Genomic DNA, 112,265 nt, shown 5'->3' with positions numbered 1-112,265 from the left:
CGGCCATCTGCAGCTGGGCTTTCGTGTCGATGACCGGCACTGCAATCCGAGCGGCGTCTGCCATGGCGGCGCCTGGTCGACGATGGCGGACATCCTGATGGGCCTCAGTGTCGGCCTGTGCACCGGGGCGAGCGGCCCTACCGTGTCGCTCTCGCTTCACTTTCTAAGCGCCGCACCGCGCGGCGCGTGGGTGGAGGGCAGTGCGCGGGTGCTGCAGCAGACGCCGTTCCTTGGCTTCGCCGAATGCCTTTTCACCGTCGATGGCGAGCCTGCGCTGCGCGCCAACGGGGTCTTTCGACTCAAATCCACCCCCTTTGGCGACATCGAGACGCTTTTCGCGCGTTGACGCTTTGCCATGGAGGGGATGCGAGCCTGGGCTGACCGGGCATGGCGGCCAAGGCGGCGCTCAACCAGATGACCCGCTTCGTTGCCTATCAATATGGCCGGCACGGCATTCGCGCCAACATCCTTTTGCCCGGCCTCACGCTCACGCCGATGCTCGGCGACTGCAATGTCTCAGGCATGGTCGGGGCTTAGGCCAACGAAAATCCGCTCGTCCGCATCACCGCGATGCAGGACATGGCCAACGCCGCTTTGTTCATGGCGAGCGCCGAATGCTTCATGACCGGGCAGGTTTTCAACCTGACCGGCGGACTGAAGCTGCGCCGCACCCCACGAAGAACGAGATCATGGCCCGATCGCGGCCCACCAGTCCGAATGACGCCGGCGAGACATCAGACTGATGATCATCGCCGTCGCCGGCGCCGGCGACATTGACTTGGCGGAAGGGGGAACAGGATGGTCGAGCAAATTGACGCTAGGGAGAGGACATGTCCGGCAGGCTGAACGGCAAGACCGCGATCATCACTGGCGGCGGCCAGGGGGTCGGGCAAGGCATCGCGCAGCTGTTCGCGCGCGAAGGCGCGAACGTGCTGATCACAGGCCGCACACCCGACAAGCTTGAGGCCGCCGTCGCGGCGCTGAAGGCGGACGGCGGCGAGGCCGCGTGGATCGCGGGCACCGCAGGGGTACGGAGCGATGCCGAGGCGGCGGTCGCGAGGGCCGTCGAACTCTATGGCGGGCTCGACATATTGGTGAACAATGCGCAGACCTCGCGTCCCGGCACGATGTTCGAGGATACCGACGACGCGCTGTTCGCGACAACAATCGACTCAGGCCTCTACGGCACCTTTCAGCACATGCAGGCAGCGGTGCCGCACATGAAGGCGAAGGGGGGATCGGTCATCAATTTCGGATCTTATGAAGGCATCCACGGCGGCGTCGGCTTCGCCGCCTATGCCGCGACCAAGGAAGCGATCCGCGGCCTTTCCCGCACTGCCGCGCGCGAGCTCGGAAAATATGGGATCCGCGTCAACATCCTCTGCCCTGCCGCGCGCAGCCCGGTTGCCGCGCAATGGATGGAGGATTTTCCCGAGGAGGCGGCAAAGGTCATCAACCTGATCTCGCTCGGCTATCTGGGCGACTGCGCCGACGATATCGGCCCCGCCGCATTGTTCCTCGCCAGCCAGGACAGTCGCTACGTCACCGGGCAGACCATCAATGTCGATGGCGGGCAGATGATGTTGTGACCGACACGCTTGGGCTTGCCGGCCGCACCGCGATCGTCACGGGCGCGGCGAAGGGTCTGGGCCGCGCCTATGCGCTCTGGCTCGCCGCGCGGGGATGCGCGGTCGTCGTCAGCAACCGCGTCGCCGCCGACGGCAGTTCGCAGGCGCAGCCCGTCGCTGCGGAGATCCTGGCCGCCGGCGGCCGCGCCGTCGCGCATGACGGGCGGGTGCAATCGGCCGAGGCTGCCGCAGCCGTGGTGGCGGCGGCCACCCGCCATTTCGGCGGACCCGACATCTTCATCAGCAATGCCGGCGTCCAGGCCTTCCGCGATTTCGCGACCGTCACGCCCGCGAAGATGCGCGACCTGCTCGACACCAACCTGTGGGGCGTGCTGATAGGGTTGAAGGCGGTGTGGCCGGCCATGGTCGAGCGAGGCTATGGTCGGATCGTCCTGACCGGCTCCAGCGCCGGTTTGTGGGGTCAGGTCGGATCGGTAGACTATGCCGCGTCGAAGGCGGCGATGGTCGGCATAGCGCGGTCGCTCACGCTCGACGTTCCGCCGGGTGTCGACATCTGCGCGAACGTCATCGCACCGGCCGCCTACACCCCGATGTCGATGGGGAGCATCGACGCGCGGTGGGCTGACTATGCGTCGCCCGATCATGTCGCACCGGTGGTCGGATGGCTCTGCAGCGCGCGCTGCCGGACGTCCGGCGGCCTCTACCATGCCGGCGCCGGCAATGTTCGCCGCGTGCAGATCCTGGAAGGTCCGGTCCAACGCGTGTCTGAGGTCGACATCGATCGGGTGATGACCGGCCTTGCCGCGCAGCCGGAATGGCGCAGTTCCTTCGCCTCGGGCGCCGAGATGCTGCCAGAGATGGTCAAGAGCGGCGCGGCATGACCATCAACTTTGCCGGACAGGTCGCGATCGTCACCGGCGCCGGCGGCGGCATGGGGCGCGGCTATGCGCTGGAACTCGCACGGCGGGGTGCCACAGTACTGGTCAACGACTATGGCGGCAGCGTGCTCGGCGGACAGGACGGCAGTTCTGCCCCCGCCGAAGCCGTCGCAAACGAGATCACAGCAGCCGGCGGCCGCGCGCTCGCCAATGCCCGTGCCGTCGGATCGGCAGCCAGTGCGCGCGCGATCGTGCAGGCCGCGCTCGACGCGTTCGGCCGCGTCGACATCCTGATCAACAATGCCGGCAGCGGTATCGCCGGCGCCTTTACGGCGCATGACGATGCCGCGATCGAGCGGCATTATGCGACCAACCTGATCGGCGGCCATCACCTGATGCGCGCCGCCTGGGTACATATGGCGGCCCAAGGCTATGGTCGCGTGTTGAATGTCAGCTCCAACGGCGCGCTTGGCGTCGGCTGCAACGCGGCCTATGCCGCGGCGAAGGCCGGAATGATCGGCCTGACGCTCGATGCCGCGATCGAGGGCAAGCCACTCGGCATCCTCGTCAACGCCGTGATGCCGACCGCCTATTCGCGCCTGATCGAGCAGATCCCCGATCCTGCCGTCGTCGCCTGGTTTCGCGACAATCTGAACGCCCGGCAAGTGGCAGCGGCCATGGCTTGGTTCGTCAGCCGTGAATGCACCGAGGCCGGGCGCATCCTCTTGGCCGGGGGAGGCCGGCTTTCGAGCCTGATCTTCGCCGAGACAGGCGAAGTCTTCGACCCCGGCCTTTGCGCGGAACAGGTTGGCCGACGTATCGCTGACGTGCTCGACGAAGGCGGGCTGACGCCGGTCCACACCCAGGCTGAAGCCGGCGCCCGCTATTTCCGACACCTGCCATGGACCGCCGGCGGCGCCCCCGATTTCGGCCCCAAGGTCGACGGCGGCTGAACTTGGCTCCGCCTGGCACGGCAGGCCCCAGCCCTCCGCCCGATTCCGGGGCTCAGGGCGCGGACACCAGGGCATGGCCGACGAGCGGACCGATGCCCTCTACGCCGCCATCCACCGCCAACTCGACGCCGTTGACGAAGCGGGCCTCGTCGCTGGCAAGGAACAGCACGGCCTGCGCCACGTCCCAGGCGTCGCCCTCGATGCCCAGGGGGCCGACCTTTCGCCGCGCCTCCCGCATGTCGGCGGGAATTTTGCTCATTGCGTGCGGGGTCATGACATGACCGGGCGCGACGGTGTTCGCACGGATGCCCTGCCGCCCGTGCAGCACGCCGATCTCGCGCGCGAGCTGCGCCATTGCCGCCTTCGAGGGGCCATAGGCGATCGCCCCCATGGCGCGCATGCCGGCAAGCGAGGAGATGTTGACGATGGCACCGCCGCCGCGCTTCGCCATCTCCGGCACCGCCGCCTTGCTCATCAGCATGGCGCTGGTCAGGTTCACCGCGAAGGTTCGGTTCCACAACTCCTCCGTGATCGATTCGAGCGTCGCCGGCACGGATATGCCGACATTGTTGACCAGGATATCGAGGCGTCCGAAGCCGGTAACGGCGGCATCGACCAACGCGGCGCAATCAGCGGCGTCGCTCACGTCGCCGGCCGTTGCGAACGCCTGCCCGCCATCGGTCGCGATCCGCGCCGCCGTCGCTTCCGCCCGTTCGCACGAGAGGTCCGCGCAAACGACCTTCGCCCCTTCCCGGCCCATGATCAGCGCGATTGCCCGGCCGATGCCGATCTCATCGCCATCCGCTCCGGCACCGGTGACGATGGCGACCTTGCCGGCAAGGCGCCCATGATAGCGGGTCGGTTCGGGCATCCTCTGGTCTCCTTTGATCATTATCCGTCACGGTGTGCGGCCAACGGCGCTCATCTTGACAGGCTGATTGGGCGCAGATAACGGATGTTTTCTCTCAGGCATGGCGGCTGATTTCGCTCTCATCGCGCTTCCCGGCGCCTATCACAGCAGCATCGGCGCGCTGGCCGACAGCTATGTGATGGCGCGCGAACGGGTGGAGCGGGTGTTCGCCGGCGAAGACCGTCAGCGTATGGAAACAAGGCTGCGCATCCTTTCGCAGGATGGTGGATCCGTGCCGCTGGCCGACGGTCGCCGGTTGCAGGTCGATGGCGCCATCGGCGAAGATGGGCCCTTCGCGTTCATCTGGCTGCCGGCGTTCCGCGCGGGCGGGCGGGCGCCACTCGAACACAGCCTTGCGACCGCGGGACCGCTGCTCGCCTGGCTGCGCCGCCAATCGGAACGGGGTGCGATCATCGGCGCCAGCGGTGCGGCGTCCATGCTGGTGATGGCGGCGGGGCTTTCCGGCGACATCACCATCCCGGTCGCACGCGCGCTGCAGCCGCTCACCCGCATCCTCTTTCCCCGGCAGCTCTTCGAGGAACGCACCGGGCTGGTCGACCACGGCACTTTGCTGGTGTGCAATGGCATCGCCAACGATCTGCCGCTCATCCTTCGCGTGATCGAGCGCACCATGTCCCCCGACATCGCGCGCTGGCTGACATCGATCATGGGGCAAGACCGCGACGAGCAGGACCTGCTCGTCGCCGATCAGCTCGTCGCGCAGGCGCAATTGTGGATTGAGCAGCGCTTCACCGGCCCGATCAACATGGCGGAGCTCGCGCGCCACCTCTCCACCAGCCCGGCGACGCTCCACCGGCGCTTCCGCAGCGCGCTGGGCGTGTCGCCCAAGGCCTATGTCAGCCAGCTGCGCTTCGAGGCCGCAGTCCGGATGCTGGAAAAATCAACCCGCTCGATCGACCGCATCGCGCAACTGGTGGGCTATTCCGACAGCCGACTGTTCCGCACAATGTTCCGCCAGCACGCCGGCAAGACCGCGACAAAATGGCGGGCCGACGCGCGCCGGTCCCGTGGCCTTTCAGCAGCTGAGGAAACCGACGACGAGGCCGACTGACCCGCTACTGGTTGGCTCCGGTCGCGTGGCGCGCCGCGATCCAGGCGAAGACGAAGGACGCGCCGATGCTCGCGCCCGCCGCAGGATAGCAGCGGCCCATGACCGACGCCGTCGAATTGCCGGTCGCATAGAGCCCCTGGATCACCGATCCGTCGGCTCGCAGGGCGCGGGCATATTCGTCGGTGACGATTCCACCCGACGTTCCGACGTCGCCGGGCACAAGTTCCATGACATAGAAGGGGGGCTTCTCGATCTTGCCGAGATTGGGATTGGGCTTCACCGTCGGATCGCCGAAGCCATTGTCGTAGCCGCGACCGCCGCGATTGAAATCCAGATCCCTGCCGGTCTCGCAATAGCCGTTGAAACGCTCGACCTCCGCCTTGAGTCCGCCCGGATCGATGCCCGCCTTCCCCGCCAGTTCCTCGATCGTGTCCGCCGTCTTCATGAAGCCGCTGTCGAACCAGTCTTGCGGCGTCTGGCCCGGTGGCTGCACCCCCCAGGCGTAGCGCTTGCGGTGACGACTATCGAGGATGACATAGGCCGGCACCTCGTCGCGATACAGGCGCTGGCCATTCTCCATGTAGGAACCGCTCTCGTTGAGGATGCGCTTGCCACGCCTGTTGACGATGATGCAGTGCGGCTTGGAAATGTCCGTGTTGTGCATCAGTCCGGGCCCGGGATTGTTGCCCGGCGGCAAGGTCGCGGGCACCCACCAGGCCTGGTCCATCAGGTCGAGCGCGGCGCCATGCCGCTCCGCGATCTGGATCATCTCGCCGGTGTCGCCGGGATTGGCGTTGGTCCACTCGGCAGAACTCGGCTGCGGCCCGTAGCGCTTGCGCATCTCCGCATTTCGAGAGAAGCCGCCCGCGTTGATGAGCACGCCGTCGCGCGCGCCGATACGTCTCTGCCGCCCTCCTTGCTCGGCGACGACGCCGACGATCCGGCCATCCTCTTCGACCAGGTCGACGACGCCATGGCCGGTTCGCATGTCGACGCCGGCCTCGTCGGCGAGCATCAGCATCCGCCCTTGCAGTGCTCCGCCGAAGCTCAAGATCGGCTTGCCCCGCCGCTTGACCAGCCACATGCGGCACAGCAGCTTCACGCCTTCCCACATGCCCCTCGGGGTGCGTGTAGCGAGGCCGATGATGCCCGCCTTGTCGGTGGGCAGCGGCATCACCATCGGGCCGAGCCGCAGCTTGTCGAACAGCGGCCCCATCTTGCGGGCGTCGAGCATCGGCGCCCCGATCGAGCGACTGCGCGTGACACCACCGGGCCGATCGTCATAATAGTCGGACCAGCCTTCGGTGTGCAGCCATTTCATGCCCCGCTCTTCCAGCCACTGGAGCATGTGCGGACCGTTGCGGAGATAGGCTTCCTTGCGCTCCGGCGTTGATCCCGGCCCCGCATCATCGCCGATGGTCGCATCCATGTAGGTTCGCCCCGCCTCATGGCTGTCGGCGATGCCTTTGCGCTTCAGCAGATGATTGTTGGGGATCCAGAGCACCCCGCCCGACATGGCGGTCGATCCGCCCAGCTTATCGGTCTTCTCCAGGATCAAGGGGGTCTTGCCGATCGACTTCAGATAGAGCGCCGCCGCCATCGAACCGCCGCCCGATCCAACGATCACGAAATCGGCGATCTCGTCCCAGCCAGTCCCGGTCATTCAGCGGTTCCCATGCAGGTAGGCCAGCAGGATGTTGTGGAAGTTGCTGATTTCCACTTCCTGATAGGGATTGGGGCGCGCGGCCTTGAAGGCGCGCGACTTCATCCCGCGCTGAACCTCCTCCATATTCTGGAAATCCTGCTCCAGAATCAGGCCCCAGTCGACGCTGCGCCAGTCATCGCCGCCGTCTTCTACCTCGACCTTGGGCTCGGCGCCCGGCGCGTAGCGCTCGAGCACATTGATCTCGAAGAGGCACTTGTCGGGATCGTCGCCATATGGGCGGGACCGGTAGAACAGCACGTTGGTTGGCTGCTGGAGGAAAACGAGGTTGGGAAAGATGTTCCAGTCCGTCCCCGCCGCCATCAACTGCTCGCCGGTCATCGGGGGGAAGGGCCGGCCGCTCTTCGCCGCCTCCTCGGCATGAAATTGCGCGAAGGCCCCATAGACCTCGAACGGCGTCGCCGTTTCGGGCAGCTCGGTCAGCCGCGCGCCAGCGGCGAGCATCTCGTCGGTCGTGGTCGCCTTCAGCGTTTCCCAAATTTCCTTGTTGAACTCGTAGAGCCCTTTGCGGATATCGCCCTTCTGGTCGCTGATCCGCGGACTGGGCAGGCCGAACAGCGCGGTCGGCGCATAGCCGAACATGGCGTGCTTCCCGAACGCCTTGCTGTACGTATAGTCGTCCTGATAGGCGAGCAGCTGGCGGTGGGTCGTCTGGACATGATAGCCTTCCATGAAGGCTTCCTGGGCAGTCTTCCAATTGCAGGGCATGATGATGCGCTTGCGCCAGGCATAGCGCATCTTGTCCATCTCGAACGGATCGAGCAGAGTCTTCGCCTCGCCCAGAAAATCTTCCAGGCTCTCGCTCTCCAAATCCATGTTGACGAACACCCAGCCGCCCCAGCGGCCGACCTTGACGGACTGGAGCGTCACATCCTCGTCGGGCAGCATGTCGCCCCAGTCGTGGCGGTCGACAATCTCCACCGGGCGACCGTCGAGATTCCACTGCCAGCCATGATATTTGCAGTGGAACTTGCCCATCCGACCACATCCCGTGGTGAGTCGGCGACCGCGATGGGGACAGACGTTGAAATATGCGGCGATGGCGCCGTCCTGCTTGCGGACGACCGAAATGGACTCGTCGGCGATGTCATAGGTGTAGAAGTCGCCCGCGTTGGGAATCTCCTCCTCGCGGCAGGCGACCTGCCACACCTTGGGCCAGAGCCGCTCCTTCTCCAGCTGGACATAGTCGCGGGAGATATAGGCATCGACCGGAACCCGGTCGGGCGTCACCGCGATGTCGGCAACCGCTAGCTTGCTCATCTCGTTCATCGTCTTATCCTCTCTCTGGCGACCGTCCGTGCAGCGCTTTCGCTGCTAGCTCCTGGCGGGTCCTTGCGGGAAGCGCATGTCGAAAACGCCCTCGGCAATGCGGTTCAGAAGGATTTCGATGGCACCACCGGCGATCATCCAGCCGCGCGTGCGCCGCAGGCAATATTCAACGAGGCTGTCCTGGCTGTAGCCGGTGCCGCCCATCACCTGGATCGCCTCGTTCGCGCAGTCGAAGCCGGCGCGGTTGCAAGCCACTTTCGCCAGTGCGGTGTCATCGGGTGACGGCAGCCCGGAATCGGCATTGGTCGCGGCACGATAGAGCAGCAGCTGCGCCGCCTCCAGCTTCAGCTTCATCTCCGCGAACTTCCACTGGAGCCCTTGGAACTCGCACAATGCCTTGCCGAACTGCTTGCGCGTCTTGGCATGCTCGACCGCGGCATTGAAGGCATAGCGACCCAGCGCAAGGCTGCGCGCGGTGTTGCCGATGCGCTCCACGTTGAAGCCCGACATCTGCTTCTTGAATCCGCCGGGCCCGAGCAGCACTTTGCCTTTGGGCACGTAGACATTGTCGAAGAACAGCGGGTTCCACTCCTCGCCGGACAGGAAGCGGACCGGTTTGCCGAAGCTGAATCCCTCCTGCCCCCGCTCGATCAGCACCGATCCGATATTGCCGGTACCCGGACCGAAGCGGACATAGACCAGGAACACCGTCGCGTGGGTTCCGTGCGTGGTGAAGATCTTCTGCCCGTTGATGCGATAGCCGTCACCATCCTCGACCGCCGTCGTCGTCAGCTCGGTCACTGCGGAACCTGCGTTCGGCTCTGTCATCGCGACCGAGATCAGCCCTTCACCACGCAGCAAAGGTGCGAGATACTGTTCCTTCTGCGCATCGCTGGCGAACTGCGCGAACGTGCGGATTGCGCCGAAATTGCCGGCCTGCACGACATCGGCAGAGCGCGGGCAGACCGACGCCACCGTCTCGATCGCCAGAACCGCATCCATCAGGCTGCCGCCAAGCCCGCCCTTGTCCTCTGGCACGGTGATGCCGATCAGCCCCTGCCGCGCCATCATCTTCGCCACATCCCAGGGATAATCGTCGCTGTGCGCACGCTCCAATGCGCCGTCGACCAGATGGCGCTGTGCGAACGCCGCGACCGCGTCCCGGAACATGGTCTGTTCGTCAGTCAACTCGAACCGCATCGGCGTACTTTCCCTTCATGCGGCTCCCGCCGCGCAAATCTCCGGACGCTTGACCTAAGCATCACGCGCCGCCGTGCGAAGCGCCCGAGCCCAACCCTTCACATTCGCGATACCTCCGAGGCCGCGGGGTGCTCTCCTTGACAGGACGGGGGTGCGCGCCGCTTGTGACAGCGCGTTTATCCCCTCCGATTTTCAGAAATAGGGCCTCATCAACCTGCCATGACCCAGATCAACGAGAAGATCTCGACGCATGTCGATGGCGACATCGGATATATCGTCAGCAACAATCCGCCGGTGAACGCGCTGGGCATAGCCGTGCGTTCCGGTACGGCCGCGGCGATAGAGGCGATGAATGCTGATCCCGCGGTGAAGGCGATCATACTCTATTGCGAGGGGCGCACGTTTTTCGCGGGCGCCGACATCACCGAATTCGGCAAGCCGCGCGTGTCGCCGACCCTGCAGGACATGATCGCGGCGCTGGAAAGCTCGGCCAAACCGGTCGTCGCCGCGATCCACGGCACCGCTCTAGGCGGCGGCTTCGAGACAGCCATGGGCTGCGCCTTCCGGGTCGCGGTGCCCTCGGCCAGGGTCGGCCTGCCGGAGATCAATCTCGGCCTGTTCGCAGGCGGCGGCGGCACACAACGCCTGCCCCGCCTGATCGGCCCGGAAAAAGCGCTGGAACATGCGCTATCCGGCAAGCCGATCGCGGCGGCAACGGCGCTCGAACTCGGGATCCTCGACGCGGTCGAGGACGGCGATCCGAAGGCGATAGGAACCGCCTTCGCGCGTCGTGTGATCGACGAGGGGCTGCCAGTCGTGCCGGTGCGCGAACGCGAGGAGAAGCTCGTCGACGCCCGCGCCGATCCCGCCGCCTTCGATGCGCTGGCGAAGACGCTCACCGCGCGCAGCAAGGGACAACTCGCGCCGCAGGCGAATATCGATTCCATCCGGCGTTCCTTCACCATGGCTTTCGACGAGGCGCTTGCGATCGATGCGGTCGCCAACCGCGAACTGATGACCGGCAGCCAGTCGCGAGCGCTGCGCCACCTGTTCTTCGCCGAGCGCGAAGCCGCGAGGGTTCCCGGACTGCCGGAGAGCGCGAGGGCGCGCGCGGTTGGGAAGGCGGCGATCGTCGGTGCGGGCACGATGGGCGGCGGCATCGCGATGTGCTTCGCCGGCGCCGGCGTGCCCGTCACGGTGATCGACACCACGCAGGAGGCACTCGACAAGGGTCTGGCGCGGTTGACGGGCAATTACGCGACCTCGGTCAAGCGTGGCTCGATCAGCCAGGCGCAGATGGACGAGCGCCTTGCCCTCATCACCGGAGCGGTCGATCGCGTGGCGGCGGCCGATGCCGATATCGTCATCGAGGCGGTGTTCGAGGACATGGCTGTGAAGAAGGAGATCTTCGCGGATCTCGAAGCGCGCGTGAAGCCCGGCACCATCCTCGCCTCGAACACCTCCGCGCTCGATGTCGACGAGATCGCATCGGTGCTGGAGCGACCGGAGGACTTCCTCGGCATGCACTTCTTCTCCCCCGCCAACGTCATGAAGCTGCTGGAAGTCGTGGTCGCGAAGAAGACCAGCGCCGAAGCAATTCTGACGGCGATGGCGGTCGGCAAGATGATCGGCAAGGTGCCGGTCTACTCGGGTAATTGCGACGGCTTCATCGGCAACCGCATGGTCGCCAAGCGATCGGCCCAGGCCGAGCGGCTGCTGCAGCAGGGCGCCTTTCCGCCCCAGGTCGATGCGGCGCTCACCAATCTCGGCTTCCCGATGGGGCCGCTGACCACCAACGACATGTCGGGCCTCGACATCGGCTACTCGATCCGCAAGCGGCGGGGCACGCCCTTTCCTATCGCCGACGCGATCGTGGAGAGCGGACGGCTGGGCCAGAAGACGGGCGCGGGCTATTATCGCTATGAGGCGGGCGATCGTACGCCCTATCCCAATCCCGATACCGACGCCGTGATCATCGCCACGTCCGAGCGGCTGGGGATCACCCGGCGCGCGATTGCCGAGGAGGAGATGGTTCAGCGCTTGTTGTTCCCGCTGATCAACGAAGGCGCGCGCATCCTGGAAGAGGGGATCTCGTTGCGCGCCTCCGACGTCGATCTGGTCTGGATCAACGGCTATGGCTGGCCCCGACATCTCGGCGGGCCGATGTTCTACGCCGACGAGGCGGGGCTGCCCGGCATCGTGGCGAAATTGCGCGAGATGGCGTCAGAGACGCCGGACGACCCGTCCTTGCAGCCCGCGGCGCTGCTCGTCGAGCTGGCGAACAACGGGCAGAGCTTCTCTGATTGGCAGAAGAACAGGGCGGCGGCCTGAGAGGCCATCAATTTTCTAAAGAACAGGTTCAGGTTTGGAGAGATTCATGAGCGATGCCAACGAGTTCCAGCGCGACATCGACTATAGCGAGTTCGATTTCTTCACGGTCGAGATCGGCGCGGACGGCGTCACCGTCGTCACCATGAACGACCCGGAAAAACTCAACGCCGTCGGCCCGCACAATCACTGGCAGCTGGAGGATATCTGGCTGAAGCTTGCACGCGACGAGCGGGTCAAGGTCATCGTGCTCACGGGCGCGGGCAAGGCCTTCTCCGCAGGCGGCGACATCAAGTTGATGGCCGAGCGCGCGCAGACGGAATATGGCCTGAAATATGCGCTGCGCGTGCCGATCAACACGCTCCGGATCTGGGACCAGATCCTGATGACGCCGCAACCGATCATCGCCGCGGTGAACGGTGATGCGATCGGCCTTGGTACTTCGCTGTTCGCTTTCTGCGACATCAGCATCGTCGCCGAGGACGCGCGGCTCGGCGACACCCATGTCCGCGTCGGGCTCGTCACGGGCGACGGCGGCGCGGTCATGTGGCCGCTGCTGGTCGGACCGCAGCGCGCCAAGGAATATCTGATGCGCGGCAAGCTGCTGGACGGCAAGAAGGCGGAGGAGATCGGCCTCGTCAACTATGCCTTTCCCAAGGTCCAGGTGCTCGACGAAGCGCTCAAGATCGCGCGCGAGATCGCCGGTCAGCCGATGTGGGCGGTGCGCTGGTCGAAGGCTGCGGTCAACAAGTGCCTGCGAGACCAGGTCAACCTCACCGGCGAATTGTCGATCGCCTATGAGGCCATGACGATGATGACTCATGACTACAAGGCGGCCACCACGGCCTTCGCCAACAAGGAAAAGCCGGTCTTCAAGGGGTACTGAGCCACATGCCGTCCCATCGCGACAGGCACGATGTCCACGTCGTCGCCGCGGTGGGCGGCGGCGTCATCGGCAATGGCTGGGTCGCCGCTTTCCTGGGAAGCGGCAAGTCCGTGCGCCTCTATGATCCCCTGCCCGACGCCGGGCCGCGGACCCGCGCTCATGTCGCAGGCGCCTGGGATCAGATGGCAGCCCTGGACCTCGCCCTCCAGGGTGACGACTGGTCACAGCGGCTGACGGTTCACGACAGTCTCGAAGACGCCGTGTCGAACGCGGACTTCGTTCAGGAGAGCACGCCCGAGCGGTCCGAGCTGAAGCTGGCGCTTTTCGCCGAGCTCGACCGGCTGGTACCAGCCGACGTGCTGATCGCCAGCAGCACGTCCAGCCTGCCGATCACTGATTTGCAGGCCGGGCTGGCGACGAAGGACCGCTTCGTGCTCGGCCATCCCTTCAATCCGGTGCATCTGATCCCGCTGGTTGAAGTCGGCGGCGGCGAGGCGACTGATCCGCGGGCGATCGACATCGCCTTCGCGCTATACGCCGCAATGGGCAAGCAGCCGATCCTGCTGCGGCGCGAGATCTTCGGCCATATCGGCAATCGCCTGACCGCCGCGATGTTCCGCGAGGCGGTGCGGCTGGTGGCGGAAGGCTATGCCACAGTCGGCGATGTCGACAAGGCGATGCGGCACAGTTTCGCGCTGAAATGGGCGATACAGGGACAGTTCACCACCTTTCACACCTCCGGGGGGTCCGGCGGCCTCGCTGACTTCCTGCCCAAGTTCGCGCCAGGCATCGTCAAGCGCTGGTCGACCATGGCCGATCCGCCGCTGGACGACGAAGCGCTGCGCGCGATGCTGGTGCAGCAGATGGAGGACGCCAGCGGCGGCCGCAGCGTCGCCGAAATCGCTGCCGCGCAGGACGAGACGCTGATGGCGATGCTGAAATTGCTCCGCGCCCGCGAGGGATGATCGATTTCATCCGACAGTCGATCAGGAACGTCCCTGCGTCGCTGCGCCGCAGGCGTAAGATTGCGCCATGCCAGGCATCCATCGATGCCGGCCAGTGGAGAGATCTATGCCTGTGGAAGCCATTAACCGGCCCGACGCCGTCGATCTGAGCGCACTCGACGTTCATCCGGCGCGCGACCTCGAAAGCTGCAATCACCTGCTCGACGACCATGATGCGCTCGAAGCCTTCTACAAGAAGAATGGCTATATCTTCCTGCGCGGCGTGTTCGAACGCGCCTCCGTCGACGAGGCGCGCGACGCGATGCTCGCGGTCGCGGTCAAGCTTGGGCTCGTGGAGCCCGGCGACGAGACCGGCCGCTGGACCGGCAAGCCCCTGCCCGGCAGCATGGAGGAAAGCGACCTTTATGCCGGCATCGCGAAGACGCTGATCGAGCATCCCGCCAACCTCGCGGTCATGGAGAAAGTACTCGGCGAGCCGGCCTGCGCCGTTCCCATCGTCCAGTATCGCACCTATCCGCCGGGCGGCCCGGTGACCGTCGTCCACCAGGACGGCTTCTACAGTCCCGGCATTCAGGACTATAAGCCCGTTTGGGTTGTGCTCACGCCATGCAGCCGCGATATGGGTGGGCTCGCGCTCGCGGTCGGCCAGAACGATCGCGGCTTCTTCCACAATGTGGCCAAGCCCTCGCCATACCCATTCCCGCGCGACGCCGTGCCTGATGACGCCTGGGCGACGGCCGACTATTTCCCTGGAGACGTCCTGATCGTGCATCCCTATACGCCGCATTGCGGCATGCCCAACACTTCCGACCGACTGCGGATCACTTTCGACTCGCGCGTCCAGTCGGCCGCGAATCCGAGCGCCATCGCCGCCACCGTCACCGCCGTCACGCCGGACAGCATCACCGTGGATGCCGACGCGCTGGGCATGCTGACGCTCGCCGTTGACGAAGGGACATTCATCCGCGTCCTTCACCCCGGCGTGCGGGAGAAATTCGAAACCTTCTCCGATTACACCAAGCCCGGCATGCGCCTCGTGGTAGTGCGGGACGGCGATCGTGCAGTGATGCTGCGCAAGGCGGCGGAAGGCTGACGCCGGCGATCGGTCCCGGCGCGGGCCGCGCCGGGACCGATCGCGCGCTCATGCGGCGACCCCGTAAACACCGCGAAGTTCTACCAGCCGTGCGAGATGCCAGTCGCGATCGCCGAGCAGCGCGTCAATCGCGGTCAGCCGCTTGAATGCATGGCCGACCTTATACTCCGCGGTGATGCCGATCGCGCCGTGCATCTGCACCGCCTCCTGACCGATGATCCGTCCGGACCTGCCAATCTGCGCCTTGGCTGCCGAGATGTTGCGGCGACGCTGCTCCAGGTCGATGTCGAGCGACAGCGCCGCGAGGACGGCCATGCTGCGGGACAGTTCGAGTTGCATCAGCATCTCCACCGCGCGGTGCTGCAGCGCCTGGAAGCTGCCGATGGCGACACCGAACTGCTGCCGCGTCTTGAGATAGTCCACCGTCACGTCGAAGGTCTCCGCCATGACCCCCACGGCCTCGGCGGCCAGCGCCGCTGTCGCCTCCTCGAAGGCTGCGGCGAGGATGGCGTCCCCCTGCCCCTCCCCGCCCACCAGCGCGTCGGCGGGTACAGCCACCCCGGCGAAGGAGATCGCGGAGACGGGCACACCATCATAGCCCCGCGCACCGTTGATGCCGATCCCATCGGCCCGGGCGTCGACCAGGAACAGCGACACGCCCTTGTCGGTCATTGCGCTGACGATCAGCCGGTCGGCGCTCTGGCCGTGGATCACCGCGATCTTGCGGGCCTCGAGCACCCAGCCGCCGTCCGACGGGAGGGCGCGTGCGCGTGCTTCAAGCGAATGGCGCGGCAGGCCTTTTTCACTGTGCGCCAGCGCGAGGATCTGCGACCCGTCGATGATTCCCGGCACGATCGCCGCGCGCTGCTCCGCCGAGGCGCCGTGGCGCAGCACCGCGCCGGCGAGCACGACCGTCGGGAAATAGGGTTCGACCATCAGGCCGCGTCCGAGCGCTTCCATCACCACCATCATCTCGACGCCGCCGCCGCCGAAACCACCATCCTCCTCCGCGAAGGGCAAGGCGAGAAGGCCCATCTCCGCCAGGCCGGCATAGGCCGTCCGGCTCCATCCATCCGCCGTCTTCAGCGCATGCTCGCGCTTCTGGAAGTCATAGGTCTCCGCCACGAAGCGCGTGACGGTTTCCTGCAGCATCTTCTGTTCGTCGGTCAGGTCGAAATCCATGGCGCGTCACAATCCCAGCATGGTCTTGGCGATGATGTTCTTCTGGACCTCGTTGGATCCGCCGAAGATCGACACCTTCCGCATCGTGAAATAGAAAGGCGCAGCCGCGCCGATCCAGCTATCGTCGGGATCGTTGGGCGCATGACCATGATCCGGCATCGGCAGCCCCGCCGGACCCGCCAACTCGGTCACAAGTTCGGTCATGCGTTGCTGCATCTCCGTCCCCTTGACCTTGAGAATCGACGCTGCGGCGTTGGCGCCGCCGCCATGCGAGTCCGCCGCGACGACGCGCAGCTGGGTCAACTCGAGCGCACGCAGCTCGACCTCGACCTCGGCCAGCCTGTAAGCGAAGCGATGCTGCTCCTCCCTGGTCAGCGTGCCGTCGTCCGCCAGTCGCGCCTCCAGCGCGCGCAGCTGCGACAGCCGCTCCTTGGACAGGCCGATGCGGGCGATGCCGCTGCGCTCGCTGCCCAGCAGATGCTTGGCGACGTCCCAGCCCCTGCCCTCTTCGCCAACCACGTTTGCCACCGGCACACGGACATCGTCGAAGAACACCTCGTTGGCATCATGCTCGCCGTCGATCGTCTCGATCGGACGGACGGTAAGACCCGGCGTCTTCATGTCGAGCAGCAGGAAGGTGATGCCCTGCTGCTTCCTGCCCGAATTGTCGGTGCGGAACAGCCCGAACATCCAGTCGGCATGCTGTGCCTGGGTCGTCCAGATCTTCTGCCCGTTCAAAATATAATGGTCGCCGTCGCGCACGGCCATGGTCTTGAGGCTGGCAAGATCCGAGCCGGCCCCGGGCTCGGAGAAGCCCTGGCACCACCAGATGTCGATATTGGCGGTGGCGGCGAGAAACGCCTCCTTCTGCGCGGGTGTGCCGAACCTGCAGAGCACGGGACCGATCATATTGACGTTGAACGGCGACCCCTCGGGCGCGTGGGCCAGAGCCATCTCCTCCTGGAAGATATAGCGCTGCGCCGGCGTCCAGTTCTGGCCGCCATATTCCACCGGCCAATGCGTTACCGCCCATCCGCGCGCATTGAGGATGCGCTGCCACCGGACGATGTCGTCCTTGCCCAGATGCGCGCGGTCGACCATCTTCTGCCGCAGATCGTCGGGCAGCGCGTCCTTCAGGAAAGCGCGCACCTCGTCGCGAAACGCGGCTTCCTCGGGCGTAAAGTCCAGTTTCATCGCATCGTCCCCAAGATGATCGCCTTCCCATCAACCATCGCCGCACCAAGTCAAAGCCGGGCGCGCAGGCTTCACATGGTCGATATCATGCGGTGAGATCGAGCAGCACGCGGCCGCGGCCGCCGTCGCGCGCGCGGGTGATCGCCGCCGCGGCCCGCGAGAGAGGCAGGACCGCACGAATCGGCATGGCGACATCCGACTGCGCGCGAAGGCCGACCAGCTCGGCGAACATCTCCCGCACGCCTGCCGGCCCCATCGCGGCCTCAGCAGGTCGCAGACTGAACCCGCGGATCGTCAGCCCGCCGCCAGTCAGGAGTTGGGAGCGGATGGCGACGGGGTCGCCCGACATATGACCGAACAGCATGATCGTCCCGCCATCCGACAGGCATTGTGCAAGGCGACCTGTGGCCGATCCTGCAACGCAATCCAGCGCAGCGCGCACCGGCCGTCCCGCCGCGCGCGCGCGAACCTGTTCGGCCAGATCGTCGCCGTCGATGATCGCGTCGGGCAGCGCCGGATCCGCCCTCCGCACGATATCGACGACGGCCACACCCGTGCGCTGCGCGATGGTGCGCACCCAGCCAGCGACAGCCGAAGAAGCCGCGTTCTGGATCAGCAGCTGGCCGCGCGGGACTGCCGCTGCCGCGACAAGCAAGTGCGCCGTCGGCGGGTTGATGCGCAGCATCGAGGCCTGCCGGAGGTCGGTATCCGGCGGAAGGCGAATGAGGTCGGTGCCCGGCAGACAGCGGAAGCGGCACCAATTGCCGCGGCTCAGCGGCACGACCAGTTCGCCCGGTGAGAGATCGGCGACATCCGCTCCCACCGCCTCGACGCGACCGACGCCCTCGGCGCCGAGCGGCGCGTCAGACGGGAGCGCGAAGGCGTAGCGTCCGTCAATAGCCAGCAGGTCGGCAGGGTTGATCGGTGCATAGAGCATGCGCACCATCACCTGGCCGGCGGTCGGAGACGCCGGCATCGGCAAGACTCCGCAGCGAACCGCACCGCCGGTCCCTGGCAGAACCGCGAGGTTCGTCATGCCCCGCGGCCCCTCATCTCCGCGCAACGCGGGCCGGTCAGGCGAAATGACGGCGATAGCTGACGATCTTCACCGGTTCGGGCATCGGCACGACATTGCTCGCCTTCGCGTCATGGGAATCGTCGGCATCGTAGAAATCTGCGATGTCGTTCCTGCGGCTGAGCAGCAGCGCCAGCATTTCCTCGCCCCGCTCCCGGATCACCGACGGTTTGGCGATGATGCTGACGGTCATGCGGTCGATATTGCCCTTGTGCGGCAGCAGCACGGCGACGCAGCCGACGCCGTCACGATCCTCTTCGATCACCCACCCGCGGTCGCGCAGTGCGGTAAACTCGGTCAGCAGTTCGGCGATGCGGACATGCCGGTCTAGATCGGCCTCTTCGGCATTGAGGCGATGTACGGCCGAGCGAATATTCTCGTTACGATAGCTGGATAGGAGCAGGCGTCCCTGCGCGCTGTGCAGTATCGGCAGCGCATCACCACCATGCGCATCGATGGCGTCGTCGCTGTTGCCATGAATAACGTGAAGGTGTTGCACGACATAGTTGGAGCTGGAGGACAGGGCGACTGTCTCGTTTGTCGCCTTGGCGATATCGTCGATCGCTGACAGAACCGGCCCACCTCGGAACAAGGACGGCTTGACCCACGCCCCCAACAAGGCGACCCGCGCGGTCGGGCTATAGGTTCGGCGCGTGCGGTTATAGTGAAGATAACCCAGCCTAGTCAGACAGCGCAGCAATTCCGATGTGCTTGACTGCGGGTAATTCAGGGTCCGCGACATATCCATTACGGTTGCGTACCGGCGATCCTGGTCGAAATATTCCAGGATCTCCAGCACCCGATGCGCCGATTTGATCGTGCGGGATGCGCTGGTGGCCATGGTTGTCCTCTTCCTCGGCTGGTTCTGGGAATCGCTGACTCGCGTCCTTCCGATGTCTGAGATGGGTATCGCATCACATATGCAGCGGTCAACGATTTTTCGAATTGCGTTCGATTTTTCGAACGCTTAGACTTCGTCCGGATGCGGGAGAATAAGATGTCCATCCAAGAAGCAGCAGAAGAGCGGCGGCCAAAAGGTCCCAAGGCGATAACACGGGTTCTCGACCTGCTGAGCCTGCTTGCAAAGAAACCGGACGGAATGAGCCTCGCGGAACTCAGCGCCGCGCTCTCAGTGCCGAAAAGCACGTTCCTCGATACGCTGCGCGGTCTATGCGATATGCATTATCTGACGTTGCGTGAGGGCCGTTACCGCCTCGGATCGGGAGCCTATCATTTCGCAAGCCGGATCGTCGCCAACTGGTCGGCCCCTGACATGATCCGGCTTCAGGTCCGCCGCCTCGCGGACGAAACCAGGGAGTCTGTCGGCTTCGCGATCGCTGATTGGGAGATCGGACAGGCCATCTACACCGAAGCGGTCAACAGTCGGCAGCCAGTACGCTATGCCATGCAGGCGGGCCTGCGGGCGCCACTCTACGCCAGCGCGGCAGGTCGCGTGCTACTCGCCTACTCGGATTCGGACCATGTCGACATGTATTTCGAGCGCGCCCATTTCAAGCCGCTGACCCGATCTACCCGCGTCGACCCTGACGAGATCCGGGCTAATCTCGTCGAGATCAGGGCGCAGGGATATTGCGCGAGCTTCGGCGAGATGTTGAGCGACACCGCGGCCCTGGCGGTGCCGGTCCATGGTCCCGACGGCGAGAATATCGGCGCCCTCATGGTCGCCGCGCCGCTCGACCGCATGAAGGCCAATCTCGATGTCTTCCTGAAAGCGATATTGACGGCAGGCCAACAGGTATCGGCGCGCTGATGACACACGTCGGGACGGAGACCGGACCGCGATACCATCAGATGGCCGATCAATGGCGTTCCGCGGGCCAAGATTGACGTCGCTCGGTTGACCGCCTCCGGCCACGGACAATAGGTCCGCCGATGACGTGAAAAAAGGATGGACGGATGGCCGAACTCGACGAGAAGCAGGAAGCGGGTGTTGCCTTCATTACCGGCATCATGGGCGAAGCCTTCGGCACCGCGTTCGCCGCAGCCGCCCGCGGCGACGGCTTCGCTTCCGACATTCCACGGATGGCTGCCGGCTGGGCGTTTCACGACGCGTGGCAGCATGAGGGGATCGACCGCAAGTCCAAGAGCATCGCGATCATTTCCGCGCTCGTTGCGATGCGCCAGTCGCTCGAGCTCAAGAACCATGTAAAGATCGGCATCGCCAACGGTCTCACCCCATCCGAACTCGAGGGGCTGCTTGTTCAACTCACCCCCTATGTCGGTTTTCCCTGCATCGCCTCCGCCACCACCGCGGTGATCGAGGCGATGCGCGAGGCCGGCGTCTCGCCCGATATCAAAACCGCGGAGGAACGCGGACTTCTGTGAGGAGGCAAGCGACGATGGCCGCCTTGGGCACCAACCCGCACTTCTCGGACCTGCAGCCCACGCTCGAGCACACGCTGCCGCAGGTCATCGCGCATGTGGCGGCGCGGCACGGCGACACGCCGTTCATCGTCAGCGAGTGCGGCGACCACATCAGCTTCGCCGATTTCAAGACACGTGTCGATCGCCTCGCGCGCGCGTTGATCGCTCACGGCGTCGGCGATGGCGAGCGCGTTGCCATCTGGGCGCCGAACAGTGCGGAATGGATCATCGCGGCCTCTGCGACCGAATGCATCGGTGCGATCATGGTGCCCATCAATACCCGCTTCAAGGGCGGCGAAGCGCTCTACGTGCTGGGCAAGACGCGGGCGCGCATCCTGTTCACCGCCGATCATTTCCTCGGCAACGACTATGCCGCCATGCTGCGGCAGGCCGGCGGCGGCGCGGGTGAGCACGGGCCGGTGCGAGAGCTTCCGGCGCTGACGCATGTCGTCGCGCTTGACGGGCCCGATCTCGTCCGCTTCGAGGCGGCCCAGGTCGACGATGCCGCGCTTGCAGCGCGCATCGCTGCAGTGACGCCAGACAGCATCGCCGACATCCTGTTCACCAGCGGCACCACCGGGCAGCCCAAGGGCGCGATGCACAATCATGGCCAGGCACTGTGGATGCCGGCGATCTGGAACGAGTCCAACGATCTGCGCGCCGGCGACCGGATGGCGATCGTCAATCCCTTCTTCCACAGCTTCGGCTATCGCTCGGGCTGGATATCGGCGCTGATCGCCGGGATCACCGCCTATCCGATCGCGACCTTCGATGCGGACGCGCTGCTCGACTTGATCGAACGCGAGAAGATCAGCGTGCTGATGGGCCCGCCGACCATTTTTTCCTCGCTTCTGGAGCATCCGCGGTTCGGCGATTACGATCTCTCCTCGCTCCGCGTCGGGCATACCGGCGCGTCCAATGTACCGGTGGACCTGATCCGCGCCGGCCGCGAGACATTCGGTTTCGACCTGTTTCTGACAAGCTTCGGCCAGACCGAAAGCACCGCGCTCGTCAGCGTCAACTATCCTGACGCAAGCTTCGAGACGATCGCCAGGACCGTCGGCAAGCCGCTGCCCGGTGTCGCGCTCAGGATCGTCGATCCGGCCGGCAATATCCAGCCGCAGGGCAAGAGCGGCGAATTGCTGGTGCGCGGCCCGAACGTCATGCAGGGCTATTTCGAGGATCCCGAACAGACCGCCGCCACCATCGACACCGATGGCTGGCTCCACACCGGCGATGTCGGTTGCATCGGCGAGGACGGCAATCTGCGTATCCTCGACCGGCTGAAGGATGTCGTGATCGTCGGCGGCTTCAACGCCTATCCCGCCGAAATCGAGGCCATCCTGCGCAAGCACCCCGCGATCGCCGACATCTGCATCATCGCGTGGCCCGACCCGCGCATGGGGGAGGTCTGCGCGGCCTGCGCCATTCTGCGCGCGGGCGCAACGCTCACCCTTGCGGAACTGACCGCGTGGAGCCGCGAGCAGATGGCCAATTACAAGGTCCCGCGCCACCTGGTCCTGTTCGACCAGTTTCCGCGGACGCCCTTGGGCAAGATCCAGAAGTTCCTGCTGCGCGAGCAGGCCCGCGACCATTTGGCAGCCTGAGAGATCGCGCGCGCTCTCCGAGGCAAAGAGGGCAGCAACATGGAGTTCGGAGGAGACCTGCATCAGATCGGGGTGGTCGTGCGCGACATCGAAGAGGGCATGCGGCGGTACCGGGATCTTCTCGGTCTCGGCCCTTTCTGGCGGCTCGATACCGACTATCGCGGCCGCTACCGCGACTGGCACGGACGCTTCGCAAACCGGAACGCGTTCACGCGATGGGGCGCGCTTTATCTTGAGATGATCGAGCCCGTTACGGGCGAAGGCAATGCCAAGGAGTGGCTCAACACCCGTGGCGAGGGAATCTTCCATCTGGGCTATGCGGTCGACGATCTGAGCCAGCGGCCCCAAGGCGTCGAGTGCGTGTTCGAAAGCTGGGGCGCGACGATGCCGGACGGCTCGCCTGCGGTCATTCATCTCGATACGGTCGACCAGCTCGGCTATTTCGTTGAGCTGTCGGATCGCGCTTTGGTTGAGCGGCTCAACGCCGGCATCGACATGCTCCTCGCGCAGGGCGGCGCCTGAACGAAGTCGCTTCGCGGCGTCTTACAGGTACAAGGAAGGAGCGCACATCGTGCACCCCTTCCCCATTTCGACCGTGTCGACGTCAGAACTTGTAGCCGACCTCCACGCCGTACATCCGGGGCTCGCCATAGACGCTGGACGAGAAACCCAGCCCCTCGGCGACGAGGCCGAGCACGCCGATGCGATAGGTCTCGTCGAGCAGATTGTTCGCGAAAACCGCTGCTGAGAACCCGGAGCCCCCGATCTTGCCGAGTTCTGCGCGGACGTTGACGAGCGAATAGGCGCCCTGCCGCGCTGACCGCTCGAAGTCGTCGAGGAAGATTTCGCTGCGCCAGGTGTAGTTCAGCGAAAAATTGAGTTCGCCCACGCTCTCGTCGATCGGCGGCGAGATCGTCGCGGTCGCACCGGCCTGGTGCTTGGGCATGCCACGCTGGGCGATCTCGGGACCGACCGGCGTCGGCGCCGCGGCCCCTTCGAGAATCTTCACCTTGGTGTAGGAATAGAATCCGGTAAGCGAGAAGCCGACCGTCGAGAAGGTCGCCTCGAACTCGCCGCCGGTGTTGCGCTGCCGCGCCGTATTGTCGACGATCGTGAAGACATTGCCATTGACGAAGGTGGCGCGCTGCTTCTGCACGTCGCTGCCATCCTGGCGGAACAGCGCCGTGCTGGTGGTCAGGCGCCCGCCGCCAAACCGCGTGTTGGTCTTCAGGCCAATTTCATATTCGTTGACGAATTCCGGAAGGAACGGCGCCAGCGTGACATAGCTCGTCGCGCGGGTCGAGAAGCCGCCCGCCCGGAAACCGTGGCGGTAGGACGCGTAGGTCGTGACAGCCGGGCTCGGCTCATACTGGATCGTCGCGTCGTAGGTCAGCTCCTTGAACGACTTCGAATTGGTGAAGCTGCATTCGGAGAAGGGCACGGTCTGGACGCCTGCCGTCGCCGCATCGATGTCGAACGAGCAGCGGCCCACCGATCCATCGGCATTGACGATGTTGGGCATGCTCGGTTCGACGGTGATCTTGCGCTTGTCATAGTTGTAGCGCAGGCCGCCCGAAAAGCTCAGCTCGTCGGTCGCATGGAAGGTACCTGCGACGAATGCGGCCGCGGTGCGCGAATAGCCCGAACCGGGGTTGGCGGTGGCGAACAGCAGCGCCGGTGTGGTCCGTGCATTGAGGCCCGCGCCGACGATGTTCAGTTCGGGCAAAGTGTTGGCGGTCGAGCCATCGATGCCCTTCTCCTCGAAATAATATGCGCCAAGGATGAAGTCGAGCTTACCGTCGAACACCTTACCCTGCAGCTGCAGTTCTTCGCTTATGTTGCGCGATCGAGAATATTGATAGGGCGTGATGAGGAATGCGGGAATGCCATCATAATCCTGCACCTGCTCGCGACGCACCTTGCGATATCCGAAGATATTCTTCAGCGTCAGGTCGTCGCTAAGTTCCCACGTGGTCTTGTTGGTGATTCCCCAGTTCTTGATATTCTCGAACGGGGCGCCAAAGGCATCGAGATTGCCGCCCTGCCCGGCACCGATGTTGAAGGTGAATCGCTTGTTGCGGAACAGCTGCTGCGCCTCGGCGATCTGCGCCGGAATATTGGCGTCGATCAGGCCGGCGCGCCGCAGCCCTTCATAATTGCTCAGCACGGATGGAAAGCGGCTGTCGGTCAGGAAGGCGGCGGTGCCGGCTTCTTCCGACTTGAACCAGTCGTACACGGTGAGCGACTGCAGCCCGTCGAACGGCTCGACCAGTGCCGACACGCGGAACGTGTCGAAATTCTGATTGTCGAAGCGGCGGCCGGTATCGACGTCGCGCGCCCAGCCGTCGCGCTCGCGCGACTTGCCGGAGAAGCGCAGCGCCACACGATCGCCGATCGGCACGTTGACCATCGCATAGGCATCCCACATGTCGTAGTTGCCGTACTGGCCGCGGATTTCCGCGGAGAATTCGCCGAGCCTGGGATGCGCCGGCTCGACCAGCACTGCGCCGCCGGTCATGTTGCGGCCGAACAGCGTGCCCTGCACGCCCTTCAGCACCTGGACGGATTCGAGATCGTAGAAGGTCTTGCCGAAGCCATAGGGCCGGGGCTGAACGACTTCAGCGAAATAGGTGCCGACCGGCGGGTCGGTGAACAGCTGCGTTTCCTGCGTGCGCTGGCCGCGCAGCGAGAAGGCGACCGTGTTGCGCTGGCTCTGCGAACTGGTGATCGACAGCGATGGCGTGCGGAATTGCAGCCCCTGCACATCGTTGACGCCCGCCTGTTCCAGCTGCGCGCCGTTCAACGCCGAAACGGAGATCGGCACGTCCTGGATCGATTCCTCGCGGCGGCGTGCGGTGACGACGATGTCGCCGGTGGGCACCGCTTCTTCCTGCTGCGGCGCTGCGTCCGTCTGCGCATACGCCGGCGCCGTGATGACGGCGGCACAGGTCATGGCGAGATATAGGCGGTGGTTCATTGCATCCCTCCCTGGACAAAAGGACACCGGCCGCTTGTTATTTTCGAAGCCGGTGGAGAAGTGTCAGCTACTGCCAATCACCGTCATGCCAAAGTCTTTAGAACCGGATGACTTACATCATCGTATGAGTGATTTGTCCTGAAATGGGCGGGCTCACCCACCCGACCCAGTTATCACGAATGTGATGCAAGCCCCCCTAAAATCGGTGCTCGCGGATACTATCCGCTTTCGATCATCGTACAATCGGAAGAAAGGACGTTTCTGCTCTTTCCGGATGAATTCTATCACAGGGAGATCCGGCGGGACCAGTCCCGCAGCCGGTCGGCCAGTTGGGTCGCGCGCGCGGCGCGGTCGAGCCGCGCGACCGCGCCGCCAAGACGGCCGTCAAGTTCATCCATGCCGACGACAGTGAGTTCGTGGTTCGGTCCAGCCCCGGCTTGCATCGCGGGCAAACCCTGCCACCGAATCATTGGCAACAGGTCCCGCAGCCCGTCCGTCTGCACCCAGTTGGCGACGCCGGGATCGCGCGCCGACATGACCGCGGTGATGCTGCCATCCGCGTCCGGCACGCATTGCGCGGCGCTCAATCCGCTCTGCAGACGATGCGCGTCGAGCGAGCGATACCACCAGATGGCGAACTGCAGGCTGCAATATGCCGCGCCCGCCCGGTTGAAGCGGACGATGGCGGCCTGGTCCTCCTCCAGCCGCAACCGCCCGATGCCGCTCGCCTGCGTCACCAGTCCCCCGACGGCACCGGTGCGGAAGGGCGGCGGCATGGAGTTGACGGCTTGCCCGGCGGAGAGGCGGAAGAACCAATAATAGAGCGGCACATCCTCCCGCACGCGCCTGAGCGCCTCCTCCAACCGCGCGTCGGGCGAGCGCGGCAGCAAACCGACCGCGTCGAGACGCTCGATCCGCAGGTCGAGCGGCGTCTCGCGCGCCCAGTCCATCATGCTGTCACGCACAAACAGGAATTTGACGCGCGGGCTGGTGGTCATGTGATTGGGCCGGCCAGCCGTCGGCTGATCGTCGATGATGATCGTGAAACAGCCGTCCTCTCCGACGTCGATGCCCGGCAGCTCCAGCGTCTGCGCCGTTACCGACGTGCCCCAATTTTCCACCAGCGTGAATGAGACATGCGCCGGGCAGGCATCGATCACCCGGCCGGACACGCGATACCGTCCGCCATGGGCGATGCCCGCCAGGCGATAGCAATTGTCCGGATTATCGCCGCCCATGCGGGCATCGGGCACATCGCGGTCGCCCCAGCGATAGCCCGGCATGAAGTTTCGCACGAAGCGGGGACGCACCGGGTCAGCCGCAGCGGCCTTGAACAGATAGTTGCCGATCCAGCCATCCATCGCCGCGTCGAACAGTGGCTCCACCTCCGCCGGCACGTCGGTGCCATGGCCGACACGCCAGAGCTGCGCGCAGTGAGCGCGCGCGACCCGGGTTTCCGGCTGGTCCCAGAAGCTGCGCACCTCCTGCTCCGCAGCAAACTGGCCGGGGTTGGCGATCGGATTGCGCATCCTCTTGTTCTCCTGCGGATCAGGCGAAGCGGCCGAGCCGGAACCGCCGCGAATAGCCCTCGAAGGCGGTTTCGATCATCCCGGCGGAGAGGCCGAAGGGCTCCAGCGCATAGTCGTAGCGGCCGTAGCGGTTCGGCGCGTTGGCCGGATCGGCAAGCCAGGCGCGCATCCGCGTCTCGAACGCCGGGCTGACGCCGCGCCCCCAATGCCCGTAGGCGTCACGAATGACCGCGATCGGATCACGGGTGAGATCGTGGAAGTCGACATGGACGATGCGGGGATCATCGATCAGCGGATCGGCCATGGCGTCTGCCACCGACGCGGCGATGCTCTGCACGAAAGCTGGCCCCAGCGCCCTGAAGTCCATCTGCCAGTCGGTGATGCCGCCATAGAGCACCGCCGTGATCGCCATGGTCGATGGGTGGACCTGCAAGGGGTCGCGGTGCGGCCAGATGCAGAGCGCATCGGGATAGGCGCTGAACAATGCATCGAGCACGAACTGATGGTAGGTCCCCTTCACCACCCAGTGCGTCGATGGGCGGTTCCATTGCAGATGCTGAAGGAATTCACGGTGAAAGGCATAGGCATCGGCGGCATTGCCGGCGTCGAGCACCATCGCCAGCGCCGGGAGGCGGTACAGCAGCGTCGGATAGGCGTTGTGGAAATCGAGCGCGAAGATCTCCTCGTCCTCGATCAGGCAGTGCCCACGCTTGTCCCAATACGGATGGAGCGTGAGCAGACCCGGCGCGATCCGCAGCATCTCGTCCAGGTCCCTGGCGGTGTGTTCGATCCGCTCCGCGGTCACCGTCACCTCGCCCGGTGGCGGGCTGGGCGCGTGCGTGTGCCACCAGCGCGGCGCGCTTGCCTCCGGATCCTCGCCGAGCAGCGAATGAATCAGCGTCGTCCCGGTGCGCGCGAAGCCGATGACGAAGATCGGCCGCTCGATCCGTTCCTGCGCGATGCCCGCGATGCGTCTGCGATCGGCGCTCAGGCGCAGGCGATTGGCGAGCACCGAGCGGAGTTGCAGCCCGACCGCAGACTGCTGGTCGGCGCGCAATTCGCCCTGAGCGTTCAGCCAGTCGAGGAAGCGCGCAACCCGTATGGCGAGAGCCGGATCGATGGGGTCGAAACTACCGGCCACCATCTGCGCGCTGCGCAGCAGGGGCTCAAATCCGATGCCCGTCGGCGCCTGTGCACCGGTGTGGACCGGTGCCGATCTGCTGCGCATTGCCGATTTCTCCTCTCCGTTGCTGTTCAACAGCCAAGGACTGCAGCGCTCGTTCCGGCGATACTTGCCCCCTATGCGCTGATCCCGCGCTCTGTCCTCTGCCTTTTCCTTCGGCCTTTCTGCGTTGTCGCCGCTCCCGCTCTTCAGCGGATCATCAGGCGAAGATAGTGTCGCCGAATCTCTGGCCGTGCAGGATCACGTCGCCGAACTGCTTCTCGATCACCATCAACCGACGGAAATAATGGCCGATCGCATATTCGTCGGTCAGGCCGTAGCCGCCGTGCACCTGGATGCCGTTGCGCGAGACCAGTTGGCCGGCTTCGCCGATCACGAGGCGTGCGGCCGAGATCGCGGCCGACCGCGTCGGCTCATCCCGGTCGGCATTGGCAAGCGCGTGGTACAGCATCGAACGCGCCTGATGCGCGGCCACGAAATTATCCGCCATGATATGCTGGATCGCCTGGAACGATCCGATCGCGGTGCCGAACTGCTTGCGTTCCTGCACATAGGAGGCGCAGACCTTGTTCGCCGCCTCCATTGCGCCGACCGCCTGCGCCATCAGCACGATCGACGCGCGGTCGATCGCCTCGCGTAGCACCGCGCTTCCGCGATTGGCACCGACCAGAAGCGCGTCAGCCGGCAGAGCGACGTCGGTCAGGCCGATATCTGCCGCGCGCGTGCCATCGATCAGCGGGTAGGATTCGTGGATCACGCCGGGCTGGTCCGCAGCGACAAGGAACAGACCGATGCCGTCTTCGCCCTCGATCATTGCCGAGACGATCAGGTGCCCGGCGCTCGGCGCATCCAACGCCATGATCTTCGCGCCGTTGAGCACATAGCCGTCGGCGCTCCGCCGTGCAGTCGTAGCCGCCGTATCGGCACTCAGCGGATGCATGCCCTCTTCCTGGTGCGCGAGCGCGATACGCAGCGTGCCACTTGCGATCTCGCCGAGCAGCACCAGCGCCCTGGTCTCGTTCGCCGACTGCTTCAGGATATGGTCGGCGAGGACGACGGTGCTGACATAGGGCTCGGTCGCTAGCGCCTGCCCAAGCGCGATGTTGAGCAGGGCGACATCCTCAAGCGTCCCGTCCAGACCACCTGCGGCCTCGGGCACCGGCAGCGCCAGCCAGCCCAGCTCGGCAAACTGCGCCCAGCGCGCCGCGTCGAACCCCAGCGCGCTTGCCCGCTGATGGCGCCAATACTCGACATCGGCATTTTCGGACAGCAGTCGCTCGGCGCTGTCCAGCAGCATCGCCTGAATGTCGGACTTCGCGAAATCCATGTCGGTTTGTCCTCTTCAGAGACCGAAGGCGAGCTTGGCCAGGATGTTCTTCTGAATCTGCTTGGTCCCGCCATAGATGGTCGCGGCGCGGTTGATCAGCGCCACGGTGGTGCGACCCGGTACATAATCCTGCCAGGCAGCGGTGGGCGCCGGCGGCGCCACCGGTTGCGGATCGAAGAAGCGCAGGGCCTTCGCGCCAAGCAGGTCGCATTGCAGCATCGTGATCTCCTGCTGCAGCTCCGACCCGCGGATCTTGAGCACAGATGCAGCCGCCGCTTCCGACGCGTCGAACGCCTCGTGCGCAAGCACGCGCAGCACCGACCATTCCAGCGCCAGCAGATCGGCCTCGATCCGGGCGAAACGGGCGCGGATGGCAGGATCCTCGGCGATCGGCCGGCCGGCGCGGCGCTCTCCGCGCGCGATGTCCTTCGCCCGGGCCAGTTCCCGCTTGCTCCAATAGATGAAGCTGGAGGTGGTGCGTTCATGCTCGAGCAGGAACTTGGCATAGGTCCAGCCCATGCCGGGCTCGCCGACCAGCTGATCGGCCGGCACCACGACATTGTCGAGGAACACCTCGCAGAGATGCGCCTCGCCGTTGATCTGCGGGATCTCGCGCACGGTGATGCCGGGCGTGTCCATCTTGGCGATCAGGAAGCTGATGCCGCGCTGCGGCTTCACGCCCTTGTCGGTGCGGACCAGAAAGAAACCCCAGTCGGCATGCGCCGCACCGCTGGTCCATATCTTCTGGCCGTTGACGACATAGGTGTCGCCGACCCGTTCTGCCGATGTCCGCAGCGACGCCAGGTCGGACCCGGATCCCGGCTCGGAGAAGCCTTGCGCCCACATCGTGGCGCCCTCGCGGATCATCGGCAGGAACCGGCTCTTCAGATAGTCCGAGCCGAAGGTGTAGATCACCGGCCCCAGCATGTGCGTACCGCCCCAGTCGAATTCCGGCGCATCGGCAGCATAGAGTTCTTCGTTGAAGATGAAGAGCTGCATCGCCGACCAGCCGCAGCCGCCATGTTCGACCGGCCAGTGCGGCACCGAACGGCCGTGCGTGTTCAGGATGCGCATCCATTCAAGCTGGTCCGGCACCGCCGCATTGTTCGCGACCTTGCGACGTTGGCGCTCCTTCATGTCGATGGGCAGCACCTGATCGATGAAGGCGCGAACCTCCCGGCGGAATGTTTCCAGTTCGGGGTCAAGGCGCAGTTCCATCGGATGAGGCTCCGGATCGTCTGTACGGTGGGATATGCCGTCCATGGCCCGTGGTCGGCGGCACGCGCAAGCCTCGGCCTCGGCACCATCATCAATGCGATGGGCGCGTGCCGGGGTTTGACAGCGCACTGTGCCGGCCTACGCTTTTTGCATGCAAATATCTTCAGCCTCGTCTGATCTCGTCTGGATTTCCGGCGCGACCGAAGGGATCGGCCTCGGCCTCGCGCGCAATGTCCCCTATCCCGGCGCTCGCATCGTCAACCTCTCGCGGCGTCAGCATCACGATTATGAGAGCCGTTTCCTCGACCTCGCGGACCAGGGCAGCTGGGATGCCGTCGGAGCGCACTTCACCGACATGCTCCGCGGCTCTCGGGGCAGCCGCGCCATCTTCATCCAGAACGCCCATCTGAAAGGCTTGACCGGCTTCGCGGGAGAGGTGGACGCGGCGGATTATGCCCGCGACATCATCGCCAATGTCGCTGCGCCGCTGCGCCTGGGCGAGATGTTCCTGCGTGCGGCGGTCGAATCCCGCTTCGCGGGCAATGTCGGGCTGGTGATGATGTCCTCATCCTCCGCCCGATCACCGACCCTCGGCCAGACGGTCTACTGCGCCGGAAAGGCGGCGCTGGAGATGTGGGTTCGCGTCGCGCGGCGCGAACTGGCGATGCGCGGGCGCGCCAACATCTGGGTCACGGCGGTGCGGCCCGGCTTCGTCGATACGCCGCTGACGCGGCAGGTCGCGGCAATGGCGGACAGCGATTATCCGATCGCCACACAGATGCGGCGGCAGATGGCGGAGGGCATCGGAGTGATGGACATCGACACCGCCGCCCGCCAGATCTGGGCAGCACTGCCCACCGACCAGTCCCTGCTGCTGTTCGGCCAGCAGGTCGGCCGCGACGGATGAGCCCCTTCGCCGACGCCGCCATCAGCGCGCGTCGGCCAGGACCAGTTCTGCACCGCGCTCGGCGATCATCATCGTTGCCGCATTGGTGTTGCCGGAAACGACGTTCGGCATCGCCGACGCGTCGATGACGCGCAGCCCTTCGACGCCGTTGACCTTCAGCTCACCGGACAGGACGGCATCGGCCTGTGCGCCCATCGCGCAGGTGGACGCCTGGTGATAACCGGTCGATCCCGCTGCCCGCGCGAACGCCAGCAATTCTTCGTCGCTCTCGGCCCGTGCGCCAGGGGTCAGTTCATGATCGAAATAGGGGGCGAGCACGGGTGCGTGCATCACCCGTCGCGCCCAGCGCAGCGTCTGGATCTGCGCGCGCTGATCGGCCTCGGCGGCGAGGAAATTGGGCCTGATCGCGGGCGCGTCGCGGAAGTCGGGCGACTTGATGTGGATCGAGCCGCGCGACTGCGGACGCATCACATAGCCACCCACCGTGATGCCCGGCAGCCGCTCCATCTGCATCGCTCCGCTCTTCGCCAGCGCCTCGAAGTCCACGGTCGCAGGACTGGCGAAGAATTGCAGGTCCGGAAGGTCGAGCGCGGGATCGGACTTGAGGAAGGCGGTCAGGTTGGAACCGCCAAGCGCGAGCAGGCCGGTCCGCGTGACCGCATAGCGGATCATCTGCGCAGCGAGCCCGAAGCCCCTCGACAGCTGGTTGAGACTGCGCGAGCCCGGCTTCAGCCGCGCGCGGACCATCGTCGCGAAATGATCCTGCAAATTCTCGCCGACCCGGGGGCGATCGACGATCACGGGAATGCCCAGCGCGCGCAGCGACTCGCCGTTACCGATGCCGGACAGTTCCAGGAGTTGCGGCGAATTGATCGCGCCACCCGCGAGAATCACCTCGCGTCGCACCCGTACCGCGTGCCGCTCATTGCCCTGCCAATATTCGACGCCGATCGCCGTCCTGCCCTCGAACAGGATGCGCGAGGCGTGCGCCTTCATCACGACCGAGAGGTTCGGGCGTTTCATCGCCGAATGGAGATAGGCGACCGCGGCCGATACCCGCACGCCCTTGTGGGCGTTGAGGCGCACGCGTGCCACGCCTTCGCGCGTCGTGCCGTTGAGGTCTGTCGCAAGCGGCGCCCCCGCTTCCTCAAAGGCGCGGGTCATCAGGTCGAGCATCTCGTGGCGCATCGGCACGTCGCCGATGTCGAGCTGCCCCTGCTGCTGCTCGGCGGTCACCCCCTCGCCATGCTGGCGCTCGATCCGCCGAAAATAGCGCTCCGCATCACTCCAGCCCCAGCCGCTGAGGCCAAGCTGGCGCCACCCGTCATAATCCTCAGGCAGCCCCCGCACCCACAGGATGCCGTTGATCGACGAGGAGCCGCCCAGCACCTTGCCGCGCGGAAAATGATACTGGCGTCCATCCGAACTGGCGTCGGGCTCGGTCAGATAGTTCCAGTTGATGCGCGCATCCTTCAGCATCCTGGTGAAGCCCGCGGGCACATGGATGTTGAGCGTACTGAGCGCCTGCGCCGGGCTGGCGATGTTGCGCAGCGGACGGTCGTCGCCACCCGCTTCGAGCACGACAACCTTGTATCGGCCGTCAGCACTCAACCTGTTCGCGAGAACGCAGCCAGCCGAGCCCGCGCCGACAATCACATAGTCGGCTTCCAAAATGCTGCGCTGCGCCGCGTCGGCCATTGTTATCGCTCTCCTTCTTTGTCCACATGCATCGCGGCCCGCCAGGCGGGCGACAAGATGACAGCAGTGAAATCGCTCTTATGATGGGTTGGCAAACGCCATCGAAATCGACGCACCCACCGCGCTATGGCGGCAAACAAGCACATCAGGATGAGGATCGAATGACCCGGCTCTTCTCGCTCGAGGGACGCACCGCCATGATCACTGGCGCATCGCGCGGGTTGGGCAAGGCCATCGCGCTTGGCTTCGCCGAGGCGGGTGCGTCGCTGATCCTCGCCGCGCGCGATGCCGGGAAGCTCGAAGAGACGGCGGAGGCCGTCCGCGAGGCAGGCGGGCAGGCCCGTACCATCGCTTTTGACCTGGGCGATCTGGACGCCGTCCAGGCCGCGGCGGACCGGCTGACCGCTGAGGACACACCGATCGACATCCTGGTCAATAACGGGGCGATCGGCGGCTGGGGCGCGCTTCACGAATCGACGCTCGGCCATTGGCAGACGATGTTCGACGTCAACGTCTCGTCCATGTACATCCTGTGTCGTGACCTTTCGAAGGGTATGGCCCGGCGAAAATGGGGCCGGATCATCAACTTCGCCTCCTATGTCGCCGATACCGGCAGGCCCAATCTGTCCGCCTATGTCGCGAGCAAGCATGCGGTGCTCGGCATAACCCGGGCAATCGCCGCCGACCTCGCACCGCACGGCGTCACCTGCAACGCGATCGCGCCGGGTTTCTTCGACACCGACATGGCCGCGCCGACCGTCGGCCATCCGCAGCGCGCCAAGATCTTCCGCGACGCCATTGCGCTCGGCCGCTTCGGCGATCCGGCCGAGATGCTGGGGCCCGTCCAGTTCCTCGCGTCCGAGGCGTCCGGCTACATTACCGGACACATGCTGCCGGTCGACGGCGGGGTGGCGAACATCCTGTCGCTGCCGGTGGTCGTCGAGACCTGATCTGCGCGTCGCCATCAGCCCTCATCCGCATCTGGAGACATCCGTCATGACCGACACGCTGCTCAACCTCGCCAACCCCGAGAAGCTGTTCATCGGCGGGGACTGGTCCAATTCATCTGAGGGCCAGGGCATCGACATTGTCTCCCCCGCGACCGAGGAGACGGTCGGCCGCGTCGCGAAGGCGACGATCGCCGACATGGATCGCGCCATCGCCGCCGCGCGCAATGCCTTCGACAACGGCCCCTGGCCGCGCACGACGGGTGCAGAGCGCGCCGTCGTTCTGCGCCGCATCGCCGAAGAGATGGCGAAGCGCGCCGACGACTTCGCCCGTGCCTGGTCGTTGCAGGTCGGTATGCCCTATACCCAATCGTCGGCGACCGCGCCGTTCATGGGCGGCTATTACAGCTACGCCGCCAGCCTCGCCGAACAGGGGTTCGAAAGCGTCCGCCCGGCCCTGGCCGGCGGCTATGCGATCGTCGTGCGCGAACCGGTGGGCGTTGTCGCGGCGGTGGTGCCCTGGAACGCGCCGCTTGCCACCCTTTCGCTGAAGGTCGCCTTCGCCCTTGCCGCGGGCTGCACGGTCATCGCCAAGCCTTCGCCGGAAACGCCCCTGGAAGCACTGATCCTCGCCGAGTGCATCGCCGCCGCCGATGTGCCCGAGGGCGTGTTCTCCGTGCTGACCGCCGACCGCGACGTTTCCGACTATCTGATCCGTCACCAGGGCGTCGACAAGGTGAGCTTTACAGGGTCCACGGCCGCCGGCCTGCACATCGCCTCGGTCGTGTCGGGCCGCTCTGGCCGTATCACCACCGAACTCGGCGGCAAGTCGGCCGCGATCGTCCTCGAAGACGCCGATGTCGGCAAGGTCGTTTCCGGCATCATGCCCAACCTCGTGGGTCTCTGCGGCCAGCAATGCGCGGCGTTCAGCCGTATCCTGGTGCCTGCCGCGCTCAAAACCGCCGTAGAAGAAGCGATCGCTGGTGCCATGCGGCATGTGACGGTGGGCGATCCCTTCGCCGACGCCACCCAGATGGGGCCACTGGTCGCCAGCCGCCAGCAGGATCGCGTGCTCGACTATATCGCAAAGGGCAAGGCGGAAGGCGCGCGGATCGTCACTGGCGGAAACCGTCCGACGAATCTTCCCAAGGGCTGGTATGTCGAACCCACGCTGTTCACCGACGCGAGCAACGACATGGTGATCGCGCGCGAGGAGATTTTCGGTCCGGTCGGAACGATCATCACCTATGGCAGCGAGGAAGAAGCCATCGCCATCGCCAACAACAATATTTACGGCCTGTCGGGTGGCGTCTTCACTGAGGATGTGGAGCGCGCCTACGAGGTCGCCCGCCGCATCCGCACCGGCAATTTCGGGCATAATGGCCGCGTGATCGACTATACGATTCCCTATGGCGGCTTCAAGCAGTCCGGGGTCGGGCGCGAAGGCGGCGCGGAAGGCCTGCACGGCTTCACCGAAATCAAGGCGGTGTTCATGCAGGAACTTCCGGCCCACCTGAAGGCGTGACCGGGCCTACCGCCCTCCCCCATCCGCCAGGCAGACAAAGGCGCTCATGACGACCACCATCCCCGCGCTGATGCGTGATACGGCCAACCGCTATGGCGACCGCGCGGCGTTGGTATCGCAACTGGACGGCGCCATCAGCTTCCGGGAGCTGGATCGTCAGGCGGACTTGGTTGCCAAGGCCCTGATCGCCGACGGCGCCCTGCCGGGCGATCGCACCGCAATCTGGGCGCCGAACATGTGGGAATGGGTGGTGGCGGCGATCGGCATCCAGCGGGCGGCCGGCGTCCTGGTGCCGCTCAATACGCGGCTGAAGGGCGGCGAGGTGGCGGACGTCGTCCGCCGTGGCCGCATCACGCGGCTGTTCGCCGTCGGCGATTTCCTCGGCCGCTATTATCCCGCCATGCTCAAGGCGGAGGATATGCCGGAGCTGCGCCGTCGGATCGTCCTGCGCGCTGCCCCCGACCGGCTCGGCGCGCAGGAGACCGGCTGGGATGCGTTCATCGCTAGCGGCGACGCCATCGGCGATCCCGCGCTCGCCGAACGCGCGGCGATGGTGAAGCCGGACACGGTGTCCGACCTCATGTTCACGTCCGGCACCACCGGCGCGCCGAAGGGCGCGCTGTTCGACCACCGCCGGTCGCTTGCCGGCGGGCAGGCCTGGGTCGACATCGCACGGCAGCATGACGGCGACCGCTATGGCGTGTTCGGTCCCTTCTCGCATAACGCCTCCTACAAGGCTGGCTGGGTGGCGGGGCTGCTGAGTGGCGCCACCGTCTACTGGCCCGAAGCGTATGATCCGGTGAGCGTGCTTGATCTGGTCGCGCGCAATCGCATCACGGTGATGCCCGCACCGCCGACCGTGTTCCAGGAACTGCTCGCCTTTCCCAACTGGCGCGACTGGGACATCTCGTCCTGGCGGTTCATGTCGACCGGCTCCACGGTCGTGCCGATCGAACTGATGAAGCGACTGGAGGCGGAAACCCCGATCCAGGAGATCAGCACCGGATACGGCATGACCGAGTGTGCCGGTTCGGCCACCCACACCCGCCCGGGCGACCCGATGGAGCGCGTGGCCTACACCGTCGGCACAGCGATTCCAGGCACCGAAATCCGGGTGGCGGGCCCCGACGGCGCCGTCCTCCCCGTCGGGGAGCCAGGCGAGGTGCTGATCCGCGACGGCAAGCTGCTGATCGAATATATGGACAATCCCGAAGCCACCCGCCTGACGCTGGATGCGGATGGATGGCTGCATACCGGCGATGTCGGCTATCTCGATGCGCAGGGCTATCTGAAGCTCACCGATCGTCTGAAGGACATGTACATCGTTGGCGGTTTCAACGTCTATCCCGCTGAAATCGAGAAACAGATGACCGGCCTTCCCGGCATCCACCAGTCGGCGATCGTCGGAATAGCCGATCAGCGGCTGGGCGAGGTCGGCCACGCCTTCGTCGTGCGCGCCGCCGGATCGACCATCACCGCCGAGGAGGTCGTCGCATGGTGCAAGGCCAACCTCGCCAATTACAAGGTGCCTCGCGGCGTCACCTTCCTTGAAACGCTGCCAATGAACTCGACCGGCAAGGTCATCAAATATGCGCTGAAGGAAGCGCTGAAATCCGCCTGACGGCGCGATGGCGGGAGATCCTTGATGCTGACGCTGGTGACGGGCGCGACGGGTACGCAGGGGGGTGCGGTCGCGGCTGCGCTGCTGGCCCGCGGCCGGCCGGTGCGCGCACTGGTCCGCGACGTCGAGACGGCGGCCGCCCGCGCGCTCGCGGTCGCGGGTGCCGAGCTTGCGGTCGGCAGCTTCGATGATCCCGCAGCTCTCGCCGCGGCGCTGCGCGGGACCGATGCAATCTTCTCCGTGCAGCCCGCGCCCGGAGCGGATGCGGACAGCGAGCGCAACCAGGCGCACGCCCTGATCGACGCGGCACACACTGCCGGCGTGCATCGCGTGGTGCACAGTTCGGTCTCCAATACCGGCGCGTTCACGACGATGCCGGGATGGGCCGAGGGGCGCTGGCACCGCAATTATTGGCAGAGCAAGGCCGACGCGGAAGCCCTCGTTCGCGCTGGCGGCGTTCCGGCCCACACGATCCTGCGCCCGGCCTTCATGATGGAGAATTTCGCCATGCCGAAGGCGGGCTGGATGTTTCCGGACCTCGTCCGGGGCGAGATCCTGACCTGCCTTCATGCCGACACGCCGATGGTCCTGGTTGCGGCCGAGGACATCGGACAGGCAGCGGCCGCCGCGATCGAAGCGCCCGATCGCTTCGACGGACAGGAAATCGAGCTGGCAGGCGACCTGCTGACGCTGCAGCAGATTGCGCAGGTGCTGAGCGACATTCTCGGCCGGGCGGTGATCGCAAGGACATGCGAGCCGGACGATCTTGTCGCGCGGGGCCAGCATGCCGGATGGGTCGAGACCCAATCGTGGATGAACGTCGTCAACTATTCGGCGCGACCGGCCGAAATGACGCGCTGGGGGCTCCGCCCCACCCGCTTCGCCGACTGGGCCGCGCGGCATGCCGCGGCGATCCGGTCATGATCACGGGATATGGCCCGATCCGCCAGCTGGGCTATGTCGTGCGCGACATCGAGGCGGCGATGAAGGTCTGGGCGGGCAAGCTGCGCATCGGGCCATGGTTCTACAATGTGCGGCTTCCGCTCGACGAATATCGCTTTCGCGGGGTCGATCTTGCCGGGATGGACATGAGCTATGCGCTCGCCAATTCCGGCGACATGCAGATCGAACTGATCCAGCAGCGATGCGACACGCCCAGCGTCTATCGAGAGTTCCTCGATCAGCACGGGGAAGGCCTGCAGCACATCTGCGTCTGGCCGGATGACTATGACGGCGTCCATGCTTCGGCGGTGGCCAACGGCCTGACGCCGGTTCAGGAGGGGCGCGTCGGCGCGATCCGCTTCGCCTATTTCGAGGATGCGCTGCATGCCGGTACCAGCCTGGAGATGTCCGAGATGCTGCCGATGCGGCGGGCCGGGATCGAGCGCATACGCGCCGCAGGGCAGGCCTGGGACGGAAGCGATCCTGTCCGACCCTATGCAATAAAGTCGTAGCCCACTCGCCAGGGGTGCCATCGTCAGATCGTAGCAGACGTCCGCAGGGATCCGGACACAGGAGACAAGATGAGCCCGCAGCCGTTCCAGATCGATGTTCCGCAAGCCGTGCTCGAGCGGATCCAGGCGCGTCTCGCCAGCAGTCGGATCGGCTATATGCCCGATGACGAGGATCAGTGGCGCTATGGCATGGATGCCCGCTATCTCGCCGAGCTCGTGGATTATTGGCGCTCCGGCTATGACTGGCGCAAGGAAGAACGGGCACTCAACCTCTGGCCCCAGTTTCGCGTCGAGATCGACGGCATCCCCATCCATTTCTACCATGTGCGCGGCGACGGGCGACACGATGTGCCGATCCTGCTGACCCATGGCTGGCCGGGCTCGGTCGTCGAGTTCCAGGCGGTGATCCCGCTGCTCCTCGAGGCGGGCTTCTCGCTCGTCATTCCTTCATTGCCCGGCTATGGCTGGTCGGGCCGCCCGCCCCGTCCGATCGGGCCTGCGCGCGTCGCCGCCATGTGGCGGACACTTATGGTCGATGCGCTGGGCTATCCCCGCTTCTTCGCGCAGGGCGGCGATTGGGGATCGGTAGTCACGACGCAACTCGGCATGTCCCATGCCGATGCCGTCGCGGCGATCCACCTCAACTTCTTCATGCCTCCACCGGCCGGACCCGACGCCGACGCCGAACTGCGCGACTATTGGGCCGATGTCGGCAAGCTGATCCAGGCCGAGGGCGCCTATCAGCATGAGCATATGACCAAGCCGCAGACCATCGGCCTTGCGCTGCACGACAATCCGGTCGGCTGGGCAGCCTGGGTGGTCGAGAAGTTCTGGCGCTGGGGCGATACGAAGGGCGACATCGAAAGCCGCTTCAGCAAGGACCATCTGATCACCAATCTGATGTCCTACCTCGTGAACGACACGGTGATGTCGTCGATCTGGATGTATTATGGCTTGGGTCAGGAGCAGCGCGCTTCCGGGCGTGTCCTCGTGCCGACGGGCCTCGCCCATTTCCCAGCCGAGTTCTATCCGATGCCATCGCGCGCGCTGGCGGAACGGCACTATAATGTGCAGCGGATGACAACCATGGCAGCGGGCGGTCATTTCGCAGCGATGGAAGAGCCGGACGCCTTCGCGCAAGACGTCATCGCCTTCTTCGGGAGCCAGGCGTGACCTCCGTGCTGCACATTGACGAGCCGAGCGCCGGCGTCATGCTGTTGTCACTGAACCGGCCCGCCCAGCGCAACGCGATCGATCTGGAGCTTCTCGACGCGCTGAGCGCTGCATTCGCTTGCTTCGAGAAGGAGGATCAGCTCCGCGCGGCCGTGCTGACCGGGACGCCGCCCGCCTTCTGCGCCGGCCTCGACCTCAAGACGTTCTCGGCACCGGATGCGCCGCGCCACCGGGCGACCGCCCTGATCCAGAGCATGGCGACGCTCGCCAAACCAATCATCGCCGCCGTGGGCGGCGCTGCCTATACCGGCGGGCTGGAGATGGCGCTGGGGTGCGATTTCATCCTGGCGAGCACGGAAGCGCGCTTCGCCGACACGCATGCCCGCATCGGCGCCTTGTCCGGCAGCGGCATGGGCTCACGCCTGCCCCATGCGACGGGAACCCGGTTCGCGAAACAGATGATGCTCTCCTGCCAGCCCATCAACGCCGAAACCGCGTTGCGTGCAGGCCTCGTGAACGAGGTGCTGGCGCCCGATCGCCTGCTGGCGCGCGCGATCGAGGTGGCGAGCGCCATCGCCAGCCATGATCCGGCGCTCATCCGGGTCGTCAAGGATGTCGTCGACCGCGGCGCGCACGGCACCCTGTCCGATGCGCTGCGCCTGGAAGCGGATGCGCTGGCGCTTCGCAATGCGAGCGGCGGGATGCACTGGAGCGGTCAGGCGAAGACCGCGCCGCCGACGGCGTAGCGCCAACCTCCGGAAATCGGACCGGCGCGGCCCCCTCGACCGCGCCGGTCCGCCCCCCCCCCACTCATACCGTCCCGCTCGGTCTGCGACCGATCAGGAGAGGGTATCGCTCAGGCGCCACGCGGGCTTAACCAAGCCGCGATGAGTCATGCTCATCGCAGCTTGGTATCAGATGCCCCAGAGGCCGGCGGCGTTAGCGCCGACCACCTGCTTGCCGGCGTCCTCACCCACCATGTCGAAGATGCGCTTCATGATCGCATCGGAGCTGCCCATCACGCCCTCGGGATGCGGATAGTCGGTCGACCACATCACGCGGCCTGCGCCGAGCCGGCCGATATTCTCCATTGCCACATCATCTTCCATGAAGGTGGTGTAGCAGTTGTTGTGCCAGTACCAGCTCGGCTTGTGCGCGAGCTTCGGGCGCAGTTCGCTCGCATAGTCGCGGGCGACCTTGTCTGCATTTTCAAGCGTGCCGGGCACCCAGCTGGCCCCCCCCTCGGTGAAGACGACCTTGAGGCCCGGAAACCGGTCGAACACGCCGGAGAACACCAGTTGGCCGAACAGCCCCGTGAACGGCATCAGATTAGCGTTGAGGTTGGCGCCCAACGAGCCGCGTCCGGAATATTGAATGTAGGCGCCGATGTGGAACGACACCGGCATACCGCTTTCCTGGATCGCTTCCCACATCGGATCCATGGAAAGGCTGTTGTAGCGCACGCCTTTCGGGCTCACCGGAATGTCGATCGCCTTGTAGCCCAGTTGCTGGAGCTTCTGGAGATAGTCCCTGGTCTGCTCCGGCCAGAGGAAGGTGGGCAGCAGCGCCACGGGGAACAGCCGATCCGGAGCAGCCTCTTTCCACTCCGCCGCCCATTCGTTGCAGACATCGACGCAGCGATACCAGAATTCCTTGTCGGGCATCCGGATCAGGCTGTTGAGGCGGCCATGATAGATGACGGCGGCGTCAATTCCTTCGGCGTCCATATCGGCCAGGCGCTTCGACACGTCCCAGAAGCCCTCGCGGCCTTCGGGAAAGAGCGGCGGCAGGCCCGGCACGTCATAGGAATGGCCATCGACTTCAAGATGAAAGCCGGTCTCGTCACGCCAATACTTCGGCGCGCGATCCTTGTCCGCCCCCTTCAGCCGATCTTCCCACAGCCCCGGCTCTTCGATCAGATGATCATCGGCCGAGATGACGCGCGTGCCCGCGGGGCGCTGCCAGGTCGATTCCGGGATCACGCGGTCCCGCGGCCACGGCGTGGCGGTCATGTCGTTCATAATGTCGGTCCCTTCTAAATCTGCCGAACCGCAGCCCCCTCGATGCAGCTGCCACGCGAAAATCCATAGCATGGCATCGACCGAACCGAGCCGGCGCGGGCCGTTCCGGGCGCTCTCATCAGGTTTCTGATGAATCGACATGGCGGAGCCGGGGCGGTGGCCGTCGAGACACATCGCGCGCATGATTTCTTTCGACAGCCACACTCCGGTGAGGGAGAGAATATGCCCATCGGCAATACCATCCGGCCCGGATCTGGACTGAAGGTTCGCGCGCTGGCTCACGGCTTCGGCGCGGAAGTGAGCGGGATCGACCTCACGCGACCGCTCGATGATGCGACTGCGGCGGCTATCCGGGACATCTGGATCGAGGCGGGCCTGCTGCTGGTCCGCGATCCCTGCGCGGACGACGACGCCCAGATGCGCCTGAGCCGCGTGTTCGGCGACATGGAGCCCGCGGCGACTGCCGACATGAATGACCCGAAGAACCAATTCATGATGACGCTCGCCTATGATCCGGCCGATACAAAGCCCCGCTTCCAGGCCGATTACAGCTTCGGCGGACAGGATCGCGCCGGCTATATCCCCTGGCATTGGGATCAGTCCTTCATGCCGACGATCGTACGCGGCGCTGTGCTGCGCATGGAAAAGCCCGCGCAGACGATGGGGCGCACCGGCTTCATCGACGCAATCGAGGCCTATGAGCGGCTTTCCCCGAAGACGCAGGCGCGGATCGACGGCATGGACGTGGTCTATCACTTCGTCAGCGACTTCATGCAGTGCCGCTACGGCGTGCCAGCGGACCTGCGCGTCCTACCGCGGGAGCGGCCGTCGAGCGGCAAGAGCTACGACTTTCCGCCTGTCGTGCATCCGATGGTGATCACGCAGCGCGAGACCGGTCGCAAGGCGCTCAAAATTTCGCCGCTGCAGGCGCAATATATCCTGGGGCTGGACCGCGCGGAAAGCGACGCCCTGCTCGCCGAACTGGCCGCGCATCTGACGGACCCGCGCTACGCCTATTTCCACGAGTGGCAGCGCAACGACATGCTGGTCTGGGACAATTGGCGGATGATCCACACCGCGGAGGGCGTGCCGCTCGACTGCGCACGCAGTGCGCGGCGCACGACGATCATGGGCGACTATGAGGTGGGCCGCTACCTCGATCCCGCGCTCGACCGCAATCGCCAGGTGAAGCGGATCGTCGACTGACGCCGACGGTCAGCGTCCCGAAAACCGGGGCGGTCGCTTGGCCATGAAGGCGGCGGTCGCCTCGGCATAATCCTCCGTCATGGTTCCGAGGATCTGGGTGCGGTTCTCCGCCGCGACCGCGGCCTCGAACGAGCCGGCATCGAGATTTTCCCACATCAGCTTCTTTGTGTGGGCGATCGAATAGGGGCTGTTCGCCAGCACCAACCGGGCATAAGCGCGCGCGTCGGCGAGCAGGTCCGCCGGCGCGCTGATCGAGCGCACGAGCCCGATCCGTTCCGCCTCGTCCGCATCGATCGGCCGGCCGGTCAAAAGGATGTCGAACGCGCGCGAGGCGCCGATCAGCCGCGGCAGCAAATAGCTCAGGCCGCTTTCGCCGCCGGTCAGGCCGATGCGTACCGCAGCGACCAGGAAGCGCGCGGCGGGCGTCGCGATACGGATGTCGGCGCTGAGCGCGATCGCCATCCCCGCCCCGACCGCGGCGCCGTTCACTGCCGCGATCACGACCTGCGGCATCGCCCGGATGCGCGCGCCCATGCCGGCGAACTGCTCCTGCCAGTGCAGCTTTTCGATCACGCCGCTGCCACCCGAGCGGTTGCGTGCGTCGGACGCGGCAAGATCCTGCCCCGAACAGAAGCCGCGCCCGGCACCGGTGATGATGACCGCGCGGCATTGCGGATCAGCCGCAAGCACGTCGAACGCGGCGTTCAGCCGCGCGACGGTCTCACGCAGCAACGCGTTCAGACGGTCAGGCCGGTTCATCGTCACGACGCAGATGCCTGGTTCCGCACGATCAAGCAGGATGTCGTCGTCCTGTGTCATCGTCTTCTCCGCTCAGGCAGCGGCGCGTAACGCCGGCATGCCCTTCGTGCTGATGCGGTGGAGCAGCCGGCGCTTGCCTGGCTCGTTCGAATATTCGATGGGCGAGGCGCAGTGGACCGTGCCGAAATTGTCCCACAGCACGATGTCTCCGGTCCGAATCTTGTAGCTGATGCGGTGCTCGGGACGCACGATATGCTCGCGGAGGAAGCGGATGAGATCGGTCGCCTCATTCTCCTCGACGCCATGAATCGCGTAGGCGGTGCCCGAGGTGAAGATGGCCTTCCGCCCGGTGATGGGATGGCGCATCACCAGCGGGTGGTCCGGCGCATCGGTCGTGCGGCGCGGCCGATTGGGATCGGGCTGCGTCTCGCCCGCGATCCACGGCGCGCGGCCCAGTTCGTGGCTGGCAATCATGCCGTCGATGCGCTGACGGATCGCCTCCGGCAGGCTTTCATAGGCGGCGGACGTACTCGCGAAATGCGTTTCACCGCCCTCGTCCGGCGCCGCCTTGCCGTAGAGCATGGTGACAGCGCCCGGCTCGGTCTCGTAGCTGCTGTCGGAATGCCAGTGCACGGCGCCATCGCGCGTCACCGGCGGCGTCGCGGGATCGTTGTTGATGTGGATGATCTCGGGATGATCGGGATTGCGGTGCTCGGGAATGAAGAATTCGAGCGGACGACCGAAGAAGCGTCCGAACGCGACATAGTCTACGGCCGAAAGGCTCTGCCCCGGTATGACGACGACGCCGCGATCGAGCAGCAGATCGATCAGCGCGCGCATCGTTCCTGCCGACATGTCGCGCGATAGATCGAGACCGCGCACGACCGAGCCGATCGCGGGGGACATTTGCGTGCTCTCGAACGCCTGGGTGTCAGGGTTCATACCCACCTCTCCTGCATCGATGGTTTCGGCGCACTAGCCGCCAACGCGATCCGCCGCGCAAGGGCCGCCGCTCCGCGCGCGGCGAATGTTCACCTATCTGATGAGGGCGACAGGCGGCGCAGGAGGCATTCCTGCGCGCTAGACGCGACAAGCCGGCCGTGCCGGTCGAAGATCTGGCCGCGCGCGAAACCAAGCCCGTCGCCGGCAGCAGGGCTGATGGTATGATGGAGCAGCCAGTCTTCGCAGCGCACCGGCCGATGGAACCACAAGGCATGGTCGAGGCTGGAGATCAGCAGTTCCCGCCCGTTGGTGGGGAAGACATGCGGGATCGCCGACACGCCGCCGAGCCAATAATCGCTGGCATAGGCGAGCAAGCACTGCTGCAGTCGCGGTTCTGCGATCGCGGCGGCGCTGGGCAGGCGAAACCAGAAATCGCGCCTGCCCTCGCTGCGCTGCAGGAAATAGCGGTCGGGATCGACGGGACGCATCTCGATCGGCGTCGCGCCCTTGAAGTTGCGGATCGCCGACAGATCGATCCGCCCCTCGTTCTGCAGCACATAGGCTTGCAGCGGCATCACCGCCTCGGGCGGCGGGACATCGGGCATCGCCGCATGCTGATGCAGGAACCCCTCCTCAGCAGCATGGAACTGCGCCATCAGCGTGAACAGCGTGACGCCTGACTGTCGCGCCTCGACCATGCGGTTGGCAAAGCGGCGGCTGTCGCGCAGTGCGGTGACGTGATAGTCGACCGGCTGGTCGACCTGCCCCGCCGCCAGAAAATAGGCATGCAGCGACGTCGCTGGCATCTCCGCCACTGTGGCGGTCGCGGCGGCCAGGGACTGCGCGATCAGCCGCCCGCCGAAGATCGTGCCATTGTGATTGCTGCGGCCGCCGGTTGTGCGGAACGTGCCATCACCCCGCTCGACCAGCCGAAGGATGTCGGCGGCGATCTCGAGCGTGGCCAGAGGCTCGTGTTCGGAGCAGGGGGCGGCGCTTGCGTGCATCAGAGCCCGAGCGCCGCGCGAGCCTTCAGAACCGTATCCATCTCGTCGAGACCGCTCAGCGGCACGTCGTAGCGGCTGCGATCGTCGATCCGATCGATGTGCCGAAGGATATCGTCGCAATCGGGCGCGTCGGGACCGGGGCGGTACCAGCCCTCGGTGAGCCCCACGAACAGCCGCGAATATTTGCCGCCCAGCACGGAGTACATGGCCTGCGAGCGATCGCACTGGCGGCTCGCCATGTAGCAGGCGAGCGCGGCGACGAAGTCGGGCTGCATCCCCTCGACGAAGTGACGGGTCCGATCGCCGGCCGCCTTCAGGAAATCGATATCGGGCCGCTCCGACAGCGGCGTGCCGCCCAGCCGCCCGCCCTGCGCGTTGGGGAACAGCGTGTTGACGGCGATGCCAGCCGGCGCCTCCTGCGCGATGACGTTCATCAGGCCGATCAGCGCCGTCTTTGCCGACCCGTAATTGGCGCGGAACGGGTTGCCGAAGATGCCCGATTGCGAGCTTACCAGCACGATGCGCCCATAGCCCTGCCCCACCATCGCGCGATAGGCAGGCTGGCACACGTGGAAGGCGCCCTTGGCGTGCACGGCATAGACCGCCTCGATATCCTCTTCGCTCAATTCGCCAAACGCCCCGTTGCGCTGATTGCCGGCGTTGCTGATGACGATATCGACCCGGCCGAAGGCGGCGAGCGCGGTCTCTACGATCGCCTGTCCACCCGCTGCGGTCGCAACGCTGTCATAGCTGGCCACCGCGCGCGCGCCGGCCGCCCGCAACTCCGCGACGATCGCGTCGGCATAGCCGGTCGACGCCCCCTGCCCGGTCGGCGCGCCGCCCAGATCGTTCGCGACGATCGCCGCGCCCCGGCTGGCAAGCGCGCGGCAGAAGGCCGAACCAAGCGCACCACCCGCGCCCGTTACCACTGCCACCTGCCCGTTGAAGTCTATCCTGTCCATGTCACTTCCTGTTCGCGCCGATCATGGCGGCACCAACGGGACCGGCCAAGATCGGCCGCGGTCAATTCGGCCATGTGATGTGTTGGTTCAGGCGCCTCTCGGCTCGGTCGCCTTGAACAGCATGCGGGCGAGCGCCGCTTCCGCTTCGCCTTCGTCCGGCGCCACGCCCGGGAAGAACCAGTCACGGAACAGCACCGCCCCCCCCAGCAGGCCGAAGGCGTAGCGGACGATGAGCTCGGGTTGGATGTCGAACTGCCAGCCGGCCGCTTCATATTGCGATCGCATCCGGCTCACCGCGCGCGCGAAATAATCGTCGAGCCCATGCAGCGACGCTGGCTCCATCTCACCGCTCGACTTCACCAGCGCGAGCAGCAGATCGGCATGGTCGCGCAGAAACGGATAGAGCGTCTTCACGAAATGCGCATTGCGCTGCTCGCGGTCGGGCGGGAGCGTGTCGCTCGCCGCCAGGAACTCGCTGAAGCGGGTGTTGAACGGCTCGATCACGGCTTCGGCGAACAATGCCGCCTTGCTGCCGAAATTGTTGAAGATCAGCGGCTCGGCCACCTCGGCACGCGTCGCGATCAGCCGGGTCGTGGCTCCGGCATAGCCGCGCTCCGCAAACAGCGCGCGCGCCGCCTCCAGAATGAGCGCACGAATTTCCGCCGTTGTCCGGCGAATGCGGCGCTGGGCGGCGGGCGGCCGCCCTCCGCCGGAATCGGAAAGGCCCTGCATTCGACGTTTATCGTTGTTTTCGGCTGAAACACAAGATAAATAGCATTTACTATTTAGCGACCAATGAGTCGCCCATCGAGAGGATCGAGATGACCAGCAGTCTCCATGATGTCGTGATCCGCGGCGGCACGATCGTCGACGGCACGGGCGCCGTCCCCTATGTCGCCGACATCGGCCTGCGCGATGGCGTGATCGCCGAAATCGGCACGATCGAGACCGGGGGGCGGAACGAGATCGACGCCGCCGGCCTCACCGTGACGCCGGGCTTCGTCGACGTGCACACCCATTATGACGGCCAGATCACGTGGGAGAGCCGCATGGCCCCCTCGTCCAACCATGGCGTGACCACCGTCGTTATGGGCAATTGCGGCGTCGGCTTCGCGCCGGTCCGCCCCGGCGATCATCAACTGATGATCAAGCTGATGGAGGGCGTGGAGGACATTCCCGAAGTCGTGATGGCCGAAGGCGTGCCGTTCAACTGGGAAAGCTTTCCGGATTATCTCGATGCGCTGGCAGCCCGCGAAAGCGATGTCGATTTCGCGACGCAGATCCCGCACAGCCCCTTGCGCGTCTTCGTGATGGGCGAGCGCGGCGCCAATCTCGAGCCCGCGACGCTGGAGGATCTGGTAGAAATGCGCCGCCATGTCCGCGAGGCGGTGCAGGCCGGTGCGCTGGGAGTCGCGAGTTCGCGCAACCTGTTCCACCGGTTCCGGTCCGGCGCGCTGGCCCCGTCGGTCACCACCGATCTCGACGAGGTGCTGGCATTGGCCGAAGGGCTGAAGGATGCGGGCGCGGGCGTGTTCCAGTGCAATCCCAACCTCGACAATGATGCCCGGACCGAACTGGATATTTTTCGAGCGATCGCGGAGCAGACCGGCGTGCCGGTCACCTTCAGCCTGATCTGGATGGCTTCCAATCCGGAGAACTGGGGCCGTTATGTGGACGGGGTGCGCCAAGCGAAATCGGATGGCCTGGACATACGCTGCCAGTTCATGCCGCGTCCGATGGGTGTGCTCTACGGCCTCGACCTGAGTTTCCATCCCTTCTCGCTCAATCCCAGCTACCGCGCGATCGCGAAGCTCCCACTCGCCGAGAAGGTCGCCCGGATGCGCGACCCTGAACTGCGCGCGAGACTGATCGCGGAAGAGCCGGACGATCCGAACCCGGCCTTCGTCGGCCTCCTGCGACTGATCACCGCGCTCTATCGCCTGACCGATCCGGCAGATTATAATTTCGCCCCGGAAGACAGTATCCAGGCACAGGCGGAGCGCGACGGCGTCGCCCCCCGCGAAGCGATCTACGACGCGCTGCTGGAGGATGAAGGCCGTGCCATCCTCTGCTCCTATTCGTCGAGCGTCACCGATTATCTCGATCGCTCGCGCGACCTCATCGGCGAGGACAACAGCATCATTGCTCTGGGTGACGGCGGCGCGCATTACGGCATGATCTGCGACGCGGCCTACACGACCTACATGCTGACTGGGCGCATGCGGCGCGACGGGTTGGCGCTGCCGACTGTGATCAAGGCGTTGACAAGCCAGCCGGCCAATTCGGTGGGCCTGCGCGACCGCGGAGTGATCGGCGTCGGCTACAAGGCGGACATCAACGTCCTCGATCTCGAGAATATGCTGCTCTATCGACCGCAGGTGAAAGCGGACCTGCCCGCCGGCGGCAAGCGCCTGTCGCAGCGCTCGAAAGGCTATGTCGCAACGATCGTCAGCGGCAAGATCACCTATCGCAACGGCGAAGCGACGGGCGAACTGCCCGGGCGGCTGGTCCGCGGCGTACGTGGCGTGCCCGGCGCGCCCGCGCGGGTGGAACACGCGCTGGCCTGAGGGCCGGCATGGGGCCGACCGACCCGAGTGCCCCCCTGCGCCGGCCCCGTCACGCCCACCTGGCGATGCGGCGCATATCACAGGGCTGATCCTTTCCAGCCCTAGTGAACGCGCAGGGCTGTGCTGGTTTACTGCGTCAGGCGATCGTGCGGGAGAAGGATGGGCATGGCGGACACGCTCAAGGTCGGTATCATCAGCGCCAACTGGAGCCTGAAGGTCCATGGCGCTGCCTGGCGGCGGATCGACGGCGTCGAGGTCGCGGCGATCTGTACTTCCCGCCAGGAAACCGCCGAGCGGGCCGCACGCGACTTTGGGATCGCCAAGGCCTATTGGAACCATGCGGAGATGTCGGCCGATCCCGAGCTTCACATCATCGACGTCGGCACCCGGCCTTCGTTCCGGTTCCCGATGGTGATGGCTGCGCTGGCGAACGGCAAGCATGTCTATGATGCGCTGCCCTTCGCCGTCAGCCTCGCCGATGCCGAAGCGATGCGTGATGCCCAGACCGCGGCGGGCGTGGTCGGCACCGTCGATGCGCAATTCCGCTGGTCGCCACCGGCGCAGCAGATGAAACGCATGGTGGAGGACGGATTCCTCGGCCGGCCACTCGGATTCAACGTCCAGCTGATGCTGCCGCTCGTCGAGCATGAGGGCAAACCCTATGCCTACAGCGCCTATTCCGAGCACACCGATCCCTATTACTGGCTCGCCGAGAAGAGCAGCGGCGGCAGCGCATGGCGCAATTTCGCGACACATTCGCTGCTGTTCCTCACCCACTTGCTTGGCCCCGTGGCGGAAGCGACGGGCATGCTGACCACCGGCGTGCCCGAATGGTTCCTGCCCAATGGCGAGGTGCTGCGGCCGGAGACGCACGACCTGGGCAGCGCCGTACTGCGCCTGGAGAATGGTGCGATCGGCAGCCTCCAGGCCGGCTGGTGCGTGCCGGACACCGAGGGGTGGCGCGTCGAGATCTGGGGCGAGAAGGGCCGGCTGCTGCTGGTCGACAACAGCTTCGGCAACCTCATGTCCGCCAAGCTGTTCGCCGGCGACGCCCGCCTGCTGACCTATGGCGCGCGGACCTGCGCAGAGGTGGCGATCGACCCCGCCTTCTACGCGGTGCCCGGGACCATCGGCGGCGAGAGCGGCCCCCGCGATTTCGTGGCGATGGACTGGATGTTCTCCAACATGGTCCAGGCGATCCGCGACGGCAGCGAGGGGTCCCCGAGCTTCACCGAAGCGGCGGCGGTGCACCGCGTCGTCGAGGCGGTGGAACGCGCCAGCCAGGAACGATGCTGGTTCCGGATGGACGCGTTCGAATAAGCGGGTGAGCCGCGGCACGCGAGCGCCACGACGCGCGCGCTGCTGCCCTCATCCTGCGCGCGACACCATCCGCGACCAGTCATGCAGCCGCTGCCACAGCAGCGCTCGCGTAGACGCGAAATTGTGCATATGCGCCATGGTCGGCACGATGAAGACACTTACGTCGCGCGACGCCCCATATGCCGCGGCCTCCGCATGCGGATCGGGACAGGTGTCGCGCTCGCCATTGGCGATCAGCACCGGCACGGTGATCCGTGCGGCATCGTCAGCGAAGGCGCCCGGCAGCATCATCTGCACCGCGCAATGCGGGATGGTGAGGCTTCCGAACGCCGGCGACGTCTGGCGGATCGGATAGCCGCCCTTCATATCCTCATGCAGGATGTCCGCCGGCACATCCTCCCAATGGAAGGCGTAGAGATAGTCCACGCCCTCATGGTCGGCCTCGAGATGGCTCGTCACCCGGCCATCGGCGACCGCGTCGAATCGCGCCTTGCCCCGCTCGAACTGGTCGGACTGCCGCTGCGGCAAAGCGGTGTGGATGGCACTGACGCCGCAGGGGGCGACGGCGTCGAAGGTCGCGAAGCGCCCCTGGGCAAGCAGGGTGACGCCGCCGCCCATCGATTGACCCATGCCCACAACAAAGAGCGACGGCAGGGCGGGAAAATCCTCAGCCATGCTGCCGGCGCGCAGCGCCCCGGCGATCTGCCGCACGCTCTCATCATGCGTCGCCGCAAGCGTCTGGAAGTCGATCAGCGACAAGTCGGGAATCGTGCTTTCCCCGACGCCGACATGGTCGATGGTCACATGGATGATGCCACGCGCCGCATGCCATTCGGCTTCGTCATAGCCTTCATGCCCCTCGAAACGCATTTCGAAGTAGCGCCGCGAATAGCCGCCGCCCGGGCAGGCGAAAATGGCTATCGGTCGATCGGGCAGCGCCGCTGGATCGGGCAGATGGACGGAGACTGCCAGTTCCACGCGCGCGCCCAGCTGCGGCGCAGCCGCGGTGACATCGATCCGTCGCTCGATCCTGCGCATTCCAATCACGCTCCCTTCATCGACCAGGGCAGGACGATAGCCGGTATCCAAGGCGCGTCGAACCGCTGCGCCGCACCATCAGCACCGTGATGGTTCATCCTGCTTCCTGCCAATCGAAGCGCGCGTGCCTATAGGCTGCCCCCCTGTCATCCTTGCCATCGGGGGCTCTCATCCATGCGCACCGCCTATATCGTCTCGCCCGTCCGCACGCCCGTCGGCAAATATCTCGGCGCGCTGGCGGAGGTTCCGGCAGAGCGGCTGGCCGAGGCGGTGATCCGGGCCGTCGTCGCGCGCAGCGGCGTCGATCCGGCGGCGATCGACGACGTCGTCCTGGCCCAGAGCTATGCCAATGGCGAGGCGCCGAGCATCGGACGGTGGGCGGCACTCGCCGCCGACCTGCCGCTCACGGTTCCCGGCATGCAACTCGACCGGCGTTGCGCGGGCGGGCTGACCGCCGTGGCGATGGCCGCCGCCATGGTCCAGGGGGGCATGGCCGATGTCATCGTCGCGGGCGGTGCCGAGAGCATGAGCAATGTCGAATATTACACCACGGGCATGCGCAAGGGCATGCGCGCGGGGAACAGCACGCTCTACGACCGGCTCGACCGCCAGCGCGAACGCTCGCAGCCGGAGGAGCGTTTCGGCCGAATCTCGGGCATGATCGAGACGGCAGAGAATGTCGCGCGCGACTATGGGATCGCCCGCGCCGATGCCGATGGCTATGCGGCGCGCAGCCATCAGCGCGCGGCCGCCGCATGGGCGGCCGGCAGGTTCGCCGACGAACTGGTCCCCGTCACCGTCAAGACCCGCAAGGGCGAGGTGGTGGTGGGCCGCGACGAGGGCATTCGCGCCGAGGCCACGGCCGAAAGCATGGCGACGCTCCGGCCGATCCTGAAGGAAGGCGTGGTGACCGCCGGCAATGCCAGCCAGCAGAACGACGCTGCGGCCGCCTGCCTCGTCGTATCCGAGGAGCGGCTGAAGGATCTCGGCCTGACGCCGATGGCACGGTTCGTGGGCTATGCGGTCGCGGGCTGCCATCCCGGCGTCATGGGCATCGGCCCGGTGCCGGCGGTGGAGAAGCTGTTCCACCAGACCGGGCTCGGCTGGAACCAGATCGACCTGGTCGAACTGAACGAGGCCTTCGCGGCGCAGGTGCTGGGTGTGCTCAAGGGCTGGGACTGGAACGATGCCGAGGCGCTCAACGTCAATGGCGGCGGCATTTCGCTCGGCCACCCGATTGCGGCGACCGGTGCGCGCATCCTCGCCTCGATGCTGCACGAGATGCAGCGCCGCGGCGCGCGCTACGGCCTCGAGACGATGTGCGTCGGTGGCGGCCAGGGCGCAGCGGCGATCTTCGAGCGCGCGTGACCGCCCTTCGCGGCCGCGCCGTTCAGCTGCCGTGCGCGCGGCCGCCCGACACTTCGATGCCGCGGCCGGTGATCATCGCCGATTCGTCGCTCGAGAGAAACAGCACCGCCGCTGCGATCTCGCGCGGATCCACCGCCCGGTGGATCATCTGGTTCTCGGCCGCGATTTCCGCCTGCTGCTCCGCCGTGAACATGTCGGTGATGAGCGGCGTCGCGGTGAGGCCGGGCAGCACGCTGTTCACCCGGATCCCGTCGGCGGCATAGGCGCAGCTCGCATAGTGGCTGAGATGCACCACCCCCGCCTTCGCCGCGGAATAGGACGGCGGCGACGATGGCGTATAGAGCCGCGCCGCCATTGACGCCGTGTTGACGATGGTGCCCCCGCCATTCGCCTTCATCACCGGGATCTCATGCTTCATCGCCAGGAACACGCTGGTCAGCGAGATCGTTACCGTCCAGTTCCAGTCCTCCAGGCTCATATTTTCAAGCGTACCGAACCGCGACATGCCGATATTGTTGAAGGCATGCCGCACCGGGCCATGCGCGGCGCACGCAGCCGCGATCGCGGCGCGCACCGCATCCTCGTCGGTCGCGTCGGTCGGCACGAACAGCGCTGTGCCGCCCTGCGCCAGGATCGCGTCGCGGACCGCCTCACCCCTGCCCGCGTCGAGCTCGGCCAGCGTGACGTGCGCGCCATCCTGCGCGAAGGCTTGCGCGGTCGCCGCGCCGATGCCAGATCCCGCACCGGTCACGATCACCGACCGACCCTCGAAACGCCCCCTGCCCGTCATTCGCATTCTCCCGTCGGCATATCCGTCAGCGCGGCCAGCCGGTCCTTGTCTTCCGCCGCCCAGAACGGATCCCAGCTCTCGAAAGCCTGCGGCAGGCTTGGCGGGTCGTCATGCGCGGCCCATCCGGTGAAGGGTGCCGCCGGCCGTTCCTGCCAGTCAGCGGCGTACCAGTGCTTCTCGCGCCGGCGCACGAAGTACCAGTCGCCGTCTCGCCGCTCATAGGTGTCGAAATAGGCGATCGCCATGACCACCCATTTGCCGGCATCCTCATGCTCGGCCCGGCAGTAGACGACGCCATGGGCGTGATCGGGATCGTCGAATTCAACGCGATGGCCGCAGATCTGGTGGATCGATCGGTAGAAGGTCCGCACCGCCGTCTCGATGATCGATTTCAGCACGATGCGGCCGCTGCCGCGCCGGCCACAATTCACGTCCGGCACGAACAGATCGACCCACGCGTCGAGGTCGCGGCCATCCACCGCCAGCGCGTAGCGGATGGGAAGCTGCTGGATCGCCGCCAGCGACTCCATCCGGTCGATCCGCGCCGCGAGATCGCTCACGCCAAGCGCTCCAGATTGGCAGGGTCGAAGGGCAGGAAGGGCTCGTCACGCTGTGCCTTGCCGAACCAGTCGGGGTCGTTGAGGATCGCGCGCCCGACCGCCACCAGGTCGAACTCGCCCCTTTCGAACCGCGCGATCAGCAGCGGCAGATTGTTCACCGACTGCTGGCTGTCGTCGATATGCTTCGCGCTCCCCCTCGCTTTGGCGAGCGCGACGCCGCCCACCGTCATCGACGCCTTGCCGGTCAGCGCCTTTGCCCAGCCGGCGAGGTTGAGCGGCGATCCTTCGAAGATCGGCGTATCGAAGAAGCGCTGGCTGGCGTCGAACAAATCGACGCCGGCATCGGCGAGCGGCCCCAGCAGCGCGCCGAGCGCGTCGGGCGTGTCCGCCAGCACCGCGCGATAGTCCTGCATCTTGAACTGCGAGAAGCGCAGCACGATCGGCAGCGCCTCGCCCACCTCGGCACGAATCGCCCTGACCACCGCCGCGCCGAACGCCGCGCGCTCGCCCCAGCGATCTTCGCGGCGATTGGTATAGGCCCACAGGAAGCTGTCGATCAGATAGCCGTGCGCGCCGTGGATGGCGATGCCGTCCGCGCCGAGCGCCACAGCGTTGCGCGCAGCGAGCGCATAGGCGCCGATGATGTCGGCGACATCCTCGTCGGTCATCGCCGGCACGGGCGCCAGGCTTTGCGCGCGTCCGTCCTCCCGGAACGAGATAGTGCCGTCGGCAGGCCCCCAGATGCCCGATGGCCGCATCGGATTGCCGGTGCCCGTGCCGGCATATTCGACGTTCCACATCGGTCCCTGATGCCAGAGCTGGGGGATGATCCGCCCGCCAGCGTCATGGACCGCCTCGATCACGCCCTTCCAGCCGGCGAGCGCTTCGACACCGTCGATGCGCGGGATGTCGGGATGATCGGCCGCCGCATAATGCGGCAGCGCCACGCCTTCGGTCAGGATCGCCCCCAGCCCGGTCTCGGCGCGGCGCGCATAATAGCGCGCCACTTCGGCGGTCGGCACGCCCAGCGGCGAGCGATAGCGGGTCATCGGCGCCATCAGCACGCGGTTCGGCAGCGTCAGCCCGCGCAGCGTGAAGGGCTGGAGCAGCGGGTCGATCAGGCTCATCTCATTCCCCGATGAAGACGGGCTTGCGCTTCTCGATGAAGGCCGTGCGCTTCTCGGCGCTGTCGCGCGTCGACTGGCTCATGTAGATCGCCCTATTCTCCATCTCGATCGCCGCTTCCATGCTGGGCGCATCGGCGTTGAACTGCAGCGAGCGCTTGGTGACCGCGATGCCGATCGGGCTGTTCGCCATCACTGTCTCGGCGAGCTTCAGCGCCTCGTCCATCAACGCAGCATCCTCCACGCAGCGCAGGATGAGGCCGATCCGCTCCGCCTCTTCCGCCATCACCGGCCGGCCGGTCAGCATCAGCTCGGCGGCGCGCTGCAGGCCGACCAGGCGCGGCAGCAGATAGGAAAAGCCCATCTCGTGCCCAGTGCCGGCGTTGTGGAAGGCGTTGACGAACTTGGCCGAACGCGCGGCGATGGTCATGTCGGCGGCGATCGCGATCGGATAGCCGGCCCCCGCCGCGGCGCCGTTGACCGCGCAGATCACCGGCTGCGGCAGCGCCCGCATCAGCAGCGGGATCTGCCCGAGCTTGGCCATCACGCGCTGCTGATATTGCGCCTTGCCGAGCCCCTTGGCCACCCAGTCAGGCTCGCCAGCGCCGCGGATGTCGTGCCCCGCGCAAAATGCCCGCCCCGCGCCGGTCAGCACCACCACCCGCACGTCATGATCGTAACGGACGTCCTCGAGATGGTCGATCAGTTCCCCGTACATCGCGAAGGTCAGGGAATTGAGCGCATCCGGCCGGTTCAGGGTCAGCCGGCAGACACCATCCACCGGCATGTCGCGCATGATGTCGCCCATGAGGCTCTCCATCCTTCTCGTTCTGCATGTGGCACGGGATGTGGACCATGGCGGCGCGATTTGCGAGCGCGGGACGACGGCTGCCGCCCAGCCCCCGGGGCATATCATGGTTGTGAAGGGGCCCGCGTACGGCTTTGTCATCCCTGCGCGCGGTGGCAAGGGAACAGGCTGTCTCCAGTGAAGGTGAGCCATGAGCAGACTGCCCCTCGAAAAGATCCGCGTCCTCGATCTCACGCGTGTTCTTGCCGGGCCGTTCGGATCGCAGGTTCTGGCCGACATGGGCGCGGACGTCATCAAGATCGAGCGACCGGTGGTCGGCGACGACGCCCGTATCTTCGGAGAGCCCTATCTGCGCGATGCCGACGGCAACCGCACGCGCGAGAATGCCTTCTACATGTCGGTCAATCGCAACAAGCGCTCGGTGGCGCTCAACATCGCCAGCGAACAGGGACAGGCGCTGATCCGGGAACTGGTCAAGTCGTGCGACGTCGTAATGGAGAACTACAAGGTCGGCGACCTCAAGCGCTATGGGCTGGACTATGAAAGCCTGAAAGCGATCCACCCCGGGATCATCTATTGTTCGGTGACGGGCTATGGCCAGGATGGACCGCTGGCGACCAAGCCGGGCTATGACGCCGTGTTCCAGGGCGAATGCGGCCTGATGAGCGTCACCGGCGTGCCGGACGGCAAGCCCGGCGCGGGGCCGATGAAGGTGGGCCCCAGCATCATCGACCTGTTCACCGGCCTCAATGTGGCGAACGCCGTGCTCGCCGCACTCTATCATCGCGACGCCGCCGGCGGCGAAGGACAGTATATCGACATCGCGCTGCTCGACTGCGGCGTCTCCGCGCTCTCGCACTACGCCCAGATCTATCTGACCTCGGGCGAGACCCCGGTGCGGCGCGGCACGCAGGGCAATGGCGGCATGCCCACCAGCATGTTCCCGTGCAGCGATGGCGCGATCATGATCACCTCGGGCAATGACAAGCAATATGACACGCTCTGCGAGGTCGTCGGCCATCCCGAGCTGAAGGACGATCCGCGCTTCTACACCAATGTCGAACGGGTGAAGAACCGCGACGAGATCACCGAGGTGTTCAACGCGATCTTCGTGACCGACACCGTCGACAACTGGCTGGAGAAGCTGGGCGCGGCCGGCATACCCAGCGGGCCGATCAACGATCTGGAGCAGGTGTTCGCCTATCCGCAATCGGTGCATCGCGGGCTGCGCGTGCGCGCGCCCCATCCGCTCAAGCCCGACCTCGACGTCATCCGCAGCCCGCTCAACTTCTCGGCAACGCCGATCACCGACTATCGCGCGCCGCCGATGCTGGGCGAGCACACCCGCGCAGTGCTCGTCGACGATCTCGGGCTCGACGATGCGGCGCTGGCGAAGCTGGCGGAAGCGGGCGTGATCTAGGCCGCGGCCGGTGCGGCGGCCTGCGTGGGCCGCTGCCGCCAGAACAAGGTCCCGGCGAACGCGACGCCCAGGATGGCGGCATAGAGCAGCCAGGCCCAGCCATAATCGCCGGTGCGGTCGTAGGTCCATCCGGCGAGGATGGGGAAGATCATGCTGATCGGCGCCCACATCACGCGCGACCAGCCAAGCGCCCGGCCGAAGCTCGGCAGGCCGACGGTCGCGGCCAATGACGCGCCCCATACCGGCAGGATTGCGCCGAGCCCGACGCCGAAGATCGCGACCGCGGCGAGCATCTGGCCATAGGCGGTCGCGGTCGCCAACACCAAGCAGCCGAGCATCCCGCAGCCGATACCGGCCTGCAGGGCAAGCCTGAAGCCGACGCGGTCGATCACGAAGCCGAACAGGGCCTTGCCGCACATCGCCGTGATCGCCAGCGCCGAGATCAGATAGCTGCCCTCTGCCGTCCCCAGGCCTCGCGCCTTGGCGAAGGTGACCAGCGAGACCATCAGGCCGGTATTGGCGCCTGTCACCGCGCCGCAACCGATGCTGATGATCCAGAATGCGGGCAGCGAGAGAAGCGCGGACAGGCTCATCGGCTTGTGCGCGACGCCCGCCGGCGCGGCGACGCGCTCGGCCTGCGGCATGCTGGCCGGCAGGCGCGCCAGCCACCAGATCGGCGGCAGGATCGCGAGCAGCATCAGCGCGTAGACGACGAAGGTGTGCCGCCAGCCGATCGTGCCGATCAGCGCGTCCGTGACCGGCGGGAAGATCATCCCCGCGGTCGAGGTGCCGATCAGCGACAGCCCAAGCGCCAGGCCCCGGCGACGCCCGAACCAGTGTGCGAGGATATAGTTGGTAACGACGGTGCCGATGCAGATGTCGGCCAGCGCCACCAAGGTGCCGAACAGGATCACCACCGGCCAGATCCCGTCGGCGAGGCTGATGAGATAGAAGCCCAGCGCGGTGCCGACGATGCCGAAGGCGGCCAACCAGCGGATCGGCAGCCGGTCCGCCATCATGCCGACAGGCGCGGCGCCGATGTTGCCGACGATCCCCACCACCGTGAAGCCGATGTTGATGACCGACCGCGACGCGCCGAATTCCTGCCCGAACGCGACGGCATAATTGCCATAGGCGTAGTAGACCGGGCCCGCGCCCATGAACAGCATGGCGAAGCAGGCGGCGACTACCAGCCAAGCCCGCGCCATGCTCGCCGCGGGCGCGCCGCTCCGAGGCGCCTGTTCCGTCATCCCTTGTTTCATCGCTCGTCCGCTTCCCGATCAGACATAGCCGCGCCTTACGCGATAATCGGCGAAGCGCGCCTCGAGCCCTTCGCGGGTCAGCCCGAAATCCTCCGGCCTGTGCTTGGGGCCGGTGCTCGGACGATGCGGATGGGCATCCAGCCACGCGGACATCGCCGCCTCGGTCTCGGGCGCCAGGACAAGGTCGAGCTGGTCGTAGATTGCGCGGATCGTCGCCATCTGGTCGCGGGTGAAATCCTTGAACTCGACGTCGATGAAGCGCGCGTCGCTGGTTGCGCGCACGGCTTCGGCGCGCGCCAGCGCCTGCGCCCAGATATCCGCCTCGCGCCGGCCGACATCCTCGGGCCGTGCCCTGTCGCCGCAGAAGGCGCGGCGCGCGGCGTAGATCAGGTTGCTGACCGAGGGCGTGGTCGCGACGGGGTCCCGATGCGTCTGGATCACCGTCGCGTCGGGGAAGACGGTGAGCACCTCCTGCAGCGAGAAGAGATCGGTCGGATTCTTCAGCAGCCAGCGCCGCGCGTCACCGGCGCCGATCAGCCGCAGCACGTCGGCCAGCCAACGGTAGCTCGCGGTATCGTCGCGGTTGCGATACCACGCATCATAGCACGGCACGTGCCACATCGACGGCCACATGTTGCTGGCGAAGCTGGATCCCAGGATGAACAGCGACTCCTCGATCCCCTCCGCCGTCATCATGTGATCGTCGGCCATTTCCGGCGCGCCGGCGATATAGGCGTCAAGCGTCGCCTTCTCGGTGAGATAGGCCGGGATCTGCTCCCAGGTCTCACGCGGCGGGCGCGGCATGGGGTAGACAGTCAGCCAATGCTCGGGACCCTGGAATTGCGGGTCGAGCGACAGCAGGAGATGCAGCGCGGTGGTGCCGGAACGCACCAGCCCTGCGATGATGATGGGTTCACGGATCGGCGCGGCGAGCAGTTCGGGCCGGTCCTTCAGTCCCTGCACCGCCATCGCGCGGGTATCGAGCGACTGGCCGATGCGCCAGGCACTCGTCTGCACGCTAACCGGATCGAGATCGAGCGCGCGGATATCCTCCAGCAGCAGGTCCAGCCCCTCGCGAAAGCCGGGATCGCCGAAATCGGAAAGCCCCGTGCGCGCTCGCGACGCGGCCAGCATCGCCTCGGGCGTCAGCACATCCTCGCTCCTCACCGCCTCCCGCATGGTCATCGCGCGCTCCATGGATCGACATGCACCTTGGTCTCGCTGGCACCGGCGCGCAGCGCCTCCAGCACATCGGGCAGCGCGTCGAGGCCGATGGTGCGCGACACCATCAGACGCGGCTCGACATGGCCGGCCTCGAGCGTGTCCGCACAATGCTGGAACTCGCGCAGGTCGTAGGCGAAGGAGAACCTCACCGTCACCTGCTTCCAGGTGGCGAGCGACGGTACGATCTGATCGGGCGCGGTGCAGAAGCCCAGCGAGACGATGGTGCCGCCCGGCGCGACGAGTTCGACCGACTTGTGCATCATGCCCACCGCGCCGACACATTCGAGCACGATGTCCGGCATGCCGCCCAGCGCGGTCGCCGCCCGTTCCCCCTCGCCCTCGCCCAGCGGCTCGAACGCGCTGGCGCCCATCCGCTGCGCGAGGTCGGCGCGGCGGGACGAGCGCGACATGGCGACGATCCGCCCCGCCCCCAGCAGCCGCGCCCAATAGATCGCGGCCAGCCCGATCGATCCGGCACCGAGCACAAGCACGCGGTCGCCCGGCTGCATCTGCGCCAGCCGCGCGCCGCGCAGGCCCACCGCCAGCGGTTCCACCAACGCGCCATCGGCCGCGGACAATGTCTCCGGCAGAACGACCGCACTGTCGGCGGCGATCCGCATATATTCGCCGAAGCCGCCGACCATGCCCTGCATCTGCGCGCAGGCCATGGGATAGCCCGACGTGCAGGGCGGACAGTGCCCGCAGCCTGCAACGGGCATGGCAGTGACGATTTGCCCCGGCCTCAGTCGCTCGACACCCCGGCCCAGCGCGACAACCTCACCGCAATATTCATGGCCGATGACGCTGCCCGTCGGCGCGTCGTTGCCATGGCCCGAGGTCATGTGCAGGTCGGTACCGCAGATGCCGCAGCGATGGACGCGGATGACCGCCTCGCCAACGCCCGGCGTCGGGTCGTCCAGCGTTTCGACGGCCAGCGGCGTACCCGCGCCCCTGAAAACTGCTGCCCTCATCCCTCTCTCCCGATTTCCGTCGGCGCGTTCTGCGGCTCTCGCATCGAAGCTGCACGGGAGCGCGCGGCCCTCGCAAGGAAGCGGGTGAAGGCATCGCAACCTTGATGTTCGGCTGCTTGCCATCCCCGCCGTGTCACGCCATTTGGCGCCCCTTCCCACCGGAGATCCGCATGCCCCGTGTCACCTTCGTTTCGCCGGACGGCCTCGAGCGCACGGTCGAGGGCGATATCGGCCAATCGGTCATGGAGACTGCCCGCAAGAACGGGGTGGACGGAATCGTCGGCGAGTGCGGCGGCTGTTGCGCCTGTGCGACCTGCCATGTCTATGTCGATGCGGCATGGGGCGAGCGCGTCGGGCCGCCCTCGCCGGACGAGGACGACATGCTCGACTTCACCTTCGACCGGCAGGCGGACTCGCGCCTCTCCTGCCAGATCCGCTTGCGCCCCGACCTGGACGGCCTGACGGTGCGGACTCCGGCCCGACAGACGGCCTGACGCGTCAGAACAGATATTCCAGGCGCACTCCATAGCTACGCGGCTGCGCATAGGTGACCGCCGTCGCGATACCCGACACGAGGACGCCGGCGATATAGTCCTCGTCGAAGATGTTCGTCCCGAACAGCGTCGCGCGGATATGATCGTCGGCCGACGTCCATGACAGGTTGGCGTTGACCAGGGTAAAGGCGGGCTGGACGAAATTGCCGCTGACATCATGGTTCATCCGGCTCGTATGCGAGACAGTGGCGTTGCCGCCGATCGTCGAACCATTGCCCAGATCGGTTTCATAGCTGATCGTTCCGTTCGCCTGCAGCCGCGGCGTACGGATCAGCCGCTGGCCGCTCGCGTCGAACGAGAAGCTGGTATTGCCGCCGATCGGCGTGCCGGCGGCGTTCGTCGTCCGGCGGAAGCCCTGCGCGCCTGGAAAGTCGGTGTATTCGCCGTGTGTGTAGGCAGCGCCCGCGCGCAGGTTCAGCCCCGTCACCGGCGAAAGGTTGCCGTTCGCTTCGAGCCCGTAGATCTCCGCCTGCGCGGCGTTGCGCAGGATGACATTGGTTGCCGTCGTCCCGAACGAGGCGATCTGCAGTCCCTGATAATCATAATAATAGCCCGCGAGATCGAACGAGAAGCTGCGCGAGAGCGCGCCCTTCATCCCGATCTCGTAAGCGCTCACATTCTCGGGCTCCACCGCATCGGCTTGCAACTGGTTGGCGTTGAACACCCCCGACTTGAAGCCCTTGCTGTAGGTCGCATAGGCATTGAGCGTCGGCGTCACCGCATAGCGCAACGAGACGCGCGGGGTGAACTTCGAGAAGCTGTCGGCTCCGGCGACGCGCGTCGCCGGATTTTCCAGGCCGGTCGCCGGAAAGATCCGCGCGCCGCTGAAGCCGGGTTCGTCATGGCTGTAGCGACCGCCCGCGATCAGCGTGAGCCGATCGGTGATCCTATATTCGAGCTCGGCGAAAACCGCGACCGCCTCGATCCTGATCCGCTCGACATCCTGCCCGGACGTAAGCGGCGGATCGGCGGCGGGGACAGTCAGTCCGCCGAAGGTGCGATTGAAGAAAAAGCCTTTCTCACGATAATAGGTGCCGCCGACCAGCCATTTGAGCGGCCCGCCGGCACTGGAAGCAAGCGTGAGATCCTGCGAGATCATGTCATCGCCAAAACGGATGCGGGACTGCGATGAGGCGGCGGGCGAAAGATCGGAATCGGTGACCGCGAATTGCCGCGTCTTGGAAAATGCGGTCAGCGAAGTGAGCGTGGCGAAACCGACATCCTGATCGACCTTCAAACTGCCGCCCCAGCTTCTCACCCGGTTGACCGGCACGACGTTGAGCGAGGACGTGTTCGGTTCGGTGGCGAGCAAGATTCCGGGCACCGTGACCCGGATCGACGCATTGCCGTCCAGCGCCTGGTTGCCGAAGGTGGTGATGTCGTTGACGCGATTGTAGTAGCCGCTCACGAGAATGGTGGTGCTCTCCGTCGGCTCGACGAGCAGCTTCGCGCGCGTGCCGCCGCCCCGGACATAGCCGAGCTGGCGATCCATGAAGATGTCGCGGCGATAGCCGTCGCTATGGATATAATTGCCGGACAGGCTGAACGCCGCCTTGTCCCCCAGCGGCACCGAGATGAAGCCGTTCAACTGCACCTCGTCATATCGTGCATAGCTCGCCGACAGCTTTCCGGTCACATCGCCCAGCTTCGGCCCCTGGGTGGTAATGCTGATCGCGCCGCCCGCTGCGTTGCGCCCGAACAGCGTGCCTTGCGGGCCCTTCAGCACCTCGATGCGCTCGATATCGTTGAACCTGAGGAAATTGCCTGCCTGGAACGGCTGATAGACACCGTCGATGTACATCGCGACGTTGGAACTGTCGCCAACCGAACTGCCGCTGGAACCGATGCCGCGGATCAAGGGCTGCGCCGCGGAACCGACGGACTGGAAATTGAGCCCCGGCGTCACCTGCGACAGCGCGCGGGCTTCGACGACGCCGGTCGCGGCAAGGCTCTTCGCATTATAGGCGGTGATCGAGATCGGTACCTGGCTCTGTCGCTCGCTGCGGCGCTGGGCGGTGACGATAATGTCACCGACGGATTCCTGGTCAGCCTGCTGCGCCGGCTCAGGGGGTGCCGTCACCTGCGCCTCTGCCGAAGCAATCGAAATCGACGCTGCGCCCGCAAGCATCCCCATTCGGACGGAAATCCGCATCCTGCTCTCCTCCTGCGCCAATCCTCGCGACGGCGTCATCTCGTTCACATTATTGCATGCATTATGCAATATTGCTGCGCGTCAAGTTTGTAAGGCATTGATGCGCGGGAATCAGGCTGCGCCGCCAGAGGCCGTGGATCTGACCACATATGCGATCTTCGCCAACTGCCAACGATCATTGATCCCTCCCCGCGCAAGGCGCCAAGGCGGGCGCCGATCTTCACTCGTCTTCGGGGCGTTCGGGATAGGCGCCGAGCATCAGATAGAAAGGAATGGATAGCGCGAGTATCGTGATCATCACGATCAAGGCGAGATGATAGGATCCAGCATAATCGTGCAGGAAGCCGATCCCGACTTGGCCGGCTACACCGGCCATCGCCATGGTCGCCACCGTGCTCCCATAGATTGTGGAATAATGTCGCATTCCGAAATAGCGCGCGGAGAGATAGGCGACGACGTCGATTTCGGCGCCTTGCGACGCCCCGATCAGCACCGCGGCTCCGAAAGCGACCGGAAAGCTCAGTGCGCCGGACAGCATCAGTGCGAAGCCGATGATTGGACCGACGCTGAACAGGCATGCGACCGCTGGCGCCCAGACCCTGTCGATCAGCACGCCCGAGAGCAAGGTTCCGAGCAGAACCGATCCGGCCAACACCCCGGTCAGTGTTGCAGCGTCCTGAGGTGCAATCGACAACTCTGTCAACAGTGGCTGGAACTGGCTGAGCGCCATGGTGATGGGCACATAACCAAGCGCCGCGCAGATGCAGAGCTGGACGACCTTTCGATTCAGCCGGACGAGGGTAAGGAAGCTCTCCCGCGGGCGTGTCTCTTCTGGACGCGCGCGCGGCATGTCCCTGATTCCGAGCCAGCAGATCGGCAGTCCGACCAACAGCACCACCGCCGCAAGCAGATAGAAGCCGGCGGGCCAGCCTTTGTGATCGATGAGCCAATGAAGCAGCGGCGGCAGGAATATGCCGAACAGCGAGATGCCGATGCGCGTGCAGGCCAAGGCCAGTCCGCGGGATCGTACAAAGCGCGCCGCAACGACGCGTGTGAATGCCAGGCCAGTCGTGAAAATGCCGACGAACTGCAGAACGAGGTAGGTCGCATAATATTGGATCAGTGACCCGTTCAGTTGCGCCATCGCGATATATGCGCAGCCCATGAGAAACATCGCGGCAAGCAGCGGTCGGCGCACCCCTACCCTGTCGAGCAGCGCGCCGGCGAAGGGCGAGAGCAAGGCCGTCAGGATCATGCCGTTATGCGCAGCGGCAATCTCGCCCCGCGACCAACCGAAGCTGTCCTGCCAGGGCTGGATGAAGATGCTGGCGTTGAACTGCAGCATGGAGAACCCGGTCGCCACGCCGAGCGAGGATGCCGCTACGGCGGGCCAGTGGCGACGCCATTCGTCCGCGGAGCGGGTCATGCACTTCTCCCAAAAAAGATGGCACGCGGCCGTTCGAGACCGCGTGCCGAGGGATGCTCCTTCAGAAAGAGGCGGCGAGTTCGAGCCCATAGGTGCGCGGCGCCGAGAGCACTGCATTTGCTCCGGGTGCAGTGAACACCGGATAGGCAGTATCGAAGATATTCTTGGCAAAGGCGGCGATACGCCAACGGCTCGGCCCCACCTCAATGTCCTGGAGTGCGATGCGGGCATTGGCGACATCGCGCTCGATGTCCCATGCGAAGGCGCCATAGGCGACGCGACCGGTGCCCGGCGTATCGCTCGCCATCGAATAATCGATATGGAAAGCAAGGTCACCCAGATCGGCAACCGGCACCGTGTAGTCCAAAGCTGCGGTTACAGCATGTTTGGGCAGGCTCTGGATGCGTAACTCGGCATTCGGATCGATCTGCGTATAGCTTGGTGGTCTCTTTCCGGACAGATAGGCGTAGGTAAAGGAAAGCTGCAGACTGCGTATCGGGGCGGCGACGACCTCAAGTTCGGCACCGCGGATGCGCGTGACGCCTGGCGCGTTCAACGTGTCCGTGACCGCGGGATTGCCGGTCGGATCGAGCTGCGCGGTGATCTGCCGGTTGGAGATGCGGTTCTCGAACAGGGCCGCATTCAACCGGAGGTGGCGATCGAGCAGATCGCTCTTGAAGCCAAGCTCATAGGCCTTGTTCACCTCAGCGCCAAACGGCCGAAACCCGGGCGAGCGCACGGACACGCCACCGGCACGATAAGCCTGCGAATATTTCGCGTAGATGTTCGCGTTGTCGGTGATGTCATAGGCGATGGTGAAGGCGGGATCGAACCGCTGCTCGCGGAAGGGTTCTCCAACCGTGACCGCTGCCACCCCGTTGCTGATCGTGCGCAGGAAGGTTTTCTTGTCATCGGTATATCGAAGTCCCGCCGTCAGGTGGAGGCGGTCGCCCGCGAATTCAGGCGTCCAGGTCGCCTGGCCGAATCCGGCGAACGAGGTGGACTCGGCGCGCTGCTGGCCCAGGCCGGCGGTTGCGCTGCCCACGGTAAAAGGATTGGTGCCGACCGCCTGGGTGAGTGCGCGGTCGGTATAGACGACGCTCAGGAAGGACTGCCGAAGATCGTCCACCTTCTCGTGGAAATAATATGCGCCGACCACGAACTCGACGCTGTCGAAACTGCCTACCAGCTGAAATTCCTGGCTTTCCTGTTTCTGGTTGACATCGTTAAACGAGGCGACGCCGGAAATTGCGTAGGCGATCGTCGCCGAATCAAGGCCAAGGCTGGTCGTGCCGAGGCCAGGCACGAGCCGCGAGACCGGCAGGCCGTTGGGCCCGAGGCTCGATACAGTGAACGCGCCGCTCAGCTGGTTGGCACCGACCTCGCGGGTCCGGCGGAACGCCGTGATCGAGCGAAGCGTCAGCTCATCGGTAAGGTCCCAGCCGGCTTGAAGTGTATGCCCATCCGCCTTGATCCGAAACGGCGCATTGTACAGCGAGATCCAGGAATCATCGACGCGCGTGTGGATGCCCGTGCGCGGCTGCCCGCCGGGCGCGTTGAAGGTCGCCAGCGGCGTCAACGGACCATTCGGCGCGAAGCCGTAGGGCGGCGTGGCAAGCACGTTGTAGTCGCGCGTGTCGTAGGTGACCGAATGATCATAGGCATAATCGACCGTGATCGTGTCCGTTGGCCTCCAGCGGACACTCGCACGATAACCTTCGGCTTCGAAATCGCCGAAATCCTTCTGGCTTGCGATGCGCTGGACCCGCGGCCCCGCGCTCGTCCAGCCGTCATGACTCGTGTTGAGATAATCGAGCTTGACCGCGAAGCCGGCGATCTCCGGAAGATTGAGATGCGCCTCGTAACGCAATTGGTCATAATTTCCGTAGACGAGCTTGGCCGAGCCGCCCCATTTGCCGGTCGGCTTCTTGGTCACGATACGGATCGCGCCACCTTCCGCGTTGCGCCCGAACAAGGTCCCCTGGGGACCGCGGAGCACCTCGATGCGTTCCGGGTCGGCAAGCTCGAGACCAAGCCCCTGCGCTCGTCCAAGATACACGTCATCCAGATAGACGGCGGTTCCAACCTCTGCAGTGCCCTGCCCGGGGTCAGCATTTGTGACGCCGCGCATATCGACGATCAGCAGGCTCTGGCTGCCCGCGAACGGCTGCATCACGACGCCCGGCGGAGGCGCCTGAAAAAGGGATGTCAGCGCCGTTGCGCCGCGCGCCTCGAGCGCAGCACTCGAGAAAGCACTGACCGCGATGGGAACATCCTGAAGATTTTCCTCGCGCTTCTGTGCGGTCACGACGATGTCCTGGAGCCCGTCATCCTGGGCATGGGCCGGCGCATCGGCCAGTACCACCGCGACCGCGCCAAGCGATATTCCCAGACTCAAGCAGAAGCCGTTCTTCCTCACGCCCAGTTCCTCCCCATATCGAGTTTCTGATTGTCGTGCGGTCGATGCCGCTAAGACACGTTGCTCAATATAAGACAGGTTTCTTAGTGCTGGCTACGCGGCGAACGTCGAGGGCGGCCGAACGATCATGTATGCGATAGAACTGGACCGTTCAGCCGGCTGGGGATCGCAGGCACGCCGCTTCGATCATTGCGATGCCTTCGGCGAGAAAGATCGGCTCGGGCATGACTGCCCGCTCATCGGCGATGGCACAGTCGCGCTCGAAAATCATGTCGAAGAACATGCATGAGGCGTGGCGCAGCCGGTAGTTCAGCAAGGCGGCGGAAACATCGGGTCGAAGCGCATAATAGAGCTTCAGCGCCTCCTGGATCGCAGGCGTTGCATGCAGTTGGGCGTTTCGGATCAGCTCGCCTTGGCGCCACCGGAGCGCATGCCGGAAGAAGGCAGCATAACGATGAACGCCGCTGGCATCCATCAGGTCGTAGTTTGGAATGATCAGAGCGCGCAGAACCGCCTTCGGGTCGCGCGCCATGCCTTCGTCGTAGATGCGGTCGAGCAGAAGCCGCCGGGCTGCGTCCAGTTGGGGAAGCCGGTGCTCCCAGATGGCACTGACGAGCTTTGCACGATCGCTGAAATGATAGGTGATCGCCGAATTATTGCCGACGCAGGCCTCCAGCCGGATCTGGCGCAGCGATACGGGCTCAATGCCATGTTGGCCGAACAACCGTTCCGCTGCCTCGATCAGCGCAAGTGGCGTTCCCTTAAGCGATCGCAACGAAGCTCTTGTCATCTATCCCCATGAACGGCGCGGCATCCGGATGGCCTTGGCCCGCATCACGCCGGACGCTCCCCGCTATAGCCGAGGCGGCGCCAAAAAAAAGTGTGCAGCGCCCGTGAACCGCTCGCGTTCGCTGGACGCCCGCTCGGGTAAAATCTGCGCGCCATCACATAGGCGATCAAGGCCCCCGCAACAGCCAATCCGTTGCAACGCGCTGGCGTATTAAGACATGTTTCTTATACGAAGGATCCGAAGGAGAGGGATCGCGACAATGGAACGGGACGACGGGGCGGCGGTGCAGGCGCTTTTCGGATTACCGGGAAGGACGGCACTGATCGTGGGCGCCGGAAAGGTGCCGAGCGCAATTGCGGACCTCTACCGCGACGCCGGCGCGGCAGTCGTCCACGAACGCGATCCGGACTTGAGCGAGGCGAGCGTCATCGCGCTTTTCGCCCGGCACCGCGACATCGACATTCTGGTCAACGGAGCGGTGATCACCGGCCCCTGGTCGATCGAGACGCTGAGCATGGACGAATGGGATCGCGTTCATCGGACAAATGTGCGCGGCGCCTATCTGTTGATGCGCGAAGCCGTGAAGGCGATGCGCGCGCATCGGCGCGGCGGCCGGCTCATCAACATTTCGACGATCGGCTCGACGCATCCGGTGCTGAACGGCAATTTTGCCTACGGATCCTCGCGCGCGGGGACGAACGCGTTGACGCGCCAATTCGCGATGGACTTTGCCGGCGATGGCATCACCTCCAACGCAATCCTCGTCGGTGCGATTCCGTCCGATCCGTTTCCGCCGGACTGTCCGCTGCCCCCGAGCGGGCCCGGTATGCAGCCCGAACGCTTTCCCCTGGGTCATGGCAAACCTGGCGACGTGGCGCCGGTCGCGCTGCTGCTCGCCTCTGACGCCGGGCGCTACATCAACGGACAGGCGATCGTCGTCGATGGCGGCTTCCAGGTCGCATGAGGCGAGGCATATGGCGATGACGACATTGTTCGATGGCTTCTACCAGATGGGCTTCGTCGCCCGCGACCTCGATCGGGCCACGCAGGCCCTCGCCCGGAGCCATGGCATCAGTCGCTTCCGTCGCAAGCGCACCTCCGATGTCATGGACTCCGCGCATGCCTGGATCGGAGCCACGATGATCGAACTCATCGCGATCCGCCCCGGCGCCCCGGAACTATATTTTCCCTACTTGCCGGACGATCCGGACGCCGTCCGCTTGCACCATTACGGTTTTCGCGTGGCGGACAGCACGGCGTGGGATGCTGTCAACCACCGCGTCGCGGCGGCCGGATATGCAACGCCGCTCAAGGGCGCGGCGATGGATGGCCAGCTCAACTATCTCTATGTCGACACGCGCGCGGCAACCGGCATCTACAGCGAATTTGTCTATCTCACCGGCATCGCAACGTCGCTTTACGACGACGTGCCTTACAACTGACTTCAAGGAGAGGATCATGGCGGAAGCCGATGTCACCGACATCTACAGCCAGCATCGCGCACTTTACGAGCGGGTTGCTGTGCCGGCACATGTTCCACCGGAGCTTGTCGTCGACTTCGACTATCTCCATCCGCCCGGGATCGATGACGGTGACGTCTATTCGGCATGGTCGCGGCTGCACGACGGGCCGGATATTGTCTGGACGCCCTGCAATGGCGGGCACTGGATCCTCACGCGCGGCGAAGACATCAAGGCCGTACAGGAGAATTTCGAGGTTTTCAGCCACGAGATCTTTTCCATTCCCCGCGGCTCGTCGCCGATCCGCATGCCGCCATTGACCGTCGATCCGCCGTTGCACGCCCGGTATCGCGCGATCCTGAATCCATTCTTCACGCCGACCCGCGTGCGTATCATGCGCGAGCAGGCGGATGCGCTGACGCGCGAACTCATTGCATCCATAAAACCGCGGGGCGGTTGCGAATTCGTCAACGACTTCGCCCGCGTGATGCCGGTGACGATGTTCCTGGGGATCGTCGATCTGCCGCTCGCGCATCGCGAACAGTTTGTGGAGTGGGGGGTCACCTTCATGACCTCCACCGACTCACGCGAGAAACTGGACGCGCAGGGCAAGGTCGTCACCTATCTTCAGAACGTGCTGGACGAGCGCTACGCCGACCCCGGCGACGATCTCCTCAGCAAAATCGCAGCATGGCGGAACAATCCGCGGTTCCTCGGCGAATATGAGGTCATAGGCATGGCGGTCCTCGTCTTCTTCGGCGGGCTGGACACGGTTGCGAACATGCTGTCGTTCATCACCCGCCATCTGGCCCAGCATCCCGAGCATCGTCGCCGCCTCATTGAGCAGCCCGAGATCATTCCGCGGGCCACGGAAGAATTTCTGCGCCGCTTCGGCCTGTCGAACACTGGCAGGCTGATCACCCGCGATTTCGACTATAAGGGCGTGCCCTTCAAGCGGGATGAGATGGTGATGGTGCCGATATCCATGTCGAGCATGGACGACAGGCTCTACAACCGTCCTCTCGAAATCGACCTGGATCGCGATCCGACACACAATACGTTCGGGAACGGCGCCCACAAATGCGTGGGCAACGCGCTGGCGCGCGCCGAAATCCAGATCTTCCTACAGGAGTGGCTGAAGGCCCTCCCCGACTTCAGGCTCGATCCCGACCGCCCCCCGGTCACCCATTCCGGTGCGGTCAACGGCGTCAACTCGCTTCATCTCCTCTGGGATGCGTGATCCACTTCATCCGGCCATCGAAGGAATGAACTTGACCATAATGTCCGCGCTTTCCGCCTTCTCGCTCGAAGGCAAGGCCGCCATCGTCACCGGTGCAGGGTCCGGCATCGGTCGCGCCACGGCCACCCTGTTCACGCAGGTCAATGCACGCGTGCTGTTCGTCGATATCGTGGAAGATGCGGTGCGCGACGCCGCGGAAGCCGTCGGTTCACCATGGATCGTCTGCGACATCGCCGATGAAGCGCAGGTGGCGGCGGTGTTCGAAACAGCGCTGGCGGCATTCGGCGGTGTCGATGTGCTGGCCAATGTCGCAGCCTACCGCCGCAAGGCAGATACAATGGCGATGCCAGCATCCGAATGGGATGTCATGCACGCGGTCACGACGCGCGGTACCTTCCTGATGATGCGCGAGGCGATCAGGATCATGCGCGATCAGGGCCGCGGCGGTTCGATCGTCAACATTTCGTCGGTCAGCGCCGCCCATCCGACGATCTTCAACAACATGCATTACGACTCGGCCAAGGCCGGCGTCGATGCAATGACCCGCGCGGCAGCGGCGGAGTTCGCCGAACATGGTATCCGCGTCAATTCGGTCCAGCCCGGTGGCACGGCCAGCGGCGGCGCCAAAGCGATGGGCGATTCGCTCCCCTTCCGGGGACCGATGACACAACCGGGCCGCATTCCGCTCGGGCGCGTATCGGATCCGATCGAGCAGGCTCGCGCCATTCTTTTCATGGCGAGCGACGCGTCGAGCTATGTCACGGGCCATCATCTCACTGTAGATGGCGGCTATGCCGTCTCCTGACACGGCGATGCCAAAGCATTGTCGTCGAAAGCCGGGCCACCGGAAAAATTCACGACATCGGCGTTTTCGAGCGCTGCCCCGCCGCCGATCATCACGCGCGCCGGCCTGATCCGGCCACGACCGGTCGGGTCGCGGAAGCAGTCAGGCCCGGGTGGCTCGCGCCGACGCACGCGCTGCCCCGCCGACGTCAAGCCCCGGCCGTCGCCATTCGATGGATGGATCGCAACCGTGATGCGTGTCGCCAACGCGCCATTGGGCCGAAGCGAAGCAAGTGACAACGCTGCCGATGGGTGACAGACGGACGCCACCGGTTCCGCCGTCAACGGGGTCGGGGACGGCTCGACATTCCCGAAATCGGGATTGTCGAGCCGCCTTCATTTGTGACGAGGACCGACATTCCTCCGAAGATCCCCAGTCGAGATCCAGACGAGCATTGTCAAAGAGGTTGCACGAACCACTTCGTGCAACCGATCCTGAAACTGAGATATTGGAGGGACACCGATGAGCGACCAGAACGGCGTCTATATTGTTGCCGGCGTGCGCACGGCGATCGGTGATTTCGGGGGCAGCCTCAAGGATTTTGCGCCCGCCGAACTCGGCAAGCGCGTGATCGCCGAGGCGATCGATCGCGCGGGGCTGGTGCCGGCGGACGTGCAGCATGTCGTGATGGGCCAGGTGATCGCGACCACCCCCAGGGATGCCTATCTCGCGCGGGTCGCCGCGGTGAACGCGGGCATCCCCGTCGAGGCGCCGGCGCTGACGCTCAACCGGCTATGCGGTTCGGGCGTGCAGGCGGTGGTTTCCGCCGCGCAGATGCTGACGCTTGGCGAGTGCGAGGTCGCGGTTGCTGGCGGTGCGGAGGTGATGAGCCGTTCGCCGCACCAGGTTTCCTCGGCACGCTTCGGGCAGAAGATGGGCGCGATCGAGATGGTCGACGTGATGATCGAGGTGCTGAGCGACCCGTTCGAGGGCTTCCACATGGGCATCACCGCGGAGAATGTCGCCGAGCGCCACGGCATCGACCGCGCCGCGCAGGATGCCGCGGCCGCCGAGAGTCATCGGCGCGCCGCGCAGGCGCAGTCGGAAGGGCGCTTCGACAGCCAGATCCTGCCGATCGAGGTGAAGGAGCGAAAGGGCACGCGGATCTTCGCGGCCGACGAGCATGTCCGCGCCGAGACCACCGCGGAAAGCCTCGCCGCGCTGCGGCCGGCGTTCCGCAAGGATGGCAGCGTCACCGCCGGTAATGCCAGCGGCATCAATGATGGCGCGGCGGCGCTGGTGCTGGCGAGCGGCAAGGTGGTCGCGGCGCGCGGGCTCAAGCCGATGGCACGGATCCTCGGCTGGGGCCATGCCGGCGTCGATCCGGCGGTGATGGGCATCGGCCCGGTCAAGGCGGTGCCGATCGCGCTGGAGCGCGCCGGGCTGACGCTCGATCAGATCGATGTCATCGAATCCAACGAGGCATTCGCGGCGCAGGCCTGTGCGGTGGCGAAAGGGCTCGGATTCGATCCGGACAAGGTCAATCCCAACGGCTCGGGCATCTCGCTCGGCCATCCGATCGGCGCGACCGGTGCGATCCTGACAGTGAAGGCGATCTACGAACTGGAACGCGTCGGTGGCCGCTATGGCCTCGTCACGATGTGCATTGGTGGCGGGCAGGGTATCGCCCTGGTGCTTGAGCGCCCGCAGACTTGAGATCAAACCGGGGCGAAGTAGGCGCGTCAGCGCGCCGTCCGCCTGGCTTCATGATGCCGATGCCTGTCGAGCAGCAGCGACTTGCCCTGTGAAATGCCGGCAATGCGAGTCATCCGGGCTGGAAGCGCGGCAGCATGCATTAGTCCGGACGACGAGCGATCGCCCTGCCTTGCCCCGATCTGTCGTCATAGGCGGGAACGGCGATCAGCCCGGCTGCCGCGAGTGTTCCGCGCCGGCAGGGGCCGGCATTGATCGCGATGCCGTCGATCGCTGCGCGCGCCCTTCGCACGCCTCTCGCCATCGACAGATGACGCCGGCGACCAAGCCCATCGGCCCGGGGGTTCAACGGCGTCGTGACCGGTCAATGTTCGGGAAAGGGGCCGCACGATCGCACAACGAGATGGCGGAGTTCCGTCTCCGGTCGAACGATCATCAACTGGAAAGTGTCGCCGCTGGGTCGATGAACCACGATGGCCCTGCCGGCATCGATAATGCTGCTCGAAGCCACCTCACCTTCGATGATGCCGTCCGCCCATTTGTCGTGATGATCCTGGAAGACGTTCAGTCGGTACCGTACCGGCCCGATCACATTGCCTTCGGCCACGAGTTGGCCATTCCCCTCGACCGTTCGAAGATGCGTCATGCTTCGGATTGCTCCCCTCAAGGCGCGCGCGTGAGGTCTCATCCTATCGCCTTTGCCTGTGACGACAATCCCTACCCATCCCAAGGGGAACTCTCATCGCCCTTCTGATGCAACCGGCCGTGGCCAAGGCTTGTCCGGGATGGATCTCGACGGTTGAAGTCGATCGATCACGGTCGCCGCTGTTCCGCCTTCCGGACCCGTTCGTAACGGCATGGGCCTAAAAGCTTTTCACCATCGCGGCTCTCGTTCGTGCGCTCGCCCCCATTTCCGCGAAAATGCCGGCAAAGCCGCTCAAGGTGCAAAAAGAAAGGTCGGACGCGATGGTCCGACCTGAAAGTTTAGGAGAAGATGCCTGAAAGGCACGCTTGTTTTGCGTCGCAGCAATCGCGGCAGCAATGTCAGGGTTATCGGCATCACATGCGTGAAACTGCAGACCGAAGCCGCTGAGATGCCCGGCCTGCCGGCGTCGCCGCCAGTGAACCCAGCCGCTAAGCTCGCGCGGGGGATGCGTGACATAAAGCGTGAGGGGAGCATCGCGCAGAAGGAGATGCACACCGATAAGAGAATTTCAGCAGGTCGACTCCTTCAAGCGCCGAACGTGCGACCGATCTGGCGTTACCGGTTTGCAGGAATGCCAGTTCGACCAATGCGGGTCGGTGCGGCGGCGACAAGTCTGTTTTGCTCTTTATCGCATTTTGCTGTCGGCTGTTCGCCCATATCCTGACCGCCACAGGACAAGCCAGCGCCCGAGACGGTGGCGATACAGGGAGATGATGATGAGGCAACAGCGCATCGCTGGCGCGTTTGAGGGCGCGCGTTTAGGCACCATCGGCGGTGGGTATCGAGCCGATGCTCGCGTCGGCGATCAAGCCCAAGGACCACAGCCGGTTAAGATCCAGAAGCGATGATGCGCTTCAATCATATGGAGTTGACGGTCGCGCCAGGCTTCGTTGCCGAGAATGGCGAAGCGCTCTACGCCTTTCTCCATGAGGTACTGGACTTCGAACGATCCGTTTTCCCTGGCCTCGACTTCCCCAGCCTGGTCGTGAAGACCGACCAGGATGCAAGCCAGTTCCTTTTCATCGCCGAGCATCCCGAGCCACTGGGCCGCGCTTCCGAGGATCATCTCGGCTTCCAAATGGACGACAATGACGCCGTGGAGCAGGTGCTGACGCGCGCCCGCGACTGGCAACGGCGCGACCCGCGGGTGGAAATCCGCGACGTCGGCGTGCTGGACCTCGAAGCGACGCTGACACGCGCCTTCTATGTCCGCTACCTGCTGCCGATCTGGTTCGACGTCCAGCATATCCAAGCGAAGCGCGGTCACGAGCCCGCATTCGAATGGCGTTTCATGCCCATGCGGCTGCCGGCCTAGCTGCGCCGGCCGCCGCCCAAAATCGCAAAAAAACAAGGGTCGAGCACGATCGACCCGCCATTGAGGGGAAAATCAATGTCGAGAACTGTCTCGCCGCGCGTCTTGCTGACGGCGTCGTCGCTGCTCGCAACTGCATCGCCGCACGCTGCCACAGCACAGGACGTAGAAGAAGGCCGCGCTGCGGCGAGCATCGAAGAGATAATCGTGACCGCGCGCCGCCGGGAGGAGCGCCTTCAGGACGTCCCGGTGGCGGTGACCGCGATCAGCGGCGAGCAGCTCGCCGAACGCGGCGTCGTCAAGCTCGAGGATATTCGTTACCAGGCCCCCGGCTTTCAGGTGCAGCCCGGTCCGTACGGCTCCGCGGTTCCCGCGTTCCAGATCCGCGGGCAGCGCCAGCAAGAGGCGCTGATCACGCAAGACCCCTCGGTCGGGGTCTATGTCGACGAGGTCTATCAGGCGCGCGTTCACGGCGTGAACCAGTCTCTGCTCGACCTTGAGAATGTGCAGGTCCTCAAAGGCCCCCAAGGTACGCTGTTCGGTCGCAACACGACCGGCGGCGCGCTGCTGGTGGTCTCGCGCCGCCCGACCGATCGGCTGGAGGGCTCCGTCGCCGTGGGCCTGGGCAATTTCGATCAGCGGGAAGTGACCGCGATCCTGAACCTGCCGGCATCGGACAGCCTTCGTTTTCGCGCGGCACTGAAGGCGGATCGCAAGGATGGCTTCGTCCGCAATGTGTCGACCGGAGACCTGCTCGGCGATGAACGCAACTTCGCATTTCGGCTGGGTGCGCTGTTTACCGCCGGCGCGTTCGAGAACTATCTCACGGTCCAGCGGACGCGCACCTCCGGAACCGGTGTTCCGCTGATCTCACAGGGGCTCGGACCCGCAGCCTCATCCTTCCCCTCGATGGACCCCGCCGCGGTCGCCGCAGCGAACGCTGAGCAGGCGGCACTCGGCTTCTACGAGATGACCGGCGACCTGGCGCCAAACCCGAACCGCGTCCGGACGTTCGGCGTGACCGACATCGCAACGCTGGACGTCGGCGACGGCCTCACGCTCAAGAATGTCTTCGGATATCGCGAGATCGATACGTTGATCGGCCTCGAGTTCGACGGCTCGTCGGTCAAGACACGCAGTGGCGTCCCGTTCTTCAACGCGATCAACCAGGCCAACGAGCATCAGGTCAGCGAGGAACTGCAGCTTCAGGGGAAGCTCCTCGACGACCGGCTTTCCTTCGTCATCGGCGGCTATTACTTCCGCGAGAAGGGACGCGACTTCCAGCAGACGATCATCGGCGGGTACGGCATATCGCAGGCCGGCGGCGGCCGCGCCACCAACCGGTCGATGTCGCTGTTCGGACAGGTCGATATCAAGCTGACAGGAACGCTTACCGCGCTGGCCGGCATTCGCTACAGCTGGGACCGACGCACGCTCGATGCCCGGACCTATGTGTCCGGCGTGGCGGGGCTGGTGCCCCCCAGCATCGGCTATGACGGGCTTCCCCCAGCGATCGCCTGCAACAATGGCACCGCCCTGCCCGACTGCCTCGCATCGCTGCCGGCCTACAGGGACAAGCGGCCGACCTGGACTGCGGGTCTCTCGTGGAAGCCGTCGCCCTCCACTCTGGTTTATGCGAACGTGTCGCGCGGCTATCGGTCCGGGGGATATAATCTGCGCGGCAGTCGTGCCGGCGTCGGCGCGCAGGGCAGCTTCGGCCCGTTCAGGCCGGAGATCGTCACCAACTACGAAGGCGGCGTGAAGCTCGACTTCAACCTGGCCGCGATGCCGGTGCGCGCCAATCTTTCCGTCTACCACCAAGACTATAAGGATATTCAACGTTCGATCTTCGCCCAGTTCCCGGGGGAAGTGACCGCGCAATCCTATATCCTCAATGCCGCCGCGGGTGAGATCGACGGCGGTGAACTCGAACTTTCGATCCGGCCGGTCAGCGGCCTCAGCCTCGCCGGCTATGCCGCCTACACCCGTCCAGAATACAAGCGCTTCAGCTACGTCGTGGCCGCAAATGCTGACGGATCGGGTACTCGGGTGGTCGACGGCAGCGACAATCCGTTTGCAGGCACGCCGAAATGGCAGTTCGGCGCCAACGCGCGCTACGAATATCAGCTCGACGACCAAGGCACGATCGCGATCTCCGGGCAATATTATCATCAGGACCGCATCTACTGGTCCGACAATGGCGAACGACGGGCAACCAGCGTACCATATGGCCTGGTCGATCTTCGGCTCGAATGGAATGGCATCCTTGGCAGCACCGGCGATCTTGCCGCCTATGTGCGCAACCTCACCGACAAGAAGTACAAGGCCCTCGGTGCTTCGGGCTACGACACGCTCGGCTTCATCAGCTATATTCCAGGTCTGCCGCGCACCTATGGTTCGACCCTGACGATCCACTTCTGAAATCGAGAAAAGGGGCGAGAGGGGTGGAGCCGATCGGCCCCGCCCCCTTTCCGTTCAGCGACGCGAAGCGGTGAACGCCCTGCCCCTGTGGGCGCAGCTGTAGCCAACCGCATTATACGCCGCATCGACGAGGGCCTGTCCGCGTTCGTTCAACGCCACCCCCGGTCCGAGCCGGTTCATGACATAAGCGAATGACAGTCCGGCCTCTCCATCAGCAAATCCGATGCTGCCGCCGAGCCCCGGCGTGCCGAACGCCTTCTCGCCGATAATCATCTGATAACCAGGGCCGAGCGCGCGATCGCCCCAGGACTGGGAAAAGCCGAGCGTAAAGCTCGTTGCGATGCCGAGCAGGCGATCATGGCTGCTCGCCGATCGCACCTCGCGCAGCGCCGGCAAAAGGCCTGGGTCGACGATCCGCACCCCATCGATCTCACCGTCGAGAGAAAGTGGCGCATAGACGCGCGCAAGCCCCCGCGCACTGACCATGCCGCCCGCAGCCGGGATCTCAGCCAGACGAAAGGCGGCCGACGCGATCGTATCGGCGGCGAATGCGCCGCCACAATTGCTCAGCAGCCGCAGACGCTCGCGCACGTCTGGCGACAGCTCGTCCTGCGATGGCGCCGGCGCCTGCTCCGGCAGGATCATCTGCGCGACCCGCTGATGTTCGCTCTCGGGCAACCCGATCCAGACGTCGGCCCCGAGCGGACGCGCGACTTCATCTCGAAGGAAGCTGCCGATCGTCGTCCCCGTCACCCTCCTGACGATCTCTCCCCAGATGAAGCCGCTTGTGAGGCCGTGATAGCCATGCCCCATGCCCGGCTCCCAGGCCGGTTTCTGCGCCGCGAGCGCGGAAGTGACGAGGTTCCAGTCGAACAGGCCGCCGTCAGGCACAGGCATCTCCCAGTACGGAAGGCCCGCCTGATGACTCAAAGCCATTCCGACGGTCACGCCTGCCTTGCCGTTCGCGGCGAATGCCGGCCAGTAGGTCGCCACCGGTTCGTCCACCGCGACCAGGCCGCGATCAATCAGGATGGCGAGACATGTCGCCGCCATACCCTTCGTCGCTGAATAGCCGAGCGCCAGCGTGTCCCGTCGCCAGGGCGACCCCGCGACGGGGTCTGCGACCCCGCCCCAGAGATCGACGACCGGATCGCCGCGCAGGAATATCGCGACTGCCGCGCCGACTTCACCGCGCTCGACGAAGTTGCGCAGAAACTCCTCGGCCACCGCCGCAAAGCGAGGATCGCATTCACCATGGATCTGTGTAGGCGGCGTCGTTCGACCGTCCATTGTTGCCTCTCCTGTGCTTGCCGACGCCTAAGCAAGCCAGATCAGGCGTGCCCAGCACAGCCCGCAAAGCCGCAAGACAGTTTCAACGCAAACGGTGGCGCAGCTGCCGGTCAGATCGGGTCGTCATGCAGCGAAGGCGTGGGCGTCGAAGCCTTCGACCACCAGCCGTTTGCGCGCAGTGTGAATCGAGAAGTCAAGCAGGGCCCTGACCTTGAAGGGAATATGGTCACGGTGGGGATAGATCGCAGTGACTTCGCCGGAACTCATGTCGCGATATTCGGGCAGGACGACCTTCAACTGCCCCGTCTGCAGATAAGGGAGGACGGTCCTGACCTCCGCGGCGATGATGCCGAGACCCTCGAGCGCGGCCGGCAGGGCGACATCGACCTGATTGCCCACATAGAAGCGCGCCTTCACCTTGTGAATATAATGTTTGCCCGTCGCGATATTCTTGAGATTCCACGGGAAGACGCCCCGTCCGGCAGAGGCCCTCACGCCGATACCGAGGTGGCTGGAGAGCGCCTCGACCTCGGTCGGCACGCCGTGGCGCGCAAAATAGGCCGGACTTGCCGCGAGCAGTATCTCCATCCTCCCGAGACGTCGGCTGATATAGCCGGTCCTTGCCACCTCACCGATCTGGAAGACGATGTCATAGCCGCCGGCGATCGGATCCTCGCCGGTGTCGTTGAGGTCGAGGTCGATCGAAATCTGCGGATGGAGGTCGAGAAAATCCTGCAGGGTCGGTACCAGGCACTGGCGCGCGAAGATGCTGGGCGCCGCGAGGCGCAATGAGCCAGACGCGCTTCCGATCTGCTCCTGCAGCAGATCCTTCGCGTTCTCGACGCGTTCGATGGCACCGCTGATCTCCTGCAGGAAGAGCTCGCCGGCGGCTGTCAATTTCAGCCGCCGTGTCGTGCGATTGAACAGGCGGCAGTCGAGTTCTTCCTCAAGGCGTGCGATCGCGCGGGACACAACGGCGACCGAGACCTTTTCGGCCGCTGCAGCCTCCGTAAAGCTGCCGAGCCTCGCCGCCGACCTGAACATCGCCAGATGCTGGAAGTTGCGCATGTCCTCTCCATTTTTGCGGAAAAGGCTAAACTGACTCATCCCTTCGGGCAAGGACTGCGCCCGTCGGCCACTCTACTCTCCCGGCAGAACAGGCGCCGATGCTCGCTTCCGCGAGCGGAAGCCGAAATCGAGACAGGATGAACATGCAAACCGGAAAGGCCTCTGCGCCGGCCGAGCGTTATGATGTCGTCGTCGTGGGCGGTGGCTTCGGCGGGCTTTATTCGCTCTATCGTCTGCTGCGGCAGGGTCGTTCCGTCGTGGCGTTCGAGGCCGGCGATGATGTCGGCGGCACCTGGTACTGGAACACCTATCCAGGCGCGCGCTGCGATCTCGAGAGCATCGAATATTCGTTCAGCTTCGATCATGCGCTGGAGCAGGAGTGGGACTGGCCCGAGCGATACAGCGGTGCGGACGATATCCAGCGCTATGCACGCCACGTGGCCGAACGTTTCGACCTGCTCAGGCATATCCGCCTCGGTACCCGTGTGACGTCCGCTCGCTTCGACGAGGCCCTCGCCCGCTGGACGATCGAGACGGATCGGGGCGAGACCGTCTTCGCCAGATATTGCATCATGGCGACCGGGATGCTCTCCACGCCCGTCCTTCCCGATCTGCCCGGCCTCGGCGACTTCGGCGGCCGCATCCTTCACACGGGGGCTTGGCCCCGCGGTGGCGTTGACCTGTCCGGCACGACGGTCGGGGTCTTCGGAACCGGGTCGTCGGGCATCCAGCTCATTCCCGAGATCGCGAAGGAGGCAGCAAAGGTCGTCGTGTTCCAGCGTACCCCAGCCTACGCGGTACCGTCTCGGAACCGGCCGCTCGGAGCCGTGGAAGCGCAGGAGGTCAAGAGCCGCTACCCCGCATTCCGGCACGATTGCCTGCACAGCCATGGCGCGATATTTCGGCCGGACACCGTCACGGACCGCTCGGCGCTGGAGTTCGCCGCCGAGGAGCGCGATGCCATCTACGAGCGGGCATGGGAACGCGGTGGCGTCCACTTCGTCACGCTGTTCAACGACCTCAATGTCGACGCCGCGGCGAGCGACACGGCTGCCGATTTCATCCGCCGCAAGATCCGCAGCATCGTCAGGAATCCGGCCACGGCTGCAGCGCTCTGTCCGCAATATCCGGTGGGTGCGCGACGGATCTGCCTAGAGGATGGCTATTACGAAGCCTTCAATCGCCCCAATGTCGAGCTGGTTGATCTCAGGACGACGCCGCTCGTCTCGATCACAGCCACCGGAGTGGCCACGACGGCGGGAACCTATGACGTCGACAGCCTCGTCTGCGCGACGGGCTTCGACGCGATGACCGGCACGCTGGCACGCATCGATATCGTCGGACGTGATGACGTCCAGCTGCGCGACGCGTGGGCCGACGGGCCGCTGACCTTCCTCGGCATGGCCGTGGCAGGCTTTCCCAACCTCTTTCTGATCGAGGGACCGCTCAGCCCGGGCGCGACCGCCAATGCGATGCGCCAGATCGAAGTCAATGTGGAGTGGATCACCGACTGCATCGGCCATCTGGAATCGAACGGCTTCGCCTTCCTGGAGGCAACGCAGGAGGCTCAGAACATGTGGCGAAACGAGGTGAACGCGCTTGTTGCGCGTACGCTCTACATGACGACCGAGTCCTGGTACTGGGGCGCGAACATTGCGGGAAAGCCACGCGTGTTCATGTCCTATCTGAACTGGCCGCTGTATCTCGAACATTGCCGCGCCGCCGCCGCCGACGGCTATCGCGCCTTCCGGCTGGGTCGCTCGACCGATGGAGCAGTGCTGACAGCCGGATCGGACTCCACGTCTTAGCGCGGCGCTGCATCGTGACATCCACACCTGTCAGTACGGCTTTCGGTCTGGCGCGGACACCATCGTGCTCATTGACCATGCTGATCCCCACCGGGCCGGGCGCACATCTTTTGCGAACAGGTGAGCGGATGCAGCTAAAGGTGGCCGAGCCGGGCACAATGGGGACGTCCTCGCTGCCGCAAGGGCGGCGACAATGCTCACTTTCAAGCGTCGCGGGCCACGCCCACTTCGAAGAACAGATTTGCGCCCTTCCCAAACACATGCGGCTCCAGGCCTTCACAGCTTGCTCATCGCCATTGCTGGTGACCATTGCGCTGTTGAGCGCACTCGGAACGCCCGTAATCCCTACATCTTTCTCCGCTGAAATTCTCGATCCGCATCAAGAAAGGCCGCGAGCATGAACGGAATCAACTCGGCGACTGGTTCTTCGCGCCCGTATCGCTCGCAGTATAGGCGGGCATAGGCGTCCAGCCGATCATGGAGTTCAGGCATGATCTGCAGAACCAGCTTTCGTGGAGTCCGATCGGGCAATTTGGGCAGTTTGAGGTCCGCCATTACATCGCCCTGTCCGCGCGCCACGGCCTCAGCACAAGATCGGCATGGACAATGACGGTCAGCGGCCAGCCTGGTCGCACCCGGATGGTCGGCGGGATATCGAGTGATCGTCCAACGAGTTGATCTCCCGCCCTCGCCGCACCCTGCTGCGCCGACCGGCGAACGGCGCTCACGAGATCATCGTCTCCGTCAATGCTCAGTTCGGTTCCGACGCCAAGCAGCGTCGACAAGGCGACGCCCTTGAGCAATTGCCCGCCATGGCGGTCAAGCCGATCTGCCAGCCCGGCATAACCGGCCATGTCGCTCGCCGGCGCATTGTCGATGCGGACCGATGAGCCATCGGGAAACATCAACCGCTGCCAGACGATCAGCGCGCGCTCCTGACCGAAGGAGACGTCGCTGTCATATTTGCCGATCAGGCGGCTGCCTTGGGGCACGAGAAGGCGACGACCGGTCGCACTGTCATAGGTATTCTGCGTGACCTGCGCGATGACGATGCCCGGCACATCGGAATTCAGTCCGGTCATCAGGCTGGCGGCGATGACCGTTCCCGCACTGAGCATATCTGCAGAGGCTGGCGGGAGGAGCATATGCGGATTGACGTCGCCGCCGTCATACCGGCGTTCGAGAAACGCGACCTTGCCGGCCGCCGCAGATCGAAGGTCGGCAACTTCCGGCTCAGCGGCGCTTGAAGCCGCGCTGCCAGCCTCGGCCGCTCTCGGTTCGGCGGTCTGCTTGAGACCGACGAGCAAAGCCGACGCGCGCGCTGCCCGTTCATCCGCCAGTCGGCGCTGGCGCTCTGCTTCCGCCGCCTGAGCGGCTGCGTCGCCGGCTGGTGCAACCCCTTCGTCCGCGCGTTTGCGCTGGCGCGCGACAATGGGCCGCCCCAAGTCTCCGGGCAGCGGCGGGCCGAGACGGGGGACATCGCCATATGTGCCGGGCGCATCGGCGAGAACGTCCGCGGCTGCATCCCGGCCGCGCTGCTGCTCATCATCGGAACGGGACGCCAGGCCGATGGTCGCTGGCTGCAAAGCAAGCCACGCGACACCTGCAAGTGTCGTCGATCCAAGCGCAGCAAGCCCGATGATGACGCCCTTTCGAAATCGTACGGTACGCGCAGGCGCACCGCGCAGGACCAGCGTTTCAGGATCCACCTTCGGGGTGGCCGGCGAAGTATTCGCGGCGACCTCGCTCACCGCCCGCCCTTCCCGCGAACCTCATGGCCGGTGCGCACAATGCGTACGACCCGCTGCGGCTTTTGCCCGATACGCAGTTCGGCAAAGTCGAACAGGCGGTCAACGATGTACCAGCGGCCCGACACCCGGTAATTGACCAGTTGCGGCGAGGCCTTCGCATCCAGCACGAACAAGGGTGGCGCTTCGTCGACCAGCATCGATGCCGGGAACTCGATAAAGGTCTGCCGGCCATCGTCGAATGCGCGCAGCGGTCGCCAGGCGACCTTGTCGCCCGTAATGCGATAGTCGAAGCGCAGACGGGCGATGTCCAAGGCGGGGGACACGTCCGCCGCCGCAACCGGTCGCTCTTGTTCCACTGCGACGGCAAGAAGACCATCCTTGGGGTAGGTCCAGGCGATGCCAGCCATTGATTGTTGCGTCCGACTGTCCAGCTCCAAATGATACACGCGCCGGTCGGTGGTGATGACGAGGTTCGTGCCGAGACCACTGGCTTGCGGCTTGACCAGGATATGCGAGCGGCGGGTCGGCCCTGCCCCGCTCGATGTATCGCCGATCGTCCAGCGCGCGGTATCGCCGGACGCGACCGCGATAACGCTCTCCCCGGGTTGAAGCGCGACATCGGAAACCCGTTCGGGTGCGGTGGCCAAGTAATAGCGGGCGCCTTCGGCAAAGGCATAGGTCTGGATCGCGTTGAGATAGGCCTGACGCGTCGGCCGGCGCAACGATGCGGCATCCGCTTGTGCAATGTCCGTGTCGAAGGGCGATCTGTCCCCCTCGGCGCCGCCGACCGGTCCCTTGAGTACCTGCGCCACCGGCGCATCTGGCGGATGGCTGTTCTCTTGCTGCGCCGACGGCGGCACGACCTTCGTGTCGTCGGCCCTTGCCGGCGGCGAGATGGCGGCTGTCACGACCAGCGCACACGCGACCGGTATCTGCATCTTCGAGATCATTGCGCGTTCTCCATCATGTCGGCCTGGGGTTCGGAATCAGCTGTTTCATCATCGCGTGCTGCAGGCGGGCGATCCGCAACGCCTGCCCCGTCAAGCTCGCGGCTCCAGTCGATCGCATCGACATAGAGGCCAAGCGGATTGCGCCGCAGAATGTCGGCGGATCGCGGCGGCCTGGAGACAATCGTCAGGATCGCCGTCCAGCGCGAGGTCGAGACCAGGCTGCCGCGCTCGAAGAGCGTCTCGGTCCACTTCACTTGGAACGACCGGTCCGAGGCGCGGACGACGCTCGTGACCTGCACCGAGACGCTGCGGGTGCCGACCTGCTCGAACGGCTTTGCGCTGCGTGCATATTCACCGAGAAAGATCGATCCGCGGTCCGTCACGAAGTCGTAGGCCGACAGCCATCGCTCGCGCATCAGCACGGGATCGAGCGAGATCGTCCGGATGTGAGAGACGAACTGGCCGAGGTGCCATGCGATCTGGGGGTCGGTCGGGCGATAGTCGAGCTCCGCCGGCGCCACCGCGCGGGCTTCGCCCAGCCGGTCGACTTCGACGACATAAGGCACGATCCGGCTCTGCAGCGATTGCCAGATCAGAGCCGCGGACAGGCCGGCTGTGATCGCAAGGCCGCCAAAGGCCATCAGGCGCCAGTTCGCGGCCTGGGCGCGCGCGGAGCCGATCCGTTCGTCCCAAACCTGTCCGGCCCGCTGGTGCGGCGTCTCCACCTCCGGCGCGCGACCGTAGCGTTGCGTTGCTCGTTTGAAGCGCATCATTCGTCCTTTTCACTGATGTCCGGAATGGCGGCGGCACCGCCGCGATCACCTTCGCGCAGAGCCTGAAGGGCGGCCTGGCGATGCTGGCGCGCCTGCTGCGCACTCTGGATCCGCCGCGCCCATGGCGGTGGCGCTTCCGCGCTGCCGACGCCGGGTGCGGCTTCAGCGCCTTGATGTCCGGTCAGCGCCGACCAGGCCGCGGTCCGCCCCTGCTCGGCCGCGCGCGACAGGCCGAGCGCGCCGCCGACACGCTGGCCGAGCGCGCCCTTGGCCGCAGCGGCGACGCCGCCGATGCCGGAGCCGCCGGCCTCGCGATCCAGCTTGAACGCCGTGCTCGCCGCAGAGCCCATCGCTGTCCCCGAGCGCACCGCGCCGAGCGCGCCAGCCCCCGCCAGCCGGGCAGCGCCCAGGGCGGCGCCGCCGCCGACGGCGAGCATGCTGGCGGCCCCCACCGCGGTGCTGACAACGGCCCCCGCGCCGAGCTGCGGCGCGCCCCCGACCAGCCCGGACGCGATGCCTGGTCCGAACAGCCCCAGCCCGAGCAACGCACCGCTCGCGAGCATCAGGCTGACCGCCTGCTCGAGGTCGGGCTCGCGGCCATGAAGCGCGCCGATGAAGTCGGCAAAGAAGCCCGAGCCGATCCCAACGATGACCGCGAGCACCATGACCTTGATCCCAGCGCTGACGACATTGCCGAGCACGCGTTCTGCGAGGAAGCTCGTCCGGTTCCACAGCGCGAAGGGCACCAGCACGAAGCCGGCGAGCGTGGTCAGCTTGAATTCGAGGATCGTCACCAGCAGCTGGATCGCGAGCACGAAGAAGGCGACGATCACCACCAGCCAGGCCAGCAGCAGGATGATGATCATCAGGAAATTGTCGAAGAAGCTCGCAAAGCCCATCAGGTCGCCCGCCTGGACCAGCAGCGGCGACGCAGCCTCGAACCCGACGCCGGCGAGATGGCCGGGCTTCAGCAGATCGTCGGCGGAGATCATCCCCCCGCCGGCGATGAGGCCGAGCCCGGCGAAGGACCGGAAGATGATATCGGCGAGCATCGAGAAGCTGTTGATGATGAAGGCGAAGGCGCCGACATGGAGGATCTTGCGCAGCAGCCGCGCGATCACATCGTCCTCGCCGCCCAAAGCCCAGAACAAGCCGGCGAGCGTGATGTCGATGCCGATCAGGACGCTGGTCAGGAAGGCGACATCGCCACCGAGCAGTCCGAAGCCGCTGTCGATGTAGCGGATGAACGCGTCCATGAAGGTGTCGATGACGCTTAGGTCGTCCATGACCGGTCGATCCTTGGAAGATGAGGGGTGCCGCCGGGCTCCGAGGGGGAGCGCTGGAGCCCGGCGGCTTCGACGGCAGGAAGGGCGCACTGCCGCCGAAAGGGAGTCAGCGCGGCGTGTAGGCGCGGCCGTCGCCGAGGAAGCGTGTGGTCGCGTCCTTGGCTTCCCGCTCGGCCTGCGTCCGCCGCGCGCGGTCCAATGTCTCGGAGCGGTATTGCGCGGCCATCATCTGCTGCAGCTGCAGCTGCTGCTTGGCCGTCAGTGCAAGCAGCTGGTTGGTCGCCTGGGCTGCCTGCAACGAACCGCTAGCGTTCTGGCTGGCGCCGACGATGTCGGCGAGCGCCTGGGCATCGGCGCGCACATCCTCGACGACTTGCGCCTGCACCGTCATCGCGTGACGGTAGCCGCTCATTGCAGTGTCGAGGCGCTGGCGGGCCTCCCTGACCCGATCATCGGTGCGCAGGGCAGCGTCGAAGGAGCCGGGAAACATCGCCCGGAACCGCGTCTCGAGCTGGTCGAGATCGAAGTCGATGCCGCGGGCCTCGCGCATCAGCCGATCGATGGCGACGAGGCTTTGGGTAATCTGGTCGAGCTGCGGAAAGTCGATCCGCTCGAGGTTGCGATCCATGTTGGCGATCATCGCTGCCTCGTTCTGCAGCGACTGGATCTGCTGGTTGATCTGCTGGAGCGTCCGCGCCGCGGTCAGCAGGTTCTGGGCATAGTTGGCGCTGTCGAACACCGGCAGCGCCTGCGCCGGTGGCGACTGCGCGATGAACGCGCAGGCGCCCGACATGATGGCGCCGGCGGTGAGAAGGCAGGACATGAGCCGCTTGTTCATCGATCGTCTCCTTGGGGCTGCGGGATTGGGACAGGGAAGGATGCGAGGACGGCGCGCGCCCAGCCGAGCCCGGCATGCTCGAGGAAGCGCCCGCCGAAATCCGCAAGGCCGCCGTCGGCAAGCAGGGCATCGATGCGCTGCTGGGTTGCCGGATCGGAAGCGCCGCACAGCGCCAGCGCGACCGGATCGAGCCCGAGCTCGAACAGACGGTTGCCGCGGCTCGACTGCAGATAATAATGGCGCTTGGGCGTCGCCCGGCTGATCAGTTCGATCTGGCGCTGGTTGAGCCCGAAGCGCTCATAGGCGGCCCGCCCCTGCGGCTCGATCGCCCGTTCGTTGGGCAGCAGCACGCGCTGCGGGCAGCTTTCGATGATCGCGGGTGCGATCGTCGATCCCGTGATGTCGGCGAGCGACTGGGTGGCGAAGACGACGGCGACATTCTTCTTGCGCAGCGTCTTGAGCCATTCGCGAATGCGCGCGGCGAACAGCGGATGGTCGAGGAAGATCCACGCCTCATCGAGGACGAGCAACGTCGGCCGCCCGGTGAAGCGCGCCTCGAGCCGATGGAACAGATAGGTCAGCACCGGGGCGACGACGCCGGCATGCGCCATCAGGCCTTCGGTCTCGAAGCATTGCAGGTCGCCAAGCGCCAGATCGTCCTCGGCAGCGTCGAGCAGCCGGCCGAACGGGCCGTCGATCGTGTAGGGCGCGAGCGCAGACCGCAGCGGCTGCGACTGCAGCAGCAGCGACAAGCCGGTCAGCGTCCGCTCCTCGACCGGCGCGCTCGCAAGGCTCGCCAGCGCCGACCAGAGAGCCTCCTTGACCAGCGGCGTGACCAAGAGCTTCTCATGCTCGAGGAGGGCCGCCAGCCAGTCGGCCGCCCACGCGCGTTCGTCCGGCCGGTCGATGTGGCGCAGCGGCTGGAACGCGACCGGCGCCGCCGCGTCCCCGGCGTCACCCAGGCCCAGCACATGGTGCGTGCCAGCCATCGCGAGCACCGCGGCCCGCGCCGAAAGGCCCTTGTCGAACACGTAGATCTGGGCGTTCGGGTAGCGCCGGAACTGCAACTGCAGCAAAGCGAGCAGCACCGATTTGCCGGCGCCCGTCGGTCCCGCGATCAACATGTGGCCGACATCGCCGACATGCGTCGAGAAGCGGAACGGTGTCGTGCCGCTGGTCTGGGCATGGAACAGCGGGGGGCCGCCGAGATGGGCGTTGTGCGTGGGCCCCGCCCAAATTCCCGACAATGGCATCAGGTGCGCGAGGTTGAGGGTGTGGACGAGCGGCTGCCGGACATTGGCATAGACGTGGCCCGGCAGGCTCGACAGCCACGCCTCGACCGCATTCACGCCTTCGCGGATGCAGGTGAAGCCCAGGCCGTTGACGATGCGCTCGACCGCGCGCAGTCGGGCATCGGCCACCGCGGCGTCGGGGCCCGACACCGTCACGGTGGTGGTGAGATAGCCGAACGCGACATGATCGCCGCCGAGCGCCTGCAGCGCGACGTCGGCATCGACCACCTTGTTGTCGGCATCGCTGTCGAGAAGCTGCGCCGGCTGGTTGTACAGCACTTCGCGCAGCATCGCGCTGACCGACTTGCGCTTGTTGAACCACTGCCGGCGCAGCCGGGTCAATGTCCGGGTGGCCTCGGCCTTGTCGAGCGCGATGAAGCGCGTGACCCAGCGATAGGGAAAGTCCTGATGGTTGAGTGCGTCGAGGATCCCCGGCCGGCTGAGATTGGGGAAGCCGAGCAGGCTGACGGTGCGCAGATGCGCGTCGCCGAGGCGTGGTTCGAGCCCGCCGGCCAGCGGCGTGTCGGCGAGCAGCGCATCGAGATACATCGGCGTCTCGGGGACAGCGACCGGATGGGCGCTGCGCGAGACGGTAGCATGGAGATAGGCGAGCAGTTGCGCATCGCCCAGCGGCGCGATCTCGGGCATGAACTCGGCCATCAGGTCGAGCGCGCGATCGGTCTCGGCGACGAACCCGGCGAGTGCCTTGCGCCAGTCGCGGCCGGGCGCGGCGTCGCCGCGATCGACCAGCAGCCGGCCGGCGGCGTCGCCCTGGTCGGGCGGCGGCATGAAGGTCAGCGTCAGGTGGAAGTGACTCTCATAGTGCTGGCCGGCATTCTCGAACGCCGCACGCCGCTCGGCCTCGACCAGCCAGGAGATCGGATCGGGGAAGCGGCTGTCGGGATAGTCGAGCGCCTCGCGCCGCTCGGCATCGAAGAACATCGCCCAGCCGCTGCCGAAGCGCTTCAGCACATTGTTCATGCGGGCGCAGACTGCGACCAGCTCCGCCTCGGTCGCGCTTTCGAGATCGGGGCCGCGGAAGGCGAAGCTGCGCTGGAAGCTGCCATCCTTGTTGAGGATGACGCCGGGCGCGACAAGCGCCGCCCAGGGCAGATGGTCGGCAAGCCGGTCGGACCGGCTGCGATATTCCCTGAGGTTCAGCATGCCAGCACCGCCTTGTGGCGCAGGTGGCGCGCGAACACGGGTGCGAACATCGGATCACGCTTCGCCGCGAACACCGCCAGCGAGTGGCCGATCGCCCAGACCAGGATGCCGGCGACGACCTGCTGCAGGCCGAGGCCGAGGGCAGCCGCCAATGTGCCGTTGACGATCGCGACGCCGCGCGGGGCGCCGCCGAGCAGGATCGGCTCGCACAGCGCCCGGTGGATGGAGGCCTCGAAGCCGGCGACGCCGCCCTCGCCGCTCATCCGACCAGCGCCCCGCCGCCGAAGCTGAAGAAGCTGAGGAAGAAGGAGGACGCGGCAAAGGCGATCGAGAGGCCGAAGACGATCTGGATCAGGCGCCGGAACCCGCCCGCGGTCTCGCCGAAAGCAAGGGTGAGGCCAGTGGTGATGATGATGATCACCGCGACGATCTTGGCGACCGGCCCCTGTACAGATTCCAGCACCTGCTGCAGCGGCTCTTCCCAGGGCATGCCCGAGCCGGCGGCGCTGGCGACCGCCGGGAGCAGCAGCACGGACAGGAAAGCGATGCCGGACAGGCGGTCGCGGCGGCGGATGATGGACGATGCCATGGCTCAATCTCCTTGCGTGGTGGTGATGTCGATGAGGCGGTAGTCGCCCTGGGCGTCGACGCCGGCGGTGCGCATCAGCGTCTCGATGCGCCGGGCGGTGCCGCGGCCCGATATGAAGACGATGAGGTCGATCGCCTCGACGATCAGCCGGCGCGGCACCGCGGATGTCGCTTCCTGGACCAGCTGCTCGATGCGGTAGAGCGCCGACCGGGCGCTGTTGGCGTGGACGGTCGCGACGCCGCCGGGGTGTCCCGTGTTCCAGGCCTTGAGCATGTCGAGCGCCTCGGGCCCGCGCACCTCGCCGACGATGATCCGGTCCGGCCTGAGGCGCAGCGTCGAGCGCACGAGGTCGGCCATCGAAACGAAGCCGGGCCGGGTGCGCAGCGCGACGGTGTCGGGCGCGGCGCACTGCAGCTCGCGCGTATCCTCGATGAGGATGATGCGCTCGCCGCAGTCCGCCATTTCGGCGAGCAGCGCGTTGGTCAAGGTCGTCTTGCCCGAACTGGTGCCGCCGGCGACGAGAATGTTCTGCCGCGCCGTGACCGCACGGCGCAGCCGCTCGGCCATCGCCGCGGGCATGATGCCGTCGCGGACATAGTCCTCGAGGCCATAGACCCGCGCCGCCGGCTTGCGGATCGAGAAGCACGGCCCCAGCGCAACCGGCGGCAGCAGTCCTTCGAACCGCTCGCCGGCCCCCGCCCCATGCGCGGGCAGCTCCGCCGAGACGATCGGGCGATCGATGTGGACCTCGGTGCGCGCCTGGCTGGCGACCAGCCTGATGATCCGCTCGACCTGTGCCGGGTCGTAGCGCGTGCCGGTGTCGATGCGGCCATCCCCCAGCCGGTCGAGCCGGAGTACGCCGTCGGGGTTCACCATGATCTCGATGACATGCGGGTCGGCGAGCGCGGCGGCGATCGTCGGCCCCATCGCGGTGCGCAACATCGCGCGACGACGCTCGTCCGAAACCGCGCCGCTCATCGCCCGCCCTCCGCGGCCTGCGGCGCGAGGGTCGATCGGCCGGCGGCGATCTGGCGCCCGACGCGGTTGATGAACTTCTCGAACCGATCGCGGCCGATCGCGACCGCCGCGGGATCATTGTCGGGCAGCGGCGCGCCCACCGTCAATTGGTGCTGGATGAACAGCGACAGGCTTTCGAGCAGCACCTCGAGATCGCGCCGGATCGCCTCATGCTCGCGCGACAGCCGATCGAGGCGCAGGCGCAGCTGATCGTCGATCTGGCTGGCGGCGCGATTGGCGAGATAGGCAGCGAGTGCATCGTTGACGATCCGCGACTTGTTCGCGCCCGGCCTGGCCGCGAGCGCATCGAGCGCGTCGGCGACGCTGCGGTCGAGATAGAGGTTCTGGCGGAATTTCATGGTTCAAAGTCCCGGAAGGAGGTGCTGGTCGTCGCCCTGGTTGAGCGCATGGCCGCGCGCGATCGCACTGAGGCCGCGGACCCGGTCCATCGCGCGCTGGTCAGTCGCCTGGGCATCATCGTCATCGGCCATCGCTGGATCCGGCACCGGCTCGAGCGACGGCGGCGCAGCGTCTTCTCCGATCGTGGGGTGACGCTGCTGTTCCTGCCCGCCGTCCGCCGCGTCGCCATCGGCGTCGGCCACAGCATCGAGCCGGGCATCGTGGCCGGCCGCGCGGCCCGCCCAGTCATCGGCACGGGGTTCCGGGCGATCGGCATAGGCGCCATCGCCGAGCACCGGCGGCGGGAGCACCCGGCCGCGGAAATTGGCGTCCTCATAATAGCGCAGCTTGGCGGCGCGGATCGGTGCGAGGCCCGACACCAGCACGAGCTCATCCTTTGCGGGCAGCTGCATGACCTCGCCGGGTGTCAGCAGCGGCCGCGCGGTCTCCTGGCGGCTGACCATGACATGGGCGAGCCAGGGTGCGAGGCGATGACCGGCATAGTTGCGCATCGAGCGCTGCTCGGTCGCGGTGCCCAGGGCATCCGAGATGCGCTTGGCGGTGCGATCGTCGTTCGCCGCGAAGGCTACCCGGACGTGGCAATTGTCGAGGATCGCATTGTGCTCGCCATAGGCCTTGTCGATCTGGTTGAGCGACTGAGCGATCAGGAAGGCGCGGATGCCGTAGCCCGCCATGAAGGCGAGCGCGGTCTCGAAGAATTCGAGACGACCGAGTGCTGGAAACTCGTCGAGCATCATCAGCAGCGGGTGGCGGCCGGCCGGCCGGCCGGCGCCGTCGAGGCTCTCGGTCAGGCGCCGGCCGATCTGGTTGAGGATCATGCGGACGAGCGGCTTGGTGCGCGAGATGTCCGAAGGCGGGATGACGAGATAGAGCGACACCGGATGCCTGGCATCGACGAGGTCGGCGATCCGCCAGTCGCAGGACGCGGTGACGCGGGCGACGGTCGGATCGCGATAGAGGCCAAGGAACGACATCGCCGTCGAAAGCACGCCCGAGCGTTCGTTGGCCGACTTGTTGAGCACCTCGCGCGCGGCCGAGGCGACGACCGGGTGGACCAGCGGCGCCTCGGCGGTGCCGAGATGGTTGGTCGTCATCATCCGGCCGAGCGTCTCGGTGAAGCTGCGCTGCGGGTCCGACAGGAAGGTCGCGACGCGCGCCAGCGTCTTGTCGTCCTCGGCGTAGAGGATGTGAAGGATGGCGCCGACGAGCAATGCGTGGCTGGTCTTCTCCCAATGGTTGCGGCGTTCGAGCGCACCTTCGGGATCGACGAGGATGTCGGCGATGTTCTGGACGTCGCGCACCTCGTTGGCGCCGCGCCTGACTTCGAGTAGCGGATTGTAGCGCGCCGAGCGCGGATCGGTCGGATTGAACAGCAGGCAGTGCGAGAAACGCTGGCGCCAGCCGGCGGTCAGCTGCCAGTTCTCGCCCTTGATGTCATGGACGACGACCGAGCCGTTCCAGCCGAGCAGGCTCGGCACGACGAGGCCGACGCCCTTGCCGCTGCGCGTCGGGGCAAATGCCATGACATGCTCGGGGCCGTCATGCCGCAAATAGCGTCGTCCCAGCCGACCGAGGAAGACGCCGGCATCGCCATGCAGGCCAGCCGCAGCGATCTCGGCCGCGGTCGCCCAGCGCGCCGACCCATAGGTGGTGACATGGCTGGACTGGCGCGCCCGCCAGACCGAGCCGAAGATCGCCGCGCCGCAGCCGAGGAAGCCGCTTGCCGCGGCGAGCGTGCCCGCCTTGTCGAAGACGTCCGGCGCATAGGCGTCGAAATGATACCACCACCCGAACAGCGCGAGCGGCTGATAGACGCGCAGGCCGCCGACATGGAACCAGGGGCTGCCGAGTTGCGGCTGGTGGGCGAGCATCGCCGCTGCCCACTGGGTCGCGGCCCAGACGCCGAGGATCACGATCGCGAAGACGACCAGGATCTGGCCGATCAGCAGCTTGGTCGGTGTCATGGTCGAGGTCCCTTGGGGCGCAGCGCGCTGGCGCCGGCCTTCAGGTTCGGACAGTCTCTCAATCGCCGCGGTCAGGCGACTTCGCTCTCGCGGCAATCCACGGCAGTTCGCGGCGCGACGATCCACCGCGCCGGTGTGGACGCCGCTACTATGCGGGGACGCCTAGCTGATCGTCGGTCCCGGCCTCCCCTTGCCCAATGTCCAGTTGATGCCGCCGTCGCGCATCAGGCCCGAGACAGGCTTGCCAAGCTGCCGCTCCAGCACCGGGCGCCATGGCACCAGCGTGAACTCGCGCGACTGCTCGACGATCGCGAAGCGGCCGCTCGCGAGATCGACCGCACCGCGATAGGTGCCGGCAATGCGATCGCCGGAACGGGACGCGCGATAGGCGCGGCCGCTTTCCGCCGCCATCCTCGTGCCGGCGTCGCGCAGCTCGCGTTCCTGCAGGGCCGCCAGCGCCCCGGGCGCCGCGCGAAAGCCGGCGGCGCCCTCGACGGCGAGCGCCTGCGCCAGCAACCAGCGCCGTCGCTGCGCGAGCGCCTGCTCCACCGCCGCGCCGAAGCCGGAGGCGGCGCGCGGGAGGGCGCCAGGTGCCGCCAATTCCCGATCGAGCCACGTCGCCGCATTGGCGCCGGGCAATGCGGCGAGCGGACGATGCGACAGCACCTCCAGATCCACCGGCCGGTCGCGCAGCTGCCGGGCCTCGAAGGCGATCGCCTGATCGAGATGATCCGGTCCGATCGTCCACTTGCCATCGGGCCGCCGCTCGACCGTCGCCCCACCCCGCCGCAGCGCCTCGAGGCGGCGCTCATGGGTTTCGGCGAAGGCCTGCGTGGCGCTCGGATCATGCCGCAGATGCGCGTCGGCGTCGTAGATTCCGCCATTGGCCGCGGCGACCGCGGCGACGGTCCGGTCAACATCGCGCACCGCAGCGACCCGCGGGTCCAGCCGGACGATCGCATCGGACGGCATCGCATCGACGCCGTCGCCCTTGCCGATCTCGACATAGTGCGAGCGACCGTCCGTCCCGTCGACGATCAGATAATGGCGATCGGCATGTTCGTTGGCGAGACCGCGTTCGATCACGCGGCCGACGACCGGGCCGGCCGCGCCGCCGGCCGGATGGAGTTGCATGTCGACGGGCCGCTGCTCCGCGCGCGCATAGGCGCGCTGCATCGTGCGAATGATGTCGCCGCGCTCGCCCGCCTGCCGCAGCACCGCCTCCAGATCCTCCGCCAGGCGCCAGCGGCCGGCATCGAGCCGCTCGGCGAGCCCCATATGCTGGAGCTTCACCAGGCGCCCGGTGCGCACGCTGGCGGTGAAAGCGTCTCCGCCCGGCGTGACGATCCCGTCGTCGCCGGCACGGCCGACGAGCGAGCGATCGATGCTGGTGAAGCGCTCCTGGTCCACCTCGGCGCGCAGGCGGTCCTCGATCTCGCGATCCGTGCGCGGGCCGAGATCGAGCGCGACCAGTTCGGCGGCGCGCTCGCGAATGCCGTGGGACAGATAATCGCGGGCGATGACGAGGTCGTGTCCGCGGTCGTCCTTGCCGCGCAGCATGATGTGGGTGTGCGGATGGCCGGTGTTGTGATGATCGACCGCCACCCAGTCGAGGCGGGTACCGAGATCCGCCTCCATCTGCGCCATCAGGCGCCGGGTCAGAGGTTTCAGATCCTCATAGGCGGCGCCGTCCTCCGCGGAGACGATCAGCCGGAACTGATGCCGGTCCCCCGACGACCGCGCGAGGAACGCCTTGCCGTCGACGGCAACACCATCGGCTGAATAGAGCGCGCCCGGCTGTCCGTCGCGGGTGACGCCGTCGCGCTGGATGTAGCGCAGGTGCGCCGCGGCGCCCGCGGCCCCCTTGCCGGCAAGCTTCACCAGGCGCGTCTTGACCAGGACCCGACGTGCCCGGAAGGCTGCATGGCGATCGCGCGCCGACAGCAGCCTGCCGGCGCCGGCGCCCCGCCCCGCCCGGCTGCCACTGAACGCCGCCTTGCGCGCCACGCTGGATCGCCCGCTGCCGCGGGCAAGGTTGCTCGCGGCGAGGACGCGGTTGCGGAAGCGGAGGCGGCCGTCTCCCAGCGCGCGCATCCGGCCAAGCTCGGGCTCGAAAAAGTCGCCGTCGGACATGAGGCTGCTCCGCGCTGTACCCTGATGTTCGGTGCGCTCCCACCTCCCCTCCTGACTGACCTATTTTCGGGATGATTTCACCGGTGCCACCGCCGCATCAGGCGGGGATCGCGCCCGTTCGCCGGACGCCTCGTCATCCAGCGCGTCGTTGCGCTGAAAACCGGCGGAGCCGGCGGCGGCCTATCGGGGCTGCGCGCACACCTGACGGCCGCCATAGCGCGGCCAGCGCAGCGCATAGCCGCCGCGAACCATCGCGCAGGACAGATCGAGCGTGCCGCGGCGACACCAGGCGACGGTGCGGCCATAGCTGGTCCCGACAGGCGCGCAGCGCAGTGGCACCGGCCCGATCCGGATCGCTCCGTGCCGGGTCCGGCCGCGGGCGCCGCCGAGCAAGCTGACGAGATGATCGCGGGCCGCGGCGCCCGACGGCCGTGGGCAGGGCTGGCCGCGCCGGCAGCGATTGTCGATCTCGCGCGTGGCGATGCCGGCCAGCCTGATTTTGGTTCCGTCGGCACAGGTGATCGGCCCATCGCCGTCCCAGACGGAGACGGCGTTGCAGACGAACGATGGTTGGGCAGCGGCGGCCAGCGCGAAGAGCAGCATGAAATCCTAGGCGAAGAGCGGGCCGGCACCGCCAGCCGCGCGCGGCGCGTTCCACCGCTCGCTGGTCCGCGTGATGGCGATCAATTCATCGGGAAAGCAGCGCTGCTGCAATGCGACGAGATCCTCAAGGCTGCCATTGAGCCAGCGATCATATTCGTCCGGCAGCAGCAGCACCGGCATGCGATCGTGAATCGGACGGATCGCATCGTTGCAGTCGGTCATCGCGCCGGAATAGACCGGCCCCCATTCGGCGCTGTCTCGCCACAGACCGCCCCAGGCGAACATCGCGTGCCCCACGAGCGAGAACCAGGTCCGGGTCTTTGCGCCCTTCGCGCCCTCGGCTTCCGCGAACGCGGTGAGCGGGATGAGGCAGCGGCCTTGCGGCTTGCCCGCAAGCCCTGCCCACATCGGCTTGCGCAGGTCGGCGATGTTGTTGACCGGCCTCGGCTTGGAGTCCGGCTTCATGCCCTTGAGGCGCAGGGGGAAGCCCCAGGTCATCGACTGCATGACACGCGCGCCGCCCTCCTCGCGCACCACCATGCCGGTATAGCCCGGATAGACTTCACCCGCGCTGTTCGCGCGCAGCGGATTGGCGACGCCGAAATGGGCCGCGACCGCGTCGGCGCCGAGCCGCTCGGTGTAGAGATTGCAGATGTGGACGGCCCCCCGCTTGCAGTGAACGCACAGACTGTCTGACCTAATCGCTTGCTATCAGATGTCCGGCCTTTTTGCGCGAGGAAACCTCGCTGGCCAAGATGGTGTTCGCTACGCGCGCTCCAAACACACTGGCGACATCGGGAATGTCAGTGCAATCTTCGGAATGTCGCGCGTACCGACCGATAGGTCGTTTCCATCTGTTCGTTCGTGCAAGTCTCGTGGGCGATCCGGGTGCAGCCTCGCGGGCTTCCGGGCGCCGGTTTCAGATCAGGTCGGCGACAGCTCTGAGGGTCGGGTGTAAATTCCGCCCGATACCATCAGCCGCCAAGCGATCCTGGCAAACTTGTTGGCCAGCGCCACCGCGACAAGCTTCGGCGGCTTCCGCTCAATGAGCTTAGCCAGCCATGGCGATGGCTTCGTATGCCCTAGACGCACGTGCCGCAGCAGCGCTGTTGCCCCGACAATGAGCGTCGATCGGATCGATGGATCTCCGGCCTTGGTGATTCCGCCGAGCCTTGATCGACCGCCTGTCGAATGGTCTCGCGGGGTAAGACCCAGCCAGGCTGCGAAGTCACGTCCTGAGCCAAAGGCCTCTGCTGGCGGTGCTTTCATGCTCAGCATCGTCGAGCCGATAGGGCCAACTCCGGGAATGGTCGCGATGCGCCGGCTCAGTTCGTCGGCGCGGTGCCACTTCATGAGCTTCGCGTCGATCTCCGCTAGGCGCGCCTCGACCGCAGCGTACTCCTTGGCTTGGAAGTGAAACAGCTCGCGGGCCAGCTCCGGCAGCGTGTCATCTTCGAGGACGCGAGCGATCAGGCCGTTGACGTTCTGCCGGCCGGACGGGCCCACGATCCCGAACTCCGCCGCATAGCTTCGGAAAGCGTTGCTCAGCTGAGACTTCACCATAACCAGGCGCTCTCGCACGGTCATCAGCATGCAGGCCGCCTGACGATCCTCGGACTTCACAGGCACAAAGCGCATCGTCGGCCTGGTAACGGCCTCGCAGAGCGCTTCGGCGTCGGCCGCGTCGTTTTTGCCGCGCTTGACGTAGGGCTTCACGTACTGTGGCGGGATCAGCTTCACCTTGTGGCCGAAAGACTCCAGGAGGCGAGCCCAATAATGGGACCCGCCGCAAGACTCGATGGCGACAAGGGCGGGCGGAAGCTTCTCAAAGTAACGGATCATTTCGGCGCGCCGGAGCTGGCGCCGCAGAACTACAACCTCGTTCTCATCTACTCCGTGGAGCTGGAACACGGACTTAGCCGTGTCCATGCCAATACGCACTGGGGTGGCCATGTTGTTCTCCTCTCGACTGGTCGATTGACGCTGAGCATCATTAAACCGTTGGGATGAGAAGCCGTCCACACCAACACATCCGCCGCGCTCCTAAAGCAGGGCACCCTGGGTAGAAGGCAATCCTTCGCTGCGCCAGCGCGCGCTGGTGCGCTCGACCACCATGCGATTGCCCGGGATCGGCGTGCCGAACTGAAACGCGATGACATCCTGGATCGAGCCGTGCAGCCAGCGCTCATGGTCGGCGGGTATCAGCAGCAACGGCATGCGGTCGTTGGTCGGCGGGATGGCATCATTGGCATCCATCGTGAGCCCGGCATAGACCGGTCCGTCGTCGGTCATCCGCCAGATCCCCGCCCAGGCGATGATCGGATGGCCCGCGACGCTGAACCAAGTTCGCGTCATCTCGCCCGGCACGCCGTCGGGGTTGGCGAAGTGGGTGAGCGCGATCAGGCAGCGCTGGCGCGGTTCGACGATGACCGTATCCCACAACGGATTGGTGAGATCGGCGACGAGCCCGATACGCCCCGGAGGCTCGCCTTGTTCGCGCATCGCACGGGTGTGACGGGGAAAACCCCACGCCATGTTGCCGCATCGCCTGCCGCCACGATGCGCGATCACGACGACGCCCGGCGCGCCTTCGCTGGTGGACGTTGGAACCACTGTTCCCGCGGCGATCTCCGCATCGAAATACGCAGCGATCCGCTCCGGGCCGGCCATCAATGTGTGGAGACGTGACATTCAGTCTTCCGTGCGCGCCGAACAGTCAACGATGACGGCGCAGGGCCTGATGCCATTGCTGGAGCGACGGCATCGGCAGTTCATGCGTCGGCGCGTCACGCGAGGCGCTGACCCGCGGGCGCACGCGCTCGCCGCTCTGTTCCCGGCATTGCCGGCAATGAAAATGCCGACCGACCACGCGAAGGCCTCCGGGCCAGTGCCTGCGTTCGAACAGCCACCAGATGGCGTGCGGGTCATAGACCGCCACCCGTCGGCAGCGCGGGCATTCGAGTCGGATGGTGCGATGGCGGACCGCAGCGTCGAACATGCGGCCACCGGATTGGCGAGGTCACGCGCCACGAACCCGACGCCCCGATCACCGGAACGCGCGGTCGTGCAACGGCACGGCAGGAGGAATGCGACTCGCCATCATCTCACCTTGCCATGTTCCCACTATGTTCTCAACATGGGGGCATGAGGACGATTCGGGAGCAACTGATATTCAAGGCGCTGGTCGCGCTCGACGAGATTGCCGACAGCGCCCATGCGGCGCCGGTCGCACCGAGCTTTTCCATCCGGTTCCTGCTGGCCTTTCTCTACGCCGCCGGCGACGCCGACCGGCGCTGCTTCGATGAATATTGGAAGGCGATGCAGGATCCCCATGACGGACAGCCCGGCACGATGCCGGGCTATATTCGCGGCACGGCGCTGCGCGGCTGCATCACCTGCATGATCCGCGAACTGGGATTGCCGCTGACGCCCGAGTTCCACGCCAGCCTGGGCCATGCCCGGCGGCCCAGGGTCGAGCGGCTGGCGATCGAGGAAAAGGAGCGTCAACGGCGGGCGCGACGGGCGGCCGACGAGGCGGCGCAAGACGAAGCGCGCCGGCTGGACGCGGTTCGCAGGGCCCGGCAATCATCGTGATGCGATCCCGCTTGCTGCTGCACGCGACCGGCGTCGCGGTGCGCGATTGCCGCGGCGATAGTCCTTGCCATCTCCCGGCGGCGGCACCAAGGATTCCCCGATGAACAGCGACTTGAGCCAGCTGCCGCAGACGAAGCAGCGTGAAATCGCGCATGTCGTGCGCGTGCTGTTCGAGGAGTTCGACGCCGCGCATGCGCTGGGCACGCAGAAGTGGAAGAAGCAGGGCCGGATCCTCAAGCTGGTGCTGTACGGATCCTATGCACGCGGCGACTGGGTCCATGATCCCGTCGGCGGCTACAAGTCCGACTATGACATCCTGATCGTCGTCAACGATGAGCGGCTGGTCGATTTCGACTTCTGGTCGGCGGCGGGCGACCGGCTGCTGCGCGACGCGACGATCACCGGCACGCTCACCGCGCCGGTCAATTTCATCGTCCATTCGCTCACCGATGTGAACCAGCAGCTGGAGCGCGGTCGCCCCTTCTTCATCGACCTCGTTCGTGACGGCATTGCGCTGTACGACGCGGAGGGCTTCAACTTCGCTCAACCGCGCAACCTGCCGGCCGAGGAAGCTTTTGCCGAAGCGCAGGGATATTTCGACAAGTGGTTTCGAAGCGCGCAAGCCTTTCTCCGGATGGCGCAAACCGCAGCGGAGAATGACGACCGGAACGAAGCGGCATTCGTTCTGCATCAGGCCGCCGAGCGCCTCTATCATTGCACCCTGCTCACGCTCACGCTCTACAGCCCCAAGTCGCACAAGCTGAACTTCCTGCGCTCGCTGTGCGAGGACATCGCGCCCGAGCTGATCAGCGCCTGGCCGCGCAACGACAAATTCAGCCGGCGGTGCTTCGACCTGCTGCGCCAGGCCTATGTCAACACGCGCTATTCGCCGCAGTACATGATCGACGAGGACGAGCTGCACTGGATCGCTGCCAGGGTGGCCGACCTCCAGGCGCGCGTGCAGGAGATCTGCGCGCGTCATTTGGCAACGCAATCCGGCTGATCCGACAGCCGACTCTCGCGATTGATCCGGCAGCCGCTCAGCCATGCAATTGCGGCCGCACAACGCCGAGGTCGCCGCGGCGGGCGCGGCGTATAGGCCGAGGTATGAGCGAGTACCGGTCCGCCTTTCCAAACAACATACGGTGCCTGGGAATCCGCCAGTTTTCCGGGGCTTCGCGGCGCACCTGGCACCATCCCCATGCCGCTGGTGCCAATTCATCGACCGAAAAACGATGTGCAGACAGCAGCTTAAGGCAACAGGGGTGCCGCTGCTTTTATCTTGCCTTACCTTTCTTCTGCCTCCCCAGTCTCCAGCGCCCCACCTCCCTTAACCTACATCAACCCTCCCCATACCCTTCATCCGATGGGCGCGATGTCGGCCGGGCGGTTTCAACAGACGACGCGAGCCGTCTTTCGCGCTCAATTCAAGGGGTCAGGAGCAGCGTCGTCACGCGCTGGCTGCACCGGCCGGCGGATTGCGAACAGAGGATCGAGCAGCGGCCCGTCTCCCGGCTTTTCCAAGGCCGCTCGCGCCGCCCCGACACCCGGAATAAGCACTGGCGCTGCTTCAAGCGACTGGTCGTCCCCAGGCAGATTCTGCCCCGCACGATCGTGTCCGCCAACGATGCTTTCCACATAGGCGCGGGTCTCCGCCGGGAGCGGCCGGCCACGATCCAGATGCTGGCGATAGCGTCCCGGGCCCGCATTATAGGCCGCGAAAAGTCCGGGATAGCCGAACTGGTCGTACATCATCCTGAGATAGGCCGTGCCGGCCAATATGTTGTCGCGCGGATCATATGGATCGGGCCCAAGCCGGAGCCGGGTCCGCATCGATCGCCACGTCCCCGGCATCAACTGCATCAGTCCCATCGCCCCCTTGGCACTGGTGATCGGCCGTCCGCGCAGCGCCGTCCGTCCGCCACTTTCGGCCTGGATCACCTGCCGGATCCAGCGTTCGGGCATGTCGAACCGGCGCGCGGCCTCGCTGACATATGGCGCCCAGTCCTGCGCGCCCGCGGGCGTTGCCGTGACGAGCGCGGCGAGCGCGAGGGCAAACCGCGGGCCGTTCAGCGCGCCCATATCAGCCTCGCGCGGCCGACCACCAGACGCGCGCTGGTCGGCCCGAAATAGCGTCCGTCGAAGCTGTCCGGCGCGTCAATCAGGAGCAGCACTTCATCCACCGCCAGCGTTCGGCAGCCCGTCCACCACGGCATCCACCGGCCGGACGGATCCTTGGCCCGGCGCCGTGCGCGCGCCGTACCATTGACCGAGAGGTCGGCGCCAACGGCACAGATCCGGTCGCCGGCAACCGCCGCCACGCGTTTCACGACCGGCACATTGGCGGGCAGATAGCGCCGCCGCGCAGCGAGCGCGCGCGCCGCATCGGGCAGCCGCGCGACGACCATGTCGCCGGCGCGCGCCGGTCCCGGCGAGACCAGATAGAGCCCTTGCGGCGCGCTCGCGCTGGCGTTCCAGACGAACCGCGGCGTCGGCGGCGCGGCGACAGTCGCGAGCAGCGCCGCGCCGCCGACGGCGATCATGGTCGCAAGCGCGACCCGCCGCCGACGACCGAGCCGGCCCCGCGGCAGTGGTCGCCGGTCGGCCGCCAGCCGGGGCCTTTCCATTTGGCGCCGCTCAGTCATCGCCCCCCTCCCCGGCTTCGTGACGGGTCGACCAGGCGTCGATATCGTCGATGTGATAGCGGACATGGCGGAAGTGGCGGCGGTACGGCGGACCGCTGCCGCGGCTGCGATGTTCCTGCAAGGTGCGCACCGAAACGCCGAGATAATGCGCCGCCTGCTCGGGACTGAGGAACGGCGATCCGCGCGCGGCACGCTTGGCGCGGGCGACCGCCTCGTCATCCTTGGTCATGTTCTGCCTCCTGCGCCGGCCAGCGGCACCGCGCCGCGACCGGTGGCGACGGGCTAGGCGGCGCACGCGGTGCGAGGCAGGGTCGCAATCGGGGGCGGTCGTTTTCGACTCCCCTCCACGCGCGGTGCCGCCCGCGCCGGTCGGCGCGGGCGGCGGGCCGGTTCAGTCGGCCGGGTTCCAGATGATCGCGAAGACGGCGTCATCGTCCTGCCCCGCGGCGCGGCCGAGATTGGCGTAGAGCCGCCGCGGCCCGAATTCGGGCGCCGCGATCACGAGCGACACATAGTCGCGTCCCGAGGCTTCGCCGGTGCGGATCCAGGCGGCGCCGACCTCGACGCCGTTCGCCGCGACCCGGTAGTCGGGCTGCGCATCGTTCGCCTTCGAGCGGTTGGGCAGGATCTCGATCTCGGCGCGGATCGAGAGGGTCTTGAGCTGGCCGGTGAACGCGCCGTTGTCCTGGCGGGTGACGTAACCGATGGCAGGCATGTGACTTCTCCTTGGGTGCTCGCCCGAACCTGTTCCGGGCGATGGGCCGACCGTCGGACCGGTTCGAGCACCCCCATGAACCGCAGGCCGCAACGACAGTGGAGGACCAGCGCCCGGCGGCTATTTGCAGCGCAGCGACCGCGAGGAGCCCGGCACCGGCCGGGCGGGGAAATAGCTGCAGGGGCGATGGTTTCATGGGGGTGCGACCGGTCCAGGTCCTGGCCCTTCAGCTCCGGACAGGGCGTGCGCCACACCGGAGGCGGCACAGTCCACTCGGTTGCGTCACCCGCCAGAAAAAGCGGCCTCGCCGGCAGGCCGAGACCCTCTCGCCCGGCGCGCGAAGCGCGAGCCAACCGTCGAGGCGACCACGCGGCACGCGCGACCGCTGGACGCGCCAATGTTATCGAACTTGGCGGCGGCGTGGATGCGCATCGATGTGGATCGAGGTGCGCGTCTGCCGTCGAACGTCGCGCGGCCGGTGGGATGGCGCGGCCATCTCAGCCATTCGCGACGCGAGCGGCAGGACGCCCATCACGCCCTCCGTGATGGTCTGTTCCAGCCGGTCCAGGCCCCTGCCACTCGCGCCGATCAGCGCGGGCGGCAGCCTTCACATCGTGGACACAGGCAGCGATCGCGCACGACACCTTTCGCAGCGCTGGCGAGACGGTCCATCGGCGACGGCTGGCAATGCGCCAGCGCATCATTGACCGCCGCAATTGCCGCCGCTGCATCCCGTTCGCCATGCCGTCGGCATGGCGATGACGGGTCGGAACGGCCCGTGCCGCCCTCCGCCGCATGCCCACGGCATGCGGCGGAGGGCGGCCGCGATTTTCCGGTCCCAGTCGTGCGTCATCCCCCCTCGCCGCACTGCCCAAACGCACCGTAACGAACCCACCCGCCATAAGGCGGGCGCCGCCACTGCGACGCCCGCCGGGTGGATCACGCCGCCAGCCGCTGGTCGTCCGGCATCTCCAAATCGTCGACCGGATCACCTCCCTCCGATCGCGCCACGGTATGCCGCGCCACCGCGTTCACACCACCGCGATCGGTATAAGCGCCCGCCGGAAAACGCAGCCAGCGCGGCACCCAGCCCTCGACCTTTGGACGCCCGCCGGTGCCGGCCAGATGATCCGCGATCAGCTGCCGCAGCACGGCCGTCTTGGCGTCGGCATGCGCCGATGCCACGCCATCACCGGCCAATTCACCGAGTAGTGCGAGCAGCACCGCGCGGTCACGAACGAGGCCCGGCAAGGCCGCATCGCCCTGCCACCAGTCGGTCATGTCGATGCCGAGATGCAGCCCGACGGCACCGACTGCGACGCTGCCGCTCGCCAGCGTCTCGCCCATCACCACCGCGATCAGGTCGAGGATCGCGCGATCGGGCAGGCCAAGCAGCCGTTCGAAGAGGGTCGCGAGATCGTCCGATGCGACGCCGCCGGTCAACCGGTCATGGTCGGCGTCCAGCCCGAGCAGCTGGCCCCCAGCCTGCCGGCGCTCGGCAAAGCGCGCCTCCGCCGGGCAGGCGGCGAGGCTCGCCGCGACCGCATCGTTGCGGGCCGTCTGCGGCTCGACCGCGACCCGCCAGAGGTGCGATCCGGCGATCGCATGCGCCACCATCAGGCACAGGGCGACGCGCGGATGGTCGGTCAGTTCGGCACGCACGGCGGCGTGGCGGTGGAGGTCGATATAGGTGTCGAGGGTGGCGGTGACTTCGGGACGACGGACTTGCTCCGCCGGTTCCGGCGCCTCTCCGGCCTCCCGCCGCGCCGCCTCGCGGCGGGTGAGATAACCCTCGTGGAACACCACCGCGCCGTCCTGCCCGACATCGATATAGACCCGCCCGCCCTTGCGCTTGGGCATCTTCTGGTGCTCCCAATGCTGGAACCAGTCGCCCGGCGGGACGATGACGACATCCTGCCAGCCCGCCTCCAGATAGGCCGAGCGACGCGCCTCGATCGTGGCGTTCTGCGCCTGCCAGAAGCGATCCGCGTCGGTGAAATAGCGATCCTCGCCGAACAGGTCGGCGACGGTCTCGCAACCGGCCTCGGCAGGGTCGAACAGGGCATGGCGCGCGGCGATCGCCGGTCCACCGAACAGCCATGCCTTGACCCGGTTGCCGGTCGGGCAGGACTGGTCGGGATCATCGTAGAGTGCCAGCCATTCGCGCTGGCGCGGCCTGCTGGCGAGGGTCAGGTGGCGGATGGTCGCGGCATCGATTGCCTCGCGCTGGTAGAGCGAGCGGATGCGCGGCAGCAGATTGCCGAGCGCGAGGATGCGGCGGACTTGCGGTTCGCCCATCCCGAAGATCGCGGCGATGTCTTCCACCGTCCGGCCGCCGCGCACGAGCCGCGCGAAGGCGGTCCAGCAGGTCACCTCGTCGGCATCGCTGCGCGCGAGATTCTCGATCATCGATGCCTCGACCGCATCGACATCGTCGGTCTCGTCGAGGATCGCGCAGGGCAGCGGCGGGAAGGCGCCGCGTTCCTCGGCGACGGCGCGCGCGGCGAACAGCCGGCGGCGTCCGGCGACCACCTCGAACAGACCGGGCGCCTCGCCGGGCCGCACGAGCAGGGTGGTCAATATGCCGCGCCGCGCGACCGAGGGCAGCAGGTTGGCGATGTCGGGCGCCTTGCGCGCCGCGCGCATGTTGGCGCGGGAGTCGGTCAGGCTGGCAAGCGGGATATGGTCGAGTTTCATCGTTACGTCTCCTTGGGGAAAGGCGCCGCGCATCCCTGCGAAAGAACCGATGCGCGGCGCTTGGGAATGGGCGGCCAACCGGCCGCCCGGATCATCCGCGCGAACGCGGAAACCGCGGCGCAGACAGCAGGCGTGCCGCGTCGAGGATCGAGCCCGCGCGGCGGGCGGCATCCGCCCAGTCCGACAAGGGGTGGTCGGTGGAAAAGGCTATATCGCGCTCGATGCCGAGCCCGAACGGCAGCCGTAGGCCAAGGATTTCGCGCAGGCTGAAAGAACCGAGTTCCGGGCAGCCGAAGCCGAGATCGGCAAGCCCGAACAGGGTGTCGCCATCCAGCGCCAGTTCGGTGGCGAGCCATGTCGCGGCCCCAAGCGGATTGAACAGCCTGAGTATCGGCACCGGGTCGGGTTCGCTCAGCCCGCGTGCCATGGCGGCAAGGCGAAGCCCGTCATTGGCGCGCAGCGCGTCGCGGATCGCGGGGGGCAGGATGATCATGCCGCCGCCCTCCCCTCGCCCGCCGCGTCATCGACAGCGGCATTGGCATCGGCATGGCGGCCAAGCAGGAAATCGGCGGCCTTGCTGGCGGCGCTGGCGGCACGAAAGATCGCACGATTGTCCTCGCGCAGCACCTCGAGCCAGCAGGCGAGATAATCGGCATGGCGGACGGTGGGGACGATGCCGAGCGCGGCGCACAGGAAGGCGGAACCCATCTCCGCGATCAGTTCCTCGCGGGCATAGAGCTTGCTGCCGAACCCGCCCGAAAAGTCGCGCGCGAGCCGCGAGCCATGGCCCGTCCAGTGGGTCAGTTCGTGGAGGCAGGTGCGGTAATAGTTGATCTGTTCGAAGAAAGCCGGCTGCGGCGGCACCTGCACGAAATCGGCGGACGGCACATAGAATGCCTTGTCGCCACCGATCCGGAAATCCGCGCCCGATGCCGCAATCAGCGCCTCGGCAACCGGCACGATCTCGCGTTCCGGCAGCGGCACCGGATCCGGCGCCAGCCCCGGCCTCAGCCCCTCGCATTGCGCCACGTTGAAGACGGTGAAACGCTTGAGGAACGGCACCGCGCGGGCATCCTCATCCGCGCGCGCCGCCCGCTCGACCTCGCCTTTGGGGATGAAGCGATCGGCATAGACGACGGTCACGCCGCGCTCGCCCTTGCGGACGGACCCGCCCGCCTCCTGTGCCTGCCGGAAAGTCAGCCAGCCTTGCGACGGGTGGCCATGCTCAATGGCGGCACCCCACAGCAGCAACACGTTGACGCCACTGTAGCAGCGCCCGGTCAGCGCGTTGCGCGGCAGCCCCGGGGCCGCAGCGCCAGCCTTCCCCCATGGCTGCGCCCAAGGGAAGCGCCCTGCCTCCAGTTCGCCGACGATCTTCGCGGTCACCTCGTCATAAAGACTGATGCGCGAGGGCTCACCCTGTGCCTTGCCGACCTGATCGCGGGTATGACGGCGGGAATTCCTGATCATGTCCTGACCTCCTCTGCTGCCCTCACCAACAGGCCTTCCCCGGAAGCGGGGGTGGGCGGCGAAGAGTGACCGGAAAGGCCCGCCTCCAGCGGGGGCCCGCACCCAAGGCGTCAGCCGCCGGGGCGCAACGCAGTGGAGCAGCCGCAAGGCTTGCGGGCCGCCGTGGCGGGCCTAGTAGGGAGCGACGCCCGCACCCGCCAGACGGGAAAGGCCATCAGAAAACGCCGCGGCAAAGCCGCGCCATCGCAACCGGCAAAGCCGGTTCATCCGCCAGCGATCGTCACCTCTGGCCGAGACCCGCCAGGGGCTCGGTGCGCAGGCTTGCCGGAGCATAGAGCGCGGCGCCGCAGGCGGGCGGCGGTTGTCCCCTTAAAGATTTCGTCATCGCAACCGCGCACCCGGCCCGACGACGATCGCCACTGCGGAAAAACGCGCCATCGCCCAAACTGTAAATTTTCTTGAGCCGCCGCGCTGGCTTCTGGCATAGATCCGGAGCACTGGCCGAAGCGCAGCAATCGCGTCCCGGCGGCGGACACACGCATGCAAAACCGCGCGGGGCCGGCAAAGGAGCCGATGATGACCGATGAGCCGTTCGTCTACCGTGGCCTCGATCCGGACACGGTGATCTCGAAGGCAGACGCCCACAGGCTGGCCTTGAAGCTGATCGACGAGATCGCCGAGCCAGAGCCCTATATGCAGGCCTTGCTCAAGGCGACGGCGGGCGGCGTGCCTGAGATGCATGCGATGTGGAAGGGCGTCGACCGTGCACTCAGTGAAATTCGCCCGCGACCGCACTGACCTCAGCCTCAACCCTAGCGCACCCGCGATACCACCGCCGCCGATCGACGATGGCGATGCCACGCCAGCGCGGACTCGACGCAGGAACAAATAGCGAACATACTCGCACCATGTTCACGAGTCGGCAGGGTTGATGGCCATGAAGGCAGATCTCTTCGCACACGAGACGCGCTCCCCGCGGACGCTGGTTTATGGCGCGCCCACCGGCTTGACCGAAGCCGCGCCGGCGATCGAGCGGACGCCGGCCCCTGAAGGCGCGCCGCGCATGATGCCACCCGCCAACCCGCCCGCCGCGCCGCCGCCATCGCTGCCGTTCGGAAACTGGCTGCTCGGCCAGCACGGCCGGAGCGACTGGATCGGCGATCTCGCCAGGGCCGCGAAGGCGGACCGCGCATTCCCGAAAGCCGGAGATGCGGACGCCGCCCGGCATCGGCTGTCGGCGATGGGCGCCGAGGCGGACATGTTCGAAGCGCTCGAGGCCGCGGAGATCGAATGGCTATGCTTCTGACCCAGCTCGAATTCACGTGGGGCCGTGACGCTGCCGCGCCCGGCGGCTATGCCGAGGCCGACATACGGGCGATGGCGATCGGCCTCAGCGAATTGAACGGCCCGCACACGGCAGGCCGAGTGGCCGAGATGGCCGACGCCGCGCACGCCGCGGGCCTGCAGGATGCCGGTGCCTTGTGGACGGCGATCGCGGCCTGCCTGGCCGACATTGACGGCAAAGGCACGGCCACGCCGATGCAGACAGGAGCACGAGATGCCGAAGCCCACTGACCAGCAATATTTCGATCAGCTGCAGAAGAGCTTCCATGCAGCGATGGCCAACGCCGGCGGGGCCGAACGTTTCGAGCCGCAGCCGGGCGGAACCCTCGGCGCTGCAATGGACGTGCGCCCGCATCTCATCGTCCGCGCGCTGACCTGGGTGATGGCGATGACGATCGCGCAATATGCCGAAGGCGATGAGCGGCGGCGCGACGTCGAGGATCAGCACCGGCTCCTCGACGAATTCATCGCGATCGCGGACAGGAAGCTGGCAGCCTTCCGCGCGGGCGCGTCCTGACCGACCCGCCGGCCGTGCCGCCATCCAGCACGCGGGCGGTCCCAGCCCAAGCAGCAAAGGGGGCCAGACAGCCGGCGCAGCAAAGGAAGCGCGGCCACCTGAGCATCGCCGAAAGCGATCCATGCGCGCTATCGGTAGCCAGTTGCCAGATCGTTGAACTGATTACCCTTTTGTCATTTGACGGATATGCCGCCCCCATTATGCCTCGACCTTCGTCGGAGATGGGGATCGCCGGATGTCGCTGAGATGCAGGATATTTGGCCATGACGCCGATCGCGGCGGCGCGCGTCACGATGACCAGGACTATTGGACCCGTTGCCGCCGCTGCGGCACCGAGCTCATCCGCGACATCGACGGCTGGCGCAAGCCGACCGAGCGCGAAACGCTGGACCAGGCGTTTCATCTTGCCGCGCAGGAGGCCAGCCGCGTTAATCGCGAACCGCGACGCCTATGATCGGCGCCCGGTGTCAAACATCAGGGAAAAAAGCCGCCCAGACCAACGCGCTTTATGGAAAGGCACAATCTTTCCCGCCATGGCTGGTTTGGTACCAACCGCCTTTTTGCGAGTGCACCCCTGAACATCGCTGACACCTGCCGCCTGCTTGATCCTCTCGCACCCTTGCCAGCCACGCCGCTGTCGGATTGGGAGATCCTGGCGGTCGCGAGCAGGATGGTGCAGCGCGTGGACTGCGACCAGTTCATTGCGGAGCGCGTGACGCTTCTCGCGCTGATCGACGATGCCGCAGGCGTTGCGACATGGCGGGCGATCTCGCTGAAGGTCGGCGCGATCCGTGATGCCGCCGCCGTTTAAGACGGGGGTTCGCCCACGACGGCGAACGACCCAGGTGGGGCGAACATAATCGCGACCGGCCGATCCTGCCTGCATTACCGCTCCCTTGATGATCGCCCTCCCCGACCACCCGCGGTCTGCGCAATCCGCCAGCGCCGTCGATCACGCCCCCAGATCCGCTATCCGACCGGCGCCTCGAACAAAAGGAATACAAGATCACCTCAGCAGGTGGCACGGGTAATCGAGATCGGCTAAACGATGCCTATGCGATCCGAGCTCGACCATCTGCCGGCACATAAGCAACGCGAGCTTCAGCGCGTGGTCCAGATCATCTTCGAAGAATTCGAAGATGCCTTCGCCCTCTCGCGCCATGAGTGGAAGAAGAAGGGACGGATCGAAAAGATTATCCTTTACGGAAGTTATGCGCGCGGCGGCTGGGTGGACGAACCGCATACCGCCAAAGGATACAAGTCCGACTATGATCTGCTGATCATCGTCAACGACAAGCGCCTGACCGATCATATCAAATACTGGGCGAAGCTCGAAGACCGGCTGATCCGCGAATATGGGATCACAGGCACCATCAGAACGCCCGTGAACTTCATCGTCCACACGCTGCAGGAGGTGAACGACGGCCTGGCGCACGGCCGCTACTTCTTCATGGACGTCCGACAGGATGGCATCGCGCTGTATGAGTATGAAGACAGCGATCTTCTGGAGCCGAAGCCGAAGACGCCGGAGCAAGCGCTGGCCCTTGCCGAGGAGTATTTTGCGGAGTGGTTCCCCGCCGCCGCGGGTATGCTTGAGACCGCCCTTTTCAGTGAGCACCAGGGACGATTAAAAGATTCAGCCTTCCTGATGCATCAGGCGACAGAACGCCTGTACCACTGTGTCTTACTGGTTTCGACCTTCTACACCCCGCATGTACATAACCTTGTATTTCTGAGAACGCAGGCGGAGCGACTTGATAGGCGCCTTGTTGAGGTATGGCCTCGCGAACGTAAGGCAGATCGCGCACTTTTCGAGAAGCTGAAGGACGCATATGTGAAGGCGCGCTATTCTAAGCACTACCGGATCACCGTAGAGCAGTTGACATGGCTCGCCAGCCGCGTGGAGGAACTGGGTCAGGTGGTTCACGTAATTTGCACGGAACGCGTAAATGCGCTCAAGAGTTCGGCCGCCGCTTAACCCCTTTTGCCGGTTCCAAATCTTGGAATTGGGCCCCTAAGGCAGTTGGCCTGTCAAGCGGCCGCTTCCGACCGATGTCGTTGAAAAAGTCGCTTCTCGGCCGATGCGGCCGGAAATGATTGAAGCGGACGGGCGGAGGTGCCGAGGCTCATGTCACCACCGTCTGCC

The 112,265-nt window shown here is 65.9% G+C and carries 106 protein-coding genes (1 of these 106 running past the window's edge); 45 read left to right on the top strand and 61 right to left on the bottom strand.

The window, feature by feature from the left end; genetic code table 11:
* From FHS96_RS19090 to FHS96_RS19070, 5 genes are all read left to right on the top strand, one after another.
* Positions 1-346, top strand: the 3' portion of a protein-coding gene (locus FHS96_RS19090) for a PaaI family thioesterase (protein ID WP_429595952.1). Its footprint begins 59 nt before the window's first position; only the last 346 of its 405 coding nucleotides appear in the window; the start codon falls outside the window, past its left edge; it ends in the stop codon at positions 344-346.
* A gap of 41 nt (positions 347-387) precedes the next feature.
* Positions 388-537 carry an SDR family oxidoreductase gene (locus FHS96_RS19085; protein ID WP_429595272.1) on the top strand — a complete coding sequence of 50 codons (150 nt, stop codon included), beginning with the start codon at positions 388-390 and terminating at the stop codon, positions 535-537.
* 293 nt (positions 538-830) lie between these two features.
* Entirely contained in the window at positions 831-1,589 is a 759-nt protein-coding gene (locus FHS96_RS19080) for an SDR family NAD(P)-dependent oxidoreductase (RefSeq protein ID WP_429595269.1), read from the top strand.
* Positions 1,586-2,470 (top strand): SDR family NAD(P)-dependent oxidoreductase, encoded by an 885-nt coding sequence (locus FHS96_RS19075; RefSeq protein ID WP_429595266.1) that lies wholly within the window; start codon positions 1,586-1,588, stop codon positions 2,468-2,470. Before FHS96_RS19080 ends, FHS96_RS19075 begins: the two co-directional genes overlap by 4 nt.
* Positions 2,467-3,420, top strand: a complete 954-nt coding sequence (locus tag FHS96_RS19070; RefSeq protein ID WP_429595263.1) for an SDR family NAD(P)-dependent oxidoreductase — start codon at positions 2,467-2,469, stop codon at positions 3,418-3,420. Before FHS96_RS19075 ends, FHS96_RS19070 begins: the two co-directional genes overlap by 4 nt.
* Positions 3,421-3,472: 52 nt before the next feature.
* Here the strand turns inward: FHS96_RS19070 and FHS96_RS19065 are convergent, their stop codons facing one another.
* Complete coding sequence (locus FHS96_RS19065; RefSeq protein ID WP_429595260.1) at positions 3,473-4,291, bottom strand: SDR family NAD(P)-dependent oxidoreductase; 819 nt, start codon at positions 4,289-4,291, stop codon at positions 3,473-3,475.
* 100 nt (positions 4,292-4,391) lie between these two features.
* On the opposite strand from FHS96_RS19065, the gene FHS96_RS19060 reads away from it, so the two are divergent.
* Positions 4,392-5,402: a GlxA family transcriptional regulator gene (locus FHS96_RS19060; protein WP_429595256.1), complete on the top strand. Its 1,011-nt coding sequence runs from the start codon at positions 4,392-4,394 to the stop codon at positions 5,400-5,402.
* 4 nt (positions 5,403-5,406) lie between these two features.
* Here the strand turns inward: FHS96_RS19060 and FHS96_RS19055 are convergent, their stop codons facing one another.
* From FHS96_RS19055 to FHS96_RS19045, 3 genes are read right to left on the bottom strand one after another with little or no spacing between them, the layout of a single operon-like run.
* Positions 5,407-7,065, bottom strand: a complete 1,659-nt coding sequence (locus FHS96_RS19055; protein ID WP_429595253.1) for an FAD-binding protein — start codon at positions 7,063-7,065, stop codon at positions 5,407-5,409.
* Positions 7,066-8,394 carry an aromatic ring-hydroxylating oxygenase subunit alpha gene (locus tag FHS96_RS19050; protein ID WP_429595250.1) on the bottom strand — a complete coding sequence of 443 codons (1,329 nt, stop codon included), beginning with the start codon at positions 8,392-8,394 and terminating at the stop codon, positions 7,066-7,068. It abuts the gene before it with no gap.
* Positions 8,395-8,439: 45 nt separating this feature from the next.
* Positions 8,440-9,594: an acyl-CoA dehydrogenase family protein gene (locus FHS96_RS19045; protein ID WP_429595248.1), complete on the bottom strand. Its 1,155-nt coding sequence runs from the start codon at positions 9,592-9,594 to the stop codon at positions 8,440-8,442.
* 219 nt (positions 9,595-9,813) lie between these two features.
* Between FHS96_RS19045 and FHS96_RS19040 the strand changes: the two genes are divergently transcribed.
* The 4 genes from FHS96_RS19040 to FHS96_RS19025 all read left to right on the top strand — a co-directional run bounded on the left by FHS96_RS19040 (position 9,814) and on the right by FHS96_RS19025 (position 14,866).
* Positions 9,814-11,925: a 3-hydroxyacyl-CoA dehydrogenase NAD-binding domain-containing protein gene (locus FHS96_RS19040; RefSeq protein WP_429595245.1), complete on the top strand. Its 2,112-nt coding sequence runs from the start codon at positions 9,814-9,816 to the stop codon at positions 11,923-11,925.
* 46 nt (positions 11,926-11,971) lie between these two features.
* The gene (locus tag FHS96_RS19035) at positions 11,972-12,808 is read left to right on the top strand and encodes an enoyl-CoA hydratase/isomerase family protein (protein ID WP_429595242.1); all 837 of its coding nucleotides are present in this window, start codon (positions 11,972-11,974) and stop codon (positions 12,806-12,808) included.
* Positions 12,809-12,813: 5 nt separating this feature from the next.
* Positions 12,814-13,773, top strand: coding sequence for a 3-hydroxyacyl-CoA dehydrogenase NAD-binding domain-containing protein (locus FHS96_RS19030; RefSeq protein ID WP_429595239.1), 960 nt, complete (start codon positions 12,814-12,816; stop codon positions 13,771-13,773).
* A 106-nt stretch (positions 13,774-13,879) separates the two neighbouring features.
* Complete coding sequence (locus FHS96_RS19025; RefSeq protein WP_429595237.1) at positions 13,880-14,866, top strand: phytanoyl-CoA dioxygenase family protein; 987 nt, start codon at positions 13,880-13,882, stop codon at positions 14,864-14,866.
* A gap of 48 nt (positions 14,867-14,914) precedes the next feature.
* On the opposite strand, the gene FHS96_RS19020 is transcribed toward FHS96_RS19025, so the two are convergent.
* The 4 genes from FHS96_RS19020 to FHS96_RS19005 form a co-directional block, all read right to left on the bottom strand.
* Complete coding sequence (locus tag FHS96_RS19020; protein WP_429595235.1) at positions 14,915-16,048, bottom strand: acyl-CoA dehydrogenase family protein; 1,134 nt, start codon at positions 16,046-16,048, stop codon at positions 14,915-14,917.
* A 6-nt stretch (positions 16,049-16,054) separates the two neighbouring features.
* Positions 16,055-17,242, bottom strand: coding sequence for an acyl-CoA dehydrogenase family protein (locus FHS96_RS19015; protein ID WP_429595232.1), 1,188 nt, complete (start codon positions 17,240-17,242; stop codon positions 16,055-16,057).
* Between the two features lie 85 nt (positions 17,243-17,327).
* Positions 17,328-18,218: an alcohol dehydrogenase catalytic domain-containing protein gene (locus FHS96_RS19010; protein ID WP_429595229.1), complete on the bottom strand. Its 891-nt coding sequence runs from the start codon at positions 18,216-18,218 to the stop codon at positions 17,328-17,330.
* A gap of 97 nt (positions 18,219-18,315) precedes the next feature.
* Entirely contained in the window at positions 18,316-19,158 is an 843-nt protein-coding gene (locus FHS96_RS19005) for an IclR family transcriptional regulator (protein ID WP_429595226.1), read from the bottom strand.
* Between the two features lie 156 nt (positions 19,159-19,314).
* Here FHS96_RS19005 and FHS96_RS19000 point away from each other — a divergent pair, with 156 nt between their 5' ends.
* From FHS96_RS19000 to FHS96_RS18985, 4 genes are all read left to right on the top strand, one after another.
* Positions 19,315-20,088 carry an IclR family transcriptional regulator gene (locus FHS96_RS19000; RefSeq protein ID WP_429595222.1) on the top strand — a complete coding sequence of 258 codons (774 nt, stop codon included), beginning with the start codon at positions 19,315-19,317 and terminating at the stop codon, positions 20,086-20,088.
* A gap of 146 nt (positions 20,089-20,234) precedes the next feature.
* Positions 20,235-20,663: a carboxymuconolactone decarboxylase family protein gene (locus FHS96_RS18995; RefSeq protein WP_429595219.1), complete on the top strand. Its 429-nt coding sequence runs from the start codon at positions 20,235-20,237 to the stop codon at positions 20,661-20,663.
* A gap of 14 nt (positions 20,664-20,677) precedes the next feature.
* Positions 20,678-22,309 (top strand): AMP-binding protein, encoded by a 1,632-nt coding sequence (locus tag FHS96_RS18990; RefSeq protein ID WP_429595216.1) that lies wholly within the window; start codon positions 20,678-20,680, stop codon positions 22,307-22,309.
* Between the two features lie 39 nt (positions 22,310-22,348).
* Positions 22,349-22,831, top strand: coding sequence for a VOC family protein (locus FHS96_RS18985; RefSeq protein WP_429595213.1), 483 nt, complete (start codon positions 22,349-22,351; stop codon positions 22,829-22,831).
* A gap of 82 nt (positions 22,832-22,913) precedes the next feature.
* Here the strand turns inward: FHS96_RS18985 and FHS96_RS18980 are convergent, their stop codons facing one another.
* From FHS96_RS18980 to FHS96_RS18960, 5 genes are all read right to left on the bottom strand, one after another.
* The gene (locus FHS96_RS18980) at positions 22,914-25,286 is read right to left on the bottom strand and encodes a TonB-dependent receptor (RefSeq protein ID WP_429595210.1); all 2,373 of its coding nucleotides are present in this window, start codon (positions 25,284-25,286) and stop codon (positions 22,914-22,916) included.
* Between the two features lie 284 nt (positions 25,287-25,570).
* Positions 25,571-26,815: a hypothetical protein gene (locus FHS96_RS18975; protein ID WP_429595207.1), complete on the bottom strand. Its 1,245-nt coding sequence runs from the start codon at positions 26,813-26,815 to the stop codon at positions 25,571-25,573.
* A 19-nt stretch (positions 26,816-26,834) separates the two neighbouring features.
* Positions 26,835-28,043, bottom strand: coding sequence for a sulfotransferase family protein (locus FHS96_RS18970; protein WP_429595204.1), 1,209 nt, complete (start codon positions 28,041-28,043; stop codon positions 26,835-26,837).
* 154 nt (positions 28,044-28,197) lie between these two features.
* Complete coding sequence (locus tag FHS96_RS18965; protein ID WP_429595201.1) at positions 28,198-29,325, bottom strand: acyl-CoA dehydrogenase family protein; 1,128 nt, start codon at positions 29,323-29,325, stop codon at positions 28,198-28,200.
* Between the two features lie 15 nt (positions 29,326-29,340).
* On the bottom strand, positions 29,341-30,543 hold the full coding sequence (locus FHS96_RS18960) for an acyl-CoA dehydrogenase family protein (RefSeq protein ID WP_429595198.1): 1,203 nt from the start codon (positions 30,541-30,543) through the stop codon (positions 29,341-29,343).
* A 151-nt stretch (positions 30,544-30,694) separates the two neighbouring features.
* Between FHS96_RS18960 and FHS96_RS18955 the strand changes: the two genes are divergently transcribed.
* Positions 30,695-31,450, top strand: a complete 756-nt coding sequence (locus FHS96_RS18955; RefSeq protein ID WP_429595195.1) for an SDR family NAD(P)-dependent oxidoreductase — start codon at positions 30,695-30,697, stop codon at positions 31,448-31,450.
* Positions 31,451-31,471: 21 nt separating this feature from the next.
* Here the strand turns inward: FHS96_RS18955 and FHS96_RS18950 are convergent, their stop codons facing one another.
* Positions 31,472-33,148, bottom strand: coding sequence for a GMC family oxidoreductase (locus tag FHS96_RS18950; RefSeq protein WP_429595192.1), 1,677 nt, complete (start codon positions 33,146-33,148; stop codon positions 31,472-31,474).
* Between the two features lie 161 nt (positions 33,149-33,309).
* Between FHS96_RS18950 and FHS96_RS18945 the strand changes: the two genes are divergently transcribed.
* The 7 genes from FHS96_RS18945 (at position 33,310) to FHS96_RS18915 (ending at position 40,614) form a co-directional block, all read left to right on the top strand.
* A complete protein-coding gene (locus tag FHS96_RS18945; protein ID WP_429595189.1) occupies positions 33,310-34,098 on the top strand; it encodes an SDR family NAD(P)-dependent oxidoreductase in 789 nt (262 codons plus the stop codon).
* 46 nt (positions 34,099-34,144) lie between these two features.
* Positions 34,145-35,620 (top strand): aldehyde dehydrogenase, encoded by a 1,476-nt coding sequence (locus FHS96_RS18940; protein ID WP_429595186.1) that lies wholly within the window; start codon positions 34,145-34,147, stop codon positions 35,618-35,620.
* Positions 35,621-35,666: 46 nt separating this feature from the next.
* Positions 35,667-37,241 carry an AMP-binding protein gene (locus tag FHS96_RS18935; protein ID WP_429595183.1) on the top strand — a complete coding sequence of 525 codons (1,575 nt, stop codon included), beginning with the start codon at positions 35,667-35,669 and terminating at the stop codon, positions 37,239-37,241.
* 24 nt (positions 37,242-37,265) lie between these two features.
* Positions 37,266-38,165 (top strand): NmrA family NAD(P)-binding protein, encoded by a 900-nt coding sequence (locus FHS96_RS18930; RefSeq protein ID WP_429595180.1) that lies wholly within the window; start codon positions 37,266-37,268, stop codon positions 38,163-38,165.
* Positions 38,162-38,695: a VOC family protein gene (locus FHS96_RS18925; protein ID WP_429595177.1), complete on the top strand. Its 534-nt coding sequence runs from the start codon at positions 38,162-38,164 to the stop codon at positions 38,693-38,695. The genes FHS96_RS18930 and FHS96_RS18925 overlap by 4 nt, the downstream gene beginning before the upstream one ends.
* A 69-nt stretch (positions 38,696-38,764) precedes the next feature.
* Positions 38,765-39,868 carry an epoxide hydrolase family protein gene (locus FHS96_RS18920; RefSeq protein WP_429595173.1) on the top strand — a complete coding sequence of 368 codons (1,104 nt, stop codon included), beginning with the start codon at positions 38,765-38,767 and terminating at the stop codon, positions 39,866-39,868.
* Positions 39,865-40,614 carry an enoyl-CoA hydratase-related protein gene (locus tag FHS96_RS18915; protein ID WP_429595170.1) on the top strand — a complete coding sequence of 250 codons (750 nt, stop codon included), beginning with the start codon at positions 39,865-39,867 and terminating at the stop codon, positions 40,612-40,614. Before FHS96_RS18920 ends, FHS96_RS18915 begins: the two co-directional genes overlap by 4 nt.
* A gap of 168 nt (positions 40,615-40,782) precedes the next feature.
* On the opposite strand, the gene FHS96_RS18910 is transcribed toward FHS96_RS18915, so the two are convergent.
* Complete coding sequence (locus FHS96_RS18910) at positions 40,783-42,171, bottom strand: amidohydrolase family protein (protein ID WP_429595167.1); 1,389 nt, start codon at positions 42,169-42,171, stop codon at positions 40,783-40,785.
* Between the two features lie 15 nt (positions 42,172-42,186).
* Here FHS96_RS18910 and FHS96_RS18905 point away from each other — a divergent pair, with 15 nt between their 5' ends.
* Positions 42,187-43,095, top strand: coding sequence for a TauD/TfdA dioxygenase family protein (locus FHS96_RS18905; RefSeq protein WP_429595164.1), 909 nt, complete (start codon positions 42,187-42,189; stop codon positions 43,093-43,095).
* Positions 43,096-43,104: 9 nt separating this feature from the next.
* On the opposite strand, the gene FHS96_RS18900 is transcribed toward FHS96_RS18905, so the two are convergent.
* The 5 genes from FHS96_RS18900 to FHS96_RS18880 form a co-directional block, all read right to left on the bottom strand.
* Positions 43,105-43,914: an enoyl-CoA hydratase/isomerase family protein gene (locus tag FHS96_RS18900; RefSeq protein ID WP_429595161.1), complete on the bottom strand. Its 810-nt coding sequence runs from the start codon at positions 43,912-43,914 to the stop codon at positions 43,105-43,107.
* Between the two features lie 12 nt (positions 43,915-43,926).
* On the bottom strand, positions 43,927-44,796 hold the full coding sequence (locus tag FHS96_RS18895; protein ID WP_429595158.1) for a TauD/TfdA dioxygenase family protein: 870 nt from the start codon (positions 44,794-44,796) through the stop codon (positions 43,927-43,929).
* Positions 44,797-44,885: 89 nt separating this feature from the next.
* Positions 44,886-45,800, bottom strand: a complete 915-nt coding sequence (locus FHS96_RS18890; RefSeq protein WP_429595155.1) for an acyl-CoA thioesterase — start codon at positions 45,798-45,800, stop codon at positions 44,886-44,888.
* Complete coding sequence (locus FHS96_RS18885; protein WP_429595152.1) at positions 45,800-46,762, bottom strand: SDR family NAD(P)-dependent oxidoreductase; 963 nt, start codon at positions 46,760-46,762, stop codon at positions 45,800-45,802. Before FHS96_RS18885 ends, FHS96_RS18890 begins: the two co-directional genes overlap by 1 nt.
* Before the next feature lie 87 nt (positions 46,763-46,849).
* Positions 46,850-47,494 (bottom strand): TetR/AcrR family transcriptional regulator, encoded by a 645-nt coding sequence (locus tag FHS96_RS18880; protein WP_429595149.1) that lies wholly within the window; start codon positions 47,492-47,494, stop codon positions 46,850-46,852.
* Between the two features lie 89 nt (positions 47,495-47,583).
* Here FHS96_RS18880 and FHS96_RS18875 point away from each other — a divergent pair, with 89 nt between their 5' ends.
* A complete protein-coding gene (locus FHS96_RS18875) occupies positions 47,584-49,329 on the top strand; it encodes an N-acyl-D-amino-acid deacylase family protein (RefSeq protein ID WP_429595146.1) in 1,746 nt (581 codons plus the stop codon).
* A 165-nt stretch (positions 49,330-49,494) separates the two neighbouring features.
* Positions 49,495-50,649, top strand: coding sequence for a Gfo/Idh/MocA family protein (locus tag FHS96_RS18870; protein WP_429595143.1), 1,155 nt, complete (start codon positions 49,495-49,497; stop codon positions 50,647-50,649).
* 48 nt (positions 50,650-50,697) lie between these two features.
* Here FHS96_RS18870 and FHS96_RS18865 read toward each other — a convergent pair whose 3' ends face one another.
* Entirely contained in the window at positions 50,698-51,687 is a 990-nt protein-coding gene (locus FHS96_RS18865) for an alpha/beta hydrolase (protein WP_429595140.1), read from the bottom strand.
* A gap of 174 nt (positions 51,688-51,861) precedes the next feature.
* Between FHS96_RS18865 and FHS96_RS18860 the strand changes: the two genes are divergently transcribed.
* Entirely contained in the window at positions 51,862-53,055 is a 1,194-nt protein-coding gene (locus tag FHS96_RS18860; protein WP_429595137.1) for an acetyl-CoA C-acetyltransferase, read from the top strand.
* 22 nt (positions 53,056-53,077) lie between these two features.
* On the opposite strand, the gene FHS96_RS18855 is transcribed toward FHS96_RS18860, so the two are convergent.
* Genes FHS96_RS18855 through FHS96_RS18840 form a run of 4 tightly spaced genes read right to left on the bottom strand, consistent with a single transcriptional unit; the run spans position 53,078 to position 56,337 of the window.
* Positions 53,078-53,845: an SDR family NAD(P)-dependent oxidoreductase gene (locus tag FHS96_RS18855; RefSeq protein ID WP_429595134.1), complete on the bottom strand. Its 768-nt coding sequence runs from the start codon at positions 53,843-53,845 to the stop codon at positions 53,078-53,080.
* Positions 53,842-54,405, bottom strand: coding sequence for a nuclear transport factor 2 family protein (locus tag FHS96_RS18850; RefSeq protein ID WP_429595131.1), 564 nt, complete (start codon positions 54,403-54,405; stop codon positions 53,842-53,844). The genes FHS96_RS18855 and FHS96_RS18850 overlap by 4 nt, the downstream gene beginning before the upstream one ends.
* Positions 54,402-55,532, bottom strand: a complete 1,131-nt coding sequence (locus FHS96_RS18845; RefSeq protein ID WP_429595128.1) for an NADH:flavin oxidoreductase — start codon at positions 55,530-55,532, stop codon at positions 54,402-54,404. The genes FHS96_RS18850 and FHS96_RS18845 overlap by 4 nt, the downstream gene beginning before the upstream one ends.
* 1 nt (position 55,533) lies before the next feature.
* Positions 55,534-56,337, bottom strand: a complete 804-nt coding sequence (locus FHS96_RS18840; protein WP_429595125.1) for an enoyl-CoA hydratase/isomerase family protein — start codon at positions 56,335-56,337, stop codon at positions 55,534-55,536.
* Positions 56,338-56,527: 190 nt separating this feature from the next.
* On the opposite strand from FHS96_RS18840, the gene FHS96_RS18835 reads away from it, so the two are divergent.
* Entirely contained in the window at positions 56,528-57,757 is a 1,230-nt protein-coding gene (locus FHS96_RS18835; RefSeq protein ID WP_429595123.1) for a CaiB/BaiF CoA transferase family protein, read from the top strand.
* Here FHS96_RS18835 and FHS96_RS18830 read toward each other — a convergent pair.
* The 3 genes from FHS96_RS18830 to FHS96_RS18820 are packed head-to-tail and all read right to left on the bottom strand — an operon-like array spanning position 57,754 to position 61,214.
* A complete protein-coding gene (locus FHS96_RS18830) occupies positions 57,754-59,007 on the bottom strand; it encodes an MFS transporter (protein WP_429595120.1) in 1,254 nt (417 codons plus the stop codon). The two genes, FHS96_RS18835 and FHS96_RS18830, sit on opposite strands and share 4 nt — an antisense overlap.
* A 30-nt stretch (positions 59,008-59,037) precedes the next feature.
* Positions 59,038-60,204: a sulfotransferase family protein gene (locus FHS96_RS18825; RefSeq protein ID WP_429595117.1), complete on the bottom strand. Its 1,167-nt coding sequence runs from the start codon at positions 60,202-60,204 to the stop codon at positions 59,038-59,040.
* A complete protein-coding gene (locus tag FHS96_RS18820) occupies positions 60,201-61,214 on the bottom strand; it encodes an alcohol dehydrogenase catalytic domain-containing protein (RefSeq protein ID WP_429595114.1) in 1,014 nt (337 codons plus the stop codon). The genes FHS96_RS18825 and FHS96_RS18820 overlap by 4 nt, the downstream gene beginning before the upstream one ends.
* A 170-nt stretch (positions 61,215-61,384) precedes the next feature.
* Between FHS96_RS18820 and FHS96_RS18815 the strand changes: the two genes are divergently transcribed.
* Positions 61,385-61,708 carry a 2Fe-2S iron-sulfur cluster-binding protein gene (locus tag FHS96_RS18815; RefSeq protein ID WP_429595111.1) on the top strand — a complete coding sequence of 108 codons (324 nt, stop codon included), beginning with the start codon at positions 61,385-61,387 and terminating at the stop codon, positions 61,706-61,708.
* A gap of 4 nt (positions 61,709-61,712) precedes the next feature.
* Here the strand turns inward: FHS96_RS18815 and FHS96_RS18810 are convergent, their stop codons facing one another.
* The 4 genes from FHS96_RS18810 to FHS96_RS18795 all read right to left on the bottom strand — a co-directional run bounded on the left by FHS96_RS18810 (position 61,713) and on the right by FHS96_RS18795 (position 68,540).
* The gene (locus FHS96_RS18810) at positions 61,713-63,920 is read right to left on the bottom strand and encodes a TonB-dependent receptor (RefSeq protein ID WP_429595108.1); all 2,208 of its coding nucleotides are present in this window, start codon (positions 63,918-63,920) and stop codon (positions 61,713-61,715) included.
* 220 nt (positions 63,921-64,140) lie between these two features.
* Positions 64,141-65,436: an MFS transporter gene (locus FHS96_RS18805; protein ID WP_429595105.1), complete on the bottom strand. Its 1,296-nt coding sequence runs from the start codon at positions 65,434-65,436 to the stop codon at positions 64,141-64,143.
* On the bottom strand, positions 65,408-67,765 hold the full coding sequence (locus tag FHS96_RS18800; RefSeq protein ID WP_429595102.1) for a TonB-dependent receptor: 2,358 nt from the start codon (positions 67,763-67,765) through the stop codon (positions 65,408-65,410). The genes FHS96_RS18805 and FHS96_RS18800 overlap by 29 nt, the downstream gene beginning before the upstream one ends.
* Positions 67,766-67,916: 151 nt before the next feature.
* A complete protein-coding gene (locus tag FHS96_RS18795; protein WP_429595099.1) occupies positions 67,917-68,540 on the bottom strand; it encodes a TetR/AcrR family transcriptional regulator in 624 nt (207 codons plus the stop codon).
* A 274-nt stretch (positions 68,541-68,814) separates the two neighbouring features.
* Here FHS96_RS18795 and FHS96_RS18790 point away from each other — a divergent pair, with 274 nt between their 5' ends.
* The 5 genes from FHS96_RS18790 (at position 68,815) to bktB (ending at position 73,755) form a co-directional block, all read left to right on the top strand.
* Positions 68,815-69,519, top strand: a complete 705-nt coding sequence (locus FHS96_RS18790) for an SDR family NAD(P)-dependent oxidoreductase (RefSeq protein WP_429595096.1) — start codon at positions 68,815-68,817, stop codon at positions 69,517-69,519.
* A 10-nt stretch (positions 69,520-69,529) separates the two neighbouring features.
* On the top strand, positions 69,530-69,997 hold the full coding sequence (locus tag FHS96_RS18785; RefSeq protein ID WP_429595093.1) for a VOC family protein: 468 nt from the start codon (positions 69,530-69,532) through the stop codon (positions 69,995-69,997).
* A gap of 16 nt (positions 69,998-70,013) precedes the next feature.
* A complete protein-coding gene (locus FHS96_RS18780) occupies positions 70,014-71,255 on the top strand; it encodes a cytochrome P450 (protein ID WP_429595090.1) in 1,242 nt (413 codons plus the stop codon).
* 40 nt (positions 71,256-71,295) lie between these two features.
* Positions 71,296-72,060 carry an SDR family NAD(P)-dependent oxidoreductase gene (locus FHS96_RS18775; RefSeq protein ID WP_429595949.1) on the top strand — a complete coding sequence of 255 codons (765 nt, stop codon included), beginning with the start codon at positions 71,296-71,298 and terminating at the stop codon, positions 72,058-72,060.
* A 501-nt stretch (positions 72,061-72,561) separates the two neighbouring features.
* The gene (gene bktB / locus FHS96_RS18770) at positions 72,562-73,755 is read left to right on the top strand and encodes a beta-ketothiolase BktB (RefSeq protein WP_429595087.1); all 1,194 of its coding nucleotides are present in this window, start codon (positions 72,562-72,564) and stop codon (positions 73,753-73,755) included.
* Positions 73,756-74,116: 361 nt separating this feature from the next.
* Here the strand turns inward: bktB and FHS96_RS18765 are convergent, their stop codons facing one another.
* Positions 74,117-74,398 carry a hypothetical protein gene (locus tag FHS96_RS18765; RefSeq protein WP_429595084.1) on the bottom strand — a complete coding sequence of 94 codons (282 nt, stop codon included), beginning with the start codon at positions 74,396-74,398 and terminating at the stop codon, positions 74,117-74,119.
* Positions 74,399-75,302: 904 nt separating this feature from the next.
* On the opposite strand from FHS96_RS18765, the gene FHS96_RS18760 reads away from it, so the two are divergent.
* A complete protein-coding gene (locus FHS96_RS18760) occupies positions 75,303-75,773 on the top strand; it encodes a hypothetical protein (protein ID WP_429595081.1) in 471 nt (156 codons plus the stop codon).
* Here the strand turns inward: FHS96_RS18760 and FHS96_RS18755 are convergent.
* Positions 75,770-75,964 (bottom strand): hypothetical protein, encoded by a 195-nt coding sequence (locus FHS96_RS18755; protein WP_429595078.1) that lies wholly within the window; start codon positions 75,962-75,964, stop codon positions 75,770-75,772. The genes FHS96_RS18760 and FHS96_RS18755 overlap by 4 nt on opposite strands.
* A 13-nt stretch (positions 75,965-75,977) precedes the next feature.
* Between FHS96_RS18755 and FHS96_RS18750 the strand changes: the two genes are divergently transcribed.
* Complete coding sequence (locus tag FHS96_RS18750) at positions 75,978-78,191, top strand: TonB-dependent receptor (protein ID WP_429595076.1); 2,214 nt, start codon at positions 75,978-75,980, stop codon at positions 78,189-78,191.
* Between the two features lie 54 nt (positions 78,192-78,245).
* On the opposite strand, the gene FHS96_RS18745 is transcribed toward FHS96_RS18750, so the two are convergent.
* Entirely contained in the window at positions 78,246-79,481 is a 1,236-nt protein-coding gene (locus tag FHS96_RS18745; protein WP_429595073.1) for a serine hydrolase domain-containing protein, read from the bottom strand.
* 123 nt (positions 79,482-79,604) lie between these two features.
* On the bottom strand, positions 79,605-80,549 hold the full coding sequence (locus tag FHS96_RS18740; protein ID WP_429595070.1) for a LysR family transcriptional regulator: 945 nt from the start codon (positions 80,547-80,549) through the stop codon (positions 79,605-79,607).
* 137 nt (positions 80,550-80,686) lie between these two features.
* Between FHS96_RS18740 and FHS96_RS18735 the strand changes: the two genes are divergently transcribed.
* Entirely contained in the window at positions 80,687-82,357 is a 1,671-nt protein-coding gene (locus tag FHS96_RS18735; protein WP_429595067.1) for a flavin-containing monooxygenase, read from the top strand.
* Positions 82,358-82,702: 345 nt separating this feature from the next.
* Here the strand turns inward: FHS96_RS18735 and FHS96_RS18730 are convergent, their stop codons facing one another.
* The 18 genes from FHS96_RS18730 to FHS96_RS18645 form a co-directional block, all read right to left on the bottom strand.
* Positions 82,703-82,912, bottom strand: coding sequence for a DUF2274 domain-containing protein (locus FHS96_RS18730; RefSeq protein WP_429595064.1), 210 nt, complete (start codon positions 82,910-82,912; stop codon positions 82,703-82,705).
* Positions 82,912-84,108, bottom strand: coding sequence for a TraB/TrbI/VirB10 family type IV secretion system protein (locus FHS96_RS18725; protein ID WP_429595061.1), 1,197 nt, complete (start codon positions 84,106-84,108; stop codon positions 82,912-82,914). Before FHS96_RS18725 ends, FHS96_RS18730 begins: the two co-directional genes overlap by 1 nt.
* The gene (gene trbG, locus FHS96_RS18720; protein ID WP_429595058.1) at positions 84,105-85,058 is read right to left on the bottom strand and encodes a P-type conjugative transfer protein TrbG; all 954 of its coding nucleotides are present in this window, start codon (positions 85,056-85,058) and stop codon (positions 84,105-84,107) included. The genes FHS96_RS18725 and trbG overlap by 4 nt, the downstream gene beginning before the upstream one ends.
* Positions 85,055-85,828 (bottom strand): conjugal transfer protein TrbF, encoded by a 774-nt coding sequence (trbF, locus tag FHS96_RS18715; RefSeq protein ID WP_429595055.1) that lies wholly within the window; start codon positions 85,826-85,828, stop codon positions 85,055-85,057. Before trbF ends, trbG begins: the two co-directional genes overlap by 4 nt.
* Complete coding sequence (gene trbL / locus FHS96_RS18710; RefSeq protein WP_429595052.1) at positions 85,828-87,117, bottom strand: P-type conjugative transfer protein TrbL; 1,290 nt, start codon at positions 87,115-87,117, stop codon at positions 85,828-85,830. Before trbL ends, trbF begins: the two co-directional genes overlap by 1 nt.
* 106 nt (positions 87,118-87,223) lie before the next feature.
* A complete protein-coding gene (trbJ, locus tag FHS96_RS18705; RefSeq protein ID WP_429595049.1) occupies positions 87,224-87,955 on the bottom strand; it encodes a P-type conjugative transfer protein TrbJ in 732 nt (243 codons plus the stop codon).
* On the bottom strand, positions 87,952-90,411 hold the full coding sequence (trbE, locus tag FHS96_RS18700) for a conjugal transfer protein TrbE (protein ID WP_429595046.1): 2,460 nt from the start codon (positions 90,409-90,411) through the stop codon (positions 87,952-87,954). The genes trbJ and trbE overlap by 4 nt, the downstream gene beginning before the upstream one ends.
* On the bottom strand, positions 90,405-90,674 hold the full coding sequence (locus FHS96_RS18695; protein WP_429595043.1) for a VirB3 family type IV secretion system protein: 270 nt from the start codon (positions 90,672-90,674) through the stop codon (positions 90,405-90,407). Before FHS96_RS18695 ends, trbE begins: the two co-directional genes overlap by 7 nt.
* Positions 90,671-91,000: a TrbC/VirB2 family type IV secretion system protein gene (locus FHS96_RS18690; protein WP_429595040.1), complete on the bottom strand. Its 330-nt coding sequence runs from the start codon at positions 90,998-91,000 to the stop codon at positions 90,671-90,673. The genes FHS96_RS18695 and FHS96_RS18690 overlap by 4 nt, the downstream gene beginning before the upstream one ends.
* 3 nt (positions 91,001-91,003) lie before the next feature.
* Positions 91,004-91,978 carry a P-type conjugative transfer ATPase TrbB gene (trbB, locus tag FHS96_RS18685; RefSeq protein WP_429595037.1) on the bottom strand — a complete coding sequence of 325 codons (975 nt, stop codon included), beginning with the start codon at positions 91,976-91,978 and terminating at the stop codon, positions 91,004-91,006.
* A complete protein-coding gene (locus FHS96_RS18680) occupies positions 91,975-92,376 on the bottom strand; it encodes a ribbon-helix-helix protein, CopG family (RefSeq protein WP_429595034.1) in 402 nt (133 codons plus the stop codon). The genes trbB and FHS96_RS18680 overlap by 4 nt, the downstream gene beginning before the upstream one ends.
* Positions 92,377-92,379: 3 nt before the next feature.
* On the bottom strand, positions 92,380-94,401 hold the full coding sequence (locus FHS96_RS18675; RefSeq protein ID WP_429595031.1) for a conjugal transfer protein TraG: 2,022 nt from the start codon (positions 94,399-94,401) through the stop codon (positions 92,380-92,382).
* Positions 94,402-94,563: 162 nt separating this feature from the next.
* On the bottom strand, positions 94,564-96,534 hold the full coding sequence (gene rlxS, locus FHS96_RS18670) for a relaxase/mobilization nuclease RlxS (protein ID WP_429595028.1): 1,971 nt from the start codon (positions 96,532-96,534) through the stop codon (positions 94,564-94,566).
* A gap of 180 nt (positions 96,535-96,714) precedes the next feature.
* The gene (locus tag FHS96_RS18665; protein WP_429595025.1) at positions 96,715-97,137 is read right to left on the bottom strand and encodes a thermonuclease family protein; all 423 of its coding nucleotides are present in this window, start codon (positions 97,135-97,137) and stop codon (positions 96,715-96,717) included.
* Between the two features lie 6 nt (positions 97,138-97,143).
* The gene (locus FHS96_RS18660) at positions 97,144-97,791 is read right to left on the bottom strand and encodes an SOS response-associated peptidase (protein ID WP_429595946.1); all 648 of its coding nucleotides are present in this window, start codon (positions 97,789-97,791) and stop codon (positions 97,144-97,146) included.
* A gap of 270 nt (positions 97,792-98,061) precedes the next feature.
* Complete coding sequence (locus FHS96_RS18655) at positions 98,062-99,090, bottom strand: IS110 family RNA-guided transposase (protein ID WP_429595022.1); 1,029 nt, start codon at positions 99,088-99,090, stop codon at positions 98,062-98,064.
* Between the two features lie 90 nt (positions 99,091-99,180).
* Positions 99,181-99,828 carry an SOS response-associated peptidase family protein gene (locus tag FHS96_RS18650; protein WP_429595019.1) on the bottom strand — a complete coding sequence of 216 codons (648 nt, stop codon included), beginning with the start codon at positions 99,826-99,828 and terminating at the stop codon, positions 99,181-99,183.
* 25 nt (positions 99,829-99,853) lie between these two features.
* Positions 99,854-100,135: a hypothetical protein gene (locus FHS96_RS18645; RefSeq protein WP_429595016.1), complete on the bottom strand. Its 282-nt coding sequence runs from the start codon at positions 100,133-100,135 to the stop codon at positions 99,854-99,856.
* A gap of 146 nt (positions 100,136-100,281) precedes the next feature.
* Between FHS96_RS18645 and FHS96_RS18640 the strand changes: the two genes are divergently transcribed.
* Both FHS96_RS18640 and FHS96_RS18635 read left to right on the top strand, forming a co-directional pair.
* Positions 100,282-100,731 carry a hypothetical protein gene (locus FHS96_RS18640; RefSeq protein ID WP_429595013.1) on the top strand — a complete coding sequence of 150 codons (450 nt, stop codon included), beginning with the start codon at positions 100,282-100,284 and terminating at the stop codon, positions 100,729-100,731.
* Positions 100,732-100,831: 100 nt separating this feature from the next.
* Complete coding sequence (locus tag FHS96_RS18635; protein ID WP_429595010.1) at positions 100,832-101,734, top strand: HEPN domain-containing protein; 903 nt, start codon at positions 100,832-100,834, stop codon at positions 101,732-101,734.
* 419 nt (positions 101,735-102,153) lie between these two features.
* Here the strand turns inward: FHS96_RS18635 and FHS96_RS18630 are convergent, their stop codons facing one another.
* The 7 genes from FHS96_RS18630 to FHS96_RS18600 form a co-directional block, all read right to left on the bottom strand.
* Positions 102,154-102,813 carry a lytic transglycosylase domain-containing protein gene (locus FHS96_RS18630; RefSeq protein ID WP_429595007.1) on the bottom strand — a complete coding sequence of 220 codons (660 nt, stop codon included), beginning with the start codon at positions 102,811-102,813 and terminating at the stop codon, positions 102,154-102,156.
* The gene (locus FHS96_RS18625; RefSeq protein ID WP_429595005.1) at positions 102,801-103,376 is read right to left on the bottom strand and encodes a S26 family signal peptidase; all 576 of its coding nucleotides are present in this window, start codon (positions 103,374-103,376) and stop codon (positions 102,801-102,803) included. Before FHS96_RS18625 ends, FHS96_RS18630 begins: the two co-directional genes overlap by 13 nt.
* Positions 103,369-103,605, bottom strand: a complete 237-nt coding sequence (locus FHS96_RS18620) for a helix-turn-helix domain-containing protein (protein ID WP_429595003.1) — start codon at positions 103,603-103,605, stop codon at positions 103,369-103,371. Before FHS96_RS18620 ends, FHS96_RS18625 begins: the two co-directional genes overlap by 8 nt.
* Before the next feature lie 162 nt (positions 103,606-103,767).
* The gene (locus tag FHS96_RS18615) at positions 103,768-104,091 is read right to left on the bottom strand and encodes a DUF736 domain-containing protein (protein WP_429595000.1); all 324 of its coding nucleotides are present in this window, start codon (positions 104,089-104,091) and stop codon (positions 103,768-103,770) included.
* A gap of 939 nt (positions 104,092-105,030) precedes the next feature.
* Entirely contained in the window at positions 105,031-106,788 is a 1,758-nt protein-coding gene (locus FHS96_RS18610) for a ParB/RepB/Spo0J family partition protein (RefSeq protein WP_429594997.1), read from the bottom strand.
* A gap of 91 nt (positions 106,789-106,879) precedes the next feature.
* The gene (locus FHS96_RS18605; RefSeq protein ID WP_429594994.1) at positions 106,880-107,281 is read right to left on the bottom strand and encodes a DUF2958 domain-containing protein; all 402 of its coding nucleotides are present in this window, start codon (positions 107,279-107,281) and stop codon (positions 106,880-106,882) included.
* Positions 107,278-108,258, bottom strand: coding sequence for an ArdC family protein (locus FHS96_RS18600; RefSeq protein WP_429594992.1), 981 nt, complete (start codon positions 108,256-108,258; stop codon positions 107,278-107,280). Before FHS96_RS18600 ends, FHS96_RS18605 begins: the two co-directional genes overlap by 4 nt.
* Before the next feature lie 576 nt (positions 108,259-108,834).
* Between FHS96_RS18600 and FHS96_RS18595 the strand changes: the two genes are divergently transcribed.
* The 7 genes from FHS96_RS18595 to FHS96_RS18565 all read left to right on the top strand — a co-directional run bounded on the left by FHS96_RS18595 (position 108,835) and on the right by FHS96_RS18565 (position 112,097).
* Positions 108,835-109,056, top strand: coding sequence for a hypothetical protein (locus FHS96_RS18595; RefSeq protein ID WP_429594989.1), 222 nt, complete (start codon positions 108,835-108,837; stop codon positions 109,054-109,056).
* Between the two features lie 139 nt (positions 109,057-109,195).
* Positions 109,196-109,564: a hypothetical protein gene (locus tag FHS96_RS18590; RefSeq protein WP_429594986.1), complete on the top strand. Its 369-nt coding sequence runs from the start codon at positions 109,196-109,198 to the stop codon at positions 109,562-109,564.
* On the top strand, positions 109,555-109,833 hold the full coding sequence (locus FHS96_RS18585; RefSeq protein WP_429594983.1) for a hypothetical protein: 279 nt from the start codon (positions 109,555-109,557) through the stop codon (positions 109,831-109,833). The genes FHS96_RS18590 and FHS96_RS18585 overlap by 10 nt, the downstream gene beginning before the upstream one ends.
* A complete protein-coding gene (locus FHS96_RS18580) occupies positions 109,817-110,119 on the top strand; it encodes a hypothetical protein (RefSeq protein WP_429594981.1) in 303 nt (100 codons plus the stop codon). The genes FHS96_RS18585 and FHS96_RS18580 overlap by 17 nt, the downstream gene beginning before the upstream one ends.
* Before the next feature lie 235 nt (positions 110,120-110,354).
* Entirely contained in the window at positions 110,355-110,573 is a 219-nt protein-coding gene (locus FHS96_RS18575) for a DUF1660 family phage protein (protein ID WP_429594978.1), read from the top strand.
* Positions 110,574-110,789: 216 nt separating this feature from the next.
* A complete protein-coding gene (locus FHS96_RS18570; protein ID WP_429594975.1) occupies positions 110,790-110,930 on the top strand; it encodes a hypothetical protein in 141 nt (46 codons plus the stop codon).
* Between the two features lie 243 nt (positions 110,931-111,173).
* A complete protein-coding gene (locus FHS96_RS18565) occupies positions 111,174-112,097 on the top strand; it encodes a HEPN domain-containing protein (protein WP_429594972.1) in 924 nt (307 codons plus the stop codon).
* The last annotated feature ends 168 nt before the right edge of the window (positions 112,098-112,265 follow it).

This window comes from Sphingomonas zeicaulis, assembly GCF_050433225.1.
Taxonomy (GTDB): domain Bacteria; phylum Pseudomonadota; class Alphaproteobacteria; order Sphingomonadales; family Sphingomonadaceae; genus Sphingomonas_D; species Sphingomonas_D zeicaulis.
This window is presented reverse-complemented; position numbering and strand designations above follow the sequence as displayed.

Excerpts from the sequence above, each read along its gene's own strand:
- FHS96_RS19000 (WP_429595222.1), top strand. The coding sequence starts at position 19,315 with ATGTCCATCCAAGAAGCAGCAGAAGAGCGGCGGCCAAAAGGTCCCAAG.
- FHS96_RS18645 (WP_429595016.1), bottom strand. The coding sequence starts at position 100,135 with ATGTTCGACGCTGCGGTCCGCCATCGCACCATCCGACTCGAATGCCCG.
- FHS96_RS18690 (WP_429595040.1), bottom strand. The coding sequence starts at position 91,000 with ATGGCATCGTCCATCATCCGCCGCCGCGACCGCCTGTCCGGCATCGCT.
- FHS96_RS18730 (WP_429595064.1), bottom strand. The coding sequence starts at position 82,912 with ATGGCGGACCTCAAACTGCCCAAATTGCCCGATCGGACTCCACGAAAG.
- FHS96_RS18780 (WP_429595090.1), top strand. The coding sequence starts at position 70,014 with ATGGCGGAAGCCGATGTCACCGACATCTACAGCCAGCATCGCGCACTT.
- FHS96_RS19045 (WP_429595248.1), bottom strand. The coding sequence starts at position 9,594 with ATGCGGTTCGAGTTGACTGACGAACAGACCATGTTCCGGGACGCGGTC.
- FHS96_RS18610 (WP_429594997.1), bottom strand. The coding sequence starts at position 106,788 with ATGAAACTCGACCATATCCCGCTTGCCAGCCTGACCGACTCCCGCGCC.
- FHS96_RS18570 (WP_429594975.1), top strand. The coding sequence starts at position 110,790 with ATGGTGCAGCGCGTGGACTGCGACCAGTTCATTGCGGAGCGCGTGACG.
- FHS96_RS18870 (WP_429595143.1), top strand. The coding sequence starts at position 49,495 with ATGGCGGACACGCTCAAGGTCGGTATCATCAGCGCCAACTGGAGCCTG.
- FHS96_RS18735 (WP_429595067.1), top strand. The coding sequence starts at position 80,687 with ATGAACATGCAAACCGGAAAGGCCTCTGCGCCGGCCGAGCGTTATGAT.
- FHS96_RS18605 (WP_429594994.1), bottom strand. The coding sequence starts at position 107,281 with ATGATCATCCTGCCCCCCGCGATCCGCGACGCGCTGCGCGCCAATGAC.
- FHS96_RS18775 (WP_429595949.1), top strand. The coding sequence starts at position 71,296 with ATGTCCGCGCTTTCCGCCTTCTCGCTCGAAGGCAAGGCCGCCATCGTC.
- FHS96_RS18615 (WP_429595000.1), bottom strand. The coding sequence starts at position 104,091 with ATGCCTGCCATCGGTTACGTCACCCGCCAGGACAACGGCGCGTTCACC.
- FHS96_RS19080 (WP_429595269.1), top strand. The coding sequence starts at position 831 with ATGTCCGGCAGGCTGAACGGCAAGACCGCGATCATCACTGGCGGCGGC.
- FHS96_RS18930 (WP_429595180.1), top strand. The coding sequence starts at position 37,266 with ATGCTGACGCTGGTGACGGGCGCGACGGGTACGCAGGGGGGTGCGGTC.
- FHS96_RS18990 (WP_429595216.1), top strand. The coding sequence starts at position 20,678 with ATGGCCGCCTTGGGCACCAACCCGCACTTCTCGGACCTGCAGCCCACG.
- trbF (WP_429595055.1), bottom strand. The coding sequence starts at position 85,828 with ATGCGCTTCAAACGAGCAACGCAACGCTACGGTCGCGCGCCGGAGGTG.
- FHS96_RS18600 (WP_429594992.1), bottom strand. The coding sequence starts at position 108,258 with ATGATCAGGAATTCCCGCCGTCATACCCGCGATCAGGTCGGCAAGGCA.
- FHS96_RS18790 (WP_429595096.1), top strand. The coding sequence starts at position 68,815 with ATGGAACGGGACGACGGGGCGGCGGTGCAGGCGCTTTTCGGATTACCG.
- FHS96_RS19060 (WP_429595256.1), top strand. The coding sequence starts at position 4,392 with ATGGCGGCTGATTTCGCTCTCATCGCGCTTCCCGGCGCCTATCACAGC.
- FHS96_RS19015 (WP_429595232.1), bottom strand. The coding sequence starts at position 17,242 with ATGAAACTGGACTTTACGCCCGAGGAAGCCGCGTTTCGCGACGAGGTG.
- FHS96_RS18815 (WP_429595111.1), top strand. The coding sequence starts at position 61,385 with ATGCCCCGTGTCACCTTCGTTTCGCCGGACGGCCTCGAGCGCACGGTC.
- FHS96_RS18765 (WP_429595084.1), bottom strand. The coding sequence starts at position 74,398 with ATGACGCATCTTCGAACGGTCGAGGGGAATGGCCAACTCGTGGCCGAA.
- FHS96_RS18650 (WP_429595019.1), bottom strand. The coding sequence starts at position 99,828 with ATGTCACGTCTCCACACATTGATGGCCGGCCCGGAGCGGATCGCTGCG.
- FHS96_RS18855 (WP_429595134.1), bottom strand. The coding sequence starts at position 53,845 with ATGACGGGCAGGGGGCGTTTCGAGGGTCGGTCGGTGATCGTGACCGGT.
- FHS96_RS18995 (WP_429595219.1), top strand. The coding sequence starts at position 20,235 with ATGGCCGAACTCGACGAGAAGCAGGAAGCGGGTGTTGCCTTCATTACC.
- FHS96_RS18625 (WP_429595005.1), bottom strand. The coding sequence starts at position 103,376 with ATGACTGAGCGGCGCCAAATGGAAAGGCCCCGGCTGGCGGCCGACCGG.
- trbB (WP_429595037.1), bottom strand. The coding sequence starts at position 91,978 with ATGAGCGGCGCGGTTTCGGACGAGCGTCGTCGCGCGATGTTGCGCACC.
- FHS96_RS18860 (WP_429595137.1), top strand. The coding sequence starts at position 51,862 with ATGCGCACCGCCTATATCGTCTCGCCCGTCCGCACGCCCGTCGGCAAA.
- FHS96_RS18760 (WP_429595081.1), top strand. The coding sequence starts at position 75,303 with ATGATGCGCTTCAATCATATGGAGTTGACGGTCGCGCCAGGCTTCGTT.
- FHS96_RS18940 (WP_429595186.1), top strand. The coding sequence starts at position 34,145 with ATGACCGACACGCTGCTCAACCTCGCCAACCCCGAGAAGCTGTTCATC.
- trbG (WP_429595058.1), bottom strand. The coding sequence starts at position 85,058 with ATGATCTCGAAGATGCAGATACCGGTCGCGTGTGCGCTGGTCGTGACA.
- FHS96_RS19020 (WP_429595235.1), bottom strand. The coding sequence starts at position 16,048 with ATGGATTTCGACCTGACCGACGAACAGAAGATGCTGCAGGAAACCGTC.
- FHS96_RS18945 (WP_429595189.1), top strand. The coding sequence starts at position 33,310 with ATGACCCGGCTCTTCTCGCTCGAGGGACGCACCGCCATGATCACTGGC.
- trbL (WP_429595052.1), bottom strand. The coding sequence starts at position 87,117 with ATGGACGACCTAAGCGTCATCGACACCTTCATGGACGCGTTCATCCGC.
- FHS96_RS18825 (WP_429595117.1), bottom strand. The coding sequence starts at position 60,204 with ATGACCATGCGGGAGGCGGTGAGGAGCGAGGATGTGCTGACGCCCGAG.
- FHS96_RS18595 (WP_429594989.1), top strand. The coding sequence starts at position 108,835 with ATGACCGATGAGCCGTTCGTCTACCGTGGCCTCGATCCGGACACGGTG.
- FHS96_RS18975 (WP_429595207.1), bottom strand. The coding sequence starts at position 26,815 with ATGCGCAATCCGATCGCCAACCCCGGCCAGTTTGCTGCGGAGCAGGAG.
- FHS96_RS18840 (WP_429595125.1), bottom strand. The coding sequence starts at position 56,337 with ATGGGCGACATCATGCGCGACATGCCGGTGGATGGTGTCTGCCGGCTG.
- FHS96_RS18885 (WP_429595152.1), bottom strand. The coding sequence starts at position 46,762 with ATGGACAGGATAGACTTCAACGGGCAGGTGGCAGTGGTAACGGGCGCG.
- FHS96_RS19065 (WP_429595260.1), bottom strand. The coding sequence starts at position 4,291 with ATGCCCGAACCGACCCGCTATCATGGGCGCCTTGCCGGCAAGGTCGCC.
- FHS96_RS18925 (WP_429595177.1), top strand. The coding sequence starts at position 38,162 with ATGATCACGGGATATGGCCCGATCCGCCAGCTGGGCTATGTCGTGCGC.
- FHS96_RS18810 (WP_429595108.1), bottom strand. The coding sequence starts at position 63,920 with ATGCGGATTTCCGTCCGAATGGGGATGCTTGCGGGCGCAGCGTCGATT.
- FHS96_RS19085 (WP_429595272.1), top strand. The coding sequence starts at position 388 with ATGGCGGCCAAGGCGGCGCTCAACCAGATGACCCGCTTCGTTGCCTAT.
- trbE (WP_429595046.1), bottom strand. The coding sequence starts at position 90,411 with ATGCTGAACCTCAGGGAATATCGCAGCCGGTCCGACCGGCTTGCCGAC.
- FHS96_RS18655 (WP_429595022.1), bottom strand. The coding sequence starts at position 99,090 with ATGGCCACCCCAGTGCGTATTGGCATGGACACGGCTAAGTCCGTGTTC.
- FHS96_RS18920 (WP_429595173.1), top strand. The coding sequence starts at position 38,765 with ATGAGCCCGCAGCCGTTCCAGATCGATGTTCCGCAAGCCGTGCTCGAG.
- FHS96_RS18830 (WP_429595120.1), bottom strand. The coding sequence starts at position 59,007 with ATGACGGAACAGGCGCCTCGGAGCGGCGCGCCCGCGGCGAGCATGGCG.
- FHS96_RS19055 (WP_429595253.1), bottom strand. The coding sequence starts at position 7,065 with ATGACCGGGACTGGCTGGGACGAGATCGCCGATTTCGTGATCGTTGGA.
- FHS96_RS18580 (WP_429594981.1), top strand. The coding sequence starts at position 109,817 with ATGCCGAAGCCCACTGACCAGCAATATTTCGATCAGCTGCAGAAGAGC.
- FHS96_RS18900 (WP_429595161.1), bottom strand. The coding sequence starts at position 43,914 with ATGACACAGGACGACGACATCCTGCTTGATCGTGCGGAACCAGGCATC.
- FHS96_RS18640 (WP_429595013.1), top strand. The coding sequence starts at position 100,282 with ATGAGGACGATTCGGGAGCAACTGATATTCAAGGCGCTGGTCGCGCTC.
- FHS96_RS18820 (WP_429595114.1), bottom strand. The coding sequence starts at position 61,214 with ATGAGGGCAGCAGTTTTCAGGGGCGCGGGTACGCCGCTGGCCGTCGAA.
- FHS96_RS18880 (WP_429595149.1), bottom strand. The coding sequence starts at position 47,494 with ATGCAGGGCCTTTCCGATTCCGGCGGAGGGCGGCCGCCCGCCGCCCAG.
- FHS96_RS18740 (WP_429595070.1), bottom strand. The coding sequence starts at position 80,549 with ATGCGCAACTTCCAGCATCTGGCGATGTTCAGGTCGGCGGCGAGGCTC.
- FHS96_RS18845 (WP_429595128.1), bottom strand. The coding sequence starts at position 55,532 with ATGAGCCTGATCGACCCGCTGCTCCAGCCCTTCACGCTGCGCGGGCTG.
- FHS96_RS18895 (WP_429595158.1), bottom strand. The coding sequence starts at position 44,796 with ATGAACCCTGACACCCAGGCGTTCGAGAGCACGCAAATGTCCCCCGCG.
- FHS96_RS18620 (WP_429595003.1), bottom strand. The coding sequence starts at position 103,605 with ATGACCAAGGATGACGAGGCGGTCGCCCGCGCCAAGCGTGCCGCGCGC.
- FHS96_RS18590 (WP_429594986.1), top strand. The coding sequence starts at position 109,196 with ATGAAGGCAGATCTCTTCGCACACGAGACGCGCTCCCCGCGGACGCTG.
- FHS96_RS18695 (WP_429595043.1), bottom strand. The coding sequence starts at position 90,674 with ATGAGCGGCGAGGGCGGCGTCGCCGGCTTCGAGGCCTCCATCCACCGG.
- FHS96_RS18755 (WP_429595078.1), bottom strand. The coding sequence starts at position 75,964 with ATGCTCGCCGCAGCGCGGCCTTCTTCTACGTCCTGTGCTGTGGCAGCG.
- FHS96_RS18985 (WP_429595213.1), top strand. The coding sequence starts at position 22,349 with ATGGAGTTCGGAGGAGACCTGCATCAGATCGGGGTGGTCGTGCGCGAC.
- FHS96_RS18630 (WP_429595007.1), bottom strand. The coding sequence starts at position 102,813 with ATGGGCGCGCTGAACGGCCCGCGGTTTGCCCTCGCGCTCGCCGCGCTC.
- FHS96_RS18935 (WP_429595183.1), top strand. The coding sequence starts at position 35,667 with ATGACGACCACCATCCCCGCGCTGATGCGTGATACGGCCAACCGCTAT.
- FHS96_RS18680 (WP_429595034.1), bottom strand. The coding sequence starts at position 92,376 with ATGAAATTCCGCCAGAACCTCTATCTCGACCGCAGCGTCGCCGACGCG.
- FHS96_RS19005 (WP_429595226.1), bottom strand. The coding sequence starts at position 19,158 with ATGGCCACCAGCGCATCCCGCACGATCAAATCGGCGCATCGGGTGCTG.
- FHS96_RS18965 (WP_429595201.1), bottom strand. The coding sequence starts at position 29,325 with ATGGATTTCGCGAAGTCCGACATTCAGGCGATGCTGCTGGACAGCGCC.
- FHS96_RS18805 (WP_429595105.1), bottom strand. The coding sequence starts at position 65,436 with ATGGGCTCGAACTCGCCGCCTCTTTCTGAAGGAGCATCCCTCGGCACG.
- FHS96_RS18565 (WP_429594972.1), top strand. The coding sequence starts at position 111,174 with ATGCGATCCGAGCTCGACCATCTGCCGGCACATAAGCAACGCGAGCTT.
- bktB (WP_429595087.1), top strand. The coding sequence starts at position 72,562 with ATGAGCGACCAGAACGGCGTCTATATTGTTGCCGGCGTGCGCACGGCG.
- FHS96_RS18575 (WP_429594978.1), top strand. The coding sequence starts at position 110,355 with ATGTCGCTGAGATGCAGGATATTTGGCCATGACGCCGATCGCGGCGGC.
- FHS96_RS18950 (WP_429595192.1), bottom strand. The coding sequence starts at position 33,148 with ATGGCCGACGCGGCGCAGCGCAGCATTTTGGAAGCCGACTATGTGATT.
- FHS96_RS18785 (WP_429595093.1), top strand. The coding sequence starts at position 69,530 with ATGGCGATGACGACATTGTTCGATGGCTTCTACCAGATGGGCTTCGTC.
- FHS96_RS18875 (WP_429595146.1), top strand. The coding sequence starts at position 47,584 with ATGACCAGCAGTCTCCATGATGTCGTGATCCGCGGCGGCACGATCGTC.
- FHS96_RS18675 (WP_429595031.1), bottom strand. The coding sequence starts at position 94,401 with ATGACACCGACCAAGCTGCTGATCGGCCAGATCCTGGTCGTCTTCGCG.
- FHS96_RS18890 (WP_429595155.1), bottom strand. The coding sequence starts at position 45,800 with ATGCACGCAAGCGCCGCCCCCTGCTCCGAACACGAGCCTCTGGCCACG.
- FHS96_RS18865 (WP_429595140.1), bottom strand. The coding sequence starts at position 51,687 with ATGCGCAGGATCGAGCGACGGATCGATGTCACCGCGGCTGCGCCGCAG.
- FHS96_RS18970 (WP_429595204.1), bottom strand. The coding sequence starts at position 28,043 with ATGCGCAGCAGATCGGCACCGGTCCACACCGGTGCACAGGCGCCGACG.
- FHS96_RS19010 (WP_429595229.1), bottom strand. The coding sequence starts at position 18,218 with ATGCCGGCGTCTCCGACCGCCGGCCAGGTGATGGTGCGCATGCTCTAT.
- trbJ (WP_429595049.1), bottom strand. The coding sequence starts at position 87,955 with ATGAACAAGCGGCTCATGTCCTGCCTTCTCACCGCCGGCGCCATCATG.
- FHS96_RS18665 (WP_429595025.1), bottom strand. The coding sequence starts at position 97,137 with ATGCTGCTCTTCGCGCTGGCCGCCGCTGCCCAACCATCGTTCGTCTGC.
- FHS96_RS19025 (WP_429595237.1), top strand. The coding sequence starts at position 13,880 with ATGCCTGTGGAAGCCATTAACCGGCCCGACGCCGTCGATCTGAGCGCA.
- FHS96_RS18960 (WP_429595198.1), bottom strand. The coding sequence starts at position 30,543 with ATGGAACTGCGCCTTGACCCCGAACTGGAAACATTCCGCCGGGAGGTT.
- FHS96_RS18745 (WP_429595073.1), bottom strand. The coding sequence starts at position 79,481 with ATGGACGGTCGAACGACGCCGCCTACACAGATCCATGGTGAATGCGAT.
- FHS96_RS18955 (WP_429595195.1), top strand. The coding sequence starts at position 30,695 with ATGCAAATATCTTCAGCCTCGTCTGATCTCGTCTGGATTTCCGGCGCG.
- FHS96_RS18585 (WP_429594983.1), top strand. The coding sequence starts at position 109,555 with ATGCTTCTGACCCAGCTCGAATTCACGTGGGGCCGTGACGCTGCCGCG.
- FHS96_RS19035 (WP_429595242.1), top strand. The coding sequence starts at position 11,972 with ATGAGCGATGCCAACGAGTTCCAGCGCGACATCGACTATAGCGAGTTC.
- FHS96_RS18835 (WP_429595123.1), top strand. The coding sequence starts at position 56,528 with ATGAGCAGACTGCCCCTCGAAAAGATCCGCGTCCTCGATCTCACGCGT.
- FHS96_RS19070 (WP_429595263.1), top strand. The coding sequence starts at position 2,467 with ATGACCATCAACTTTGCCGGACAGGTCGCGATCGTCACCGGCGCCGGC.
- FHS96_RS19050 (WP_429595250.1), bottom strand. The coding sequence starts at position 8,394 with ATGAACGAGATGAGCAAGCTAGCGGTTGCCGACATCGCGGTGACGCCC.
- FHS96_RS18635 (WP_429595010.1), top strand. The coding sequence starts at position 100,832 with ATGAACAGCGACTTGAGCCAGCTGCCGCAGACGAAGCAGCGTGAAATC.
- FHS96_RS19040 (WP_429595245.1), top strand. The coding sequence starts at position 9,814 with ATGACCCAGATCAACGAGAAGATCTCGACGCATGTCGATGGCGACATC.
- FHS96_RS19030 (WP_429595239.1), top strand. The coding sequence starts at position 12,814 with ATGCCGTCCCATCGCGACAGGCACGATGTCCACGTCGTCGCCGCGGTG.
- rlxS (WP_429595028.1), bottom strand. The coding sequence starts at position 96,534 with ATGTCCGACGGCGACTTTTTCGAGCCCGAGCTTGGCCGGATGCGCGCG.
- FHS96_RS18980 (WP_429595210.1), bottom strand. The coding sequence starts at position 25,286 with ATGAACCACCGCCTATATCTCGCCATGACCTGTGCCGCCGTCATCACG.